Origin of the sequence: Spiroplasma endosymbiont of Villa modesta (genome assembly GCF_964030925.1) — a bacterium.
Lineage (GTDB): Bacteria > Bacillota_I > Bacilli_A > Mycoplasmatales > VBWQ01 > Spiroplasma_E.
In genome coordinates, this window is sequence record NZ_OZ034992.1 from 749731 (window position 1) to 865073 (window position 115343).

General features: G+C 21.9%; 152 protein-coding genes and 1 pseudogene (2 of these 153 only partly in view). 85 read left to right on the forward strand and 68 right to left on the reverse strand.

Annotated elements, in window-relative coordinates; translation table 4 throughout:
- Together AAHM89_RS04840 and AAHM89_RS04845 are read left to right on the forward strand one after the other, a co-directional pair.
- A protein-coding gene (locus AAHM89_RS04840; protein WP_342267298.1) for a JAB domain-containing protein crosses the window boundary here: on the forward strand, positions 1 to 199 show its final stretch. It extends 398 nt beyond the left edge of the window; 199 of the gene's 597 nt are visible here — the last part of the coding sequence; the start codon falls outside the window, past its left edge; it ends in the stop codon at positions 197 to 199.
- Between the two features lie 143 nt (positions 200 to 342).
- Complete coding sequence (locus tag AAHM89_RS04845) at positions 343 to 942, forward strand: LemA family protein (RefSeq protein ID WP_252319773.1); 600 nt, start codon at positions 343 to 345, stop codon at positions 940 to 942.
- 360 nt (positions 943 to 1302) lie between these two features.
- On the opposite strand, the gene AAHM89_RS04850 is transcribed toward AAHM89_RS04845, so the two are convergent.
- Positions 1303 to 1710, reverse strand: a complete 408-nt coding sequence (locus tag AAHM89_RS04850) for a transposase family protein (protein ID WP_342265941.1) — start codon at positions 1708 to 1710, stop codon at positions 1303 to 1305.
- 23 nt (positions 1711 to 1733) lie between these two features.
- Complete coding sequence (locus AAHM89_RS04855; protein WP_342267109.1) at positions 1734 to 2156, reverse strand: transposase family protein; 423 nt, start codon at positions 2154 to 2156, stop codon at positions 1734 to 1736.
- A gap of 438 nt (positions 2157 to 2594) precedes the next feature.
- Between AAHM89_RS04855 and AAHM89_RS04860 the strand changes: the two genes are divergently transcribed.
- From AAHM89_RS04860 to AAHM89_RS04890, 7 genes are all read left to right on the forward strand, one after another.
- Positions 2595 to 3095: a hypothetical protein gene (locus AAHM89_RS04860; protein WP_342267110.1), complete on the forward strand. Its 501-nt coding sequence runs from the start codon at positions 2595 to 2597 to the stop codon at positions 3093 to 3095.
- 111 nt (positions 3096 to 3206) lie between these two features.
- The gene (locus AAHM89_RS04865) at positions 3207 to 3329 is read left to right on the forward strand and encodes a hypothetical protein (RefSeq protein ID WP_342267111.1); all 123 of its coding nucleotides are present in this window, start codon (positions 3207 to 3209) and stop codon (positions 3327 to 3329) included.
- Positions 3316 to 3501 (forward strand): hypothetical protein, encoded by a 186-nt coding sequence (locus tag AAHM89_RS04870; protein WP_342267112.1) that lies wholly within the window; start codon positions 3316 to 3318, stop codon positions 3499 to 3501. The genes AAHM89_RS04865 and AAHM89_RS04870 overlap by 14 nt, the downstream gene beginning before the upstream one ends.
- Positions 3502 to 3503: 2 nt before the next feature.
- On the forward strand, positions 3504 to 3710 hold the full coding sequence (locus AAHM89_RS04875; protein WP_174480510.1) for a hypothetical protein: 207 nt from the start codon (positions 3504 to 3506) through the stop codon (positions 3708 to 3710).
- A gap of 15 nt (positions 3711 to 3725) precedes the next feature.
- Positions 3726 to 3899 carry a hypothetical protein gene (locus AAHM89_RS04880; RefSeq protein WP_342267113.1) on the forward strand — a complete coding sequence of 58 codons (174 nt, stop codon included), beginning with the start codon at positions 3726 to 3728 and terminating at the stop codon, positions 3897 to 3899.
- Positions 3874 to 4530 (forward strand): hypothetical protein, encoded by a 657-nt coding sequence (locus AAHM89_RS04885; protein ID WP_342267114.1) that lies wholly within the window; start codon positions 3874 to 3876, stop codon positions 4528 to 4530. The genes AAHM89_RS04880 and AAHM89_RS04885 overlap by 26 nt, the downstream gene beginning before the upstream one ends.
- 1 nt (position 4531) lies before the next feature.
- Complete coding sequence (locus tag AAHM89_RS04890) at positions 4532 to 5251, forward strand: recombinase RecT (RefSeq protein WP_342267115.1); 720 nt, start codon at positions 4532 to 4534, stop codon at positions 5249 to 5251.
- Between the two features lie 4 nt (positions 5252 to 5255).
- Here the strand turns inward: AAHM89_RS04890 and AAHM89_RS04895 are convergent, their stop codons facing one another.
- Positions 5256 to 6233, reverse strand: a complete 978-nt coding sequence (locus AAHM89_RS04895) for an IS3 family transposase (protein ID WP_342267116.1) — start codon at positions 6231 to 6233, stop codon at positions 5256 to 5258.
- Between the two features lie 111 nt (positions 6234 to 6344).
- Here AAHM89_RS04895 and AAHM89_RS04900 point away from each other — a divergent pair, with 111 nt between their 5' ends.
- The 5 genes from AAHM89_RS04900 to AAHM89_RS04920 all read left to right on the forward strand — a co-directional run bounded on the left by AAHM89_RS04900 (position 6345) and on the right by AAHM89_RS04920 (position 8500).
- Complete coding sequence (locus tag AAHM89_RS04900) at positions 6345 to 6482, forward strand: hypothetical protein (protein ID WP_342267117.1); 138 nt, start codon at positions 6345 to 6347, stop codon at positions 6480 to 6482.
- Positions 6475 to 7083 carry a hypothetical protein gene (locus AAHM89_RS04905; RefSeq protein WP_342267118.1) on the forward strand — a complete coding sequence of 203 codons (609 nt, stop codon included), beginning with the start codon at positions 6475 to 6477 and terminating at the stop codon, positions 7081 to 7083. Before AAHM89_RS04900 ends, AAHM89_RS04905 begins: the two co-directional genes overlap by 8 nt.
- On the forward strand, positions 7083 to 7244 hold the full coding sequence (locus AAHM89_RS04910) for a hypothetical protein (RefSeq protein ID WP_342267119.1): 162 nt from the start codon (positions 7083 to 7085) through the stop codon (positions 7242 to 7244). The genes AAHM89_RS04905 and AAHM89_RS04910 overlap by 1 nt, the downstream gene beginning before the upstream one ends.
- 11 nt (positions 7245 to 7255) lie before the next feature.
- Positions 7256 to 7450 carry a hypothetical protein gene (locus tag AAHM89_RS04915; RefSeq protein WP_342267120.1) on the forward strand — a complete coding sequence of 65 codons (195 nt, stop codon included), beginning with the start codon at positions 7256 to 7258 and terminating at the stop codon, positions 7448 to 7450.
- Between the two features lie 255 nt (positions 7451 to 7705).
- Positions 7706 to 8500 carry a DUF3800 domain-containing protein gene (locus AAHM89_RS04920; RefSeq protein WP_342267121.1) on the forward strand — a complete coding sequence of 265 codons (795 nt, stop codon included), beginning with the start codon at positions 7706 to 7708 and terminating at the stop codon, positions 8498 to 8500.
- Positions 8501 to 9050: 550 nt separating this feature from the next.
- On the opposite strand, the gene AAHM89_RS04925 is transcribed toward AAHM89_RS04920, so the two are convergent.
- Genes AAHM89_RS04925 through AAHM89_RS04935 form a run of 3 tightly spaced genes read right to left on the reverse strand, consistent with a single transcriptional unit; the run spans position 9051 to position 14098 of the window.
- Positions 9051 to 12002, reverse strand: coding sequence for a hypothetical protein (locus AAHM89_RS04925; protein ID WP_342267122.1), 2952 nt, complete (start codon positions 12000 to 12002; stop codon positions 9051 to 9053).
- Entirely contained in the window at positions 11914 to 13299 is a 1386-nt protein-coding gene (locus AAHM89_RS04930; RefSeq protein WP_342267123.1) for a hypothetical protein, read from the reverse strand. The genes AAHM89_RS04925 and AAHM89_RS04930 overlap by 89 nt, the downstream gene beginning before the upstream one ends.
- 1 nt (position 13300) lies before the next feature.
- Complete coding sequence (locus AAHM89_RS04935; protein WP_342267124.1) at positions 13301 to 14098, reverse strand: hypothetical protein; 798 nt, start codon at positions 14096 to 14098, stop codon at positions 13301 to 13303.
- 104 nt (positions 14099 to 14202) lie between these two features.
- Between AAHM89_RS04935 and AAHM89_RS04940 the strand changes: the two genes are divergently transcribed.
- The 4 genes from AAHM89_RS04940 to AAHM89_RS04955 all read left to right on the forward strand — a co-directional run bounded on the left by AAHM89_RS04940 (position 14203) and on the right by AAHM89_RS04955 (position 18109).
- Positions 14203 to 15180 (forward strand): IS3 family transposase, encoded by a 978-nt coding sequence (locus AAHM89_RS04940; RefSeq protein WP_342265776.1) that lies wholly within the window; start codon positions 14203 to 14205, stop codon positions 15178 to 15180.
- Between the two features lie 154 nt (positions 15181 to 15334).
- On the forward strand, positions 15335 to 15487 hold the full coding sequence (locus AAHM89_RS04945; RefSeq protein ID WP_252320469.1) for a hypothetical protein: 153 nt from the start codon (positions 15335 to 15337) through the stop codon (positions 15485 to 15487).
- A gap of 215 nt (positions 15488 to 15702) precedes the next feature.
- Positions 15703 to 16614, forward strand: a complete 912-nt coding sequence (gene holA, locus AAHM89_RS04950) for a DNA polymerase III subunit delta (protein ID WP_342267125.1) — start codon at positions 15703 to 15705, stop codon at positions 16612 to 16614.
- 43 nt (positions 16615 to 16657) lie between these two features.
- Positions 16658 to 18109, forward strand: coding sequence for a hypothetical protein (locus AAHM89_RS04955; protein ID WP_342267126.1), 1452 nt, complete (start codon positions 16658 to 16660; stop codon positions 18107 to 18109).
- Positions 18110 to 18173: 64 nt separating this feature from the next.
- Here the strand turns inward: AAHM89_RS04955 and AAHM89_RS04960 are convergent, their stop codons facing one another.
- From AAHM89_RS04960 to AAHM89_RS04985, 6 genes are all read right to left on the reverse strand, one after another.
- A complete protein-coding gene (locus tag AAHM89_RS04960) occupies positions 18174 to 18581 on the reverse strand; it encodes an ABC transporter permease (RefSeq protein ID WP_338988319.1) in 408 nt (135 codons plus the stop codon).
- A gap of 167 nt (positions 18582 to 18748) precedes the next feature.
- Positions 18749 to 18988 carry a hypothetical protein gene (locus AAHM89_RS04965; RefSeq protein ID WP_342267127.1) on the reverse strand — a complete coding sequence of 80 codons (240 nt, stop codon included), beginning with the start codon at positions 18986 to 18988 and terminating at the stop codon, positions 18749 to 18751.
- A 196-nt stretch (positions 18989 to 19184) separates the two neighbouring features.
- Positions 19185 to 19592 carry a transposase family protein gene (locus AAHM89_RS04970; RefSeq protein ID WP_339045908.1) on the reverse strand — a complete coding sequence of 136 codons (408 nt, stop codon included), beginning with the start codon at positions 19590 to 19592 and terminating at the stop codon, positions 19185 to 19187.
- 23 nt (positions 19593 to 19615) lie between these two features.
- On the reverse strand, positions 19616 to 19831 hold the full coding sequence (locus AAHM89_RS04975) for a hypothetical protein (protein ID WP_339047170.1): 216 nt from the start codon (positions 19829 to 19831) through the stop codon (positions 19616 to 19618).
- Positions 19821 to 20039, reverse strand: coding sequence for a hypothetical protein (locus tag AAHM89_RS04980; RefSeq protein ID WP_339046964.1), 219 nt, complete (start codon positions 20037 to 20039; stop codon positions 19821 to 19823). Before AAHM89_RS04980 ends, AAHM89_RS04975 begins: the two co-directional genes overlap by 11 nt.
- Positions 20040 to 20284: 245 nt before the next feature.
- Positions 20285 to 20746 (reverse strand): ATP-binding cassette domain-containing protein, encoded by a 462-nt coding sequence (locus tag AAHM89_RS04985; protein ID WP_342267128.1) that lies wholly within the window; start codon positions 20744 to 20746, stop codon positions 20285 to 20287.
- A gap of 111 nt (positions 20747 to 20857) precedes the next feature.
- Here AAHM89_RS04985 and AAHM89_RS04990 point away from each other — a divergent pair, with 111 nt between their 5' ends.
- The gene (locus AAHM89_RS04990) at positions 20858 to 21835 is read left to right on the forward strand and encodes an IS3 family transposase (protein WP_342265776.1); all 978 of its coding nucleotides are present in this window, start codon (positions 20858 to 20860) and stop codon (positions 21833 to 21835) included.
- Here the strand turns inward: AAHM89_RS04990 and AAHM89_RS04995 are convergent.
- The gene (locus AAHM89_RS04995) at positions 21832 to 22083 is read right to left on the reverse strand and encodes an ATP-binding cassette domain-containing protein (protein WP_342267129.1); all 252 of its coding nucleotides are present in this window, start codon (positions 22081 to 22083) and stop codon (positions 21832 to 21834) included. The genes AAHM89_RS04990 and AAHM89_RS04995 overlap by 4 nt on opposite strands.
- Before the next feature lie 339 nt (positions 22084 to 22422).
- Between AAHM89_RS04995 and ilvA the strand changes: the two genes are divergently transcribed.
- Positions 22423 to 23673: a threonine ammonia-lyase gene (ilvA, locus tag AAHM89_RS05000; protein WP_342267130.1), complete on the forward strand. Its 1251-nt coding sequence runs from the start codon at positions 22423 to 22425 to the stop codon at positions 23671 to 23673.
- A gap of 106 nt (positions 23674 to 23779) precedes the next feature.
- Here ilvA and rpsT read toward each other — a convergent pair whose 3' ends face one another.
- Positions 23780 to 24040, reverse strand: a complete 261-nt coding sequence (gene rpsT / locus AAHM89_RS05005; RefSeq protein ID WP_252320564.1) for a 30S ribosomal protein S20 — start codon at positions 24038 to 24040, stop codon at positions 23780 to 23782.
- 515 nt (positions 24041 to 24555) lie between these two features.
- Between rpsT and AAHM89_RS05010 the strand changes: the two genes are divergently transcribed.
- The 8 genes from AAHM89_RS05010 to AAHM89_RS05045 all read left to right on the forward strand — a co-directional run bounded on the left by AAHM89_RS05010 (position 24556) and on the right by AAHM89_RS05045 (position 29832).
- Positions 24556 to 25164, forward strand: coding sequence for a hypothetical protein (locus AAHM89_RS05010; protein ID WP_342267131.1), 609 nt, complete (start codon positions 24556 to 24558; stop codon positions 25162 to 25164).
- A 36-nt stretch (positions 25165 to 25200) separates the two neighbouring features.
- Positions 25201 to 26955, forward strand: coding sequence for a DUF2779 domain-containing protein (locus AAHM89_RS05015; protein WP_342267132.1), 1755 nt, complete (start codon positions 25201 to 25203; stop codon positions 26953 to 26955).
- Entirely contained in the window at positions 26942 to 27889 is a 948-nt protein-coding gene (gene fmt, locus AAHM89_RS05020; RefSeq protein ID WP_342267133.1) for a methionyl-tRNA formyltransferase, read from the forward strand. Before AAHM89_RS05015 ends, fmt begins: the two co-directional genes overlap by 14 nt.
- Before the next feature lie 42 nt (positions 27890 to 27931).
- Positions 27932 to 28513 (forward strand): hypothetical protein, encoded by a 582-nt coding sequence (locus tag AAHM89_RS05025; protein WP_342267134.1) that lies wholly within the window; start codon positions 27932 to 27934, stop codon positions 28511 to 28513.
- Positions 28514 to 28647: 134 nt separating this feature from the next.
- Positions 28648 to 28890 carry a hypothetical protein gene (locus tag AAHM89_RS05030; RefSeq protein WP_342267135.1) on the forward strand — a complete coding sequence of 81 codons (243 nt, stop codon included), beginning with the start codon at positions 28648 to 28650 and terminating at the stop codon, positions 28888 to 28890.
- An 87-nt stretch (positions 28891 to 28977) separates the two neighbouring features.
- Complete coding sequence (locus AAHM89_RS05035) at positions 28978 to 29196, forward strand: hypothetical protein (RefSeq protein ID WP_339046964.1); 219 nt, start codon at positions 28978 to 28980, stop codon at positions 29194 to 29196.
- Positions 29186 to 29401, forward strand: coding sequence for a hypothetical protein (locus AAHM89_RS05040; RefSeq protein WP_339047170.1), 216 nt, complete (start codon positions 29186 to 29188; stop codon positions 29399 to 29401). The genes AAHM89_RS05035 and AAHM89_RS05040 overlap by 11 nt, the downstream gene beginning before the upstream one ends.
- Positions 29402 to 29424: 23 nt before the next feature.
- Positions 29425 to 29832 (forward strand): transposase family protein, encoded by a 408-nt coding sequence (locus AAHM89_RS05045; RefSeq protein ID WP_339045908.1) that lies wholly within the window; start codon positions 29425 to 29427, stop codon positions 29830 to 29832.
- A 371-nt stretch (positions 29833 to 30203) separates the two neighbouring features.
- On the opposite strand, the gene AAHM89_RS05050 is transcribed toward AAHM89_RS05045, so the two are convergent.
- Positions 30204 to 30347, reverse strand: a complete 144-nt coding sequence (locus AAHM89_RS05050) for a hypothetical protein (RefSeq protein WP_286641345.1) — start codon at positions 30345 to 30347, stop codon at positions 30204 to 30206.
- 453 nt (positions 30348 to 30800) lie between these two features.
- Between AAHM89_RS05050 and AAHM89_RS05055 the strand changes: the two are divergent.
- Positions 30801 to 32045, forward strand: a pseudogene (locus AAHM89_RS05055) (ISNCY family transposase).
- 155 nt (positions 32046 to 32200) lie between these two features.
- Here AAHM89_RS05055 and AAHM89_RS05065 read toward each other — a convergent pair.
- The 3 genes from AAHM89_RS05065 to AAHM89_RS05075 all read right to left on the reverse strand — a co-directional run bounded on the left by AAHM89_RS05065 (position 32201) and on the right by AAHM89_RS05075 (position 33793).
- On the reverse strand, positions 32201 to 32620 hold the full coding sequence (locus AAHM89_RS05065; RefSeq protein ID WP_342267138.1) for a hypothetical protein: 420 nt from the start codon (positions 32618 to 32620) through the stop codon (positions 32201 to 32203).
- A gap of 319 nt (positions 32621 to 32939) precedes the next feature.
- A complete protein-coding gene (locus tag AAHM89_RS05070; protein WP_342266651.1) occupies positions 32940 to 33347 on the reverse strand; it encodes a transposase family protein in 408 nt (135 codons plus the stop codon).
- A gap of 23 nt (positions 33348 to 33370) precedes the next feature.
- On the reverse strand, positions 33371 to 33793 hold the full coding sequence (locus tag AAHM89_RS05075; protein WP_342267139.1) for a transposase family protein: 423 nt from the start codon (positions 33791 to 33793) through the stop codon (positions 33371 to 33373).
- Between the two features lie 387 nt (positions 33794 to 34180).
- Here AAHM89_RS05075 and AAHM89_RS05080 point away from each other — a divergent pair, with 387 nt between their 5' ends.
- Positions 34181 to 35158: an IS3 family transposase gene (locus AAHM89_RS05080; RefSeq protein ID WP_342265776.1), complete on the forward strand. Its 978-nt coding sequence runs from the start codon at positions 34181 to 34183 to the stop codon at positions 35156 to 35158.
- Here the strand turns inward: AAHM89_RS05080 and AAHM89_RS05085 are convergent.
- The 8 genes from AAHM89_RS05085 to AAHM89_RS05120 all read right to left on the reverse strand — a co-directional run bounded on the left by AAHM89_RS05085 (position 35155) and on the right by AAHM89_RS05120 (position 42033).
- Positions 35155 to 37131, reverse strand: coding sequence for a hypothetical protein (locus AAHM89_RS05085; RefSeq protein ID WP_342267140.1), 1977 nt, complete (start codon positions 37129 to 37131; stop codon positions 35155 to 35157). The two genes, AAHM89_RS05080 and AAHM89_RS05085, sit on opposite strands and share 4 nt — an antisense overlap.
- Positions 37112 to 38062, reverse strand: a complete 951-nt coding sequence (locus AAHM89_RS05090; protein WP_342267141.1) for a hypothetical protein — start codon at positions 38060 to 38062, stop codon at positions 37112 to 37114. Before AAHM89_RS05090 ends, AAHM89_RS05085 begins: the two co-directional genes overlap by 20 nt.
- A gap of 45 nt (positions 38063 to 38107) precedes the next feature.
- On the reverse strand, positions 38108 to 38533 hold the full coding sequence (locus tag AAHM89_RS05095; RefSeq protein ID WP_342267142.1) for a hypothetical protein: 426 nt from the start codon (positions 38531 to 38533) through the stop codon (positions 38108 to 38110).
- 44 nt (positions 38534 to 38577) lie between these two features.
- Positions 38578 to 38793, reverse strand: coding sequence for a hypothetical protein (locus AAHM89_RS05100; RefSeq protein WP_342267143.1), 216 nt, complete (start codon positions 38791 to 38793; stop codon positions 38578 to 38580).
- A gap of 672 nt (positions 38794 to 39465) precedes the next feature.
- Positions 39466 to 39873, reverse strand: coding sequence for a transposase family protein (locus tag AAHM89_RS05105; protein ID WP_339045908.1), 408 nt, complete (start codon positions 39871 to 39873; stop codon positions 39466 to 39468).
- Positions 39874 to 39964: 91 nt separating this feature from the next.
- Positions 39965 to 40318, reverse strand: a complete 354-nt coding sequence (locus AAHM89_RS05110) for a transposase family protein (RefSeq protein WP_342266106.1) — start codon at positions 40316 to 40318, stop codon at positions 39965 to 39967.
- 87 nt (positions 40319 to 40405) lie between these two features.
- A complete protein-coding gene (locus AAHM89_RS05115; RefSeq protein ID WP_342267144.1) occupies positions 40406 to 41116 on the reverse strand; it encodes a hypothetical protein in 711 nt (236 codons plus the stop codon).
- A gap of 644 nt (positions 41117 to 41760) precedes the next feature.
- Positions 41761 to 42033 carry a hypothetical protein gene (locus AAHM89_RS05120; RefSeq protein WP_342267145.1) on the reverse strand — a complete coding sequence of 91 codons (273 nt, stop codon included), beginning with the start codon at positions 42031 to 42033 and terminating at the stop codon, positions 41761 to 41763.
- A gap of 310 nt (positions 42034 to 42343) precedes the next feature.
- Between AAHM89_RS05120 and lepA the strand changes: the two genes are divergently transcribed.
- Positions 42344 to 44152 (forward strand): translation elongation factor 4, encoded by a 1809-nt coding sequence (gene lepA, locus AAHM89_RS05125; protein ID WP_425289699.1) that lies wholly within the window; start codon positions 42344 to 42346, stop codon positions 44150 to 44152.
- Positions 44153 to 44810: 658 nt separating this feature from the next.
- Here lepA and AAHM89_RS05130 read toward each other — a convergent pair.
- From AAHM89_RS05130 to AAHM89_RS05145, 4 genes are all read right to left on the reverse strand, one after another.
- Positions 44811 to 45218 (reverse strand): transposase family protein, encoded by a 408-nt coding sequence (locus tag AAHM89_RS05130; RefSeq protein ID WP_339045908.1) that lies wholly within the window; start codon positions 45216 to 45218, stop codon positions 44811 to 44813.
- Positions 45219 to 45241: 23 nt separating this feature from the next.
- A complete protein-coding gene (locus AAHM89_RS05135) occupies positions 45242 to 45664 on the reverse strand; it encodes a transposase family protein (protein ID WP_342267147.1) in 423 nt (140 codons plus the stop codon).
- 99 nt (positions 45665 to 45763) lie between these two features.
- On the reverse strand, positions 45764 to 45940 hold the full coding sequence (locus AAHM89_RS05140; RefSeq protein WP_342267148.1) for a transposase: 177 nt from the start codon (positions 45938 to 45940) through the stop codon (positions 45764 to 45766).
- 23 nt (positions 45941 to 45963) lie between these two features.
- Positions 45964 to 46386, reverse strand: a complete 423-nt coding sequence (locus AAHM89_RS05145) for a transposase family protein (RefSeq protein WP_339045912.1) — start codon at positions 46384 to 46386, stop codon at positions 45964 to 45966.
- A gap of 235 nt (positions 46387 to 46621) precedes the next feature.
- Between AAHM89_RS05145 and AAHM89_RS05150 the strand changes: the two genes are divergently transcribed.
- From AAHM89_RS05150 to AAHM89_RS05190, 9 genes are all read left to right on the forward strand, one after another.
- Positions 46622 to 46975: a hypothetical protein gene (locus AAHM89_RS05150; RefSeq protein ID WP_342267149.1), complete on the forward strand. Its 354-nt coding sequence runs from the start codon at positions 46622 to 46624 to the stop codon at positions 46973 to 46975.
- Positions 46976 to 47050: 75 nt separating this feature from the next.
- On the forward strand, positions 47051 to 47563 hold the full coding sequence (locus tag AAHM89_RS05155) for a hypothetical protein (RefSeq protein WP_338980700.1): 513 nt from the start codon (positions 47051 to 47053) through the stop codon (positions 47561 to 47563).
- 712 nt (positions 47564 to 48275) lie between these two features.
- The gene (locus tag AAHM89_RS05160; protein ID WP_342265776.1) at positions 48276 to 49253 is read left to right on the forward strand and encodes an IS3 family transposase; all 978 of its coding nucleotides are present in this window, start codon (positions 48276 to 48278) and stop codon (positions 49251 to 49253) included.
- A 313-nt stretch (positions 49254 to 49566) separates the two neighbouring features.
- Positions 49567 to 50748, forward strand: a complete 1182-nt coding sequence (locus AAHM89_RS05165) for a prolipoprotein diacylglyceryl transferase (RefSeq protein WP_342267150.1) — start codon at positions 49567 to 49569, stop codon at positions 50746 to 50748.
- Positions 50749 to 50871: 123 nt separating this feature from the next.
- Positions 50872 to 51180 (forward strand): hypothetical protein, encoded by a 309-nt coding sequence (locus AAHM89_RS05170; RefSeq protein ID WP_342267151.1) that lies wholly within the window; start codon positions 50872 to 50874, stop codon positions 51178 to 51180.
- A 19-nt stretch (positions 51181 to 51199) separates the two neighbouring features.
- A complete protein-coding gene (locus AAHM89_RS05175; protein WP_342267152.1) occupies positions 51200 to 52258 on the forward strand; it encodes an MSC_0882 family membrane protein in 1059 nt (352 codons plus the stop codon).
- A 124-nt stretch (positions 52259 to 52382) separates the two neighbouring features.
- Positions 52383 to 52805, forward strand: a complete 423-nt coding sequence (locus AAHM89_RS05180) for a transposase family protein (protein WP_339045912.1) — start codon at positions 52383 to 52385, stop codon at positions 52803 to 52805.
- 23 nt (positions 52806 to 52828) lie between these two features.
- Entirely contained in the window at positions 52829 to 53236 is a 408-nt protein-coding gene (locus tag AAHM89_RS05185) for a transposase family protein (RefSeq protein WP_342265941.1), read from the forward strand.
- 744 nt (positions 53237 to 53980) lie between these two features.
- On the forward strand, positions 53981 to 54649 hold the full coding sequence (locus AAHM89_RS05190) for a BspA family leucine-rich repeat surface protein (RefSeq protein WP_342267153.1): 669 nt from the start codon (positions 53981 to 53983) through the stop codon (positions 54647 to 54649).
- A 666-nt stretch (positions 54650 to 55315) separates the two neighbouring features.
- On the opposite strand, the gene AAHM89_RS05195 is transcribed toward AAHM89_RS05190, so the two are convergent.
- On the reverse strand, positions 55316 to 55723 hold the full coding sequence (locus AAHM89_RS05195; RefSeq protein WP_339045908.1) for a transposase family protein: 408 nt from the start codon (positions 55721 to 55723) through the stop codon (positions 55316 to 55318).
- 86 nt (positions 55724 to 55809) lie between these two features.
- Positions 55810 to 56169, reverse strand: coding sequence for a transposase family protein (locus AAHM89_RS05200; protein ID WP_342267154.1), 360 nt, complete (start codon positions 56167 to 56169; stop codon positions 55810 to 55812).
- Positions 56170 to 56850: 681 nt separating this feature from the next.
- Between AAHM89_RS05200 and AAHM89_RS05205 the strand changes: the two genes are divergently transcribed.
- The gene (locus AAHM89_RS05205; protein WP_342267155.1) at positions 56851 to 57315 is read left to right on the forward strand and encodes a hypothetical protein; all 465 of its coding nucleotides are present in this window, start codon (positions 56851 to 56853) and stop codon (positions 57313 to 57315) included.
- Between the two features lie 108 nt (positions 57316 to 57423).
- Positions 57424 to 57888 carry a hypothetical protein gene (locus tag AAHM89_RS05210; RefSeq protein ID WP_342267156.1) on the forward strand — a complete coding sequence of 155 codons (465 nt, stop codon included), beginning with the start codon at positions 57424 to 57426 and terminating at the stop codon, positions 57886 to 57888.
- 87 nt (positions 57889 to 57975) lie between these two features.
- Here the strand turns inward: AAHM89_RS05210 and AAHM89_RS05215 are convergent, their stop codons facing one another.
- Positions 57976 to 58518 (reverse strand): hypothetical protein, encoded by a 543-nt coding sequence (locus tag AAHM89_RS05215; RefSeq protein WP_342267157.1) that lies wholly within the window; start codon positions 58516 to 58518, stop codon positions 57976 to 57978.
- A gap of 246 nt (positions 58519 to 58764) precedes the next feature.
- On the opposite strand from AAHM89_RS05215, the gene topA reads away from it, so the two are divergent.
- The 4 genes from topA (at position 58765) to AAHM89_RS05235 (ending at position 62975) form a co-directional block, all read left to right on the forward strand.
- Positions 58765 to 60726 (forward strand): type I DNA topoisomerase, encoded by a 1962-nt coding sequence (gene topA, locus AAHM89_RS05220; protein WP_342267158.1) that lies wholly within the window; start codon positions 58765 to 58767, stop codon positions 60724 to 60726.
- 9 nt (positions 60727 to 60735) lie between these two features.
- The gene (gene truB / locus AAHM89_RS05225) at positions 60736 to 61659 is read left to right on the forward strand and encodes a tRNA pseudouridine(55) synthase TruB (protein WP_342267159.1); all 924 of its coding nucleotides are present in this window, start codon (positions 60736 to 60738) and stop codon (positions 61657 to 61659) included.
- A complete protein-coding gene (gene ribF, locus AAHM89_RS05230) occupies positions 61604 to 62536 on the forward strand; it encodes a riboflavin biosynthesis protein RibF (RefSeq protein WP_342267160.1) in 933 nt (310 codons plus the stop codon). The genes truB and ribF overlap by 56 nt, the downstream gene beginning before the upstream one ends.
- Before the next feature lie 136 nt (positions 62537 to 62672).
- Positions 62673 to 62975 (forward strand): hypothetical protein, encoded by a 303-nt coding sequence (locus tag AAHM89_RS05235; RefSeq protein WP_252320869.1) that lies wholly within the window; start codon positions 62673 to 62675, stop codon positions 62973 to 62975.
- A gap of 50 nt (positions 62976 to 63025) precedes the next feature.
- On the opposite strand, the gene AAHM89_RS05240 is transcribed toward AAHM89_RS05235, so the two are convergent.
- Positions 63026 to 63829 (reverse strand): phosphotransferase, encoded by an 804-nt coding sequence (locus AAHM89_RS05240; RefSeq protein WP_252320871.1) that lies wholly within the window; start codon positions 63827 to 63829, stop codon positions 63026 to 63028.
- 83 nt (positions 63830 to 63912) lie between these two features.
- On the opposite strand from AAHM89_RS05240, the gene AAHM89_RS05245 reads away from it, so the two are divergent.
- From AAHM89_RS05245 to AAHM89_RS05255, 3 genes are read left to right on the forward strand one after another with little or no spacing between them, the layout of a single operon-like run.
- On the forward strand, positions 63913 to 64413 hold the full coding sequence (locus tag AAHM89_RS05245) for a cob(I)yrinic acid a,c-diamide adenosyltransferase (protein WP_342267161.1): 501 nt from the start codon (positions 63913 to 63915) through the stop codon (positions 64411 to 64413).
- Positions 64413 to 65006 (forward strand): RdgB/HAM1 family non-canonical purine NTP pyrophosphatase, encoded by a 594-nt coding sequence (gene rdgB / locus AAHM89_RS05250; protein ID WP_342267162.1) that lies wholly within the window; start codon positions 64413 to 64415, stop codon positions 65004 to 65006. The genes AAHM89_RS05245 and rdgB overlap by 1 nt, the downstream gene beginning before the upstream one ends.
- Positions 65007 to 65015: 9 nt before the next feature.
- Positions 65016 to 65168 carry a hypothetical protein gene (locus AAHM89_RS05255; RefSeq protein WP_342267163.1) on the forward strand — a complete coding sequence of 51 codons (153 nt, stop codon included), beginning with the start codon at positions 65016 to 65018 and terminating at the stop codon, positions 65166 to 65168.
- 326 nt (positions 65169 to 65494) lie between these two features.
- Here AAHM89_RS05255 and AAHM89_RS05260 read toward each other — a convergent pair whose 3' ends face one another.
- The 3 genes from AAHM89_RS05260 to AAHM89_RS05270 all read right to left on the reverse strand — a co-directional run bounded on the left by AAHM89_RS05260 (position 65495) and on the right by AAHM89_RS05270 (position 68206).
- Positions 65495 to 65719: a hypothetical protein gene (locus AAHM89_RS05260; RefSeq protein WP_342267164.1), complete on the reverse strand. Its 225-nt coding sequence runs from the start codon at positions 65717 to 65719 to the stop codon at positions 65495 to 65497.
- A gap of 590 nt (positions 65720 to 66309) precedes the next feature.
- Complete coding sequence (locus tag AAHM89_RS05265; protein WP_342265776.1) at positions 66310 to 67287, reverse strand: IS3 family transposase; 978 nt, start codon at positions 67285 to 67287, stop codon at positions 66310 to 66312.
- Positions 67288 to 67552: 265 nt separating this feature from the next.
- A complete protein-coding gene (locus AAHM89_RS05270) occupies positions 67553 to 68206 on the reverse strand; it encodes a hypothetical protein (RefSeq protein ID WP_342267165.1) in 654 nt (217 codons plus the stop codon).
- Between the two features lie 136 nt (positions 68207 to 68342).
- On the opposite strand from AAHM89_RS05270, the gene AAHM89_RS05275 reads away from it, so the two are divergent.
- The 3 genes from AAHM89_RS05275 (at position 68343) to AAHM89_RS05285 (ending at position 71117) form a co-directional block, all read left to right on the forward strand.
- On the forward strand, positions 68343 to 69617 hold the full coding sequence (locus AAHM89_RS05275) for a hemolysin family protein (protein WP_342267166.1): 1275 nt from the start codon (positions 68343 to 68345) through the stop codon (positions 69615 to 69617).
- Positions 69618 to 69692: 75 nt separating this feature from the next.
- A complete protein-coding gene (locus AAHM89_RS05280; RefSeq protein WP_342267167.1) occupies positions 69693 to 70763 on the forward strand; it encodes a hypothetical protein in 1071 nt (356 codons plus the stop codon).
- A gap of 93 nt (positions 70764 to 70856) precedes the next feature.
- Positions 70857 to 71117, forward strand: coding sequence for a hypothetical protein (locus tag AAHM89_RS05285; RefSeq protein ID WP_338959160.1), 261 nt, complete (start codon positions 70857 to 70859; stop codon positions 71115 to 71117).
- Positions 71118 to 71363: 246 nt separating this feature from the next.
- Here AAHM89_RS05285 and AAHM89_RS05290 read toward each other — a convergent pair whose 3' ends face one another.
- Positions 71364 to 72239, reverse strand: a complete 876-nt coding sequence (locus AAHM89_RS05290; RefSeq protein WP_174481248.1) for a Cof-type HAD-IIB family hydrolase — start codon at positions 72237 to 72239, stop codon at positions 71364 to 71366.
- Between the two features lie 12 nt (positions 72240 to 72251).
- Positions 72252 to 73277 (reverse strand): tryptophan--tRNA ligase, encoded by a 1026-nt coding sequence (trpS, locus tag AAHM89_RS05295; protein ID WP_342267168.1) that lies wholly within the window; start codon positions 73275 to 73277, stop codon positions 72252 to 72254.
- Positions 73278 to 73481: 204 nt separating this feature from the next.
- Between trpS and AAHM89_RS05300 the strand changes: the two genes are divergently transcribed.
- Together AAHM89_RS05300 and AAHM89_RS05305 are read left to right on the forward strand one after the other, a co-directional pair.
- Positions 73482 to 75104, forward strand: coding sequence for a hypothetical protein (locus AAHM89_RS05300; RefSeq protein WP_342267169.1), 1623 nt, complete (start codon positions 73482 to 73484; stop codon positions 75102 to 75104).
- 196 nt (positions 75105 to 75300) lie between these two features.
- Positions 75301 to 75720: a hypothetical protein gene (locus AAHM89_RS05305; RefSeq protein ID WP_342267170.1), complete on the forward strand. Its 420-nt coding sequence runs from the start codon at positions 75301 to 75303 to the stop codon at positions 75718 to 75720.
- A gap of 156 nt (positions 75721 to 75876) precedes the next feature.
- Here AAHM89_RS05305 and AAHM89_RS05310 read toward each other — a convergent pair whose 3' ends face one another.
- Both AAHM89_RS05310 and AAHM89_RS05315 read right to left on the reverse strand, forming a co-directional pair.
- On the reverse strand, positions 75877 to 76500 hold the full coding sequence (locus AAHM89_RS05310; RefSeq protein WP_342265927.1) for a DDE-type integrase/transposase/recombinase: 624 nt from the start codon (positions 76498 to 76500) through the stop codon (positions 75877 to 75879).
- A 341-nt stretch (positions 76501 to 76841) separates the two neighbouring features.
- Positions 76842 to 77819 (reverse strand): IS3 family transposase, encoded by a 978-nt coding sequence (locus AAHM89_RS05315; RefSeq protein WP_342265776.1) that lies wholly within the window; start codon positions 77817 to 77819, stop codon positions 76842 to 76844.
- A 1453-nt stretch (positions 77820 to 79272) separates the two neighbouring features.
- Between AAHM89_RS05315 and AAHM89_RS05320 the strand changes: the two genes are divergently transcribed.
- From AAHM89_RS05320 to AAHM89_RS05415, 20 genes are all read left to right on the forward strand, one after another.
- A complete protein-coding gene (locus tag AAHM89_RS05320; protein WP_342266826.1) occupies positions 79273 to 79524 on the forward strand; it encodes a hypothetical protein in 252 nt (83 codons plus the stop codon).
- Positions 79525 to 79692: 168 nt separating this feature from the next.
- On the forward strand, positions 79693 to 79896 hold the full coding sequence (locus AAHM89_RS05325) for a hypothetical protein (protein WP_342267171.1): 204 nt from the start codon (positions 79693 to 79695) through the stop codon (positions 79894 to 79896).
- Positions 79897 to 79904: 8 nt separating this feature from the next.
- The gene (locus AAHM89_RS05330; RefSeq protein ID WP_342267172.1) at positions 79905 to 80369 is read left to right on the forward strand and encodes a hypothetical protein; all 465 of its coding nucleotides are present in this window, start codon (positions 79905 to 79907) and stop codon (positions 80367 to 80369) included.
- A gap of 2 nt (positions 80370 to 80371) precedes the next feature.
- Entirely contained in the window at positions 80372 to 80665 is a 294-nt protein-coding gene (locus tag AAHM89_RS05335; protein ID WP_342267173.1) for a hypothetical protein, read from the forward strand.
- A gap of 3 nt (positions 80666 to 80668) precedes the next feature.
- Positions 80669 to 80830 (forward strand): hypothetical protein, encoded by a 162-nt coding sequence (locus tag AAHM89_RS05340; protein ID WP_342267174.1) that lies wholly within the window; start codon positions 80669 to 80671, stop codon positions 80828 to 80830.
- A 238-nt stretch (positions 80831 to 81068) separates the two neighbouring features.
- Positions 81069 to 81269, forward strand: coding sequence for a hypothetical protein (locus tag AAHM89_RS05345; protein ID WP_342267175.1), 201 nt, complete (start codon positions 81069 to 81071; stop codon positions 81267 to 81269).
- A complete protein-coding gene (locus AAHM89_RS05350; protein ID WP_342267176.1) occupies positions 81269 to 81577 on the forward strand; it encodes a hypothetical protein in 309 nt (102 codons plus the stop codon). Before AAHM89_RS05345 ends, AAHM89_RS05350 begins: the two co-directional genes overlap by 1 nt.
- Before the next feature lie 201 nt (positions 81578 to 81778).
- Positions 81779 to 81919 (forward strand): hypothetical protein, encoded by a 141-nt coding sequence (locus AAHM89_RS05355; protein ID WP_342267177.1) that lies wholly within the window; start codon positions 81779 to 81781, stop codon positions 81917 to 81919.
- Positions 81919 to 82155 (forward strand): hypothetical protein, encoded by a 237-nt coding sequence (locus AAHM89_RS05360; RefSeq protein WP_174480108.1) that lies wholly within the window; start codon positions 81919 to 81921, stop codon positions 82153 to 82155. The genes AAHM89_RS05355 and AAHM89_RS05360 overlap by 1 nt, the downstream gene beginning before the upstream one ends.
- An 11-nt stretch (positions 82156 to 82166) precedes the next feature.
- A complete protein-coding gene (locus tag AAHM89_RS05365; RefSeq protein WP_342267178.1) occupies positions 82167 to 82991 on the forward strand; it encodes a hypothetical protein in 825 nt (274 codons plus the stop codon).
- Between the two features lie 16 nt (positions 82992 to 83007).
- The gene (locus tag AAHM89_RS05370) at positions 83008 to 83166 is read left to right on the forward strand and encodes a hypothetical protein (RefSeq protein WP_342267179.1); all 159 of its coding nucleotides are present in this window, start codon (positions 83008 to 83010) and stop codon (positions 83164 to 83166) included.
- A 35-nt stretch (positions 83167 to 83201) separates the two neighbouring features.
- Positions 83202 to 83390, forward strand: a complete 189-nt coding sequence (locus AAHM89_RS05375; protein ID WP_174481134.1) for a hypothetical protein — start codon at positions 83202 to 83204, stop codon at positions 83388 to 83390.
- A gap of 1 nt (position 83391) precedes the next feature.
- Positions 83392 to 83577 (forward strand): hypothetical protein, encoded by a 186-nt coding sequence (locus tag AAHM89_RS05380; protein ID WP_281748210.1) that lies wholly within the window; start codon positions 83392 to 83394, stop codon positions 83575 to 83577.
- A 17-nt stretch (positions 83578 to 83594) separates the two neighbouring features.
- Entirely contained in the window at positions 83595 to 83969 is a 375-nt protein-coding gene (locus tag AAHM89_RS05385) for a hypothetical protein (RefSeq protein WP_338978797.1), read from the forward strand.
- Positions 83970 to 83987: 18 nt separating this feature from the next.
- The gene (locus tag AAHM89_RS05390) at positions 83988 to 85172 is read left to right on the forward strand and encodes a hypothetical protein (RefSeq protein ID WP_342266770.1); all 1185 of its coding nucleotides are present in this window, start codon (positions 83988 to 83990) and stop codon (positions 85170 to 85172) included.
- Between the two features lie 15 nt (positions 85173 to 85187).
- A complete protein-coding gene (locus AAHM89_RS05395; protein WP_342267180.1) occupies positions 85188 to 86906 on the forward strand; it encodes a hypothetical protein in 1719 nt (572 codons plus the stop codon).
- A gap of 3 nt (positions 86907 to 86909) precedes the next feature.
- On the forward strand, positions 86910 to 89216 hold the full coding sequence (locus AAHM89_RS05400; protein ID WP_342267181.1) for a hypothetical protein: 2307 nt from the start codon (positions 86910 to 86912) through the stop codon (positions 89214 to 89216).
- A 4-nt stretch (positions 89217 to 89220) separates the two neighbouring features.
- On the forward strand, positions 89221 to 89343 hold the full coding sequence (locus AAHM89_RS05405; protein ID WP_342266153.1) for a hypothetical protein: 123 nt from the start codon (positions 89221 to 89223) through the stop codon (positions 89341 to 89343).
- 16 nt (positions 89344 to 89359) lie between these two features.
- Positions 89360 to 90601 (forward strand): hypothetical protein, encoded by a 1242-nt coding sequence (locus tag AAHM89_RS05410; protein WP_342267182.1) that lies wholly within the window; start codon positions 89360 to 89362, stop codon positions 90599 to 90601.
- Positions 90552 to 92582 carry a hypothetical protein gene (locus AAHM89_RS05415; protein ID WP_342267183.1) on the forward strand — a complete coding sequence of 677 codons (2031 nt, stop codon included), beginning with the start codon at positions 90552 to 90554 and terminating at the stop codon, positions 92580 to 92582. Before AAHM89_RS05410 ends, AAHM89_RS05415 begins: the two co-directional genes overlap by 50 nt.
- On the opposite strand, the gene AAHM89_RS05420 is transcribed toward AAHM89_RS05415, so the two are convergent.
- Positions 92579 to 92875: a hypothetical protein gene (locus tag AAHM89_RS05420; RefSeq protein WP_342267184.1), complete on the reverse strand. Its 297-nt coding sequence runs from the start codon at positions 92873 to 92875 to the stop codon at positions 92579 to 92581. The two genes, AAHM89_RS05415 and AAHM89_RS05420, sit on opposite strands and share 4 nt — an antisense overlap.
- A 290-nt stretch (positions 92876 to 93165) precedes the next feature.
- Between AAHM89_RS05420 and AAHM89_RS05425 the strand changes: the two genes are divergently transcribed.
- Positions 93166 to 94296, forward strand: coding sequence for an Mbov_0401 family ICE element transposase-like protein (locus AAHM89_RS05425; RefSeq protein WP_342267185.1), 1131 nt, complete (start codon positions 93166 to 93168; stop codon positions 94294 to 94296).
- A gap of 201 nt (positions 94297 to 94497) precedes the next feature.
- Here the strand turns inward: AAHM89_RS05425 and AAHM89_RS05430 are convergent, their stop codons facing one another.
- Positions 94498 to 94749: a transposase family protein gene (locus AAHM89_RS05430; protein WP_342266521.1), complete on the reverse strand. Its 252-nt coding sequence runs from the start codon at positions 94747 to 94749 to the stop codon at positions 94498 to 94500.
- Positions 94750 to 94853: 104 nt separating this feature from the next.
- On the opposite strand from AAHM89_RS05430, the gene AAHM89_RS05435 reads away from it, so the two are divergent.
- A complete protein-coding gene (locus AAHM89_RS05435) occupies positions 94854 to 95831 on the forward strand; it encodes an IS3 family transposase (RefSeq protein WP_342265776.1) in 978 nt (325 codons plus the stop codon).
- A 27-nt stretch (positions 95832 to 95858) separates the two neighbouring features.
- Here AAHM89_RS05435 and AAHM89_RS05440 read toward each other — a convergent pair whose 3' ends face one another.
- The 3 genes from AAHM89_RS05440 to AAHM89_RS05450 all read right to left on the reverse strand — a co-directional run bounded on the left by AAHM89_RS05440 (position 95859) and on the right by AAHM89_RS05450 (position 96993).
- The gene (locus AAHM89_RS05440) at positions 95859 to 96038 is read right to left on the reverse strand and encodes a hypothetical protein (RefSeq protein ID WP_342266520.1); all 180 of its coding nucleotides are present in this window, start codon (positions 96036 to 96038) and stop codon (positions 95859 to 95861) included.
- Between the two features lie 23 nt (positions 96039 to 96061).
- Entirely contained in the window at positions 96062 to 96484 is a 423-nt protein-coding gene (locus AAHM89_RS05445) for a transposase family protein (RefSeq protein ID WP_339045912.1), read from the reverse strand.
- 335 nt (positions 96485 to 96819) lie between these two features.
- The gene (locus tag AAHM89_RS05450; protein ID WP_342267186.1) at positions 96820 to 96993 is read right to left on the reverse strand and encodes a hypothetical protein; all 174 of its coding nucleotides are present in this window, start codon (positions 96991 to 96993) and stop codon (positions 96820 to 96822) included.
- A 476-nt stretch (positions 96994 to 97469) separates the two neighbouring features.
- Between AAHM89_RS05450 and AAHM89_RS05455 the strand changes: the two genes are divergently transcribed.
- Positions 97470 to 97820 (forward strand): hypothetical protein, encoded by a 351-nt coding sequence (locus AAHM89_RS05455; RefSeq protein ID WP_342267187.1) that lies wholly within the window; start codon positions 97470 to 97472, stop codon positions 97818 to 97820.
- Here the strand turns inward: AAHM89_RS05455 and AAHM89_RS05460 are convergent.
- The 4 genes from AAHM89_RS05460 to AAHM89_RS05475 are packed head-to-tail and all read right to left on the reverse strand — an operon-like array spanning position 97817 to position 101177.
- Positions 97817 to 98641: a hypothetical protein gene (locus AAHM89_RS05460; protein ID WP_342267188.1), complete on the reverse strand. Its 825-nt coding sequence runs from the start codon at positions 98639 to 98641 to the stop codon at positions 97817 to 97819. The genes AAHM89_RS05455 and AAHM89_RS05460 overlap by 4 nt on opposite strands.
- Positions 98613 to 99842, reverse strand: coding sequence for a hypothetical protein (locus tag AAHM89_RS05465; RefSeq protein WP_342267189.1), 1230 nt, complete (start codon positions 99840 to 99842; stop codon positions 98613 to 98615). The genes AAHM89_RS05460 and AAHM89_RS05465 overlap by 29 nt, the downstream gene beginning before the upstream one ends.
- A complete protein-coding gene (locus tag AAHM89_RS05470) occupies positions 99793 to 101034 on the reverse strand; it encodes a hypothetical protein (RefSeq protein WP_342267190.1) in 1242 nt (413 codons plus the stop codon). The genes AAHM89_RS05465 and AAHM89_RS05470 overlap by 50 nt, the downstream gene beginning before the upstream one ends.
- Positions 101035 to 101054: 20 nt before the next feature.
- Complete coding sequence (locus AAHM89_RS05475; protein WP_255495924.1) at positions 101055 to 101177, reverse strand: hypothetical protein; 123 nt, start codon at positions 101175 to 101177, stop codon at positions 101055 to 101057.
- A gap of 316 nt (positions 101178 to 101493) precedes the next feature.
- Between AAHM89_RS05475 and AAHM89_RS05480 the strand changes: the two genes are divergently transcribed.
- A complete protein-coding gene (locus AAHM89_RS05480) occupies positions 101494 to 102471 on the forward strand; it encodes an IS3 family transposase (RefSeq protein WP_342265776.1) in 978 nt (325 codons plus the stop codon).
- 27 nt (positions 102472 to 102498) lie between these two features.
- On the opposite strand, the gene AAHM89_RS05485 is transcribed toward AAHM89_RS05480, so the two are convergent.
- The gene (locus AAHM89_RS05485) at positions 102499 to 104559 is read right to left on the reverse strand and encodes a hypothetical protein (protein ID WP_342267191.1); all 2061 of its coding nucleotides are present in this window, start codon (positions 104557 to 104559) and stop codon (positions 102499 to 102501) included.
- A 97-nt stretch (positions 104560 to 104656) separates the two neighbouring features.
- On the opposite strand from AAHM89_RS05485, the gene AAHM89_RS05490 reads away from it, so the two are divergent.
- Positions 104657 to 104836 (forward strand): hypothetical protein, encoded by a 180-nt coding sequence (locus AAHM89_RS05490; RefSeq protein ID WP_342267192.1) that lies wholly within the window; start codon positions 104657 to 104659, stop codon positions 104834 to 104836.
- A gap of 233 nt (positions 104837 to 105069) precedes the next feature.
- On the opposite strand, the gene AAHM89_RS05495 is transcribed toward AAHM89_RS05490, so the two are convergent.
- The 17 genes from AAHM89_RS05495 to AAHM89_RS05575 all read right to left on the reverse strand — a co-directional run bounded on the left by AAHM89_RS05495 (position 105070) and on the right by AAHM89_RS05575 (position 112712).
- Complete coding sequence (locus AAHM89_RS05495) at positions 105070 to 105477, reverse strand: transposase family protein (protein WP_339045908.1); 408 nt, start codon at positions 105475 to 105477, stop codon at positions 105070 to 105072.
- A 23-nt stretch (positions 105478 to 105500) separates the two neighbouring features.
- Positions 105501 to 105923, reverse strand: a complete 423-nt coding sequence (locus AAHM89_RS05500) for a transposase family protein (protein WP_339045912.1) — start codon at positions 105921 to 105923, stop codon at positions 105501 to 105503.
- Positions 105924 to 106027: 104 nt separating this feature from the next.
- Positions 106028 to 106939, reverse strand: a complete 912-nt coding sequence (locus AAHM89_RS05505) for a hypothetical protein (protein ID WP_342267193.1) — start codon at positions 106937 to 106939, stop codon at positions 106028 to 106030.
- A gap of 104 nt (positions 106940 to 107043) precedes the next feature.
- Positions 107044 to 107445 carry a hypothetical protein gene (locus AAHM89_RS05510; RefSeq protein WP_342267194.1) on the reverse strand — a complete coding sequence of 134 codons (402 nt, stop codon included), beginning with the start codon at positions 107443 to 107445 and terminating at the stop codon, positions 107044 to 107046.
- A 14-nt stretch (positions 107446 to 107459) separates the two neighbouring features.
- A complete protein-coding gene (locus tag AAHM89_RS05515) occupies positions 107460 to 108644 on the reverse strand; it encodes a hypothetical protein (RefSeq protein WP_342267195.1) in 1185 nt (394 codons plus the stop codon).
- 18 nt (positions 108645 to 108662) lie between these two features.
- A complete protein-coding gene (locus AAHM89_RS05520) occupies positions 108663 to 109037 on the reverse strand; it encodes a hypothetical protein (protein ID WP_342267196.1) in 375 nt (124 codons plus the stop codon).
- A 17-nt stretch (positions 109038 to 109054) separates the two neighbouring features.
- Positions 109055 to 109240: a hypothetical protein gene (locus AAHM89_RS05525; protein ID WP_281748210.1), complete on the reverse strand. Its 186-nt coding sequence runs from the start codon at positions 109238 to 109240 to the stop codon at positions 109055 to 109057.
- A gap of 1 nt (position 109241) precedes the next feature.
- Positions 109242 to 109427 (reverse strand): hypothetical protein, encoded by a 186-nt coding sequence (locus AAHM89_RS05530; protein WP_342267197.1) that lies wholly within the window; start codon positions 109425 to 109427, stop codon positions 109242 to 109244.
- A gap of 35 nt (positions 109428 to 109462) precedes the next feature.
- Positions 109463 to 109621, reverse strand: a complete 159-nt coding sequence (locus AAHM89_RS05535) for a hypothetical protein (protein WP_174480221.1) — start codon at positions 109619 to 109621, stop codon at positions 109463 to 109465.
- Positions 109622 to 109637: 16 nt separating this feature from the next.
- Positions 109638 to 110462 carry a hypothetical protein gene (locus tag AAHM89_RS05540; RefSeq protein ID WP_342267198.1) on the reverse strand — a complete coding sequence of 275 codons (825 nt, stop codon included), beginning with the start codon at positions 110460 to 110462 and terminating at the stop codon, positions 109638 to 109640.
- Between the two features lie 11 nt (positions 110463 to 110473).
- Positions 110474 to 110710 (reverse strand): hypothetical protein, encoded by a 237-nt coding sequence (locus AAHM89_RS05545; RefSeq protein ID WP_174480108.1) that lies wholly within the window; start codon positions 110708 to 110710, stop codon positions 110474 to 110476.
- Positions 110710 to 110871 carry a hypothetical protein gene (locus tag AAHM89_RS05550; protein WP_342267199.1) on the reverse strand — a complete coding sequence of 54 codons (162 nt, stop codon included), beginning with the start codon at positions 110869 to 110871 and terminating at the stop codon, positions 110710 to 110712. The genes AAHM89_RS05545 and AAHM89_RS05550 overlap by 1 nt, the downstream gene beginning before the upstream one ends.
- Before the next feature lie 3 nt (positions 110872 to 110874).
- Positions 110875 to 111168, reverse strand: a complete 294-nt coding sequence (locus AAHM89_RS05555) for a hypothetical protein (protein ID WP_342265829.1) — start codon at positions 111166 to 111168, stop codon at positions 110875 to 110877.
- Positions 111169 to 111170: 2 nt separating this feature from the next.
- Positions 111171 to 111629, reverse strand: coding sequence for a hypothetical protein (locus AAHM89_RS05560; RefSeq protein ID WP_342267200.1), 459 nt, complete (start codon positions 111627 to 111629; stop codon positions 111171 to 111173).
- Between the two features lie 2 nt (positions 111630 to 111631).
- Positions 111632 to 111805, reverse strand: a complete 174-nt coding sequence (locus tag AAHM89_RS05565) for a hypothetical protein (protein ID WP_342265831.1) — start codon at positions 111803 to 111805, stop codon at positions 111632 to 111634.
- A 134-nt stretch (positions 111806 to 111939) separates the two neighbouring features.
- On the reverse strand, positions 111940 to 112458 hold the full coding sequence (locus AAHM89_RS05570) for a hypothetical protein (RefSeq protein ID WP_342267201.1): 519 nt from the start codon (positions 112456 to 112458) through the stop codon (positions 111940 to 111942).
- Between the two features lie 2 nt (positions 112459 to 112460).
- Positions 112461 to 112712 (reverse strand): hypothetical protein, encoded by a 252-nt coding sequence (locus AAHM89_RS05575; protein WP_342266495.1) that lies wholly within the window; start codon positions 112710 to 112712, stop codon positions 112461 to 112463.
- Positions 112713 to 113723: 1011 nt separating this feature from the next.
- On the opposite strand from AAHM89_RS05575, the gene AAHM89_RS05580 reads away from it, so the two are divergent.
- The 6 genes from AAHM89_RS05580 to AAHM89_RS05605 all read left to right on the forward strand — a co-directional run.
- Positions 113724 to 113873: a hypothetical protein gene (locus AAHM89_RS05580; protein ID WP_342267202.1), complete on the forward strand. Its 150-nt coding sequence runs from the start codon at positions 113724 to 113726 to the stop codon at positions 113871 to 113873.
- 34 nt (positions 113874 to 113907) lie between these two features.
- The gene (locus AAHM89_RS05585) at positions 113908 to 114168 is read left to right on the forward strand and encodes a hypothetical protein (RefSeq protein ID WP_338956747.1); all 261 of its coding nucleotides are present in this window, start codon (positions 113908 to 113910) and stop codon (positions 114166 to 114168) included.
- A 12-nt stretch (positions 114169 to 114180) separates the two neighbouring features.
- The gene (locus AAHM89_RS05590) at positions 114181 to 114330 is read left to right on the forward strand and encodes a hypothetical protein (protein ID WP_342267203.1); all 150 of its coding nucleotides are present in this window, start codon (positions 114181 to 114183) and stop codon (positions 114328 to 114330) included.
- A gap of 26 nt (positions 114331 to 114356) precedes the next feature.
- Positions 114357 to 114548 carry a hypothetical protein gene (locus AAHM89_RS05595; RefSeq protein WP_342267204.1) on the forward strand — a complete coding sequence of 64 codons (192 nt, stop codon included), beginning with the start codon at positions 114357 to 114359 and terminating at the stop codon, positions 114546 to 114548.
- Positions 114549 to 114756: 208 nt separating this feature from the next.
- Positions 114757 to 114948 carry a hypothetical protein gene (locus tag AAHM89_RS05600; protein WP_342267205.1) on the forward strand — a complete coding sequence of 64 codons (192 nt, stop codon included), beginning with the start codon at positions 114757 to 114759 and terminating at the stop codon, positions 114946 to 114948.
- 2 nt (positions 114949 to 114950) lie between these two features.
- A protein-coding gene (locus tag AAHM89_RS05605; protein ID WP_342267206.1) for a hypothetical protein crosses the window boundary here: on the forward strand, positions 114951 to 115343 show its beginning. It continues 660 nt past the right edge of the window; the window shows 393 of its 1053 coding nt (coding positions 1-393); the start codon lies at positions 114951 to 114953; its stop codon lies off the right edge, out of view.

Below are 115343 nucleotides of genomic sequence, written 5' to 3' on the forward strand. Positions count from 1 at the left end.
TCATAAATCAAGTAAAGTAATTTGTATTCATAATCATCCTAGTGGTAATAGTGAACCTTCACTATCTGATTTATATATCACCGAAGAAATTAAAAAAAATTTTCAGGTTTTTAATATTACCTTAGTTGATCATATTATTATTGGCAAAGGTAATTATTTTAGTATAAATTTAAATAAAAAATATTATAAGTTTAAATAAAAACTTAAAAAAATACATTACTTAAATTTAAAAATATAGTAAAATTATTATGGTTTAGTGTGTAAATAATATTTAACTTACCAAGAATGGACTAGTTATTAAACATAGTTTGTTATTAGATATTGATAAGAAAGGAGAAAATTATGTCAACAATTAAACCAAGCAATGAATCATTTACTGCCCAACCGTCACTATTTGGAAAAATTATGGTTTATTTATCTTTTGTTTTAATATTTCCAATAATTTTATTTATTGTTTCTCGTAATAATTTTCTAAGATTACAACAATCAATTGAAGAAACTGCTTCTGATATTGATGTGCAATTAAAGCGTCGTTTTGATTTATTAACAAAATTAGTAGATGCTACTAAAGGTTATATGAAATTTGAAAAAAGTACATTAACAGATGTTGTATCTTTACGAAGTGGAAAAATGGAAACAATGAGTGATCTTTCAAAAGCAGATAGTGGACTTAATGCAGCTTTTGGAAAATTTAATGCTTTATTAGAAAATTATCCTGATTTAAAAGCAAATACTACTGTTTTACAATTACAATCAGGTGCCAAAGATTGTGAAGATAATATTGCTGCTGCTAGAAGATTTTATAATGCTAATGTTAAGGTGTTCAATAGTAAAATTAAAACCTTTCCAAGTAATGTTGTAGCATCAACATTAAATTTAGTTTCAAAAGATTACTTTCTTGCATCAGATAGCGATCGTCAAGATATTAAAATTGATTTATAAAATTAAATTTATTTTTGAAAATATATTTAAATTAGTTATTTACCCCTTTCTTTAGACAAATAAATTGTTTTGAATAAACATTTATGATTTGTTTAAAGAAAGGGTATTTTATTTAAAATTAAAATTTATATTAATTAGATTTAATTCTTTTATTCTTTGGACATATTCCGTAATTAAATTTAATTAATTGTCAATAAAATTGTTTTAAAACTATTTAGTGTTATTGAATATAGAAATAAATATTTTTTGAAAAAATAGTTTAAAAAATGAGTTTACATTTTAAACAAAAAATTGTTAATAATATTTTTATATTAACTCGATAAAAATTTAAATTTTAAAAAAATATTTTTAATATTTTTTTTATTTTAATGATTTTATTTTATTAAAAATTTCACAAAGTAAGTTAAATCTTAAGTACATAAGTCTAAATTTAGATTTTCTACATTTATTTACTAAAATTTTGAATCTTTTCAATCAAGCAAAGACATGTTCAACTTTAATTCTAATTTTAGATACAATCTTATTGTATTTTCTTTCTTGTTTAGTTAATTTTTTATTTTTAGTTCTTTTAATTGGTATTATTGTATTTTTATAAATATTTTGTATACCTTGATATCCTAAATCACCAATAATTATTGTTTTTTCTGAAAATTCAAGATTTGAATTTTTTAATATTTGAAAATCATGCACTTTACCATTATCAGCAAAAATATCAACAATTTTTTTATTAAAAAAATCATATACAATTTGAAATTTTATAGAATACATTCAACTTTTACCAGAAAAATATTCTAACTGTAGTTTTTTTTAGTTGGTCTTTCAATTTCAATCTCAGTTGAATCAATTAAATAAAATTGAAATTCATTTGAATTTTCTTGTTTTTTATCAATTTTTAATTTATATCTTTCTTTTAAAAATTGGTAATCTTTGTGGTTACTAAGTTTATTTTCTACTCAAGTAATATTTCGAAAACAACTTGATGGGCTCATTTTAGATTTAATACTCATTTGAAAAAAAGTATAATATTCTTTTCAGTATAATAAAGTCATCATTAATCTTTCTTCTACTGAAAGTTTATTTTTTCGACCTTTATTTTTTTCAAATTTTTCTATTTCAATTAATTTTTCTAACATTTCATTAAAATGAAAACGTTTTATACCAAAATATCTGTAAAATTCTTCATTTTTTAATTTTTTTAAATTTTCAAAAATCATTTTTATCAACACTTTTCTAAATTTATTGTTAATAACAAAATTATAAAATAAATTTTAAAATTATTAATTGACTTTTAAAAAATTTAATTACAGAATATGTCTTTTATTTCGGCCGAATAAAAAATTGGTATATTTTATAAAAATGACATGAGAGATAATTCTCTCATTTTTAATTGTTCAACAATTATAATTAATTATTTTATTAAACCAGCACTTTATTAAAGTAATTAATTATTACATAACTAAATAAAAAATTATTTAGGCTATTGTGCTGGAATATTCCAATAGTAATTTTTAGTGTGTTCTTTTAAAGAAAAGAGAAAGAAAAAGTTTTTTCTCCCCCACACCCCCTCTTTTTCAAAAAGAAAGAGAAAAGAATTTTTCTCTTTTTAAGACTTCTTTTAAATAAGACTTAAATTAAAGAAAGGATTATATTTTATGTTTAAAGAAAATATTAAAAAAGATTTATCAAAAGAAGAAATTACTAATTTACTTTTAGATTTTGATAAAGATAATATTTTTCAACAAAATTTAGAAGAAAAAGAAATACAAGAATTATTAGAAAAAACAAAAATTAATTTTACTTCTATTTTCTTGCCAAAAATAGCAATTATTAATGAAACTAGTAAAGCAAGTTTTATTAAATTATTAAATGAAAATAATTCTAATGTTATTGGTGTATGAATTGATAAAAGATTTATTCATAGAAGTAAAGAAAAAAATGAAATTAGAATAAGTATTAAAAGAAGTTTTGATTTTACTATTTATGAATATGATTTAAAAAATAAAACTAATAAAAAGTTAGAAAGTATTAAAGGTTATAAATTACTTTTAAAGTTAAAACAATTAAAAGCAAGTTTACCAATTGAAAATAATTTTTGAGAAAAATTACAAGAAAAAAATAATTTTATTAAGAAAGGCATTAATTATGTTACTTAATGTTGAAAAAATAGAATTAATTAAAAATTTATGTAATGAAAAATTACTTAAAAATAAAAAATATATTGAAATACAAGAAATATTAAAAATTATAGAAAGGGATTAATAAATATGGAATGTAGAGAATATAGAATTAAAGGTTCATGTGATATATGTAATAAAAATTCATCATTTGCAAATAGAACTTGTAATAAATGTTTTTATAAATTAATGAGTGATAATGATGAAATGTAATATACATAATGAAAAATATATATGATTTTCTGAATTAGAAAATACATATTATTGTAATAAATGTATTGATGACATGATTGAAGAAGATATGTATTTAACAAGTGATAACTATGATAGGTTATATAACCATTATATTAATGAATTACAATTAGAAAATTTTAAAGGAGTGTAAATATGAATAGATTAGAATTACAAAATGCAAGAAAATTAATAGAAAAATTTGAAGAATTACAAGAAGAATTTAATAGTAAATATGAAAATTGAGAAATTACAATTGATGATGATGGTGATTTAAAAACTTATAATGATTATTTTACATATGAAGATGTAAATAAATTAGAACAAGCAATTATTGATTATAAAAGAATTTTTAAAGGTTAAAGGAGATAAATAAATATGGCACCTAGAAATAAAATTTCAAAAGATAAATTATTAAGTAATTGAATAAGATTTCGTGTTTCTGATATTGAAAAACAAGAAATTAAAGATTTTTGTCAAAGTAAAAATATTACAATTACAAAGTTTATAAGAGGTTTAATTAAAAATGCAATTAAACAATCAAAAAAATAATTTAATTTTTAAAAAAGAAACACATCAATATTTTATTCAAAATAAAGAATTAATATCAGTAAGTAAAATACTTGATTATTATTTAGGTAATTCATATTGTAAATGTAATAAATGTAAATATTGTTTTAATATTCATAATGCAAGAATTCGTGATAATGCAGTTCATAAAGTAGCAGAATTATATTTTAAAAATATAAATATTAAAAATATAAGTAATCAAATTAAAAATATTATTAAAGATTTATTTTCACAAAATTATTTAAATTATTGTTATACATTATTAGATTATTTACCAAATAAATTTATTAATAATAATGAATATATTAGTGAAAAAATATTTAATTATGATATTGTTGCTGGAACACCAGATTTAATTTATAAAGAAAATAATTTAAATATAATAATAGATTTTAAAACTTATAAAGTTTTTACTAAAGAATTATTAGAAAAATCAAAATTACAAATAATAGCATATTATTGATTATTAAAAAATAATAATTATGAATTATCAAATATACATTTTATATGTTGAATTAAAGAAACTGAAATTGAATTAATAAAAGTTGAAATAACAAATGAATTATTAATTGAATGAGAAAAAGCAATTTGAACATGAAAGGAATTAAAATAAAATGGCAAATGAATTATTAGTTAAAAATATTAATAATGGTAATGTAGAAAAATTTATTAGACAAAAAGGTATTATTAATAATTTAGAAATTCAAAAATTTAAAAGTAATGTATTAGCAATTTCAAATCAATATGGTTTAGATAAAGCATATCCAGATACTATTATTAATAGTTGTTATCAAGCGGTATTATTGAATTTACCATTAGAAAAGAATTTTGGTTATTGCTATATTGTACCTTATTGAGATAGTAATACTATAGTAAATAATGCTCAATTTCAAATGGGATATAAAGGTTATATTCAATTAGCATTACGTAGTCAACAATATAAAGAAATTAATGTAAGTGATGTTAGATTAACAGAAATTAAAAAAATAGATAGACTTAAGGGAATTGAATTTAATTGAATACAAGATGATTTAGAAAGATTAAAACAACCTATTATTGGTTATGTAGCATATTTTCAATTGGTAAATGGTTTTGAAAAAACTTTATATATGTCAAAAGAACAAATAGAAAAACATTTTTTAAAATATTCAAAAACTTATGCCAAAAATAAAGAATTTGTTGTTAGTGATTTTGATAGTATGGCATTAAAAACTGTATTAACTCAATTATTAAGAAAATGGGGAATTATGAGTAGTGAAATGCAAATTGCATATGAAAGTGACCAAGCAATTATTGGTGGTTGGCCCTTAATTACTGGACCATTTTTGATATAAAATTCTAAATTTTAATTTGTAAAATTGGTGGTTTTAGAAATTTAGAATGTATTCTTTCATAATTATAAAACATAACATATTGATTTACATCATTTATAGCTTCATTGATGGATAAATATTGATTTGATCCTTTAGGTAGTCATTCTTGAGATAAATGAGAAAATCAGGTTTCAGATAATACATTACCACCAATATCATAAGGTTGTTTTTTGCTTAAAATTATTTGTTTATCCTCTGCTCATTTTGTGATATCCTGACAATAAAATTCGTTGGCGTTATCTGAATGTAAAATAACATTTTTTACTTGATTTCAAGAAAATTGTTTGTTGATTTTTTCAAGAGCAGGAAGAATTAAATCCTGATATGATTTATTAGGAGCAATATTATAACTAACAACATTATTTGAATAAAAATCAATAATTACAAAAAGATATAATCATCCTTCTTTAGTATTTATTTGTTTAGTGTCCATTGATCAAATTTGATTTGAAGAGGTTGTACTTTTATAATCTTTGTTTACTTTATCCATTGTAGGTATTCACTTATTTGGATTTTTTTTGTTTTTAGGATAGTTATTTTTAGTTTGTTTTAATCCTTGAATATTGTGTTCTTTCATAATTTTTCGCATTTGTTTTATTGATAATTCTATATTTAAAATGATATTTTTTTCTTGTTTTAATCACTCTTTAAAAGCTGAAAAAATTCTTAAATATCCATAAATTCTGCCTTTTCTTGTAGAATGAAATTCGATTAAAAGTTGGCATATTTTTTGATATTTATGATTGCATTTAATAATATGATTTTCTTCTTTTTTAATAGGTTTTTGTTTATTTTTTAAAAAGTAATATGTTGATCTGTTTAATTGAAGATATTGACATAGGTTTCTAATTGAATATTGATTTTTACAATCATCAATAATTTTAATTTTTTCTTTGATATTTAATTTGTTAATTACTAATGCTATTTGTTTAATTTTATCCATTAATAAAAATCCTTTCAGGTTAAAATTAGTGTTAATTATATAACACAATTGTTTTTAGAATACATTCAGGTTTTTTAAATTAATGGTCTAGTAAAAAGGGCTAAGTGGCAAGTGGCAAGTGGCAAGTGGCAATGTAAAGCAATATGTAGTATATATGCAAGTGATTTAGATTTAGAAAATGAAGGTAATGCAAGTCCATGAAGAGAAGAAATAAAATGTGAAAGTTGTGGTAGATTAAATTATGAATAATTATTTACTTTCAATTGACCCAAGTATTAAAAATACTGGATTTACTTTATGAAAAAAAACAAAAAGAATTAGTGAATGTGAAGTTAATTATAATGAAATTGAATATATCGATGAATGAAAACCGATATGAATAAGCAGTTATAATTTTAATAAATATGAAATAAAAACATCATTAGAATTAAAATGAAAAATTAGAGATTATATTATTCCTAATATTGATACAAAACCTAATAATACTTATCCATGATTAGAAAAATTTGATTTAATCATTGAACGTGGTACTTTTCATAGTAAAAATGGTATTGGTTATGAAACTCAAGAACATTTACGTGGTTTTATTGCTGGACAATTTAATAAATTATTAACTAAAAATATGTTAATAAGTCCAAGTGAGTGAAAGAAATGATATGTAAAAAATGATAAATATTGTTCTGCTATTACATTTGTAAATGGTATAAATTATAAATGAGATAAAAATGTTTCTTTATTTATGTGTGAATATTTAATAAAAGAAAATAAATGAAATATAAAAATATCAAATCATGATGAAGCTGATAGTTTATTAATTGGTTGATATTATTTAAATAAGGAGAATAAATAATGAAAGAATTAAAAAAAGTAACTAGATTTGAATTAATAAATAAGGTTGGAAGACAAATTGTTATTTATAGTAAAGAACATAAAAATGGTAATAAAAATATTAATAAAATTGAATATGATTTACAAGATAATGAACAAACATTAAAAGTATTTATTGGTTAGGAAGTAAAATAATGCAAAAACAAAAACAAGAAAAAGTATTACTTAAATGTATTGTTAAATATTGTAATAGTAAAGTATTAGTTACTTTAAAAATTGGAAATATTGAAGATAGTGCTGTTCAATTTTTTAATATGTGTTATTTTCATAAAAAACAATTTAAAAATAAAGTAAAAGAAATTAAAAATGAATTTAAAAATAAGGAGTAAATAATGGTTTGATGAGAAATATTAACTATAGTATCAGTATCAGTAATATTATTTTTAATGATAATTTCAGTACTAACGGATGTTATAACTAAAATTATTAATTATTGATAATATAACTAAATTTTCTATATTTAATATAGAAAATATGATATAATTAATAAAGAGAAATTACTCATTCCTAAATAATTTCTCTTTTTTTATTTTTTTAATTTATAATATTATTAACAGATAAAAAATGGGAATGAGTTTTTATTTATGAGCAATAATATAAAAGAATATTGAATATTTATTGATGATAGTGGAAATATTGAATTATCAGATGAAAGTAAATATTTTATATATGCAGGTCTTTTGTTTCAACATAAAAAAGATATTGAAGAATTTAGAATTAATTTTGAAAAAACATTAATCTCATTATTTGGAAATAATAAAGAAGTAAAAGGGTCAGATAGAATTTCAAAAGAAAAAAGAATAAAAATAAATAATTGTATAATAAACAGTAATTGTAAATTATTTTGTGTAATTGTTGAAAAAAATTCTTCATATATGTTAAAAAATATTGAAAAACAATTTAAAATTTTATCAGATAATATAAATAAAAATAAAAAAGCAAAAAGAATTATTAAAAAAATTAGAAAAAATGAATATGGGAGACAAAAAACTTATTTTATAGGACAGTTAATAACTCTTATAAAAAAGAAAAATATATATAATAAAAATGCTAAAATCAATATTATTAGTGATAAAGAATATTTATACTATTCTAAATTTGAAACAATGGATAAATATTTAAAATATGGTCAAAAATATTTAAGTTTTTTTGATTATGAATTTAATTTTAAAATGGAAGATTCAAAAAAAGATTACTGTTTACAAGGTGCAGATTTTGTTGCATATTCTATTGGAAGAGCATATAATGAAGAAGATAAAGAATTTTTTAATTATATAGATAATTTAAAACATATAGTATATAAAAATCTTCCTTTTTTAAATAAAGAAGATGAAATTAGTAAAAATATTGACAAAAATATTAAAATTGATAATATTTAAGTATAAAGGTGGCCATAGGACTTTGTCCCATATTGGTAAAAGCGTAAGTTCGTCTTCCACCTTTTTTCTTTTATATAAAAAAAGTTACCATTTAGGTAACTTTTTAATTAGATTGTGAAATATTATTTTGGTTAGATTTGCTTTTAAATTTAAAAATAGATTTTAATTTTGGAAATTTTCGAATTAACTTTAAAATTATTGGAATAAAATAAAAATATAATAACTCAATACATGCAAAAATAATAAATATATAATAAACATTTTTTAAATTCATACTACTATTAAAAAATAAAAAAAGTAATGGACTTATAAATAAAAAACTTAAGGTGGTATATATATATATATAGTTTTTTAAATTTTTATTATCACAAAAACGAATGAATAACTTATATGGTACAAACATTAGAAATAAAAATGTCAAAGATATGGCAATTGAAATTGTGTAAGGAGAATTTATAAAATCACCTCATCATGGTCAAAATTCATTACGATTTAAAAAATACATGTTTATTCACTTCCTAGAACTTAATTATATTTTAATTTTACCAAATTATCTTGCATTTAAAACTATTTTATTAATATTAGATTTAAGATTTGATATATATCTATATGTTCAACTTTTATCTGGTTCTCTTTGTGCAGAATTGGTATATTCTATTTTACCTAAATTGCCTTGTAAATAAATAATTCAATTTAATTTTTCTGAGTTATTAATTATACTAAATGCTATAGGATAATCATTATTTATTTTTTGTTCATAAGAATTATAAGACTTTTTAATTTTTAAATCAAATTCGTAATTACAGAAAGAATATGAATTAAAAATATTATAATTGTTAATACTTTTATAATAAGCATTTGCAAAATAATCATTAACTTCATTAGGAGCAATTGTACCAAACTTACTAAAAAATTCAGATTCTGGAAAACTGTTTTTATTTATTTTTAAATCTTTTAAATCAATAGTTATACTTGTATTTTTTACTTCTTTTGATGGTTTAAAAGTTTCGTTATTAATATCAATGATATTTAAATCAGAACTTTTTGAATTTGCTATTGTTTCAAATTTATAGCTATAATGTATTGTTATGCTTTTGTAAAATCTTTTTAAATCATTAAATGTATTAATTAATAATGTAGGGTCTAATAATGAATTTAAATCTATTTCATATTTATCAAATTTACTTATATTTTTTTCTTCTCATTCTTTTATATTATTAAATCCTTTTTTTATTAATGATACATCGTTTGCTGTCATTTCAATTTTTAAATCTGGAACAATAACAATTGATTTTGCTATATTTTGAGGACTTGGTGGTAATATTTTTGCTGGATAACTAAATGTTGTTTCTTCACTTTCTGAATATTCATCATGATTTAATTTATATAAAGTAGTTCAATTAAAAGCATTACCAGTTAAATAACCCATATTATTATATCTAAACTGAGCAACTGATATTTCATTATAATCACCTTGATAAGTAAAAGGATTATCACTATAAAATGTATGTCTTTCTTCACCTTGATGTAATGATTGAGTTACAATTGTATCAATAATATAAGCATAATTTGAACCATCAATAACTCCATTTGATGTTGGATTTCATTGACAATTAGTATCTTCATTTGTAAATGGTGAAGCAATATCTAAAAACTCTGTATCTTCTGCTAAAATATAAACTTTATTATTTTTCTTTTGTGATAAATCAACTGTACTTATTTGTTCTTTTGTAGTTAATTTCTGACCAGTAGTAGGGTCTCATGGATAAACACTTACTCTATCACTTAATTTCATTGTCATAGCAGTTGTTGAAACATTTGCACCTAATAATTTACCAATAGTAAAATCATTATCATTTGTAAATGCATTTAATGGAATTAAACCACCATTACCAATAATACTTTCTAAATTACTTGTAAAAAATGCACTCATAAAACCATTAAAATATAACATTTTTTTATATTGTTGAGCATTTTGAGTAATAACTCAACTACTTCATATACCTAATGTTAAAGCATTTAATAATTTACCAATTAAAGGAATATCACTTAAAGCAAAAGGTAATCATTGTTGACTATCATAAGGCATTTGTATTAAAGGACTAAATACTACACTATTAAAATTTAATATTGATGACATATATTTTTGTGTTATTTTACTATAATCTACAGTTGGACTTCCTATAATTAAATGTGTATCTGGGTCTTTATATTTAAAATTACTTGACATATCTACATTATAATTACCCGTTAAATTATTTATATTTCATTCACTATCTCAAAAGAATTTTGCTTCTCCTACTGATGTACCATTACTTAATCTTGCTTTATCTTTATCAAAAGCAAGCATACCTTTAAAATCTTTTGTTACAAATAAATTATCTTGAAAATTTAATGAAGTTTTTAATCATTCTGTAAAATTTTTAAAATTAGTAAATCCAGTAGGTTGTGCATTCATAATATTATAAAATGTAGTTTCTGGATGACTACTTGTTGTTATTTTATCATTTATACCAGCAAGTAAACCACCATTATTTTTAATATCAGTTGTAGATTTTTCATTATTACCAGCAATAAATAATCTTCTTGAAGCAAATACTTTACTTTCAAATATTTCTTCTGTTCCTTGTTGAATTGGTTCTTGCCCTTGAATTATAGGTCTTCCATAATAATAACAACTTGTTAATAATTCTAATCCATAACTTTGTCTATGACTATAACGTACACCAATATCTTTCATTAAAGTACGATTTAAGGTTACTTTTCCTTGTTGAATAGTAGGGAAAGCATAACCACTACCCGGGCTTGCATATTGTACAAAATCAAGTGTATTTTGACCACTAGAAACTACTCTATCATTTAAACTACTAAAAGTTAATACTTGCATACTAAATGCACCATTATAAGGACTATAATAATTTGTTACATTTGAAATATATAATAATTGTCTATCTTGATTTTTACCACTATTACCACCAATATTTTCATTTTCATCATTAAATACTACAAAAAATTGTAAATAATCATCAATTGTAATATGTTCTTCAAACATTACTAAAGTATATTGTCTTTTTGTTTGTACTGTTTTAAATATTTGATTATTTGGTAAATTACTAAAATCAACACCACTTGTATCATCAATTAAATAAGCATTTCAATAATCACCTATTTTATATTGTTTTGTATAAAATTCATCTTGACCTGTAACTTTATGTGTTTCTTCATTAATTTTACCTTTATTTTTTTGATATATTTTTGTACTATTTTTTCAAATACATACAACTGGAGTAGTACCAGTTAATATTAATTCATATTGACCAAAATCACTAATTTTACTATTAATTGGTTTATAACCAGTTTCAGTTAAAGGTATAGCACCATTATTTATAATAAATGGAAATATTTTTCAATAACTACATCTCTTTATTAATTGTTGAGTTTGTTTTAATGCTAGATGTGCTTGTTTCATTAATTGAATTCTTACTGCGTTGTTCATTATCATTTGTATTATCTCCTAAATTTTTATTTAAAAATTTATTTTCATTAATAATATGTTCTAATTTTTGTTTTGCCATTAATGTATCAATATTTTCATATAAACTAATTGCTTCAACTATTGACATTGTTCCATTATTTAATCTACTATTAATTAATTCATCTTGTACTAATTGGTCAACCATAGCAATTGGTATAAATTCAAAACTATAAGGTCTTTCACCCTTACCATTTCAATATACTTTTCCATTTTCATCTTTAGAAGAAGTTACTAACATATCAAACATTCTATATAAATAAGTTGTATAATGTGTTATTTTTACTTCTGTTGTTTGCATATCAAATTTATTATTCATTAATGTTTTAGTTTTATTTTCATAATTAATTCCATTAAATTCATCATAATCATAACCAGCACCATTAAATATTTGTTTTGCTGTACCATTATAATCAAGTCAATATTCACCAAATTTTGGATTACCTTGTACAATATCAACTCCACCATTACCACCTTTTGCATAATTTGCAGTAGTAATATTTAAAAATGCGTCTTTAATAATTGATTGAAAATCATCACTTAAATTTAAAGCTTTAAATTTTTCATTATCAATAATTCCATAAAATCTAGTTAAATTTAATATTCTTTCTTTTCTTTTTTGTTTAATAATATGTTGTAAATCTCATATTAAATTTCATACTGGTACACAATCTGGATATGCATTCATTTGTGTACTATTACCATAAAAATGAATTTGTGGTAAATTTGTAATTTCAACAATTGGTAAATAACCAAATGGATTTTTTAATTCATATTGTTGTTTTAATTGACTTTCTGGTTTAATTTTTGATTTTGTACTACCTAATAAAATTTCTCTATTACCATTAAATATTTCAACTTTTACTTTTGAATTTTCTATTGTTACTCATGTTAAACTACCATTATCACTTTGTTCATTCATAAAAAATAATTCTGCTGATTGTTCTTGTTCATTAAATTTGGCAACACGTGACATAAAACTTGGACTTGGTAAAGTTAAACTTAATTCACCATTTTTAGTTAACATTCATATTAAAAAACATTTACCTAATAATGAATTTTGAATACCAAATTGATATAATTTTTCATTTCATTTATCTTTATCTTTTAATTTATTTAAAAAATTTAATAAGTCTTTATTTTCACTTTTAAATAATAAACCTTTACCTAATCATAACATTGTACTTTTATTTGCAATAATTCTAGGTATATCTAATTCTCAATTATCTTCATGTATACTAAAATATTCTGTTGGACTATAATTCATATTATCACTCCTTATTATTAATAAAACTATATTGTTTACCAAATTCAAATTTAGTTTTATTAATTAATAATTCATTATTTATTTGTTCAATTAATCATTTCATATCATTCATTAATGCATAACAATCACTATCTCAAGTATCATCATATAAATCTAACATTTTAGGTTCATTATTTGAATTTTCTATTTTAGATTTAGATAATCATTGAATTAAACTATATTGTCTTTTAGTTTCTGGACAATTATTTCAATCATAACTTAATATATTTTTAATTAATCCAGTAGTAGTAAAATCAATTCTATCTTTTAAATACATTACTGATTTATCTACTGGTTCAAAATTTAATCAATTCATATTTCTTTTATTTTTTTCTACATTTAAAACATCAATAAATGCTTGACCACCATTACCATAATCAACATAACAAGTAAAACCTTTAAACATAGCAAAATATTTTTGTGCTTCAATTAAATAATAATCAATAATACTATTTGCTAATTCATAAGTATTTTTAAAATACATTGCTGGTTGACCATTAATATTAGCATTACTATGATAAAATTCACTTACTTTATGTGCTCTTCTTCCATTATGATTTTCACCAATAAATCATAATGAAGCAGCAGTTGGATGACCACTTGAACTTGTTGCCATACCTATATCTAATCCACCAGTTATTTTAGAAACTTGAAAATCTAATTTAGTATTTACTTTATCTAAATATCTTGCAAATATAGAACCAGTTAAAACACTAGGTACACCATAATATCAACTTTGTGGCCACTTGCCACTTGCCACTTAGCCCTTTTTACTAGACCATTAATTTAAAAAACCTGAATGTATTCTAAAAACAATTGTGTTATATAATTAACACTAATTTTAACCTGAAAGGATTTTTATTAATGGATAAAATTAAACAAATAGCATTAGTAATTAACAAATTAAATATCAAAGAAAAAATTAAAATTATTGATGATTGTAAAAATCAATATTCAATTAGAAACCTATGTCAATATCTTCAATTAAACAGATCAACATATTACTTTTTAAAAAATAAACAAAAACCTATTAAAAAAGAAGAAAATCATATTATTAAATGCAATCATAAATATCAAAAAATATGCCAACTTTTAATCGAATTTCATTCTACAAGAAAAGGCAGAATTTATGGATATTTAAGAATTTTTTCAGCTTTTAAAGAGTGATTAAAACAAGAAAAAAATATCATTTTAAATATAGAATTATCAATAAAACAAATGCGAAAAATTATGAAAGAACACAATATTCAAGGATTAAAACAAACTAAAAATAACTATCCTAAAAACAAAAAAAATCCAAATAAGTGAATACCTACAATGGATAAAGTAAACAAAGATTATAAAAGTACAACCTCTTCAAATCAAATTTGATCAATGGACACTAAACAAATAAATACTAAAGAAGGATGATTATATCTTTTTGTAATTATTGATTTTTATTCAAATAATGTTGTTAGTTATAATATTGCTCCTAATAAATCATATCAGGATTTAATTCTTCCTGCTCTTGAAAAAATCAACAAACAATTTTCTTGAAATCAAGTAAAAAATGTTATTTTACATTCAGATAACGCCAACGAATTTTATTGTCAGGATATCACAAAATGAGCAGAGGATAAACAAATAATTTTAAGCAAAAAACAACCTTATGATATTGGTGGTAATGTATTATCTGAAAACTGATTTTCTCATTTATCTCAAGAATGACTACCTAAAGGATCAAATCAATATTTATCCATCAATGAAGCTATAAATGATGTAAATCAATATGTTATGTTTTATAATTATGAAAGAATACATTCTAAATTTCTAAAACCACCAATTTTACAAATTAAAATTTAGAATTTTATATCAAAAATGGTCCAGTAATTAAGGGCCAACCACCAATTTTATTAGAAGATTTAGTTTAAGAGAAGAATTAAGTAAATATGCACTGATATTTCAACAAGAAGGTAAAAATATTACTCAAAATGCAATTGAATCTGATTATGCTCATATGGCATTAGATGGTGCTGTTACAGCAACATATGTTAATGGTTCAACAAAAGAAACATTAAATAATTATTTCTTCTTTGATGAAGTTCATCCAACAACATTAGTGCATCAAGCGGTTGCTGAAGATCTTTATAATTTAGTTGAAAAGTGATAATGTTTTAAAACATTAGATATAATAATTACTATATAAGATAAAAGTTCAAATTTGAAATATTATCAAAAACAAAAGTATTTTCCGAATATTGAAACACTGAATAATCTTAAAAAAGTTTATTATTGAGGAAAAAATAAAAGTGTGATTATATATGAAACATTATGATATTATAACATTAACGTAAAATATATTAATAATTTTGTGAGGTTGGAAACATGGTTTATATTGTTCATGGTCAAGATGAGTATTTAGTAAGAAAAAATATTGAACAATTAATTAAAAAAAATCATAAAAAAGAAAATTATGATTATAATCTATATGAATTACAAGAGGATACAATTGTTAATATTATTAATGAAATTCAAATTATGAGTATATTTGAAGAAAATAAAGTAATCGTAATTAATGATAGCAGTAATTTATGACAAAAATATATTAAAGAAAAAAAATTTGTTAATGCTTTGCTTAATCATAATCAAAAAACAATGATAATTATTAAAAGTTTAAATGTTGATTTTAAAATTAGTAGAGAATTTCAACAATTTAATATTATCAAAATTAAAAATTATACAAAATCACAATTATTATTATTAATTAATAAAGTTTGCAATAGTTTTAAAATTAACATTACTCAAGAAGCAACTAATTTTCTTTTAGAATACTTGCCAAATGATGTCAGTATTATTTTAAATGAGTTATCAAAATTAAGATTAATTGGAAAAAAAATAACTTCAGATATTATTATTGAGGTGGTTCCTAAATATTTTGAAACAAATATTTTTAAAACTGTTGAATATATATTAAAAAAAGATTATAACAATTTTTGAACACAATATAACTATTATAATGTTATTAATTATGATAAAATTAAATTGATTAATATTCTTGTATATCAATTAGAATTAATTAGAGATATCAAAATTTTAGTTAAACAAAAAAAAAGTAATGAAGATATTTCCAATATATTAAATATTTCTAAGTTTCAAGTAAAAATATTAGAACAATATTTAAATATTAATTTAAATATTAATAATATTTTGTTGAAATTATATGAATTAGATTACAATATCAAAAAAGGAAAGTTTAATAAAAATATTGCAATTGATTTATTTTTTTTGAATATTTAGTATATAATTATAGATGTTTTAAACTCAAGAGGTGATACATATAATGAAAAGTAATAAAAATACTGATGTTACAGAAAAAAAGTTAGTAGAAGAAAATAGTGACATTACATTGGTTAAACCAAAAGTAAAAAGAGTTACAAAGAAAAAAACCGAAAAAGTGTACTCAGAAGAAGATTTAAATGTTGCATTATACTATGAAATATCAAGTACTATATATAACAGTTTAAATAATTTAATTGTTAGAAAATCTATTTTTGCTAATGAAGAACTTTTAAAAATTTTAGAATTACAAATTTCTAATTTATTTTTTCTTGAAAAAGAACTAAAAGAATTAAAAGATAAAAAGTATGCAATAGAATTTTTGCAGTTAATTTCTAATTTGGTAAATCGTAGTTTGAGTATTACTAAAAGTTCTCCTAAAAATCGTATTGAAATTCTTGAAGAGCGTAACTTATTAATAGTTACAATTACTAATATTTGTAAGACTGTGGAAAAAGAAAGTCTTGAACGAATAAGACAGTTTGATAATAATACTTTTAATGAATTAAATGATCAAATTACTGCATTAAATAATTTTAGTGATGATGCTACTGAGGTTAAGCCAAGTGTTACTCCAAATAATCAGAATGTTGATAATAATGTTGATACAAATCCTAATATTGGTGGCATTGGAAATCTAGGTAATAATTTAAATATTAATAATCTTGATAATAATAGTTTAGCAAATTTAGCGAAGTTAGGTGTATTACCGCAACATCCCGCCACAAATCCTAAATTTTACCCGTATATGAATAAACCAAAATATATTCCACTTTTAAAGAAAATATTATCAGCTTTTTTCTTATTAACAACAGTGCTAGCAATAGCTACTTATATACTAACTTATTTTATAGCAGGTACTTTTCAAATTAAAAATAGTAGTACATTACCTGTTTATTATAATTTTGCACAACAATCAAAAACTATAGTTTTCACTATTGTCACAACAATAGTTTTAAATGGAGGCTTTTTATATTCAATTTTAAAACCACCAAAATTAGGTCGTGATTTATATCGAACATCATATTTTTTAATAGTTATTTTAATTTTTTGAATAATTTATACAATTTCAAATTTAATTTATATGACAACAAATGATTCATTATTAAGAACATTTACTTCTTTTTTAGATAAAGGTGATGAAATTAATCCTAATGCTTTACCTTGATTAAAAGGATTAGCAACTTTTAAAGCTTTTCAAATATTAACATATATTACAGCAGCATCAGCAATTTTACCAATTGCTATTATACTAGTTATTGCTATTCTTAATCCAAAAATTGATCGTAATAAAATTATGAGAGCTAATTCGGAATATCAAAATGCTATTAATAATGCTTTAAGTGGTAAACCCTATGAAATCGATCCATCACTTTTTGATGATAGTTTAGATAATGATAATAAAAAAGATACAAAAGATCATAAATTTTGACGTAATAGTGATTTATTTAAATAATAAAATTAAAAAGGACTTTTAGTCCTTTTTAATTTTATTATTTTTAATTATTAGATTTAATATCTTATGCTTGTCAACGTAATTTTGAACTTGCAACTATTGTGTAAATACCAATCAATCCAAGGGCAACTCCTAGATATATTCCATAAGTTGTTGTAAAAGTAAAACTTGTTCCACTTCAAGCTTGAATAAATGGATCCATAGCGTATTTAAATGGATTAAAGTAAGTTGCGTATTTTAAAACGGGACTACTATTAATTAACTCAGCTGGGAAAAATACCCCACTTAAAAGTGCAACTGGAAAATAAATTACATTTGATGCTGCAACTAAAGCAGTTACTGATTTGAAAATTGAGGCCAATAACATTCCTAAACCCATTGATGAAAAGAAAATTAAGATAATAAATGGGATAGATTCTCCAATAAAATTTGCTGTTACTATATTATTTCACCCATAAGTACCACCAAACATAATTCCAGCTCATAATAAAGATCATAAGAATGGCGCTATCATAAAGAAAAATCCAATTATCATAACTGAAAGAACAAAAAAAATTGGTTTAATATTTGTTGCTCCAATTCGCTTCATTAAAACACTATTTTTAAATTCAACAATTGTTTGTGGAATAATGAAAATTCCTACTGCATTGGTTGTAACATTGAAATTGAACCAACTAAAGTATGTAAACTTTTTACAGTATCACCTTCCATTTGTTTAAAAGCAAAACCTTCTAAGAACAACATTAGAATTGGAAATAAAACTAAAAAGAAGGGTACAAAAAATCCTCGATAATAATATTTAAACATTAAGTTTATTAATGGTCGACTTTTTTCGGGCATTTTGGCTTTATGAATTCATTTATTTTTTTCTTTGGACATATTCCGTAATTAAATTTAATTAATTGTCAATAAAATTGTTTTAAAACTATTTAGTGTTATTGAATATAGAAATAAATATTTTTTGAAAAAATAGTTTAAAAAATGAGTTTACATTTTAAACAAAAAATTGTTAATAATATTTTTATATTAACTCGATAAAAATTTAAATTTTAAAAAAATATTTTTAATATTTTTTTTATTTTAATGGTTTTATTTTATTAAAAATTTCACAAAGTAAGTTAAATCTTAAGTACATAAGTCTAAATTTAGATTTTCTACATTTATTTACTAAAATTTTGAATCTTTTCAATCAAGCAAAGACATGTTCAACTTTAATTCTAATTTTAGATACAATCTTATTGTATTTTCTTTCTTGTTTAGTTAATTTTTTATTTTTAGTTCTTTTAATTGGTATTATTGTATTTTTATAAATATTTTGTATACCTTGATATCCTAAATCACCAATAATTATTGTTTTTTCTGAAAATTCAAGATTTGAATTTTTTAATATTTGAAAATCATGCACTTTACCATTATCAGCAAAAATATCAACAATTTTTTTATTAAAAAAATCATATACAATTTGAAATTTTATAGAATACATTCAACTTTTACCAGAAAAATATTCTAACTGTAGTTTTTTTTAGTTGGTCTTTCAATTTCAATCTCAGTTGAATCAATTAAATAAAATTGAAATTCATTTGAATTTTCTTGTTTTTTATCAATTTTTAATTTATATCTTTCTTTTAAAAATTGGTAATCTTTGTGGTTACTAAGTTTATTTTCTACTCAAGTAATATTTCGAAAACAACTTGATGGGCTCATTTTAGATTTAATACTCATTTGAAAAAAAAGTATAATATTCTTTTCAGTATAATAAAGTCATCATTAATCTTTCTTCTACTGAAAGTTTATTTTTTCGACCTTTATTTTTTTCTAATTTTTCTATTTCAATTAATTTTTCTAACATTTCATTAAAATGAAAACGTTTTATACCAAAATATCTGTAAAATTCTTCATTTTTTAATTTTTTTAAATTTTCAAAAATCATTTTTATCAACACTTTTCTAAATTTATTGTTAATAACAAAATTATAAAATAAATTTTAAAATTATTAATTGACTTTTAAAAAATTTAATTACGGAATATGTCTTTTGTTTTTTTTGATTTCAGCATTTTCTTTTTTTATTTCTTCATATTGTTTTTTTAAATCAGCTTTTTTATTTTTATCAAACATTTTTCATGTAAAGTTTGAACTGAACCATATTTTTTAACAATATCTTTAACATTTCCTGCTTATTTTATAATTCCATTATGAATGTAAATATACTTTTCACAAAATTCTTCAACTTCTCTCATATTATGAGTAACTAAGATCATTGTCTTATTTTTGTCAATAATATTTTTTCTAAAAAATTCAAAAATTTCTGAACGAACTTCAATATCTAATCCTGTGGAAACTTCATCTAAAATAATTAGATCAGGATCATAAATAACAGCAAGTAAAATATTTAAACGTTGTTGTTGTCCACCCGAAAGTGTTTGAATAAACTTATTTTCAATTCCAAGTAATTGGTATGTCTTCAGTAACTCTAATAGTTCATCTTCTTTCATTGAAATATTAAAAGTATGTAAATAATATTTAATCATATCCATAACAGATATTCCGGCCGGATATCTAGATTCTTGAAATTGTAAACCATTTACTAGATGTTCTTGACGAATTATTTCACCAGATGCCACTTGCCACTTAGCCACTTGCCACTTAGCCCTTTTTACTAGACCATTAATTTAAAAAACCTGAATGTATTCTAAAAACAATTGTGTTATATAATTAACACTAATTTTAACCTGAAAGGATTTTTATTAATGGATAAAATTAAACAAATAGCATTAGTAATTAACAAATTAAATATCAAAGAAAAAATTAAAATTATTGATGATTGTAAAAATCAATATTCAATTAGAAACCTATGTCAATATCTTCAATTAAACAGATCAACATATTACTTTTTAAAAAATAAACAAAAACCTATTAAAAAAGAAGAAAATCATATTATTAAATGCAATCATAAATATCAAAAAATATGCCAACTTTTAATCGAATTTCATTCTACAAGAAAAGGCAGAATTTATGGATATTTAAGAATTTTTTCAGCTTTTAAAGAGTGATTAAAACAAGAAAAAAATATCATTTTAAATATAGAATTATCAATAAAACAAATGCGAAAAATTATGAAAGAACACAATATTCAAGGATTAAAACAAACTAAAAATAACTATCCTAAAAACAAAAAAAATCCAAATAAGTGAATACCTACAATGGATAAAGTAAACAAAGATTATAAAAGTACAACCTCTTCAAATCAAATTTGATCAATGGACACTAAACAAATAAATACTAAAGAAGGATGATTATATCTTTTTGTAATTATTGATTTTTATTCAAATAATGTTGTTAGTTATAATATTGCTCCTAATAAATCATATCAGGATTTAATTCTTCCTGCTCTTGAAAAAATCAACAAACAATTTTCTTGAAATCAAGTAAAAAATGTTATTTTACATTCAGATAACGCCAACGAATTTTATTGTCAGGATATCACAAAATGAGCAGAGGATAAACAAATAATTTTAAGCAAAAAACAACCTTATGATATTGGTGGTAATGTATTATCTGAAAACTGATTTTCTCATTTATCTCAAGAATGACTACCTAAAGGATCAAATCAATATTTATCCATCAATGAAGCTATAAATGATGTAAATCAATATGTTATGTTTTATAATTATGAAAGAATACATTCTAAATTTCTAAAACCACCAATTTTACAAATTAAAATTTAGAATTTTATATCAAAAATGGTCCAGTAATTAAGGGCCAACCACCGTTTACGAATACCACCAATAATTTCACTTAAAGTTGATTTACCACTACCATTTGCACCAATGATTCCAATTCGATCACCGGGATTAATAGTTAAATTAACTTTATCTAAGGCTACTTTATTTTTATATTCCTTTGTTAGATTCAAAATTTCTACTAGTGGCCGAGATTTATCTATTTTTTTCTTATTTTGTTCATTATTTTCCATATATAATACCTCCTGCATTAGATTGTACTATAATTAAGTGTTAAAAAGCAATTATTGAAATTTGTAACAATAAAATAAACAGTATTAATTCTAAATATTTTGGAAAAATATTTTTTAATTTTTGTTTTTCATGTATATATAATATAGATTTGAAAATAGTGATTATGTAGTATAGCAATTTAACATATGCTTTAAATCAACATTTATGAATTCAAATCCCATTTAATTATAAAATCATATACTATTAATGATTACTTTTGTTGTTTTATAAATAAAAGTTATTATATTGTATAATTAATTATATTTGAGAAATTAGATAGAAACTCAGGAGGAACCATTGTGGCAAATTTAGTAAGTGAAGAAGTAATTGAAGAAACGTATTCAAAAATTAAAGATAAAATTAGTAAGACAAGTTTGATAAAAGCAGATAAACTTTCTTCATTTTCTGGTAATAATATATTTTTAAAGTTAGAAAATTTACAAAAAACAGGTAGTTTTAAAATTAGAGGAGCTTTAAATAAAATTCTTAATTTATCAAAGGAACAGCAAGCAAAGGGTTTAATTGCTGCTAGTGCTGGTAATCATGCACAAGGAGTCGCTTTAGCAGCTTCAAGTTTAAATTTAGTATCCAAGATAGTTATGCCTGTAACAGCACCACTAGCCAAAATTGCCGCTACTAAAGAATTTGGTGGTGCTAAATGTACTGTTAAACTTTGTGGTAATATGTTTGATGATGCAATGTCTGAAGCATTAAGACTTGAAAAAGAAGAAGGGTTAACGTTAGTTCATCCATATGATGATAATTTTGTTATTGCTGGTCAAGGTACAATTGGTTTAGAAATATATGAGCAAATGAATGCAATGGGTAAAGAAATTGATTATTGTTTAGTTCCAATTGGAGGAGGAGGACTTTTAAGTGGTATTTCAATTTATTTAAAAAGTAAAAATCCAAATATTAAATTTATTGGGATTGAGGCACAAAATGTTGATTCTTATAATCAAGCTTTAAAACAAGGAAAACCATTTAAAATTCAAGGTAAAAGTTCAATTGCTGATGGAATTGCTGTTAAACAAACAGGAGAATTAACATTTAATATTTTAAAGAAAAATGTTGATAAAGTTGTTACTGTTAGCGAAGAAGAAATTGCGCAAGCAATGTTATTTTTATTAGAAAAATGTAAAATTGTAACTGAAGGTAGTGGCGCTGTTAGTGTTGCTGCTATTCTTTCTGGTAAATTAGATAAAATCATTGGTAAAGATAAAAATGTTGTTTGTGTAATTAGTGGTGGTAATGTTGATATTACTACATTAGGAACAATTATTAATAGCGCCTTAATTAGTTCACATCGACGAGTTCCTTTTTCAGTTAACGGTAAAATTAATAATAGTACTATTAGCGAAATTATTAATATTATTACTAAAAATGGTGCCTCTATTTATAAAATTCACAGTACATTTGATCGTAATAAATTAGATATTAGTAATTTTAGTATTTTTATAGTTATGGATACATCAGATGAATTTCAAAAAAATAAAATTTTTGCTGAGATTAGAGCATCAAGTTCTAACTTTACATTATTAGCTAAATAGTTTTTAAATTTGGTATTTTATTAAAACAAAAATTTAGTTTAAAAATATCAATTATATTTTAAAAAGAGACACTTTTAATAGTGTCTCTTTTTAAAATAAATTATAGTTATTTTGCTTTTGCTAATTTAGTCATAATTTTAGATTTTTGACGAGCAGCTTTATTAATGTGATAAATGCCTTTAACAACGGCTTTATCAATTAAACTACATACTTCATTAACAAGTACTGCAGCATTTTCTGCTTTGTTTTTTATTGATATTTCAGCTTTTTTTAAAGCAGTTTTAACTTTAGATTTATAACTTTTATTAATTTCATTTCTTTTTTGGTTTGTTTTAATTCTTTTAATTTGTGATGCAATGTTAGCCATTTTTTCTCCTTTTTTGTTTTGAACATGTTTTATAGATTAATTACAACAAAAATAATTATAACAAAAATCATAAATGTTGTATAATATTTTTTATTTTTTCAGTATAATTAATGTGTTAGCTTTTTGTTAATAGTATATTTTAATTTTTTTACACTTTTAATGTAAATTATTTGTTTAAAAACTTTAATGATAAATGTAGGTGTGGTAAATAAATGAGTTACTATTTTCGTAACCCTTATCAATTTTCTTACCATAGTATTGGTAGGATTAGAACAAGATTAAAATTGCAAGACTTAAATGATATCCAATTACGCGAATATTGTTTAAAATTGATTAATGAGTCTTATGATATTGAAGAGACAAAAAGTTTTAAATATATTAGAGTAAATAAAACACATCTTTACTTTGTAATTAAAAAAGATGTTAATTTAATTTTAACAATTTCACCGATGAGTCCAACTAAACTATTAGCAGTAATCGAGGAAAATTTATAAATCAAAAAAGAGGAATAAAAAATGGGAAATTTATCTAGTCAATGATGAATGTTAGCACTTATAGGAGTAGTTTTAATAATTTTTATTTTTACAACCATTTCAGCAAAAAAGAAGAAAAAAGAAGAGAAAAAACAACGTCAAAAAGAAGTAAAAAATATTATTAAATCCTTTATGCGTGATGAATTAAAATTGCAACATAAAACAGTAGAATTTGAACAAGTAGTTTCACGTAGTAGTAAAGAATATCGCTATCGTGATGTTTTTGATGTAATTGTAAAATTATATGATTCTAAGAAAAATGATTTATTTGCAACTAAAGCATTTGAGGTAGAAGGGTTTACTAAACAATTATCAAAGAAAGAATTTGAAACAATTTGAAAAGTAAATTGTGAATTAGATTTAGAAGAAACACTTAAGAAAATTGAAATGTCAAAAAAACGTAGTGGTAAAATTAAAATAAAAAGAAAGACAGCAGAAGAAAAAGCAGCAATTAAAAAAGAAAATGAAGCCGTTAAACTTGCAATTAAAGAAGAACGTTTACAAAATAAAGAAAATAAAAAACGTGCTAAAAATTTAGAAAAACCTAAAATTGCAATTCATGATAAATTTTCTGGATGAAAAGATAAATAAATCTTTATTTTAAAGTAGGCAATTGGGTGATATGTAATGAAAATTTATAAAGATGATTATAAGCATTTCCGTATTTGTCGAAAACTTTCATGATTTTTAAATGCAAAAAATTATGCTTTAGCTAAGCATTTAATTGAAGAGAAAAAGATAATAAATTTTGTTGAACTAACGCATACTAAAACAAGTAGTAAATTTAAATCTAATTTAATTACTATTTCTGATTTAGACGATGATACATTTGAAAATAATTATAATGAAGAAGATGATTCTGAATTTTATCTTGGTGAAACAATTGCAGACGGTATTGAAACTGGGCACTATGCTCAAGAATATTTTAAAGTAAAATATTCTTGTTTTAATTTTGAGTCTGAACTGGGTAATAATGTTATAGAAATTATTAATAATAAAGAGTATGATGTTTTATTTGAACCAAGATTTGAATATCAGGGTTGTGTTACTAAGTGTGATATTTTAAAGCGAAATAATGATGGTTGGGATTTAATTGAAGTAAAAGCAGTAACTTGAGTTAAAGAAGAACATATGTGAGATTTACTTTATCAGTATGATATTTTAACCAAATGTGGAATTAAAGTAGTTAATACTTATATTATGTATTTAAATAATAATTATGTTAAGAAAGAAAAAATAGATTTAAATGAATTATTTATTGTTAATGGATCAACTTGGCAAAAAAGTCCAAATACTAAAAAAAGTTTTAGTCTTTTTGAATCAATTCAAGATGAAATTTTAAATAATAATTTGAAATTACAATATGAAAATATTAAGAATATTATTAAAATTAGTGATATTGACGAAATAGTTAAATTATTAACTTTACCTTATTGTCATGAAAATAGTAATCAATTTTGTCCTCATATTTTTAAATATTTTTCTATTCATAATACTATTTTTGAATTATATCGTTTAAGAAAAACTAAGAAAGCATTGTGATATTATGAAGAAGATTTCTTAGAAATTAATGATGAAAGATTATTACCATTTTTAACAAAGTCTAATTTACATTTAAGACAATATGATGTAATTAAAAATGGTGAAAAATTAATTGATGGCAATAAATTTGTTGATTTAAAAATTGAATACAAAAAGTACCAATATCCAATTTATATGTATGATTTTGAGACTATGAAATCTGCAATACCTAAGTTTAAAAATAGTAAACCATATCAACAAATTCCTTTTCAATATTCTGTCCATGTATTATTAGCACCAGATTTTGATTTTAAAACTTATAAATCAATTAAACATTATGAATTTTTAGCAGATGGCAATGATGATCCAAGAGAAATGTTAGCAAAAAAATTATGTCATGATTTAATTAATATTCATGGTAAGGGTACGTATGTTGCTTATAATCAATCATTTGAGAAATCTGTTCTTAAAAAATTAGCTTATTATTACCCTCAATATAAAAATAAATTATCATTAATTCATGATGGTACTATTGATTTACAAGATTTTTTTAAAGAATTTAAAATTTATAAAGAACAGTTTTATGGTTCTCTTTCAATTAAAAAAACTTTACCAGCATTTGAACCTTCCTTTTCTTATGAAGGATTAGTTATTAAAAAAGGAGATATGGCATCAGAAGTTTTTCGTAGAAGAGTTGAAAATAACATTAGTTTAACTAATTGAATTCATAATTTTCGTGAAAATATGTTAAAATATTGTGCTCAAGATACTTTAGGTATGGTAGTATTATTCTGACATGTAAAAAATATTATTGAAATGTACAAAGCAAAAATTGAGGGCGAAAATTATGAAAAAATTTAAAATTTTATTTATGGGTTCTTCTTTTTTTTCTGAAAATATTTTAAAAACATTGTTATTAACAATGAAAAATGAAATTGAAATAGTTGGTGTTGTTTGTCAGCCAGATCGTAAAATTGGTCGTAAACAAGAAGTTGTTCCTTTAGCAATTAAACAATTGGCACAAGAATATCAAATCCCTGTTTTCCAACCCGAAAATATTATTGAAAGTTTAAAAGATTTACAATTATTAAATATTGATGTTATTCTTACTTGTGCTTATGGTCAATTTTTACCAAAAGCAATTTTAAATTTACCAAAATATAAATGTTTAAATATTCATGCTTCATTATTACCATCATTGCGTGGTGGTGCCCCTATTCAATGAGCAATTATTAATGGATTACAAACTACTGGTATTACATTAATGAAAATGGTAAGTAAAATGGATGCAGGAGCAATTTATGTTCAAGAACAAGTTTCAATTGGTATTGAGGATACATATACTTCTTTAGTTAATAAGTTGATAACTTTAGCACAAAATATGTTAAAAAAATATTTATTAAAAATCATTAATAATGAAATTGAAGAACAAGAACAAGATGAAAATAAAGTAACTTTTGGTTTAAATATTAAAAGAAGTGATGAAAAAATTAATTGAAATCTTTCAGCACAATTAATTTCATGTCATGTTCGTGGATTGTATAATACACCAATTGCTTATACTACGTTGAATGATAATATATACAAAATTCATCAAGTAGCAGTAACTAATGAATTATCAAATGCTCTGCCAGGAACAATTGTTGCAATAAATAAATTAGGTATTATTGTTGCCACTAAAACTAATAACATAGTAATTAAAGTTATTCAACCAGCAGGTAAAAAAGAAATTATAGCAGCTTGTTACTATGGTTCTAAAATTAATCCAATTGCAATTGGTTTTATCTTTAAATAGTAAAAAAATAACTAATATTTTTTGGTAATCTAGGAGGAAAAGATGTATCGTTTTCGCTCAATTAAATATTTAGCAATGACTGGTATTATTACTGGTTTATTAGTAACAATTGGTTATTGTTCAACTTTTCTTTTTGGTTGAGCAATTACTAGTTTATTTGGTGGAAATTCTACTTTGCAATTATTTGATGCTGTTTTTATTCCATTTTGTGCTTTTTTTGAAGGGCCAATGCTGTTATTTGCAGGACCAATTGCGGGTGGCATTTTTGATTTAATTAGTAGTGTTAAAATTGTGGTTATTCCTATTACAATTTTTATTAGAATTTTAATGTTTTTTGTTATTAAGTTATTAATTAATAAATATTGATGAAGTACTGTTTATACTTTCTTTTTTGCTTCTATTTTACTACTTATTTACCCATTGTCTTATTTAGTAATTTATCAAGATTATGCTATTACAGTTAATGAATTAATTACTGATAGTATTCAAGCTATCTTTGCTTATTTTGTTGCTATTCCACTTTATTATGCTCTTAGTAAAAATAAAATTAGATCAAATTATAGTTTTTGAAATGATCAAGAATTTGATTATTTAAAAAATAAAAAAATAACTGTTTTAGAATAGTTTACTTATTATCCATTATTTATATCTAATATAGACAATATGGTATAATTTTATAAACTTAATATAAGTTTATACCCATTTACTTAAGTTTTAAGGTAAAGGGTTTTTAATTAAAATAAGGAGAAAAAGGTTTTATGAATAAAAAAATTAAAAAAAGTTTTAAAAAAATATCTAAGTTAAAAAAAGTAATTAAAAATCATATAATCGATCCAACACCATCTGAAACAGTTATTGGAACTACTGTTCTTTCTGCTGCTGCTATTAGTGGTATTATGATTGGAGCTGGTGGTGCGCCTGTTATTGTTCCTGCACTTGCTGGTGGTATTATTGCAGTGGGAACGGTTTCTGCTATTACATATATAAGACATATTCCGTAATTATTTTTTTGAAAAATCAAGTAATAATTTTAAAATTTATTTTATAATTTTGTTATTAACAATAAATTTAGAAAAGTGTTGATAAAAATGATTTTTGAAAATTTAAAAAAATTAAAAAATGAAGAATTTTACAGATATTTTGGTATAAAACGTTTTCATTTTAATGAAATGTTAGAAAAATTAATTGAAATAGAAAAATTAGAAAAAAATAAAGGTCGAAAAAATAAACTTTCAGTAGAAGAAAGATTAATGATGACTTTATTATACTGAAAAGAATATTATACTTTTTTTTCAAATGAGTATTAAATCTAAAATGAGCCCATCAAGTTGTTTTCGAAATATTACTTGAGTAGAAAATAAACTTAGTAACCACAAAGATTACCAATTTTTAAAAGAAAGATATAAATTAAAAATTGATAAAAAACAAGAAAATTCAAATGAATTTCAATTTTATTTAATTGATTCAACTGAGATTGAAATTGAAAGACCAACTAAAAAAAACTACAGTTAGAATATTTTTCTGGTAAAAGTTGAATGTATTCTATAAAATTTCAAATTGTATATGATTTTTTTAATAAAAAAATTGTTGATATTTTTGCTGATAATGGTAAAGTGCATGATTTTCAAATATTAAAAAATTCAAATCTTGAATTTTCAGAAAAAACAATAATTATTGGTGATTTAGGATATCAAGGTATACAAAATATTTATAAAAATACAATAATACCAATTAAAAGAACTAAAAATAAAAAATTAACTAAACAAGAAAGAAAATACAATAAGATTGTATCTAAAATTAGAATTAAAGTTGAACATGTCTTTGCTTGATTGAAAAGATTCAAAATTTTAGTAAATAAATGTAGAAAATCTAAATTTAGACTTATGTACTTAAGATTTAACTTACTTTGTGAAATTTTTAATAAAATAAAACCATTAAAATAAAAAAAATATTAAAAATATTTTTTTAAAATTTAAATTTTTATCGAGTTAATATAAAAATATTATTAACAATTTTTTGTTTAAAATGTAAACTCATTTTTTAAACTATTTTTTCAAAAATATTTATTTCTATATTCAATAACACTAAATAGTTTTAAAACAATTTTATTGATAATTAATTAAATTTAATTACGGAATATGTCCATAGTAGAAAAAATAAATGAATCAGAAAATAATAGTGTTATTGAAGGTAGTAAATCTCAAACAAAGAGATTAACATCAGTAATATAGATAAATTAATATAATGAAATATTATTTTTAATATTTAATTAATAATAAAAAAATGAATATAATAATTATTCATTTTTTTTATTTTAAATAATAGTTAGCGTATATTCACTATTAAATTGAATTTCACCAATTGAAAATTTTACTTTAATAACATCACCTTTTGCAAAATAAGTTCCATCATTTACGGATTTACTTACTTTAACTTTAAAGTGGTCACCTTGTTTCATAAGATCAGCAATTCTTTCTCCTAAAGAATAAATTGGACTTTTTAGATAGTTTGTTAAATCTGTATCAACTAATAATTTTGATTTAGGTTGTCCAATTTTAAATTCTGGAATATCATTAAAGTTATTTAATGATATGTTAGATGTGGTTGGTAATTTAGGTAATACAAGACCATCATTTGGGTTGGATAAAATATTTAATAAATAATTTTCAGATAATTTTTTATTATTTTTGGGAGCGTACCGATGTTGTCAATAATATTCAAATTTGTCTTAAAATTATAAAGTTAGACGAGAATAATTTTGACTTCAATATGCAATTGTATGTTAATCTTAACACTTGAAAAATATTAGTCAACAATAATACTTACTTTGTCATTATTTAGTGATAATTTCCTATTAGTTATCGAGTAAAAATTTCCCAAAAAGTGAAGTTAAATATACTTTGTGATAAATATGGAAAGAAGCATGACTATGAAAGAAAAATATAAGTATAAAATTATAAATGACATTACTATTAAAAAATTATCTAAACATCAAGCCAAAAATAAACTTAACCTAACTATTAGAAGAATTAATCAATTAATTCAAATTTTTAATAAAGAAGGTAAAACTGGTTTTATTCATAAATCTCGCAATAGAATTTCTAATAAAGCAACAAAGATTAAAATTAAAAATGAAATTATAAATTTGTATAAAACAAAATATTATAATTTTAATTTTCAACATTTTCATGAAAAATTAATTAATGAAGAAAAAATTAAAATTTCATATAGCACACTTTATACTATATTAATCAAAGAAAAAATAATTTCACCAAAAAGACATAAGAATAAGAAAAGTAACTTACATCCTACAAGAAATCGTAGAACAAATTTTGGTGAATTAATTCAAATGGATGCCAGTAATCATCATTGATTTGGTAACGATAAACCAAAAGCATTTTTACATGCTACAATTGATGATGCTACAGGAAGTATTGTTGGATTATGATTTGATAATCAAGAAACATTAGATGGTTATTATAATGTTTTTTATCAAATTTTAAATAATTATGGCATACCAAAAACATTTTATACTGATAACAGAACAGTTTTTGGATATAAGAAAAAAATTGATTCAGGTAAAATAAACAAAGAAAATGACACTTATACTCAATTCCAAAAATGCTGTAATGATTTGGGTGTTGAAATAATCAGAACTTCAATTCCGCAAGCCAAAGGTCGCGTTGAACGCTTATTTGGAACACTTCAAAGTCGTTTAATTAGTGAATTACGACTTAATAAAATTAGAAATTTAGAAGAAGCTAACAAATTTCTTAAAACATACATAAGTAGTTTTAATAAATAATTTGCCTTTCCTATTGATGATACTAAATCTGCTATGGTTAAAGCTCCTACACAGAAAGAAATCAATATTTATCTTTCAAGATTTTCTAAAAGAAAAACAGATAGTGGTTCAACCATAACATATTATGGTAAAAAGTATTTTCCTTATAAAAATAACAAAATTCAATACATACAACCTAGAACTGATGTAATTGTACTTAAATCGTTTATTAATGAATTATATCTTAGTTACAATAATCAAATGTATGAACTAAAAGAAATAGCGCAAAAACCAATTATCAAAGAAAATTTAATAAAAACTAAAAAAGTTTATATACCAAATAAAAATCATCCTTGAAGATATGGAAATTAATAATTCTTAATTAAAATTAAAAATCTATTTTATAAGATATTTGATTTTATAAATACTAAACCATATAAAATTTTAAAACGTTTGCCTATGAGCAAATTTGGTGTTCTAAAATTGATTTTAAATATAAAAGAAATTGTAATTGCAATCTCTCATTTTTACATTTGTGGTAAGTTTGATTTAGTCGGATTTATTAATAAATTATTTAAAGTTGCATTATTAATTTTATTAACATCTATATTTATTTCACTATTTGATTTTCTTATATATAATTCTTTTACTTTTTTAATATTTCCAAAAAGTTCTTTTGACATTTTTATAAAAAAATCATTTTTTTCTTTAATTATTTTATTTTTATCAATTTTTCCAAAAGTAAATATTTTCAATATTCAATAACTAATTTTTTTAAATTTGCTAATCTTTTGTTTTTTTAAATTTTCAATAATATCAACAATAGTAGTTTGAGCTAAATTAACTCTATTACTAATAATTTCTGGAGTAAATTGATTTTTATTAATAATTATTTTTATCAATTTTCTATTAATTCATTCATATTCTTCTTGTAAATTATTATTCATTTTTTCATCCTTTCAAAATAAAAACTCATTTACTTTGAAATTAAAGCAATGAGTTAAAAACTTAATTGAATTGTGTTACTTAATTTAATTAAATTATACAAAAAAAATTCGCAAATCAAAATTTCAAGCTAAATTTTTAACGTTTATTTGGAATTTGTGTTTATATTTATTTAACACTGTAACTTTCCAAAATAATTTATTTTTTTATAAATATTTTTGGGAAATTTTCACTCAATATTGACACAAAAAATTGTTAATAATATTTTTATATTAACTCGATAAAAATTTAAATTTTAAAAAAATATTTTTAATATTTTTTTTATTTTAATGGTTTTATTTTATTAAAAATTTCACAAAGTAAGTTAAATCTTAAGTACATAAGTCTAAATTTAGATTTTCTACATTTATTTACTAAAATTTTGAATCTTTTCAATCAAGCAAAGACATGTTCAACTTTAATTCTAATTTTAGATACAATCTTATTGTATTTTCTTTCTTGTTTAGTTAATTTTTTATTTTTAGTTCTTTTAATTGGTATTATTGTATTTTTATAAATATTTTGTATACCTTGATATCCTAAATCACCAATAATTATTGTTTTTTCTGAAAATTCAAGATTTGAATTTTTTAATATTTGAAAATCATGCACTTTACCATTATCAGCAAAAATATCAATAATTTTTTTATTAAAAAAATCATATACAATTTGAAATTTTATAGAATACATTCAACTTTTACCAGAAAAATATTCTAACTGTAGTTTTTTTTAGTTGGTCTTTCAATTTCAATCTCAGTTGAATCAATTAAATAAAATTGAAATTCATTTGAATTTTCTTGTTTTTTATCAATTTTTAATTTATATCTTTCTTTTAAAAATTGGTAATCTTTGTGGTTACTAAGTTTATTTTCTACTCAAGTAATATTTCGAAAACAACTTGATGGGATCATTTTAGATTTAATACTCATTTGAAAAAAAGTATAATATTCTTTTCAGTATAATAAAGTCATCATTAATCTTTCTTCTACTGAAAGTTTATTTTTTCGACCTTTATTTTTTTCTAATTTTTCTATTTCAATTAATTTTTCTAACATTTCATTAAAATGAAAACGTTTTATACCAAAATATCTGTAAAATTCTTCATTTTTTAATTTTTTTAAATTTTCAAAAATCATTTTTATCAACACTTTTCTAAATTTATTGTTAATAACAAAATTATAAAATAAATTTTAAAATTATTAATTGACTTTTAAAAAATTTAATTACGGAATATGTCTAAACTATTTATATGCAGTATTTAAGTTCTTTTACTGGATTACATACTGTAACACTTTTTATTAAGTCGTTTTTTATGATAGTTTATACACTTTACCTTTGCCTATTCTTGCTTTAATAAATGTTAGTTTTGTATTTTATTTAATTTTGGGATTAGCCACTTAGCCACTTGCCACTTGCCACTTAGCCCTTTTTACTAGACCATTAATTTAAAAAACCTGAATGTATTCTAAAAACAATTGTGTTATATAATTAACACTAATTTTAACCTGAAAGGATTTTTATTAATGGATAAAATTAAACAAATAGCATTAGTAATTAACAAATTAAATATCAAAGAAAAAATTAAAATTATTGATGATTGTAAAAATCAATATTCAATTAGAAACCTATGTCAATATCTTCAATTAAACAGATCAACATATTACTTTTTAAAAAATAAACAAAAACCTATTAAAAAAGAAGAAAATCATATTATTAAATGCAATCATAAATATCAAAAAATATGCCAACTTTTAATCGAATTTCATTCTACAAGAAAAGGCAGAATTTATGGATATTTAAGAATTTTTTCAGCTTTTAAAGAGTGATTAAAACAAGAAAAAAATATCATTTTAAATATAGAATTATCAATAAAACAAATGCGAAAAATTATGAAAGAACACAATATTCAAGGATTAAAACAAACTAAAAATAACTATCCTAAAAACAAAAAAAATCCAAATAAGTGAATACCTACAATGGATAAAGTAAACAAAGATTATAAAAGTACAACCTCTTCAAATCAAATTTGATCAATGGACACTAAACAAATAAATACTAAAGAAGGATGATTATATCTTTTTGTAATTATTGATTTTTATTCAAATAATGTTGTTAGTTATAATATTGCTCCTAATAAATCATATCAGGATTTAATTCTTCCTGCTCTTGAAAAAATCAACAAACAATTTTCTTGAAATCAAGTAAAAAATGTTATTTTACATTCAGATAACGCCAACGAATTTTATTGTCAGGATATCACAAAATGAGCAGAGGATAAACAAATAATTTTAAGCAAAAAACAACCTTATGATATTGGTGGTAATGTATTATCTGAAAACTGATTTTCTCATTTATCTCAAGAATGACTACCTAAAGGATCAAATCAATATTTATCCATCAATGAAGCTATAAATGATGTAAATCAATATGTTATGTTTTATAATTATGAAAGAATACATTCTAAATTTCTAAAACCACCAATTTTACAAATTAAAATTTAGAATTTTATATCAAAAATGGTCCAGTAATTAAGGGCCAACCACCCTCTTTGTGCAGAATTGGTATATTCTATTTTACCTAAATTGCCTTGTAAATAAATAATTCAATTTAATTTTTCTGAGTTATTAATTATACTAAATGCTATAGGATAATCATTACTTATTTTTTGTTCATAAGAATCATAAGACTTCTTAATTTTTAAATCGAATGAATAATTACATAATGAATATGAAGTAAAAACATTATAATTACTAATACTTTTATAATAAGCATTTGCAAAATAATCAGTAACTTCTTTTGGAGCAACTGTTCCAAATTTACTAAAAAAGCCAGCATCTGGAAAATTACTTTTGTTTATTTTTAAATCTTTTAAATCAATAGTTACACTTGTAGTTTCTTCTTTTGATGGTGTAAAAGTTTCACTATTAATATCAATAATAGTTAAATCAGAGTTCTTGGAATTTGATATTGTTTCAAATTTATAACTATAATATATTGTTATACTTTTATAAAATCTTTGTAAATCATTAAAAGTATTAATTAATAATGTAGGGTCTAATAATGAATTTAAATCTACTTCATATTTATTAAATTTACTTGTATTTTTATCTTCTCATTCTTTTATATTACTATATCCATTTTTTATTAATGACACATCATTTGCTGTAATTTCAATTTTTAAATCTGGAATAATAATAATTGATTTTGCTATATTTTGAGGACTTGGTGGTAATATTTTTGCCGGATAACTAAATGTAATTTCTTCACTTTCTTCATATTCATCATGATTTAATTTATATAAAGTTGTTCAATTAAAAGCATTACCAGTTAATGAACCCATATTATTATAACGAAATTGTGCAACTGATATTTCATTATAATCACCTTGATAAGTAAATGGATTATCACTATAAAATGTATGTCTTTCTTCACCTTGATGTAAACTTTGAGTAACAATTGTATCAATAATATAAGCATAATTTGAACCATCAATAACTCCATTACTTGTTGTTTTTCATTGACAATCTTTATCTTCATTTGTAAAAGGACTTGCTATATCTAAAAATTCAGTATCTTCTGCTAATATATAAACTTTATTATTTTTCTTTTGTGATAAATCAACAGTTGATATTTGTTCTTTAGTAGTTAATTTCTTACCAGTAGTAGGGTCTCATGGATATACACTTACTCTATCACTTAATTTCATTGTCATAGCAGTTGTTGAAACATTTGCACCTAATAATTTACCAATAGTAAAATCATTATCATTTGTAAATGCATTTAATGGAATTAAACCACCATTACCAATAATACTTTCTAAATTACTTGTAAAAAATGCTGACATAAAGCCATTAAAATATAACATTTTTTTATATTGTTGAGCATTTTGAGTAATAACTCAACTATTTCAAATACCTAATGTTAAAGCATTTAATAATTTACCAATTAAAGGAATATCACTTAATGCAAATGGTAATCATTGTTGACTATCATAAGGCATTTGAATTAATGGTGAAAATACTACACTATTAAAATTTAATATTGCTGACATATATTTTTGACTTATTTTTGAATAATCTACAGTTGGACTACCAATAATTAAATGAGTATCTGGGTCTTTATATTTAAAATTATTTGACATATCTACATTATAATTACCCGTTAAATTATTTATATTTCATTCACTATCTCAAAAGAATTTTGCTTCTCCTACTGATGTACCATTACTTAATCTTGCCTTATCTTTATCAAAAGCAAGCATACCTTTAAAATCTTTTGTTACAAATAAATTATCTTGAAAATTTAATGAAGTTTTTAATCATTCTCTAAAATTTTTAAAATTAGTAAATCCAGTAGGTTTAGCATCCATAATATTATAAAATGTAGTTTCTGGATGACTACTTGTTGTTATTTTATCATTTATACCAGAAATTAAACCACCATTATTTTTAATATTAGTTGTAGATTTTTTCATTATTACCAGCAATAAATAATCTTCTTGAAGCAAATACTTTACTTTCAAATATTTCTTCATTATTTTGTTGTATTGGTTCTTGACCTTGAATTATTGGTCTTCCATAATAATAACAACTAGAAAGTAATTCTAATCCATAACTTTGTCTATGACTATATCTTACTCCTATATCACGCATTAAAGTACGATTTAAAGTTACTTTTCCTTGTTGAATAGTAGGGAAAGCATAACCACTACCCGGGCTTGCATATTGTACAAAATCAAGTGTATTTTGACCAGTACTTACTACTCTATCATTTAAACTACTAAAAGTTAATACTTGCATACTAAATGCACCATTATAAGGACTATAATAATTTGTTACATTTGAAATATATAATAATTGTCTATCTTGATTTTTACCACTATTACCACCAATATTTTCATTTTCATCATTAAATACAACAAAAAATTGTAAATAATCATCAATTGTAATATGTTCTTCAAACATTACTAAAGTATATTGTCTTTTAGTTTGTACTGTTTTAAATATTTGATTATTTGGTAAATTACTAAAATCAACACCACTTGTATCATCAATTAAATAAGCATTTCAATAATCACCAATTTTATATTGTTTTGTATAAAATTCATCTTGACCACTAGGTTTATGAATTATAGGGTTAATTTTACCTTTATTTTTTTGATATATTTTTGTACTATTTTTTCAAATACATACAACTGGAGTATTACCAGTTAATATTAATTCATATTGTCCAAAATCACTTATTTTACTATCAATTGGTTTATAACCAGTTTCAGTTAAAGGAATTGCACCATTATTTATAACAAATGGAAATATTTTTCAATAACTACATCTTTTAATTAGCAATTGTTGTCTTTTTAATTGAAGATGTAGATGTTTCATTAATTGAATTTGTTGATGTATCATTTTCTTTTTCTCCTAATAATTTTATTTCTTCTTTATCTTCTTCCATTATTTCTTTATAATGTTTTTTTGCTTGTTGTTTGTTACTTCATCTAATTCAGCAATAGCTTGTGTATATGACATTGTTCTATCTGCTAATCTTTGACTAATCATTTCTTGTTTTAATAATTGGTCAGTCATAGCAATAGGTAAAAATTTAAATGAATAAGGTCTATCTCCAATACCATCTCATAATTTTTCATGAATTAATAACATATCAAAAAATCTATAAAAATAATATGAATAATGACTTATTTTAGTTTCTGTAGTTTCCATATCATTTTTATTATTAAATAATGATTTAGTTTTATTTTCATAATTTACACCAGAAAATTCATTATAATCATAACCTGCACCATTTCATATATCTTTACCTAAATCATCTTTATCTAAAATATAATTACTTGCTATAAAATTACCTTGTATAACTTCCATACCACCAGCACCAGATTTATTATATCCACCAGTACCTACATTAACTACAATATTTTTTTAGGATTATCAATAATTTTTCCATGTTCAATCATATTTTTAACAGTTTCATTATCAAATGCACCAAATAAAGTTGTAACATTTAATTCTCTATCAACATTTCTTTGAGTATAAGATTTATGATAATATTCAATTAAATTTCAAACTGGATAAGTATCTGGATATGCATTTAAAGTTGTTGAATTACCATAAAAATTAACCATTGGTAAATTTGTTATTTCTAATATTGGTAAATAATTTCAAGGATTTTTAATTTCATAACTATATTTTGGTATTAAATTAGGTTTTAATTTTGTATGTGCTGTTCCTAAAATAATTTCTTTTTCATTTTTATTTTCATTTTTATAAGTTTCAAATCTTATTTTTCCATTTTCAGCAATTACTCAAGTTAAAGTTGCACTATCTGCTTGTTCATTTATAAAAAAGAATTCTGCACATTGTTCTTATTCATTATATTTAGCAACTCTACCAGCAAATGAATTAGGTAATACTTTTAAACTTGTACTATTATCTTTATAAATAATAGGCATTATATATACTTTTTCAAGTAAACTTTCTTGTATTCCAAATTTATATAATTTTTCAAATCATTTATCACTAATAATTTTATTAGTAAAATATTTTAAAATATTTTCTTTTTCACTATCAAATAATAAACCTTTACCTAATCATAGGACATATTCCGTAATTAAATTTAATTAATTGTCAATAAAATTGTTTTAAAACTATTTAGTGTTATTGAATATAGAAATAAATATTTTTTGAAAAAATAGTTTAAAAAATGAGTTTACATTTTAAACAAAAAATTGTTAATAATATTTTTATATTAACTCGATAAAAATTTAAATTTTAAAAAAATATTTTTAATATTTTTTTTATTTTAATGGTTTTATTTTATTAAAAATTTCACAAAGTAAGTTAAATCTTAAGTACATAAGTCTAAATTTAGATTTTCTACATTTATTTACTAAAATTTTGAATCTTTTCAATCAAGCAAAGACATGTTCAACTTTAATTCTAATTTTAGATACAATCTTATTGTATTTTCTTTCTTGTTTAGTTAATTTTTTATTTTTAGTTCTTTTAATTGGTATTATTGTATTTTTATAAATATTTTGTATACCTTGATATCCTAAATCACCAATAATTATTGTTTTTTCTGAAAATTCAAGATTTGAATTTTTTAATATTTGAAAATCATGCACTTTACCATTATCAGCAAAAATATCAACAATTTTTTTATTAAAAAAATCATATACAATTTGAAATTTTATAGAATACATTCAACTTTTACCAGAAAAATATTCTAACTGTAGTTTTTTTAGTTGGTCTTTCAATTTCAATCTCAGTTGAATCAATTAAATAAAATTGAAATTAATTTGAATTTTCTTGTTTTTTATCAATTTTTAATTTATATCTTTCTTTTAAAAATTGGTAATCTTTGTGGTTACTAAGTTTATTTTCTACTCAAGTAATATTTCGAAAACAACTTGATGGGCTCATTTTAGATTTAATACTCATTTGAAAAAAAGTATAATATTCTTTTCAGTATAATAAAGTCATCATTAATCTTTCTTCTACTGAAAGTTTATTTTTTCGACCTTTATTTTTTTCTAATTTTTCTATTTCAATTAATTTTTCTAACATTTCATTAAAATGAAAACGTTTTATACCAAAATATCTGTAAAATTCTTCATTTTTTAATTTTTTTAAATTTTCAAAAATCATTTTTATCAACACTTTTCTAAATTTATTGTTAATAACAAAATTATAAAATAAATTTTAAAATTATTAATTGACTTTTAAAAAATTTAATTACGGAATATGTCTTAAATAATAATCAATAATATTATTAGCTAATTCATATGTATCTTTAAATTTCATAATAGCATTACTATGATAAAATTCACTTTCTTGATGTATTCTTCTAGTTTTATCATTTTCACCAATAAAACATAAAATAGCAACAGTAGGATGAGCTTGTGAACTTGTAGCAAAACCTAAATCTAAACCACCAACTATTTCATTAACATTAAAATCTAATTCAGTTTTAAGTTTATCTAAATATCTTGCAAATATAGAACCAGTTAAAACACTAGGTACACCATAATATCAACTTTGTGCTTTTATAGGGTCAAGTATTTTTAATTCTTCTAAATCATTAATTTTATCTTGTTTTAAATTATGTTCATTTAATTTTCAATTTGAATAATGAAATAATTTAAAAATATTATTATCAAATACTGATTTAATTTGTTCATTATTTTCTTTCATTAAATCTAAATTAAAAGGTACAATTTTATTCATATATTCAATAAAATATTGATAAATATTATCTGGATTACAACTTCTAATTTTAATAGTTTTTTTAGCATTACCTAATGCAAAAGTAATTGCTTGAAATTCTGCTTGACTAAATTCATTTGCTTCTTCACATCATTCAATTGCTAAATCAAAACCTTTTATTTCACTTCTAGAAAGCCCTTTAAGTGGTATTCTATCATTACTATTACTATATACACCCACATTACTCTAATAAATGATTTACTACCTTTAAAACGAAAATCTGCTTGTTTATTTGGATATTTTAAATTAAAATCTTTATAATCAAAACCAATATTAATTAATGCTTCATCAATTTCTTTTGTTAATTCATTAATATCTTTATTTAATTTTCTAAAACAATATATAGCAATTGATTTATTAACTTTAATTGAAATTGCTATTAATATTGCTAATTCTTCTGCAATACTATATGTTTTACTTGAATATCTACTACCACTTAAATTATATTCACTATGTGTAAAATCACTTTTATTTAATAATCAATAACTAATTTCATGTAAATAAATAAATAAATTCTTTATTCATAATATTATTCCTGTAATTCTTCTAATTTTAATAGTTGTCCAAATGTAAAAGGATATGGAACAGTAGTCATAAATATACTATTTTGATTTACTTGTAATCACGTATATGAACCATCTGTATATATAAAACTATCTAAATATTCTGTATTATTATTTCCACTATATATAAATTCTTTATATATTCATGAATATTCTGTTTTATCATTAGTAACACAATAATTGTAATAAATACGATATATTTTATTTTTAATAAAATTAAATTGAATAGTTTTATTATCTTTTTTTTGTTCCTACTTCTTTTTATCATGGAATATTTGGTGTTGGAGGAATATCTTTTAATTCAATATCTCAAATATTTTCTTCTATTTCATTTGTAGTTAAACTACCAGACCTTATTTGTAATTTTGATTTAATATCAACTTTAATAGTATCTTGTAATTCTTCTAATGAAAATATATTTCCATATTGTTTATTTCCTCCAATAATAATTAATTGACTTTTATTACCATCAACAGTTCCTAATTTAATAATTAATGAAGCATCTTCATTATCAATTTTACCTTTAACAAGCATATAATCTCCACCTATATGAGTAGAACTAGATTTAAATTCTATTTTTAGTTTTACACTTGTTTGATTAAAAGGTGGTTTATCTCATGTTATAAATACTCTATAATATTTATTAAAACTAAGAGCAAAATTTTACATGATTTTAAAAACTAGTTATTTATGTATATATCTTTTCATATATTGTTAAGTGATAGTTTAATATATTTATAACATTATCTGCAACTTTCGATTTAATTTTATTTAAACTTTGGTATACTAAAACATAGTAAATAGTTTATAAGCAAAAGATAGGTGAATAAATAATATTATGAGTATCGATAAAAAATACATTAGAAATTTTTCAATTATTGCCCATATTGATCATGGTAAATCAACTTTGGCTGATCGTATTTTAGAATTAACTAATGCTGTTTCAAAAAGGGAAATGAAAAATCAATTGTTAGATTCACTAGATTTAGAACGTGAACGTGGCATTACAATTAAATTAAATAGTGTACAACTTAAATATCAATCATTAGATGGTCATACTTATTTGCTTCACTTAATTGATACTCCAGGTCATGTTGACTTTACTTATGAAGTATCGCGTAGTTTAGCAGCATGTGAAGGTGCCATTTTAGTAGTTGATGCTGCTCAGGGTATTGAAGCACAAACTTTAGCAAATGTATATTTAGCATTAGATAATGATTTAGAAATTATTCCTGTTATTAATAAAATAGATTTACCAAGTGCTGAACCAGAAAAAGTTAAGGAAGAAATTGAAGAAGTATTGGGTTTACCTGCTGATTATGCGCCTTTAATTTCTGCAAAAACAGGTATTAATATTCGCGATGTTTTAGAAGCAGTTATTAAATATATTCCTTATCCAATTGATGCTGATGATAATCAACCATTGCGTGCTTTAATTTTTGATTCATTATATGATAAATATCGTGGAGTGATGGCATTTATTAGAATCAAAACTGGTGTAATTAAAGTTGGCGATAAAGTAAGAATGATGTCAACTGGTGCCGAATATGAAATTACTGAACTAGGACTACGCACACCAAAAGAAGAAAAGAGAGAAATGTTAACAGCTGGTGAAGTTGGTTGAATTAGTGGTGCAATTAAAATAATTAGTGATATTCATGTTGGTGATACGATTACTAGTGTTATTAATCCTGCTGATGCACCATTACCAGGTTATAAAACTTTAAAACCAATGGTTTATTGTGGTTTATATCCAATTGATACTAATAAATATCAAGAATTAAAGGATGCATTATATAAAATTCAATTATCGGATGCCTCATTAATTTTTACTGCTGAAGCATCACAAGCATTAGGTTTTGGTTTTCGTTGTGGTTTTTTAGGGTTATTACATATGGATGTTATTCAAGAACGTTTAGAGCGTGAATATAATTTAGTTTTAATTTCAACAGCTCCTTCTGTAATTTATGAAGTAAATTTAACTAATGGTGAAAAGTTAATAATTGATAATCCAGCAAAATGACCAACTGTGCAGACAATTAAAAGTGTAGAAGAACCATTTGTGCAAGTAACAATAATGACACCAGAACAATATGTTGGTGCATTGATGCAATTATGTCAGGATAAACGTGGAACTTATTTAGATTTAAAATATGCTGATAATTTACGAAGAACTCTTATTTATAATATGCCACTGAATGAAATTGTCATTGATTTTTTTGATAAATTAAAATCAATATCAAAAGGTTATGCTTCATTAGATTATGAATTAATTGGTTATCAGGAAAGTAAATTAGTGAAAATGGATATTTTATTAGTAGGTAATATTGTTGATGCATTATCTGTTATTGTTCATAAGGATTTTGCTTATGATCGTGGGCGTGTTTTATGTGAAAAATTAAAAAAATTAATTCCAAAACAAAATTTTGAAGTTGCTATTCAGGCTGCTATTAATAATAAAATTATTGCTCGTCAAACTGTGCAAGCAGTTAGAAAAGATGTTATTGCTAAATGTTATGGTGGTGATATTACAAGAAAAAGAAAACTTTTAGAAAAACAAAAAGAAGGAAAGAAAAAAATGAAATCGATTGGTAATGTTGAATTACCACCAGAAGCATTTCGTGCTGTTTTAAAAATAGATGAAGAAAATTAATAAAAAAGTTATAAATATTTGATTTGTTTTTTTCTAAATTGGATTATTTGAAAATAAAAAATTAATTGATCTATTTAAGTCAATTAATTTTTTATTTTCATAAAGCATATTTTGAAATAAAAATGAGATTTCTCACAATTTTATGTTAAATATATAGTATTTTTTTTAATTCTGCAATTATTTCCATTTTAATTTTTATGTAATTTTTTTGCATTTCAATATTAATTAAATTCTCTTGACTTTTTAAATGATTATTTTCTAAATTATTTTTTATTATTGCGTGACACTCAATTTCTTTAGAGTAATTTTTAATCATATTTTTTATGTTATTAATCATTTTATATTCCCCATTTCAAAGTTTTATAAATAATTTATTTATATTTTTTATTATATCATTTTATTTATAAAAATTATAAATAAAATGATATAATTTTCTATAATAAATCTAGTATTCATAGGACATATTCCGTAATTAAATTTAATTAATTGTCAATAAAATTGTTTTAAAACTATTTAGTGTTATTGAATATAGAAATAAATATTTTTTGAAAAAATAGTTTAAAAAATGAGTTTACATTTTAAACAAAAAATTGTTAATAATATTTTTATATTAACTCGATAAAAATTTAAATTTTAAAAAAATATTTTTAATATTTTTTTATTTTAATGGTTTTATTTTATTAAAAATTTCACAAAGTAAGTTAAATCTTAAGTACATAAGTCTAAATTTAGATTTTCTACATTTATTTACTAAAATTTTGAATCTTTTCAATCAAGCAAAGACATGTTCAACTTTAATTCTAATTTTAGATACAATCTTATTGTATTTTCTTTCTTGTTTAGTTAATTTTTTATTTTTAGTTCTTTTAATTGGTATTATTGTATTTTTATAAATATTTTGTATACCTTGATATCCTAAATCACCAATAATTATTGTTTTTTCTGAAAATTCAAGATTTGAATTTTTTAATATTTGAAAATCATGCACTTTACCATTATCAGCAAAAATATCAACAATTTTTTTATTAAAAAAATCATATACAATTTGAAATTTTATAGAATACATTCAACTTTTACCAGAAAAATATTCTAACTGTAGTTTTTTTTAGTTGGTCTTTCAATTTCAATCTCAGTTGAATCAATTAAATAAAATTGAAATTCATTTGAATTTTCTTGTTTTTTATCAATTTTTAATTTATATCTTTCTTTTAAAAATTGGTAATCTTTGTGGTTACTAAGTTTATTTTCTACTCAAGTAATATTTCGAAAACAACTTGATGGGCTCATTTTAGATTTAATACTCATTTGAAAAAAAGTATAATATTCTTTTCAGTATAATAAAGTCATCATTAATCTTTCTTCTACTGAAAGTTTATTTTTTCGACCTTTATTTTTTTCTAATTTTTCTATTTCAATTAATTTTTCTAACATTTCATTAAAATGAAAACGTTTTATACCAAAATATCTGTAAAATTCTTCATTTTTTAATTGTTTTAAATTTTCAAAAATCATTTTTATCAACACTTTTCTAAATTTATTGTTAATAACAAAATTATAAAATAAATTTTAAAATTATTAATTGACTTTTAAAAAATTTAATTACGGAATAGTCTAAATATTTTGTATACCTTGATATCCTAAATCACCAATAATTATTGTTTTTTCTGAAAATTCAAGATTTGAATTTTTTAATATTTGAAAATCATGCACTTTACCATTATCAGCAAAAATATCAACAATTTTTTTATTAAAAAAATCATATACAATTTGAAATTTTATAGAATACATTCAACTTTTACCAGAAAAATATTCTAACTGTAGTTTTTTTTAGTTGGTCTTTCAATTTCAATCTCAGTTGAATCAATTAAATAAAATTGAAATTCATTTGAATTTTCTTGTTTTTTATCAATTTTTAATTTATATCTTTCTTTTAAAAATTGGTAATCTTTGTGGTTACTAAGTTTATTTTCTACTCAAGTAATATTTCGAAAACAACTTGATGGGCTCATTTTAGATTTAATACTCATTTGAAAAAAAGTATAATATTCTTTTCAGTATAATAAAGTCATCATTAATCTTTCTTCTACTGAAAGTTTATTTTTTCGACCTTTATTTTTTTCTAATTTTTCTATTTCAATTAATTTTTCTAACATTTCATTAAAATGAAAACGTTTTATACCAAAATATCTGTAAAATTCTTCATTTTTTAATTTTTTTAAATTTTCAAAAATCATTTTTATCAACACTTTTCTAAATTTATTGTTAATAACAAAATTATAAAATAAATTTTAAAATTATTAATTGACTTTTAAAAAATTTAATTACGGAATATATCTATAGAAAAATAAATTAAAAGCAAGTTTAAATAAAATGATATAATAAAAAAACAATTCCCTAAGAAATTGATAAAATTTTAATTTATAATAAGTATATTAATAATAATTACTTAAATGGGGAGTAGGGGGTTATGTGAAAATTTTATTAAAAATAGAAATTGGGTTCAAACAATCAATTATTTTTAAAAGTATTAAAAAGTATATAGAAAATAGAGCTAAGATTGAAGCAAAATTAATTGATAAAGAAAAGCAAAGACAACATGAAAAAGATTTACAAGATTCTAGATTTAAACATGAATCACTTGAAAATGAAAAAGACAGAAAATTACAAAAAGAATTAGCTGAAGAAAAAACTAAAAGATTAGGGTTAATATTAGAAAATAAAATAACTATAAATAGACAAAATTATTATTTAAAACATGATAATAATCCCAAATTAGAATTGGAACTTAAAAGAAAACGAATTAAAGGTAAAAAAATAAAGTAATATTGTATTTACAAAAATATGAGGTTAAAATTGATATAATCACTCTATTGAAGGTGATTTTAAGGAGTTTTGATAATGGACTTAAATATCAATAAAAATTTAAAAACAAAAGTTTTAAATAATTTTTTAAATTTATTAGCAATTAATTTAGCAGATACTTATTTAGAAACCTTAAAAAAATATAAATCAAAAGATGTAGATGAATTAGTATTAAATTTTTTAGATCAAATAGTTTATTTAGTCGATGAAGAAATTGATATAACAAACGTTAAAAATAGTTCAAAAATATCAAAAATGAATACTAAACAAAAAGAAAAATTTAATAATGCTTTAAGAAAAGATAATAAATATCGAAAAATGTGTTCAGTTCTTAATTTTATATATCGAGTAATAAAAGAAGAAGAAACACAAGAGCAAGTATTCAATAATATATATCATTTTTATGAAAAATCTGATGCTGAAACTTTAGAAATATTTTCTAATGATTATAAAGAAAAAGAAAGATTTGATTTTTTTAAAGAAATAAAATTAAAGTTAAAAAATAGTAATAGTTTTTTATATAAATCAAATTTACAAGCAAATATATAAGTTTAATATATTTATAAAGTATCTTTAAAAACATCTCTAATATTTTATTAGAGATGTTTTATGAATAAACAAAATTATAAAAAATTAAAATGATTTATAATTTTACTATTAAATTTTCAATAAGTATTACAATTTTTTTTAAAAAAGAACTAACTTAAAATTAGTTATTTTAAATTAGATTATTTATTTTTATATATTCCATCAGTAGTTGTTGCATAAATAGTAAAATTATTAGAATTATAAATCAATTCATTAATTGAATTAAGTTTATTTTCATAGGACATATTCCGTAATTAAATTTAATTAATTGTCAATAAAATTGTTTTAAAACTATTTAGTGTTATTGAATATAGAAATAAATATTTTTTGAAAAAATAGTTTAAAAAATGAGTTTAAATTTTAAACAAAAAATTGTTAATAATATTTTTATATTAACTCGATAAAAATTTAAATTTTAAAAAAATATTAAAAATATTTTTTTTATTTTAATGGTTTTATTTTATTAAAAATTTCACAAAGTAAGTTAAATCTTAAGTACATAAGTCTAAATTTAGATTTTCTACATTTATTTACTAAAATTTTGAATCTTGCCACTTGCCACTTGCCACTTAGCCCTTTTTACTAGACCATTAATTTAAAAAACCTGAATGTATTCTAAAAACAATTGTGTTATATAATTAACACTAATTTTAACCTGAAAGGATTTTTATTAATGGATAAAATTAAACAAATAGCATTAGTAATTAACAAATTAAATATCAAAGAAAAAATTAAAATTATTGATGATTGTAAAAATCAATATTCAATTAGAAACCTATGTCAATATCTTCAATTAAACAGATCAACATATTACTTTTTAAAAAATAAACAAAAACCTATTAAAAAAGAAGAAAATCATATTATTAAATGCAATCATAAATATCAAAAAATATGCCAACTTTTAATCGAATTTCATTCTACAAGAAAAGGCAGAATTTATGGATATTTAAGAATTTTTTCAGCTTTTAAAGAGTGATTAAAACAAGAAAAAAATATCATTTTAAATATAGAATTATCAATAAAACAAATGCGAAAAATTATGAAAGAACACAATATTCAAGGATTAAAACAAACTAAAAATAACTATCCTAAAAACAAAAAAAATCCAAATAAGTGAATACCTACAATGGATAAAGTAAACAAAGATTATAAAAGTACAACCTCTTCAAATCAAATTTGATCAATGGACACTAAACAAATAAATACTAAAGAAGGATGATTATATCTTTTTGTAATTATTGATTTTTATTCAAATAATGTTGTTAGTTATAATATTGCTCCTAATAAATCATATCAGGATTTAATTCTTCCTGCTCTTGAAAAAATCAACAAACAATTTTCTTGAAATCAAGTAAAAAATGTTATTTTACATTCAGATAACGCCAACGAATTTTATTGTCAGGATATCACAAAATGAGCAGAGGATAAACAAATAATTTTAAGCAAAAAACAACCTTATGATATTGGTGGTAATGTATTATCTGAAAACTGATTTTCTCATTTATCTCAAGAATGACTACCTAAAGGATCAAATCAATATTTATCCATCAATGAAGCTATAAATGATGTAAATCAATATGTTATGTTTTATAATTATGAAAGAATACATTCTAAATTTCTAAAACCACCAATTTTACAAATTAAAATTTAGAATTTTATATCAAAAATGGTCCAGTAATTAAGGGCCAACCACCGATTGCTAATAATTATTTTATTATTTCTTACCTTTAATATTTCTAACTTCTTTTAATTGTTTTTTGGTAAATCTTAATTTAAGTTTATATTTGCAAAAAATAATATACAATAAAAAATCTAAAAAAATGTGAATTACAATTACACTTTATCAAAATTATATATGTAATATGTATTGTTTGCCTTTATTTATATTGTGATTCTTAGTTAGTTATGGTATTCTATTATGGTATTCTATATTAAAAGATGGTCTTGTAAGTGAGGTGTTTGTTATGTTAAATTTAGATTTTGTTGGACCTCACGGCATTACTGATACTTATGGTGGATGGTTTCATGTTTATGCATTTGCTATTATGTCAGGTATTTTTGCTTCAATTATTGCTTCTTGAGTAAAATTTAAACGTTATCGTGTTCCTACTGATTCTTTAGCATGATCAATAATATTTATTATTCCTGCTTCATTATTTGGTGCTAGTTTTCTTGGCAAGGATGATCCTAATAAGTCAATTAGTTTTTTTGAAAAATTTGCATTTTGAAAACCAGGGATGTCTATTCATGGTGGTGTTTTATTTGGCATTATTGCTGGTGCAATTATTTTTTACTTTGTTGGTCGTAAGTATAAAATATCATTATGAATATATGGTGATTTAATTATTCCTAATATTTTATTAGGACAGGTATTAGGACGTTGAGGTAATTTCTTTAATCATGAATTACTTGGTAACGTTGTAAGTTATGATTCATTATCATGATTACCTGCTTTTATTCGTGATAATTGTTTTAAATTAAATGGTGGACCAAGTGGCACTCCAGAAACTATTAATGGTGAAATTGTTTATCGTGCACCAATATTTCTTTATGAATCAATTGCTAATTTAGGATTATGATTAGTGATTACACTTGTTGTTCCAAATCTTGGTAAATGATTTGGTAAAAAGCCATGAAAAGTAGAGCCAGATAAGTTTCAATTTGATTTTAAAAATAATTTTAAATACTGAGGAAAAATAACTTTTAATCCAAAATATTGAAATAAAGTAAATCGTGACCCAAAACATTTGACTTGAACTAAAATGTGAAATGAAGTTTACTATTATAATCAAGTACCAAAAAATGTAGTAAATAAAGCATTAGCAGAAGTCAAACCTTCTGGTAAGAAAATTAATGATTATATAAATAAAAGCAAAAAACTTTATGAAATAAATAATCCACATCATTATCGAATGATGCATGCAGGTGTTCAAATGGGACTTTACTTTTTTGGATGAAATTTAATTAGATTTATTTTAGAGTTACAGCGCCCACCAGAAGATTTATTTTTAATTAATCGTCCAATTCTTGATTATACAGTTTTATTATTGATTACTTTCTTTGGCCTGTTTCTAGCAATATTTGCACAATTTGTTGCAGCAAAATATTTACGTAGCGAAGGATGAACATATGAAAAAGAATATTAATAATATTCTTTTTTATTATTAAAATAATTATTATAACAGAAAATAAACTATTAAATAGATAATATTAATTAGATTTGGTGTTTTTGTTATAATATTTATATACTAATGTATGAGGTGAAATTAGTGTTAGCAGTAGTAAGTGATGATAGTAGTACTAATACCATTAAGTTTTTAGGTTTTGAGATTCCAATTACTACTTTTTTATATTCAATGGGTGGGTTAGCACTTTTGATTTTTCTGTTATTATTATCAATTTTATTAATAATGTATTTACGCAAAAGGATTTCTATTAAAGGATACTTAAGTTTAGAAAAAAAAGATTATCAATTTGAAGATAAAATTTTGGAAATTGAACATGAAATTGCCAAATTACAAAGAAAATTTTATTCAAGTAAACATATTTCTAAAAAGACAAAAAAATATTTTAACTAATTAAATGTAGGTGATGTATATGTCTAAAATAAAATTTAAATTATTTGATAAATTTTTTTCACAAAAAAATAGGTTATCAGATAAAGAAGGTTATCAAAAATCAACTAATAATAACACTTATTTTAGCAATGTTGTACCACCAATTAATAAAAATAAAGAAAATATTCATAATTCTGATTTTAATGAAAATGATTATAATGAAAAAAAATATGATGGTAAAAATATACAAGTTACTAGTTCTTATATAATACCTTTACAAGAAAAAAAGACAGTGCCGATCAATGAAAACTTTACTAAAGAAAAAGATATGTATTATGATCAACCACAAACATTTAATACTATGGAAATAGTTAGTTATAAAAATAGTTTTAAAATTCCAAAACCAATTAGCAGAGAAATTAAATCAGAGAAGCTAAAACAATTGATTTTATTATTTATTGGTGTTATGACATTAATTATTGCTTCAACTTTTATTGGTTTATATTTTGGTATGATTAACATAAAAATTATTCCTCATCCTGTAATTACTATTCCATTAGCAATTATTGCTCTTACTATTATTTTAATTAATATTATTGAATTTGTGACATTAAGAAGAGAAGTGGATTTATATATTGAAAGAACATTAAAAGGGTCACTATTACCTCCTAATTTTATAATTAGAAATTATCGTAAAATTCATGCTAACTTGATAATTATTAATTGAATAAGTATTAGTAGTTATATTGTTCTTGGTATTATTATTGGCATTATGTTTTTGATTAGTGGTCAGAAATTAACTTTTATTATTCAAAAATGAACAGTTAATGTTCCTGATATTATTAAAGATGCAATAACTTTAACAATTATTTTAGGTGTTATTTTCTTTATTCATATGATTAATATTGTTATTTTTAAATTTCGTAAACGTAATATTATAAGTTATTATGGCTATGAAATTATTAATCCACAAGAGTTAAATCAATACAAAAAAAAGATAGATAGAATATGTATGATTATTACTATTGGTTTTACTGCTTTAATATTTTTTGCAATTGTTATTCCAATATTTGTATTAAAAAGAAGAAAGAAAAAGTAAAAAAATATTGAATATTATCTATAGACATATTCCGTAATTAAATTTTTTAAAAGTCAATTAATAATTTTAAAATTTATTTTATAATTTTGTTATTAACAATAAATTTAGAAAAGTGTTGATAAAAATGATTTTTGAAAATTTAAAAAAATTAAAAAATGAAGAATTTTACAGATATTTTGGTATAAAACGTTTTCATTTTAATGAAATGTTAGAAAAATTAATTGAAATAGAAAAATTAGAAAAAAATAAAGGTCGAAAAAATAAACTTTCAGTAGAAGAAAGATTAATGATGACTTTATTATACTGAAAAGAATATTATACGTTTTTTCAAATGAGTATTAAATCTAAAATGAGCCCATCAAGTTGTTTTCGAAATATTACTTGAGTAGAAAATAAACTTAGTAACCACAAAGATTACCAATTTTTAAAAGAAAGATATAAATTAAAAATTGATAAAAAACAAGAAAATTCAAATGAATTTCAATTTTATTTAATTGATTCAACTGAGATTGAAATTGAAAGACCAACTAAAAAAAACTACAGTTAGAATATTTTTTTGGTAAAAGTTGAATGTATTCTATAAAATTTCAAATTGTATATGATTTTTTTAATAAAAAAATTGTTGATATTTTTGCTGATAATGGTAAAGTGCATGATTTTCAAATATTAAAAAATTCAAATCTTGAATTTTCAGAAAAAACAATAATTATTGGTGATTTAGGATATCAAGGTATACAAAATATTTATAAAAATACAATAATACCAATTAAAAGAACTAAAAATAAAAAATTAACTAAACAAGAAAGAAAATACAATAAGATTGTATCTAAAATTAGAATTAAAGTTGAACATGTCTTTGCTTGATTGAAAAGATTCAAAATTTTAGTAAATAAATGTAGAAAATCTAAATTTAGACTTATGTACTTAAGATTTAACTTACTTTGTGAAATTTTTAATAAAATAAAATCATTAAAATAAAAAAAATATTAAAAATATTTTTTTAAAATTTAAATTTTTATCGAGTTAATATAAAAATATTATTAACAATTTTTTGTTTAAAATGTAAACTCATTTTTTAAACTATTTTTTCAAAAAATATTTATTTCTATATTCAATAACACTAAATAGTTTTAAAACAATTTTATTGACAATTAATTAAATTTAATTACGGAATATGTCCTATATATAATTAGAGTGTGTCATTAAATAAAATATTTTATGTAATAAAGATTATTTTTAAATAAAAACTAATTTGTATTATGTAAATATTTTTTTATTAAATAGTTAAATTTAAAAAAGTAAGTATTTATTTACAATATTTAATTAGTTAATAAACTTTTTATAAATTTAATGTATTATTAACTTGTATAAAATATTGAATCCAAAAAATCAAATAAAAAAAGTAAAATGGGAAATATGAGAAATTTATAAGGATAGAGTCCAAAGGAGAATTAAGTTATGAAAAAATTATTAACAACATTAAGTTTTTTTAACAGTTGCAACAACCACAGGAAATTTAACGAATTTCTTAAACTCAACTATACAAAAAAATAATATTACAACTAACTATATTCAAAATAAAACTCAACAAGATACAATTTACATTGATGAAGATGGAAAAGAACAAACAACTAATGCACATGATTTATTACTTATAAAAACTAAAGAAGTTATTCAAATTGGATTTATAAAAATGAACAAGAGCAGGTTCAGGTAGTTAGAATGCCAGTAACAGTTGAGAAAGTACCTAATCAATTACCACCAGAAATCACATCTTTAAAAAATATGTTTTCTAGTGCTTTTGGTTTTACTGAAAAATTTAATCAAGATATTTCATCTTGAAATACTTCAAATGTAAAAGATATGAGTTATATGTTTTATGGTGCTATGTTATTTAATCAAGATCTTTCAAACTGAGATACTTCAAAAGTAACAAATATGTCATGTATGTTTCAAGGTGCACAGCAATTTAATCAAGATATTTCATCTTGAATTACTTCAAATGTAAAAGATATGAGTAGTATGTTTTCTAGTGCTATATCTTTTAATCAAAATATTGGAAAATGAGATACTTCTAATGTAACAAATATGTCAGCTATGTTTGAAGGTGCAAAGCAATTTAATCAAAATATTGGAAAATGAGATACTTCAAAAGTAAAATCTATGGGTTTTATGTTTAGCAATGTTTTTGATTGATTTTCAATATTTAATCAAAATATATCAGAATGAAATGTATCTAATGTAGAAGATATGAGTTATATGTTTTATAATGCTAAAGATTTTAATCAAGATCTTTCAAAATGAAATGTAGAAAAAGTAACAGAACATAAAAATTTTAGTGTTAATTCAGGAATTGATAATCCTAACAAATTACCAAAATTTAAAAATTAATTCATTAAAATTTGTTATATAATTTCTTGTTAGTTATAAGTAATTTTTTCTTTGATTAATATATTATAAAGCGTGTTATATGAAACTTTTATTTTTTTCATTAATTATTTTTTTAAAAAATGTTGAAAATTTAAATTATAAATTTGTATTTCTCTTTTACTTTTGGAAAATTTTACTTGATAACTAATAGGAAGTTGTCACTAAATAATGATAAATTTTAAAAAATGTTTTCATTTATTTTTTTGATGTTATAATTATTCACATTAACTAAAAATAGTACTTAAAAACTTTAATGAGTGTTTGCTCATTATAGTTTTTTTTATTTTTAGTTAATTTTAATAAAAGTAAGGCATTTGTTTATTTTTAGTTTAAAGTTTACAATTAGAAAATTCGAGAATATATAGATAGGATGAGAAAGTAAATGCCAAAAAAAATCAAAATAGAGGAAGACAAAAAACTTTAATGGACATATTCCGTAATTAAATTTAATTAATTGTCAATAAAATTGTTTTAAAACTATTTAGTGTTATTGAATATAGAAATAAATATTTTTTGAAAAAATAGTTTAAAAAATGAGTTTACATTTTAAACAAAAAATTGTTAATAATATTTTTATATTAACTCGATAAAAATTTAAATTTTAAAAAAATATTTTTAATATTTTTTTTATTTTAATGGTTTTATTTTATTAAAAATTTCACAAAGTAAGTTAAATCTTAAGTACATAAGTCTAAATTTAGATTTTCTACATTTATTTACTAAAATTTTGAATCTTTTCAATCAAGCAAAGACATGTTCAACTTTAATTCTAATTTTAGATACAATCTTATTGTATTTTCTTTCTTGTTTAGTTAATTTTTTATTTTTAGTTCTTTTAATTGGTATTATTGTATTTTTATAAATATTTTGTATACCTTGATATCCTAAATCACCAATAATTATTGTTTTTTCTGAAAATTCAAGATTTGAATTTTTTAATATTTGAAAATCATGCACTTTACCATTATCAGCAAAAATATCAACAATTTTTTTATTAAAAAAATCATATACAATTTGAAATTTTATAGAATACATTCAACTTTTACCAGAAAAATATTCTAACTGTAGTTTTTTTTAGTTGGTCTTTCAATTTCAATCTCAGTTGAATCAATTAAATAAAATTAAAATTCATTTGAATTTTCTTGTTTTTTATCAATTTTTAATTTATATCTTTCTTTTAAAAATTGGTAATCTTTGTGGTTACTAAGTTTATTTTCTACTCAAGTAATATTTCGAAAACAACTTGATGGGCTCATTTTAGATTTAATACTCATTTGAAAAAAAGTATAATATTCTTTTCAGTATAATAAAGTCATCATTAATCTTTCTACTACTGAAAGTTTATTTTTTCGACCTTTATTTTTTTCTAATTTTTCTATTTCAATTAATTTTTCTAACATTTCATTAAAATGAAAACGTTTTATACCAAAATATCTGTAAAATTCTTCATTTTTTAATTTTTTTAAATTTTCAAAAATCATTTTTATCAACACTTTTCTAAATTTATTGTTAATAACAAAATTATAAAATAAATTTTAAAATTATTAATTGACTTTTAAAAAATTTAATTACGGAATATGTCTAATAAATAGTCCAAGTATTACTGAAATGCAAAATTTAAAACTAATAGAATTAGAATTAAAAGAATTAGAAAAAGAAAAAGAAGAAAGTACTATTAATGAAGAAAAAAAATATTCATATTCCTTATCAAAATTTAGTTGAGGAAATTACTAATTTTAATGATTTAGCAACTGAGATTACTATTAATACTATTAAACAAAAGGGTTAGATTGAAGAAAAAGAGAAATAGAATTAAAAGCAAAAATTGATTCTTTACGTACCCAATCATTTAATATTTTTGGTGTTTATAATGTTTGACTAATTCAAGAAGTATTAAATAAAGAACCACATTGATGAAATCGTTTTACTAATGCCAGAGAACAATGAAAACAGCTTACAAGTAAAATAAATAATATAACAAAAGAAGAATTTATAGTTAGAAATTTATGTAGTAATAGTATTGGTGATGTTGAACAAACAGAATTGAGAAGAAAACAATTGAGAAAACAATTTAAAAATATTAGTTTTGGACATTTTAGTAGAGAAAAATATTATTTATTATTTCAAGATTGAAATACCATTATAAATAAATTACAAAATGAATGCGATCAATTAAGTCAAGAAAAAACGGAAATGATACTTTTTTAATAAAGACGGTGGGTAATGCCAACAATAATATTAGCAATAATAAAGTATTAGAAATAATTAAAGAAGTTTTTCCTTTGTCAAAAACTGAAATTTCATTAGAAAATAATAAAGCAGAAGAAATACAAGTAAGTGATGAAGAAAATTTAAAAAAACAACTTGCAGAAGAAAATCAAAAAAGTAAAGAAACAATGGAAACAAAAAAAGATGAAATAATTAAAAAAACTAGATCTTTAAAGAAAACAAATAAAGAACTAAATACTAGTATAGATATTTGAAGTCAAAGATTAAAAAAATTAAAAAAACAATTTAATGATTATGAAAATAAGCATGGAATGAGTTTAAAACTTAAAGAAATAAATATTAGAATAATAACATTAGAAGCAAAATTAACTGCACTTTTAGAAAAAAAATCAATTTAAAATAAAATGATATCGTGAATTACCTTCTAAGTTTGAAGTAGGAGAATATGTTATTAATGAAAATGATTTAGAAAATGATTTAGAAAATGCAAAAAAATAGGAATCCCAATGTTATATGAAAAAGATCTTAAGCAATTATTAGAAAAATATAAAATTACAATTAAAAATAAAAAATATAAAATTGATAATGATAATGGTAGTATTGTTGTTGCTGGTGTCAAGAAATTTGAATTAAAATTAGGAAATTATGGTGGTAGTTTTGAAATTCCTACTTTATTGCAAATTCCTAGTTTTTCTCAAAATGGTAATAGCAATATTCTAGTGAGTGGTAATAATACTGTTAATGGTAATCAATCAGGATCATTATCAGAAAGTGGTGATGTTACTGATGGTAGTTCATCATTTAGTAATTATTCACGATCATTATCAGAAAGTGGTGGTACTACTGATAGTGAACATGATAATGATGATAAAGAAACTTTATCAATATTTACTAGTTCAGAAACTTGTAATAATGGTATGTTAGATCAGACAATGTTAGAAACTAAAAATAATGTAGGTTCTTCTTTATAAATAAATTAAAAAGAATGAGTTTTAATTAATTTTAATTAAACTCATTCTTTTAACTTTTTTTCTTTTTAATATTTTATAAAATATAGTCTATAAAATATCTTTATGAATAGTATTTTTTACATTAGATTGATTATCAATTATTACCCATTCATCTTCTTTGTTTATTTCTGATTTAGCATCATTTAGCATATCATATTGTTCTTCAACATTTATTTCTGATTTAGCATCATTTAGCATATCATATTGTTCTTCAACATTTATTTCTGATTTAGCATCATTTAGCATATCATATTGTTCTTCAACATTTTTGCTATTGTTATTATCTAAAATTATTTGATTAATTTTAGTTGCATCATCTAATATCATATTATATTCACATTTACTTATATTACTTGATTGATTTGTTAGATTCTTTGAGTTTAATGTAGTTTTCTTTTCATCATTTTTTTGTATTACTTTTATATTTAATTCTTGTTTTTTATTTTTGTAAAAATTTCATGAATAGTAACCAATTCCACCAGCAAGACATACTAGTCCCACTGTAAGAGGATTATTTGGAAGTATTGATTGTAATAAATTAGAAAGTATTTCAGAATTAATTTCGCTCTCATTTGTGTTTAAAAATTTCATTTTTATGTTCCTTTCAAATCAAAATAAAAACCTATTTATTTACAAAAATAAATAGGATAAAAACTTATATTAAATTTTTACTAAATAAATATAGCATAATTTATATATTAATTGTTAATAAGTTATTTAAAATTTTTATAAAAAAGCATATATCCAAAAAAATATTGACTTTCGCGTTAAAGTTATATATATTAAAAAATAGTATTTGAATAAAGCTAATAAATTATATATAGAGGAAGATATAAGATGCCATCAAAATTAGTAATCATGGAATCTCCAGTTAAAAGTAAAGCAGTACAATCATATTTAGGTAATGATTATTTAGTGTTATCTTCGGATGGACACATTCGTAATTTAGCAATTAAAGGTCAATATGGTTTGGGAATTGATTTAGAAACTTTTGAACCAATTTACAAAATTGATCGCAAAAAAATGCCAAAGGTAAAAGAATTAAAAAGTAAATTAAAAAGTATTACTCATGTTTATCTAGCAACCGATCATGATCGTGAAGGAGAAGCAATTGCTTATCATTTAGATCAAGTATTAGCAACAAGTAATATATCATCACGAATAACTTTTAATGAAATTACTAAAGATGCAATTTTAACAGCATTTAAATCTCCACATAGTATTGATTTACCATTAGTTCGTAGTCAAGAAGCAAGAAGAATGGTTGATCGTATCATTGGTTTTCGCTTAAGTAATCTATTACAAAAGAAGATCGGTTCACGTAGTGCAGGGAGAGTACAATCAGTAGCATTAAAATTAATAGCAACAAGAGAACGCGAAATTATTAATTTTATTAGTAAAGAATTTTGAACAATTAATAGTACTTATCAAAAAAAAATAATATTAAATTGTGAAAAATATAAAGAAGAACTGTTAGTTATTAATAATGAACAAGAAGCAGTTGCTATTAAAAATGCATTAAGTGATAGTTATCAAGTAATTTCTGTTACTGAACAAAATCGTAAGCGTAATTCATTAAATCCATTTACTACTAGTAGTTTATTACAAGCAGCATCAACACAATTAAATTTTAGTACTGCTAAAACAACGCTTATTGCTCAGCAATTGTATGAAGGAATTGATGTTAATGGAACACTTACTGGATTTATTAGTTATCCTCGTACTGATTCAATACGTTTAAATGATAAATTTATTGAAAATGCCAAAACATTAATTGTTAATGAATATGGTGAACAATATCTTGGGCAGAAGAAAGAACAGACTAATAAAAAAAATGTGCAAGATGCTCATGAAGCAATCAGACCAACTGATTTAACAATGAATAATAAACGTGCTATTGATTTTTTAAATAAAGATCAATTAAAACTTTATAATTTAATTTATTTTCGTGCCCTTAGTTCATTAATGGCACCAGCACAATTAATTAGTACTACTGTTTTATTTAAAAATAATGATTATCAATTTCGTTTAACAGGACAACAAATCAAGTTTAAAGGATTTTTAATGCTTGATGTAGAAAGTCTTGAAAATGAAGAACTTTTAGTTTTACCAAAATTTGAAAAAAATCAAATTATTAAAGTTGAGTCAGTAAATTTACAGCAACACTTTACTAAACCAAAACCAAGATACACAGAAGCTAAATTAATTAAAACATTAGAAGAACTAGGAATTGGTCGACCATCGACTTATAATCCAATTATGAACACTATTAAAGAACGCGGTTATGTTATTATTGAAAATAAGTCTTTTAAAGCTACTGAGAAAGGTCTTTTAACTAATGATAAACTTCAAGAGTTTTTTTATGATATTATTAATGAGACATATACTTCACAAGTTGAAACTCAATTAGATCAAATTGCTCATGGTAATTTTGATATGCATCAAGTGGTAAAAGACTTTTGAGTTAAGTTTGAACCAAGGATTGATGATGCTTTTGATAAAATGACTGAGTTTAAAATTAAACCGGTTTTATTAGATCAAGATTGTCCACTTTGTGGTGCCCCACTTGTGCAAAGAACAGGAAGATATGGTAAATTTAACGGTTGTTCAGCATTTCCAAAATGTCGATATATTCAAAAACAATTAGAAAAAATTAAACCTTGTTTAGTATGTACAGATGGTTGAATGGTTGTTAAATCTTCAAAACAAAATCGAAAATTTTTAGGGTGTACTAATTATCCAAATTGTAAACATGTTGAAAAGTATCAAGAAGTAACTTCTGATAAAGAAGTAAAGTAGGTGAAACGCATGTTAAAAGATTATATATTATTAATAGATAAACCTTCATTTATGACATCACAAGATTGTCTTGTTGTTATTAAAAAACGTTTGAAATTAAATAAAATTGGTCATACAGGTACGTTAGATCCTTTAGCAACAGGACTAATGGTAGTACTTGTGAATGAAGCAACCAAAATTAGTGATTTTATTTTAAAAAGTGATAAAGTTTACATTGCAAAAATGCAACTATTTTTAAAAACCGACACCGGCGATATTACTGGTAAAATTATTGAATCAAAACCACATCTTGATTTAAAAGAATCAGAAATTGTTAAAGCACTTGAATTTTATAATAATCGTCAATATGAGCAAATAATTCCTGCTTATGCAGCAGTTAAAATTAATGGTAAAAAACTTTATGAATATGCTCGTGAGAATATTCCTGTTGAATTACCAAAACGTAAGGTTTATATTAAATCTTTAAAATTAATTAGTTTTAATAATGATTTAGTTACTTTTGAAGTAGTATGTTCAAAAGGAACTTATGTTCGAGCTTTGGTTACTGACATTGCTAGAATTTTACATACATCAGCAACTTTAACTTATTTGAGAAGAATTCATCAATCGGGTTTTGATTTAAGTAATGCCCTAAATTTAGATGTTATTAATGAAGAAACAGTTAGTAAAAATCATATTAGTATTTATGATGGTGTTAAAAATATTATGCCAGCGATTGTTGTTGATAATAGTAAAAGTGTTATTGATGGTAAACCTTTAGTTATTGATAGCACTAATGAGCCATATGTTTTAGTTGTTAATTATGAACATTTGCCATTAGCTATTTATCGTAATCAAAAAAATAATTTATACGTAAGCCAACGAGGTTTTAAATGTAATGAAGATATTAAAATTGAAAAATCTAAATATTCAAAATCAAAAATTGATGTCTAAACCAATTATTGCTTGTTGAGGTTTTTTTGATGGTATTCATCAAGGTCATCAAACCCTATTTAAACAATTATTAGTTAATTCAACAATAAATAATTATCAAACATGTATTATTAGTTTTGATAGAAAACCACAAAGTGTAATTAGTAATAAAAATAATGAGGTTTTATTAAGTAATGAAGATAAAATTAAAACAATTGCTAAATATAATTTTGATTATTATTGGGAAATTAAGTTTAGTAAAGAAATAGCAACACTTTCACCAGAGCAATTTATTTCGTGATTATTGGCAAATAATGTTAAAGCGGTAGTTGTTAATCCAAATATTAGGTTTGGTTATCAAGGGCAAGGTAATATTAAAACATTACAACAATCTTCATTACAAGTTTATCTTTGTAATGATATTATTGTTAATAATAACAAAGTTTCTTCAACTTATATTAAACAACTTTTACAAAATAAAGATATTAGTAGTGCTAATCTTTGTTTACAACAAGAGCCATATACAATTAGTGGTAAAGTAGTTCATGGTATTAAAGAGGCTAGAATGATTAATTTTCCAACTGCTAATTTATCGTTATTAACAAACTATGCATTACCGGGTCTTGCTACTTATATTACGCTTACTGAAGTAGATAATAAATGATATCAAAGTATGACAGTAATTATGTTACGTAATAATAAGCCGTTAGTTGAAACTTACTTATTAAACTTTAATCAAGATTTATATGGAAAAATCATTAAAGTTAGATTTTTAGATTTTCTTCGTGATAATTTAAAGTTTACTAATTTAGATGATTTAAAAAAACAAGTGGATAAAGACTTAATAGAAACAATTAAATATTTTGCTAATTCTAGTAGTAAATTATTAAAGCCATAATAATTGTGATATTCTTTATATTTACAATAATTATTAACATTATAAATACTATTTATTAAAAACTATTTCCAATAAAATTTAATTTTATTGTATATGCTAATGAAAAATAAAAAAGAAAAAAGGGAGTAAATAAATAATGAAATATTGAGTAAAAGAATTTATAAATCAAATAAAAGATAATAATGAAATTTGCGCAAACTGTGATTATAAAGAAAATTTACAAAAAAATATTACTTCAAATGATAATTGTCAAATTGTAAATGATGAAAGAATGCCATTGTTACAAGAACACGCTTCAAATAATAAATGTATAGTTATTGAAATAGAATCAAACATTTCAGCTGTTAATAATATAGTAGAAATAAATTTACAAGGAAAACAAATTGAACAAAAAAAACAGACTACTAATAAATTACCTAATTATGGTTCAATTTGTTAAGAAGTTAAAACTACATAATCAGACTTAAAATGATGAATTATTTAAATAACTTATTTTAATAGATTAGTTAATTTACTTTCACTAATTTCTTTATATATGTTTAAATTAGTTTGTTCGTATAAATAACAAGCTCAATAATATCAAATTAAATTTTGATAATTCATTCATTTTTTAGCAATAATTATTTGTTCATTATTTAAATTAAAACAATTAAATCAAGTATTAATTTCGGTTTCAGAAGTTAAACTTTCAGAAGCAAAAGAGGCAATATCAAATAATTCGTCGTTTCAACAAGCAAAATCTCAATCAATTAAATATCAACAATTATTTTTTTTAACAAAATTATTTAATGTTAAATCATTATGAGATAAAACAATTGTTGTTGGTTGATAAGTAGCAATTCATTTGATTACCTCACTGGTTATTTTTTCTAAGCAAGGATTACTAGTAGTTAAATTACAGTATAAATTAAGTTGTTCTAAACCTTTTCAAGTTTTAATTAATGATTTATTATCAAATTTAATATTATGTAGTTGTTTTACCAATGATGAAATTTGTTCTAATATTTGTTTATTAATTATTTGTTCGCTTAAATTAATTAAATTATGATAATATGGCATTAAGGTTAATAGTTTATTATTATTAATATTGACTTCATTAATAGGTAATGTAAATTTTTTTGATTTAATTAATTTAATAACATTAATTTGATTTGTAAAATTCAAAAAAGGTTGCAAAATATCTTTAGATTGTTTTAAAAAAAAATGTTTATTTACTAAAAATAAGTCATTGGTTAAACCTTTTGTTTTTAATAGTTCTAATTGATATGGTGGTTTAATAGTTTTAAATTTCAAAATGACACCTCTATTTTGCTTGTATTGTCTGTAATAAAATTATACAATTTATTAAATAAAAAATATTGAAAGTAAGTGATAGTATGTTAAAAAAAGGTTATATTCATATTTATAAAGGTGAAGGAAGAGGTAAAACCTCAATTCTTAATGGTATGGTAATTAGAGCATTGGGTAATAATCTTAATGTTAGTTACTTACGTTTTTTAAAACAAAATACTAAACTTAAAATTGAAAGTTTTTATGAATCTTCGCAAAAATTTTTTTGAGAAATGGATGAAGAAGAAAAAAATAAATTGAAACAAGAAACTAATTATGGTCTTACTAGATTAAAACTGTTAAGTCAAAGTGATAATACTGATCTTATTGTTGTTGATGAAATTTTAGGGTGTATTCAAAATAATTTGATTAAAGAACAAGACTTAATTGAAATTTTAAAAAATAAAAAATCACATATTGAAATTGCATTATCTGGTAGATATGCATCTTTTGCCTTAGAGCAATGTGCTAATTTAATTAGTGAAGTTAAATCAATTAAACATTATTTTGAAAAAGGTCAAATTGCTCGTGAAGGGATTGATTATTAATGACTGCTAAAACCTTATGGTTTGCATCTAATAATATCGGTAAAATTAATGAATTAAAGAGTATCTTACAGACAAAGGGATATAATGTCAAATCAATGTTAGATCTTAATTCTCCTCTTGAAATTAATGAAACAGGTACATCATTTATTGAAAATGCAATTTTAAAAGCAACAACACTTGCAAAATTAGTGAATGGTCCTGTAATTGCTGATGATTCAGGGTTAGAAATATTAGCTTTAAATAATTTTCCTGGTATTAACTCAGCACGATGAAAGGGAGAAATGTCCTATCATGATGCAATGTTAGACATTTTAGAACAAATGGAAGGTGAAACTAATCGTGCAGCAGTATTTATTTCTGCTATTGCTTATGTTGATTTTGATCATAAGATTACTAAAACATTTATTGGTAAACTTGAAGGTGAAATCACTACTGAGATAAAAGGTAATGATGGTTTTGGTTACGATCAAATATTTTATGTTCCAGTAGTACATGCTACTTTAGGTGAATTGTCATTGGCAGATAAAAATAAAATTTCTCATCGTAATTCAGCAATTCAGCAATTATTAACATTTTTACAAGAACAAAATTAGATAGTTAAAATGAAAAATAAAAAGGATGGTTTAATTCTTTTTTACAGTTTTTCTTTTTTAAAGATTGAATTTTGTTTAGAAACTATTTTAAATAATAGTTTAAGTAAAATAGATAAATTAAAAAAAAATAGTAAAGATACTATGTTAGTTATATCATTTTAGTAATAGTTTACTTGTTTATTTTTTAATGATTTTATTAAAAAATGAAAGAATGGTTTATATAAAAAAATAACGCAAAATGAAGTTGATTTATTACAAGAAGTAGTTGTTATTGGATTTCCTAGAACATATAATACTTTTGGTAATACTGAACTTTAATATTAAAACATAGTATTAGTTATGATAGTTTTTTAATATTCAAGAAATAAATGAAAATGGTAAACGAGATTTTACTATTAATAGTGGTCAAAAATTTAATTTTATATCAATATAATTTGTTTAAAAATTAATTTTTAAAAAGCTTGTAACTTTTAAGTTACAAGCTTTTTTTACATTTTTGGTAAATTTGGTTTAAATTCACTTGTTGTTGATTGAGTTTGCAAATCCATAGTGTTAATCTTTGTGATTACTTGTTTTGGTCAAAATACTTCTTTTTGTTCTTTTGTAAAGTATTCAATTTGTTCTTGTGTAAATGCTTGTATTTGTTCGCTTGTGAAACTTTGCATTTGTATAGGTGTAAATGATTGTATTTGTTCACTTGTGAAACTTTGCATTTGCTCTTTTGTAAAAGCAGAGATTTGTCAAAATGTAAATTGTTCAATTTGATGCACCATTAATGCTTGAATTTGTTCAGGTAAAAATGATTGTATTTGTTGAATTGTAAAACTTTGTATTTGTTCTGCTGTAAGTTCTTTAATTTGTCAATTTGTTAATCATTTTATTTGTTTTGGTGATAATCTTTGTATTTGTTCTGTTGTTAGTGTTGAGACTAATATATTTGTGCTTCTTTTTTTATGTCTGTTTTTAATTTTAGTTGTTGTTAATGGTGTTGTTATTTGTTGTCTTAACTTTTTTCCTCATTCTTGTGATTTTAAAAAAATTTGATATGTTTGTTCAACTTTATTTTTGTGTTCTTGAATAGAATTTTTTCAAGTAATATTTTTTTATATTAGTAGGATCTGTACTGTTAGTATTAAAAGTTACCAATTCACTGGTATTATTAATAAGTAAATCATTCATTTTAGATACCTCTTTTTAACTATAAAACTCATTACTTTTTTTAAAGTAATGAGTTAGAAGTGTTTAGAATTATTGTTATTTGGTGGTTGGCCCTTAATTACTGGACCATTTTTGATATAAAATTCTAAATTTTAATTTGTAAAATTGGTGGTTTTAGAAATTTAGAATGTATTCTTTCATAATTATAAAACATAACATATTGATTTACATCATTTATAGCTTCATTGATGGATAAATATTGATTTGATCCTTTAGGTAGTCATTCTTGAGATAAATGAGAAAATCAGTTTTCAGATAATACATTACCACCAATATCATAAGGTTGTTTTTTGCTTAAAATTATTTGTTTATCCTCTGCTCATTTTGTGATATCCTGACAATAAAATTCGTTGGCGTTATCTGAATGTAAAATAACATTTTTTACTTGATTTCAAGAAAATTGTTTGTTGATTTTTTCAAGAGCAGGAAGAATTAAATCCTGATATGATTTATTAGGAGCAATATTATAACTAACAACATTATTTGAATAAAAATCAATAATTACAAAAAGATATAATCATCCTTCTTTAGTATTTATTTGTTTAGTGTCCATTGATCAAATTTGATTTGAAGAGGTTGTACTTTTATAATCTTTGTTTACTTTATCCATTGTAGGTATTCACTTATTTGGATTTTTTTTGTTTTTAGGATAGTTATTTTTAGTTTGTTTTAATCCTTGAATATTGTGTTCTTTCATAATTTTTCGCATTTGTTTTATTGATAATTCTATATTTAAAATGATATTTTTTTCTTGTTTTAATCACTCTTTAAAAGCTGAAAAAATTCTTAAATATCCATAAATTCTGCCTTTTCTTGTAGAATGAAATTCGATTAAAAGTTGGCATATTTTTTGATATTTATGATTGCATTTAATAATATGATTTTCTTCTTTTTTAATAGGTTTTTGTTTATTTTTTAAAAAGTAATATGTTGATCTGTTTAATTGAAGATATTGACATAGGTTTCTAATTGAATATTGATTTTTACAATCATCAATAATTTTAATTTTTTCTTTGATATTTAATTTGTTAATTACTAATGCTATTTGTTTAATTTTATCCATTAATAAAAATCCTTTCAGGTTAAAATTAGTGTTAATTATATAACACAATTGTTTTTAGAATACATTCAGGTTTTTTAAATTAATGGTCTAGTAAAAAGGGCTAAGTGGCTTTTTACTAAATCTGCTTATCTACTAAAATTTTAGCACCTTATAAATAAAATACAATAAAAAATAAACACGTATCTTAGTTATATCAATTTATAAAAAATGGAATAATCAATATTAAGAAATAAAAAAGTAAAAGAAGATAATTATATATCTTCTTTTAAAAATTATATAGTTTTTTAGCAGCAGTTTTTAATAGATTACCTGTGATTAAAGCTGTTAGTTGATCAAAAAACTGATTTGGACTATCAATAGTTCCTCATTCTTGACCAACAGTTATTAGTTTACCTTTATTAACAATAAAAACAATTGGTAAAGCTTTAAATGCTCTTTCTTTATCAACAGGATTTTGAATTTCCTTGACACCTGAATCAGCAACAGGTGCTGAACTATTATCAGAAATTTTATGGTCAAGTAGTCAATGATAAATTTGTTGTTGTCAACTAATTTTTTTATCATTTCAAAATTGGTTAACAATATCACTACTAGGGTTGGCATAAGGAGATTTTTCATAAATTTTAATATCAATAGTCCCATTAGTAGTAACACTGTTTATTTCAGTTTTCTTTTCTGTTAATCAGTTATCTCATTTACTTGGTACATTATTATTTTTGATTTGCATTGTGTGTAAACCGTCAATAATTTGCTTAGAAAGTGGATTATCAGCAGCACCAAGTATGCCAAAAAAAGCATGCCCACTATTAACATCACTAATAAATTCTTGATATTTTGAATCATCTGTACAAGCACTAACTTGTAAACTAGTTGTTGTGCCTATTATTAAGGCTGCTATTAGTCCAAATTTTTTACGCATTTATTTTCATCACCTTCAATATAATATCATAAAGTTATATGAGTAATAAATTAATAATTAAATATAACGTACTAAGTATACTATGTTATAATCTTAATAACAATATAAAAATCAAAAGGAGTAGTTTTTTTTCTATATGGACAGTAATTGGTATATTTATTTAATAATATTGCTAGTTTTATTATTTTTAAGTGGTTTTTATTCATCTGCTGAAACATCATTAACTTCTTTAAATGTTATAAGAATTAAATCTATTGGTAAATTACGTAGTAAGAAAAGTCGTCGTGCTAATATTGTATTTAAGTTAGTTAAAAATTATAATGTAACTTTAACAACAATTTTACTTGGCAACACAGTAATTAATGTTGGAATTGGTACTTTAAGTACCATATTATTTATTGATTCTTTTCATGTTTCTCCTACTTATGGTCCTTTAATATCAACTTTAGTTTCAGCAATTGTTGTTTTAATTATTGGTGAAATTATACCTAAAAGTGTTGCAAAATTACATCCCGAGACAATAGCTTTAAATTATGCATATATTTTGTATATTCTTAATATTATTTTTTATCCAATAACTTTTATTGTTACTTTATTTCAATTTAAAAGTAAAAAACCAACAAGTTCTGAACAAGAACTTATTGAATTGATTTCAATAATTGAAAGAGAAGGAGTTCTTGAAAAAGCAGAACGTGATTTAATTGAATCTGCAATTAAATTTGATGAAAAATCAGTTTTTCAAGCTATGCTTCCCAAAAGTAAAATTAAATATATTTATGATGATACGCCACCTAAAGTTATTAAACATTTATATTTAGAAGAAAAATATAGTAGAATTCCTGTTTTAGATCATGTTAATCAAAATGTAATTGGTATTTTAAATATTAAAGAATTTATTATTAATATGTTAGAAAATGAAAATCCAGATTTATTACAATTAATGTTACCAGCAATTTTTATTTCTAAGCGTACTAAGTTAAATGAAGCATTGGAAATTTTACAAACCGAAAGAATGCATATGGCTATTGTCTGCAATAATAAAGATAAAAAAGATTTTAATGGTATTATTACACTTGAAGATATTCTTGAAGAATTAGTTGGTGAAATTTATGATGAAACTGATGAAATTGGATTGATACAAGAAATAGGAACACATAAGTTTCGTGTTGATGGTTCTTCAAAACTTGAAGTATTATTTAAACGTTATTTAAAAAGAAAACCTCCAAATTATAATAAACAAACTGTCCAAGAATGATATATGTTCAAAACAAAAGTAAAGAAAGTAAGGAAAAATAGTCCACTTTTAAAATTTCGAAATTTTTCATTTAAAGTTATAAAGGTTCGCAAAGAATTTGCTGTTTTTGAAGTTGAAATTTTTACTAATAAAAAAATTAAAAATAAATGAGAATAGTTAGTGCAGGATTTTTATTTAAATGCTACAATGTAAAATCATAATTATAATTATGATATGAAGGGGAGGTTAATTATGAAAAAAGGTATTAAATTAGTAACTATGATTGCAGCATTAAATCTTGTAACAGTTAATGGTTTAATGTTAACGTTTTCTCCAGACAGTGATCATTATGTCTATTTAAATAAGCATGATGCTAATGCTAGTTTATTAAAATGAAAACTTTCACCAGAAGATGCAAAGATGGTAAAAAAATATGAATATAAAATCCATCAAATGGCAAGTAAAGAAAGTATTGATGAATTTAATAACTTGTATGATAATAATAAAAGTGATGTAATTTGAAGTAATTATGATAGTTTACAATATGATTTAACTCATACTAAAATTGGTGGTAAAACCATTGATGTTAATTGAGTTGAAATGTATAAAAAAGCTGGTTTAAATAATGAACAATTACAATTAGCAGAGCAACAACAATTACGTTTTTATAATATTTTTGCTAAAGTTTTTCATAAAAACACTGTTATTAAACTAATTCAAAAAGTAGCACCAGTTGCTGTAAGTGATAGCACAGTAGCATGAACTGCTTTTAATTCAGAAGCTGATAATCAACGTATGGGTTATGGTCCTGAATTTGCAAATATTAATTTAATTGATCAACAATTTCAAGAGGGATTTTGATCTTCAGATCAAATAATTAGTGTTACAACTCACGAATATGGTCATGCTTTAAGTAATTTTATTGGTTTAAGTGCTGATGAAAGAAATTCATTTAATGCTAATTGAAAGTGACCAGATAGCAGTTATAGTGATGTTAATACTAATATGACATCAGTTTCTCATAAACTAACTGTTAACAATGATAACAAACAAATTTATGATCGTACTTGATATTTAATTGATTATTTAGGTCAACAAGCAAAATTAACTAATATTAAGCAAAAATTATTATTTGGTTTAATAACAGTTAATAGTAATTATGGTCGTAGTGCCTGATTTAATGGTAAATATAATATAAATCTTGATGATGAATTTTTTGTCGAAAGTTTTGCTAGATGAATTTTAACACCTCAGAATCAGCGTGATTGAGGATGAGAATTAGAAAATAGTTTTTTCTTACATTATTTACCAACGGTTTTATAACATTTTACTAGTTAAAAAGGAGAAATAATTCTCCTTTTTTATTATTTGGCATAATAAATTTAAGTAAAAGAATTGAGGAAAGTAGGTAATTTTATGTTTGGCAAAAATATCCATGATCATGAATCACAGCAAAATAGTTGTTTAAAATGTCAGTATGAAAAACTTTTTAAAACAGGTAAAATATTATTTGATGAATGAGATAAACAACCACCAGCACCTGCTCAATTACTTAAAATAAAAAAGCAATTAAATGAATTAAAAATTAAAATTGAAGAACAAAAAAATGATTCGGAATTAAAGTTTTGTGCCAATCACCCAGAAATTTTTGACTTCTTGCCTTTAGAAGTTTTATAGTTTTTTGTATTAATAGTATTAAAATATTTATATTTAGTAGAAGTTTAATATAATTAATGTCCTATTGTTTTGAAAAATAAAACAATAGGTTTTTTATTTTAGTATATTAAATTTATAAAAAACTTTTTTAAATAAAAACCTATTTACTTTAAAAATAAAGTAAATAGGTTAAAAACTTATATTAATGTTTAAAAACTATATCATATTACAAATATAGAAATAATAGTTAATATATTTTCATTTCCATTAAATATAAATTTCACTTTCTTCATAAAGATTTAATAATTTTGATAAATGATCACCAACGCCACCCTCATCATTAGTTTTAGTAGTAATATCATTGGCAATACTTTTAATAACAATATTACCATTTTTCATTGCTACACCATAGCCAACTTCCATCAACATTTCTTTATCATTAATTTCATCACCATAAGCAATAACATCTCTAATATCAACATTATAATATTGAGCCAAAATGCGAGCTGTCATTCCTTTATCAATAAATTTACTTGAAATTTCAAAGATTAGTTTATTATTATCATAACGATTTCAAGTATTTACCTTAATTGAGTTTGAATATTTTTCCAAGTCACGATATACTTGATCAAGATTAGTATTTTCTTTAAATTCAATTAAAATGGCATTAGCGCTCCCTTTTCAATCACGAATTAATTTACTAATTGTAAAAGTATCATTTTCAATAGTATCTAAATGAAAATAAGTTTCAAAGAAATCATCTTTTTTTCAACATACTGCTTTGTTGTAATATTCAATAACCGCGTTTTCAATTTGTTGAAAAATATAGTCTTCATTTAAAATATGTTTAACAATTGTTTCAGAAATTGGAAAAACTAATCGTTTGAATTTTTTGATTTTTGGATCATGAATATGGCCACCATTAAAATTGCATAGTAATGTATTAAGACCTAATTCACGATAAAATTTAATTGATCCACGATAAGGTCGACCAGTGACAATACAAACAATATGACCTTGTTTTTGAGCATCAATTAGTGCTTTTTTAGTATTAATATGAATTTCTCGTCCACCACTTTTTAATAGAGTACCATCTAAATCAACTAGGATTAAATGTTTTTGTTTTTTATTGTATAAAGACATTGTCTCTTCCTCCTATCTTTCTTTCTCGATAAAATTAATACCCATTGTGTCTTGAACAAAGTTTAATTTTTTAGTAGCAATATTATTAGCAAAATTTGCACCTTCTTCTAAATATTTTGCTAATTGTGATGATTTTTCATTAATAAATTCTTGGTGTTTTTTTTGCATTGGTTCTAATAAATCATTTATTACTTTAATTACTTCTTCTTTTAAAAAACCATAATTGTGATTGCTGAAATATTGTTCACAAGTTTTGATATCTTTTTTAGTAATGCTAGCATAAATAGTTAATAAATTACTAACTCCAGGCTTATGTTCTGGATCAAATTTAATAATATTTTCTGAATCAGTAACTGCTTTTTTAATTTTATTGGTAACTTCTTGTTTGCTATCGCTTAAAAAAATAGTATTTTTTAGATTAGTATCAGATTTTGACATTTTTTTTTCAGGTTCTTGTAAACTCATAATTTTCTGTGCTTGTTTATCAATAATTATTTTAGGAATTTTGAATAAATCAGTTTTATAATTGTTATTCATTCTTGTTGCTAAAGTTTTTGTCAATTCTAAATGTTGAGTTTGATCAACACCAACTGGCACAAAATCAGCGTCATATAGTAAAATATCAGCAGCCATTAATGCTGGATATGTAAGAATACCTGTTGGAATACTAATCGTTTTATTTTGTTGATTTGTCATTTTTTGACTTTTATCTTTAAATTGTGTCATTCGTTCTAATTCACCGACATAACTATTACATAATAATATATATCCTAATTGACTATGGGCTAAAACATCAGATTGAATAAAAATATGAGATTTATTTGGTATAATACCAGCAGCAAAATATCAAGCGGCAATATCTTTAATATTATCTCTTAATTCTTGTGCTTTTATTGGTAGTGTTAATCCATGTAAATTTGCAACAAATATTAAGAGTTCATGTTCGTCTTGCAATTTTAAAAAATTATTAATTGCTCCCAAGTAGTTACCAAGAGTTAATTTTCCAGTGCTAGTTATTCCAGATATAATACGAGTCATATATTTTGTTTCCTCCAAATTAATTTTTTAATATAATTAATTATCAATGATAAAGTTAAATAATTCAATTAATTATATTAAAATTTGTTTGATTTTGTTTGTTTGATTTTGATATAATAAAAACATAAATTAAAAATAGTTTTTGACCCATAGCTTTTATTTTTTAAGAGTAATGGGTTTTTTACTTTATAAAGGAGTTTTTTTATGTTATTTGTAGAAGAAAAATATAAGGATGATTTACAAAAATATTTAGAGAAAATAGAAGATCGAAACAATGTGAAAGAATATCTTCAAACTCTTGGGTTAAAACTTGAGGAATTAGAAATCAAGAAACAAAATATTGCCGAAAAACAAGCAAGTTTTGAATTTGAAAGAAAACAACTAGAAGATATATTGAAGAAAGCTGAAAGTCAATTAAGAAATATCAAAGATAGTGAAGATAAAAAAACATTTATTGAACAATATGTTAATCAGATGACTGATAAATTAAAAGCAGTTAATGAATATATATATACTTTAGAAGTTGAAAGTAAAGAAACTGATAAAGATATAAAAAACAGGAATCTAGACAAAGTAGATAACAGAAGAACCTTAGAAAGAATTAGAAATGAATTATTTAATTTAAAAGAAATAATTCAAGAATCATCTTTTTTTAATGGTAGTTTAAAAGCATTAAAAGAAAATATGACAAAATTACAAGAAGAAAAAACTAAAATATTAAATTTAAAAAAAGAAATTTTAAAAAAAGAAGAATTGAAAGTGGAATTACAAAGTTTAGAAAATTTAATTGCATTAATAAAACAAAAATCAGAAATTGAATTAGAAATTGAAAGATTAGAAAAAAACAAGGAACAATTAACAACAGACATTGATGCAAATAAAGGTCAAATACAATCTATTTTGAATGATAATGAAAGTTCTAAAGAACAATTAATCACAAAAATAGATGAAATAAATTTAAATATTAAAACATTAAATGACAATATAGATGCAAAAACTAATTCAATTTCTTGTTTAGAAAAAGAAATTAAAAGTAATGAAGAAAATATTAGTTTAAAACTAAAAGATTCAGAAAATATTTTTCAAAATATTATGGTTTTACAAGATTGAAGAGATAGTATTTGACGTCGTGTTATTTCACTATTAACTTTTGGCATTTTTTGTAATTACAAAAGTGTTCAAAAAAAATTAGATAAAGAATTTGTTAATCGAAGTAATATAAATAAAGAAATTACTGATTTACGAATGACAAATGAAAATAAAATAAAACAAAAAAAAGATTTGTCTGATGAAATATTAAAACATAAAAAAGAGACAAATATATTAAAGGAAAATTGATTTTCATTAAAATCACAATTAAACAAAAAGAATAGTACTAAAGAAATAGAAGATTTAAAAGTAACTAATAGTCAAAAACAATTTTTATTAGAAAATACAATACTAAAAATTAAACAACAAAGAGAAAAATTAAAAAATATTTCAATTGAAAATATGCAACCATTAACTGATTTAGAAATACTTCAAAAAGAAAAAAGTGATAAATTAAATTCATTAAATGCCATTAGTGTAGATAAAATTGATAAAGATATAGAAACACTAATAGTAAGAGAAAGTGAATTAAAAATAAAAATTAATGAAAATAAATCATCTATTTCAGATTCTAGTTTAGATAATTTTAAGATAGAAGTAGAAATTGAAACAAAAAAACAACTTTCAGAAGTAGAACCATTTACTAAAGTAAAGCTACTCTTAGAAAAGAGTAATTCTAACGATTCTGGTATGTCAATATTGAGTGAAAATTTCCCAAAAATATTTATAAAAAAATAAATTATTTTGGAAAGTTACAGTGTTAAATAAATATAAACACAAATTCCAAATAAACGTTAAAAATTTAGCTTGAAATTTTGATTTGCGAATTTTTTTTGTATAATTTAATTAAATTAAGTAACACAATTCAATTAAGTTTTTAACTCATTGCTTTAATTTCAAAGTAAATGAGTTTTTATTTTGAAAGGATGAAAAAATGAATAATAATTTACAAGAAGAATATGAATGAATTAATAGAGAATTGATAAAAATAATTATTAATAAAAATCAATTTACTCCAGAAATTATTAGTAATAGAGTTAATTTAGCTCAAACTACTATTGTTGATATTATTGAAAATTTAAAAAAACAAAAGATTAGCAAATTTAAAAAAATTAGTTATTGAATATTGAAAATATTTACTTTTGGAAAAATTGATAAAAATAAAATAATTAAAGAAAAAAATGATTTTTTTATAAAAATGTCAAAAGAACTTTTTGGAAATATTAAAAAAGTAAAAGAATTATATATAAGAAAATCAAATAGTGAAATAAATATAGATGTTAATAAAATTAATAATGCAACTTTAAATAATTTATTAATAAATCCGACTAAATCAAACTTACCACAAATGTAAAAATGAGAGATTGCAATTACAATTTCTTTTATATTTAAAATCAATTTTAGAGCACCAAATTTGCTCATAGGCAAACGTTTTAAAATTTTATATGGTTTAGTATTTATAAAATCGGTGGTTGGCCCTTAATTACTGGACCATTTTTGATATAAAATTCTAAATTTTAATTTGTAAAATTGGTGGTTTTAGAAATTTAGAATGTATTCTTTCATAATTATAAAACATAACATATTGATTTACATCATTTATAGCTTCATTGATGGATAAATATTGATTTGATCCTTTAGGTAGTCATTCTTGAGATAAATGAGAAAATCAGTTTTCAGATAATACATTACCACCAATATCATAAGGTTGTTTTTTGCTTAAAATTATTTGTTTATCCTCTGCTCATTTTGTGATATCCTGACAATAAAATTCGTTGGCGTTATCTGAATGTAAAATAACATTTTTTACTTGATTTCAAGAAAATTGTTTGTTGATTTTTTCAAGAGCAGGAAGAATTAAATCCTGATATGATTTATTAGGAGCAATATTATAACTAACAACATTATTTGAATAAAAATCAATAATTACAAAAAGATATAATCATCCTTCTTTAGTATTTATTTGTTTAGTGTCCATTGATCAAATTTGATTTGAAGAGGTTGTACTTTTATAATCTTTGTTTACTTTATCCATTGTAGGTATTCACTTATTTGGATTTTTTTTGTTTTTAGGATAGTTATTTTTAGTTTGTTTTAATCCTTGAATATTGTGTTCTTTCATAATTTTTCGCATTTGTTTTATTGATAATTCTATATTTAAAATGATATTTTTTTCTTGTTTTAATCACTCTTTAAAAGCTGAAAAAATTCTTAAATATCCATAAATTCTGCTTTTTCTTGTAGAATGAAATTCGATTAAAAGTTGGCATATTTTTTGATATTTATGATTGCATTTAATAATATGATTTTCTTCTTTTTTAATAGGTTTTTGTTTATTTTTTAAAAAGTAATATGTTGATCTGTTTAATTGAAGATATTGACATAGGTTTCTAATTGAATATTGATTTTTACAATCATCAATAATTTTAATTGGTGGTTGGTCCTTAATTACTGGACCATTTTTGATATAAAATTCTAAATTTTAATTTGTAAAATTGGTGGTTTTAGAAATTTAGAATGTATTCTTTCATAATTATAAAACATAACATATTGATTTACATCATTTATAGCTTCATTGATGGATAAATATTGATTTGATCCTTTAGGTAGTCATTCTTGAGATAAATGAGAAAATCAGTTTTCAGATAATACATTACCACCAATATCATAAGGTTGTTTTTTGCTTAAAATTATTTGTTTATCCTCTGCTCATTTTGTGATATCCTGACAATAAAATTCGTTGGCGTTATCTGAATGTAAAATAACATTTTTTACTTGATTTCAAGAAAATTGTTTGTTGATTTTTTCAAGAGCAGGAAGAATTAAATCCTGATATGATTTATTAGGAGCAATATTATAACTAACAACATTATTTGAATAAAAATCAATAATTACAAAAAGATATAATCATCCTTCTTTAGTATTTATTTGTTTAGTGTCCATTGATCAAATTTGATTTGAAGAGGTTGTACTTTTATAATCTTTGTTTACTTTATCCATTGTAGGTATTCACTTATTTGGATTTTTTTTGTTTTTAGGATAGTTATTTTTAGTTTGTTTTAATCCTTGAATATTGTGTTCTTTCATAATTTTTCGCATTTGTTTTATTGATAATTCTATATTTAAAATGATATTTTTTTCTTGTTTTAATCACTCTTTAAAAGCTGAAAAAATTCTTAAATATCCATAAATTCTGCCTTTTCTTGTAGAATGAAATTCGATTAAAAGTTGGCATATTTTTTGATATTTATGATTGCATTTAATAATATGATTTTCTTCTTTTTTAATAGGTTTTTGTTTATTTTTTAAAAAGTAATATGTTGATCTGTTTAATTGAAGATATTGACATAGGTTTCTAATTGAATATTGATTTTTACAATCATCAATAATTTTAATTTTTTCTTTGATATTTAATTTGTTAATTACTAATGCTATTTGTTTAATTTTATCCATTAATAAAAATCCTTTCAGGTTAAAATTAGTGTTAATTATATAACACAATTGTTTTTAGAATACATTCAGGTTTTTTAAATTAATGGTCTAGTAAAAAGGGCTAAGTGGCAAGTGGCAAGTGGCTACTCTTTTATTTTGTACTTTGTGATTAATATTATCTGTATATGTTACTATTAATCGCATAGAATGTTTTGTACCTTTACGTTTAAAATTTCAAAATTTTCGGTGACCATCATCAATTGCTACAAAAATAGGCTGATTTTTTCTAATAAATTTACTTTTACTGGATTTGCTTCAATTACTTCTAAATTTTTAAAAACTCTATGAATAGAACTAAGACTAATATTTGCTTTTTTTATAATATCTCAAATATCTCTGTATCTTTTTCCATCAGCAAAATATTCAATAATAGTTTGTTCAATATCTTCACCTATTCTTTTATATTTTGGCAGTTCTAGTATCTCATCAACTAAACAAACACGAACTCATTTTTGTAATTTTTCATTAAAATATTCATAAATTCTTCTTTTATAAGTTACTAATCCATGTATAGTTTTTCTCGTTCGATATTGATAATCAACAATTGGGAGATTGTCAAAGTTACGAAATAATTTATTATCATATTAGTAACTTATTTCCAAAAATGAATTATTTGAAAAATAATGAAAATTAGATAAAATTACTCTCTTTAACCCTTAAATTTAAATTTATATTCGACGTATTTTAAAAAATATACATTTAAAAAAATAAAAATTATTCTCAAAGTTATTAAGGAAAAAGACAAGAAATAATCTTGTCTTTTTTTTGTAATTGTAAAATTTTAAAATTTTTATTATTAGCAACCTTTAAATATCTACTACACGCAGTGACCAAGTAGGAGAAAGTTAATAATTAATAAACCTCTTTAACGCTATTATCAACACGTGTTAGGGAACTAAAAAAGTGAACTACAACACAGTTGTTAAAAATAGTAGCTAGAACATGTGGACTTGCATGGATAAATAAAAAGTGGAGTGATACCTAATAAAATATACTAACCATTAATGGTAATTCTTGGGGTGGGAGCGAATTGGAAACTAGTATATATAGACCTGCTTAGGGAACCTACTATATTAATTCTATTCTTTATTTAACCAACCTTGCCACTCCCCAGTGAGCAAGTGTTGGTTTTATTTTTTATTTTTTTTGAAAAATTTTTTGGGCGAAAAAATAAATTTCAAACTTGTAAAAAAAATTGAGCGGTGCCGGTTCAATTAAAATATTAATTTATTAAACATAAATTAAATAAATATTGAATCGAATGCCTCGATTTCTTTTTAAAATTTCACAATTTATTTTTGAGCCCAGTTTTCATGGAATGAATAAAACGAATAGTAGTATTATTAATAACCTAAAAATCAAAATATATGTTCTTTATGCTAGAAGCAACAGAACATATTAGGAAAGGATTATTATGGTAATAGAAATTCTTGATTATGAAGCACTAAGAAAGATTGATAAAAAAATTAAAAAAAGAAGAAAAAGATGTGTTGAATGTAATGAATTATATGAAGATGACAAAATCCAAATGCTTTATCGCTTTAAAACAGAATTAGAATCAGAACAACATAATATTAGAAAATTTGAAGATGATTATGATATTGCTGAACATTTAGATTATACAAACCCATATGGATATGTTTGTAATTGATGTAGAAGTGATTAATTATGCAAAAAAAGTATTTTTGTTGAACATGTAAACAACATAAATTAGATTATTTATTCTTTAATACTGATGATATAAAAACAAGAAAATATTTTTTAAGAGATAAAAATAGTAAAGCAATTTGTTATGACTGTATTTTAAATATTAAGTTAAGTAGGAGGTATAAATATGGATAAAGAATATTTAACTAAAAGAGGAACGATTTGCATACCAGACAGTGATGATATTGAATTTAAAATAGGGCTAATTAAACTGATTGATGATTTAAAAAAAGATAATTTAGTTTGTGGTCATAAAGAATTTATTGAAGAATGTAAATATTGTTGATGTAATTGTGAGTTAGAAATTATTAAAACGGTTATTAGAGGTTAACTTAATTAATGCAATATGACTTAATTATTGGAATTGACCCTGCTGGAATTGGTAATAATGGAATGGTTATATATTCAAGTGAAACTAATAATATTGTTTTTAATGAAACATTTAATACATTAACTGTTTTATGAACTAAAAATATGTATAAAGAAAAATTGCAATTAATTAAAGAAAAATTTATTGATAAAAAAATATTAGTTATTGTAGAAAATTTCTTTTTAAGTTCAAAACAATTATTAACTAATCCATTATCAACACCTAAAATTATTGGTGCATTAATGGTATTAGTTCAAGATGTTTTTAACTGAAATTATCTAGAAAACCACCCAAAAAATAAAAATAAAATAACAAATTATAAAGGAAATATAAAATTAACAAAACATGAACAAGATGCTTATAAGCATATTCAATATTATTTAAAAAATCATAAGAAAATATTAATTTTTGATAATTATTTAAGGAAATTATAAACATGAAAGATAAAGTAAATTATGTCAAATTAACAGTAAAACTTAGTAACACTATTGAAGCAAAATATTACGAAAAAGGTAATAAAGAATTATATTATAGTGTTCGTGGTCAATGAAATGGATTAAACTATGTTACTTTAATTTTTAATAACCCAAAACTTTATAGACGCTGTATTTTATTAAACAAAAATGATGAAATTTTAGTAACTGGTCAAATTTTTAATACTTTAAATATTCCTAAAAATCGTGCATTTTGTTCAATCAATGTTAAATGATTTAAAAAATGAAAAGAGTAAAAAATGATATTATGAAAAATTTTATTGATAATACCAATATTAATAACAAGTATAACACTAATAATATTTTTAATATTTATTATTAAAGAATTAAAAAATGAATATAAAGTATTAAAAATATTAAGTGAAATTTCTAATCAAATTAAAAATAAGGAGAATAAATAATGAGTTGCGCTTGCAACAGAGATTGTTATTGTGATAATTGCAGATTGATTAAATTAGATGGTAGTGATGGAAGTTGTCAATGTTATAAATATATAAAAAAATTAAAAGGAGAATAAATAATGGCTTATATTAAGAAAAAAGATAAATATTGTATTAAAAATGAACATAATTATTGGCGTGAATTTACTAAAAATTATGCAGCTTGCCGATGATGTGGAAAGGTTAAGGATAATAAATAATGCAAAAACAAAAACAAGAAAAAGTATTACTTAAATGTATTGTTAAAGATTGTAATAGTAAAGTATTAGTTACTTTAAAAATTGGAAATATAGAAGATAGTGCTGTTCAATTTTTTAATATGTGTTATTTTCATAAAAAACAATTTAAAAATAAAATAAAAGAAATAAAAAATGAATTTAAAAATAAGGAGAATAAATAATGAATAAAGAAAATATACCATGTTGTTATAGTGAAGTTAATGAAATTGGAAAACATATAACAAATTGTACTAATTTACCAACAAAATTAGATAAAGATAATGTTCAAGTAAGATATTTTTGTGAAGAACATATGATAAAAGTTGAAAAAATAAGAAGAAAAATGGCTCAAAAATATATTGATGAATATAAAGAAAAATTAATTAAATATATTAATGATTTAATTGAATTAGAGCCAGCACGGAGAACGGATGTAACATTATTTATCTTAAATAAACTAATAGAAAATGGTGAATTTGATAATGAATAAATTAAAGTTAAATTCTTTTGAGAAGTGAATAGAAGCAAACACTAAATTGTATTTTGATGAAAAAGAAGAAACATTTAAAAATAATGATAATAAAAATTAAAAAGAATAATAAATGTGGTTATGGTAGAGTTTATGCCCATAAATGTAACAACTTTTGTAAACAAAAACAAAATAAAAGAGTTAGGAAAGAAAGGTTAAATTATGAATAAAGAAAAATTAATTGAATATTTAAAAAATTTATTTATGGAAACTGATAACTTAGAAAAACAAACAATTATTTCAATAAATTTAATAATACATCAAGAATTTATTGAAAAAATAAAAAACGGAGAATTTGACTAATGATAATATTACCTACTTTGTTTGAAAATAAAGATGAAATTGAAATATTATCACCATTTCCAAAAGCAATTCATACAAGTAATGATATTAGAGCAATTATTTTAAGACAATACCCAAATGTTAAATCAAAACACATAATTGTTTCTGACCCAGAAAGTAATGTTGCATTAATAGTTGGTGATAATGATGTTTATCAAGGTTGAATTAAAGTAACAATTAAAAAATTAGAAAATTAAAGGAGATTAAAATGCCAAATATAGAAAATCAATCAAATTATACTTTAACTAAATTAATAAGAACTGGTATAAGCCCAATTTGTGCAATGATTGGTACAAGTGCTTATTATGGTCAAGTAATTTTAAATCCAGTATTAGGTTCAATTAATAGTTTATTATTTGGTAAAAAATTAGGTTTAGATATTTGAAATTTAAATCAAAGACCAAATACTAAAACTAAATTAATTAATAGTTCTAAAAAAATAGCATTAGGATTAGGAACAATTGGTTTAGCAAATTATAGTAAATGAACAGAAAATAATATTAATCCTATTATTCCAATAACACCAATTCCAATAACTACTACAACCACAACAGAAGGTCCGCCATGATTACTATTAAATAAACAAGAACATCAGTCATTAATGGATTGAGATACTTATATTTCATTAAATACTTATGGTATTTCAAATTTTATTAGTGGATTAACTGAGTTAATACCTAATAAATTTGAAGCAATAAGAAAAATTTGTAATATGGCAACTGGTGGTTGTTTAATTTCAACTGGTGTTGCAATGGGTATTAATAATGATTTTAATAATGCTTATGCAGTACCTACTATTATTGCTGGTGCAAGTGAAATAATCCATAATTTACTACCTATGGAAACTACAAATCATATTCAAGAAATGCAAGAAACATCATTTAATGATGAAACTGCAAGATTAGTAAATAATAATAGATTCACAATTAATAGTGAAACAACTAGTCAATACGGTAGTGATAATATGAGCAAAGTAGCATTAAATCACGATAATGCTTCATTAAATTGAGATTATAATCACATGAGTTTATAAAGGAGGTGAGTAATTTATGAATAAAGAAAAATTAATTGAATATTATAATCACGAAATAAAAATACATAAAGAAAGGATGGAACAATTAAATAAAGAAATTTCTTTATTAGTAACTATTATAAGTAATTCACAATCAATGATTGAAAGAATTAATGGTGGGCAATTTGATGAATAATTAGAAAAATTAAAAATTGAAAGGAAAATATTCAAATGAAAGAATTTTTACATGAATTAATAATTATTGGAACAAGTGTTGGAACATTAATTTGCAGAGAAATTATTGTTTTATTAAAAAGATTTATCACAACTCCAAAACATGTTAGAGCAAATAACAAAATTATAAAACATCAAAAAAAATTAGCAAAATTAAACGAAAAAATTAATAAAGGAGAAAAATAATATGACAAAAATTGAATTTAATGAAAAATATAGAAAACAAGATATCAGTATTGATAGAGATTTTGATTTACATATTGATAATTGTTTTAAATTTTCTGATATTGATACATTAGAAAACGCAGTTAATGATTATAAAAAATTAATAAGTGAAATGCCACAATTAGTTAAAGATTGATTATTGGGATAAGATTAGGAGAATGTTAAATGTTAGAAAATGAAAATAATGTTCAACAAACAACTGAACCTTTAAATGAAAATAATGCTCAACAAGAAATAGAAAATAAAGTTAATGAAGCAGAAAATAAGTTAAATAAACTTAATCAAGAAATTAAAGAAAAAGAAATGATTAATATATTTAAAAAATATCAAGTTAAAACTGAATTTTATGATTATTTAAAATTTAAAACAAATAATATAGAAAATTCAAAAATTGAAGAAACTATTAAAAAAATGATTAAAGAACAACCAATATTTAAACAAACAATTAATACAGGTGGCAATAAACAAATAATTATTAATAATAAAACAAATGATAAAGAAAATTTTTTAATTAATTATAAAAAGAAAAATTATTTATAAACGAAAGGAAGAAATAAAATGTCAGTACCATTTAATCAAAATTTAGACAATACAGAGAGATTAGTAGAAGCACCAGAATTTATAGAGTTTTTTAAAATTTCAAATAGTCCATGGGCAAACTTTTTTCCTACTGAAATTGTTGACTCAGTAAATATTGAATTTATTGTTAAAAAACCAAAAAAACCGGAAGTAAAAATTATTGCTTGGGATGATAAAAGTAAAAGATATGAATTACCATATGTTGATACAGATAAAATTAGTAAAAAAATAACTAAAAAATATCTTGCAGGAGAAATTATTGCAGATGTAGATTTAAAAGCAAATAATGGACAAAATTTATTAGATAGTATGCAATATGAAGTTGCAAATGATTTAGCAGATAAATTAGCAATTGATGATACACAAGCTATTGCAAAATTTGCTACTAAAATTGATATTGAAGATACAACACCAGTAGGCTATTTAAAATCGATGTTATCTGCTTGAAATACTTTGTTTCAATTTAGAAACATTGCAAATAGTAAATTTTTTATTACTAATGGTCTTTATGATAGTTTAGTTTATTTAGCTGATAATAAAGGTTTAATTACCGATAATCAGTTAGCACAACAATTACGTTTAAATGGAAATAATTTATATGTAAAAGGTGTATTATGTGAAATCGTTCTTGATGACTATATGATTTTTACTAATGATAAAAATGAACAACAATTAATGACCTTTATTTTAGCAACACCAAGAGCGATGAAAAGATACATGATAGAAAATACAGTTATTTATGTAGATTTTATTAAAGATGATAAAGCAGGAAGAGCATATAAAGTTGCTGGTGAAGTTGTTGGAGAAGCAATACCATATATTTCTAATAATGAAACAACATCAAGATGAATGTTATGTGGAGTTATTAAAACAGAAAAAAATGATTTAAAAACTAAAATTACAGTTTTAACAACAAATATTACTGCAAATGTTAATAACAATAACAATGAATTAAATACACAAATAAAAAGTATTAATGAACTTAAATCATTAAATCCAAATTTAACAAATCCAACTATTAAATATTTTAGTGATGCACAAGGAAAAACTAATGTAAGTAATCAAAAACAAAAAGCGGGTGACTTATACATAGTTATTTCTTCAAATGTTAATGATTTAAATTATAAAGGTTCAACAAATCCAATTAAAATAACTCTTAAATAAAGGAAATTAAATGCCATGCCAATTGGTACAACTAGTACAGCAATACTTTTAAACATAAATAAACCAAAACATACTAGAACAAGTAACCAACAAGAAAATAAAAGTTTTTGATGAGAAATTTTAGAAATGATTGGTGTACAAGTAATTGCAGTAGCACTTGCTCCTTTTACTGGCGGATTAAGTGAAAGTGTAGCCCTTGGATTAGGTGCAAGTGATTTTATTGCAAGTACTATTAATTTTGGTATTTATGCTACAACTGATTTTACTATTAATCAAGTTTATGATTATTTAAAAGGAAATGTAACAAAATTAAATACTTTCTTAAATTTATTACCTGCATTTGCTGGACTTAATAAAATTAGTCGTGGTTATCGTACTACTAAATTTATTAAACTAGCACAAGAAACTAAAACATTAGAACAAGTTGGTATTAAAGAAGCCAAAAATTTACAAGAAGTTATTAGTCAAGTAAGTGGAAAAGAAATTTTAACAGATAAAATTATTGGTAATAAACGTTATTTAATGAATTATAGTTTTACTCCTAATCGTGAAACAGTATTACGAGATTTAGGTTATGTTGCTGAAAGACAATATAAAAATAATTTTCAAAAATTAGAAACACAAAAGTTAAAAGAACACTTATTATTACAAAATACATTAATAAAATTAAGTCCACAATTAACTCCTAAATTTAAAATTAAAGATATTGAAAAAGCAAATAACTTTTTAAAAAAATTTAATACTGATTTAAAAAAAGTACTATCTATGAATCAGCATGATTGATTAAATTTAGTTCATACAATACATACAGAAAATAGATATGGAAAAACTTTAATTTTAGATTTACAAAAAATTCGTGCTAATGCTATTAAATTTAATTTTAAAAATAATGTTATTCATCAACTTGTTTTAAAAGCAAATCAAAGTTTTAAATATTTTGATATTAGATTTTATTTAAAAAAAGGTTTAAATAAATTTTGAAAAGATACACCATATTTTGAAAAAATAAGAGAAAGTATATATAAATTACAAGAAAAATTTGAAAAGTTAGAAAAACAAGCATTTGAAAAAATTAATAAATTAAAAGAAAAAGTAACTGATTTATTTACTAGTGCAGAAAAAAGAGCAATTAAACATGCACAATTAATTCCATTAAATTCACCAGTATTTATGGGTTGTAAAATTCAACCTTTGTCATTAGATAAATGTGCAATTACCATTTATCATCGCAATCCTAAATATAAACCAATTACAGTTGTTGATAGTATTCTTAAAGCAAAAACTTTTGTTACTCAAATACATCCATTTCATTGATATCGTTGATATAGTGGTTGATACATTGGTTATGGAGTAAATCATAATAAATGATTAAAAGCAATAGCATTTGCTCCGCCAGTTGTTCAAGAAGTAATTAAAGATAGTTTTAAAGTATATAGAGAAATATTTAGAATAATAAGAACTTATCATAAAGTAGTAAATGTTATTAATAATCCTATTGAAAATATTAACAAATCATTTAAAAATGTTGGTTTAAAATTTTCAGTAAATACTTTATTTGGTACTGGATTATTACATCATTTAGAAAAGTTTGCATATAGTCAAGTTGTAGCAAAAAGTAAGAAAAAAATAAAAAAAGGCAAAAATAAAATACAAAAAGAAATTGAACATATAACACATAAAAAAACAAAAAAACATACTCATCATTATAAACAAGCATTTTTTAAGGAATGATAAATTATGATTAATAAACTTTGAACTGATGTCAGTCTTGAAAATTATAATAACTGATATCCATTAACTGGAAAAATTACAGAAACACCACAGCAATATATAAAAACATGACCAAATGTTAATGATTGATTTAAAACTTTTGCTATTCGCGCGCAAAATGATATTAATGCTTATCTTGATTTTATTTTATCTAAATTTCCTTTTGATAGTTTTAAAGATGAATTAATTAAAGAAACATTAAGAGATATGGTTTATGTTATGGTTGAACATTGAGTATTTAATCGTACACCAATTGAATTTAATGTTGATGCTACTATTCAATTTAATAATGGTACTCAATTTAGTGCAAATAGTACTCCTACGATTAATGTTTGAGATTTAGCACCTAGTAGAATGAAAATATGAGCAAGATTAACAGAATTAAAACAAATATTTTCAAGTTATAATGATGATGAAATAGATGTTGAAAAAATTGACTTAAAAGCATTTTATACTAGAAATCAAGTTGATGAATTAATTGAACAACAAAAAGAATTTACATTATCAAAACAAATTAAATTATATGATGATTTAGTTGATGATAATGAAAATGAAATATATAGAGGTCCTGTTAGTAAATTTATTAATAAAGGTTATGTTGCAACAGATTATGATAAAGAAACTGAAACAATGATTTTAGATTGACCTGATGAAATTGGAACATTACCACCCGAAGCATTACAAAATAATCCACAAATTGGTGATTATACACATGCACCAACTTGTGATTTTTCTGCTAAACAACAAAAACGAATTACTACAAATGAAAATGAAATTACCAAATTAAATAATGAATTAATTAAAGCAAATGAAAATATTAATGATGTTAAAAATAATTGATTTAATATTGAAACTAGTCCCTTATGAAAAAAAGTTGAAAATAATAATATTGAAACATTTAAATGATATTTTATTAAAATCAGTTATCAATATTCAACAGAAAATAACTTTATGAAATTTTATAAAGTAATTAAAATTTATTTAAATAATATTTTTCATGAATTTGAATTGTTAAATGTTGATTCCATGACTTATAAAGAACAAATACAAAATAAAAATATTTTAAATATTGGAACTATTTACTATAACAATAGAAATAAAACATTTAGTGGTGGCGGTAATTCTTATCCTGAACGTGGAAAAATTAATTTAATTGGTGATATACAAGAAATATATCAATATATAGGAAAAGGTACACCAACTGAATTTATAGCAGAAGAAGGTACTGAACATGATTATTATACAAAAATAGAAACTAATAATTTATTAGATAAAAAACAAGATAAGTTAATTGCTGGTGAAAATATTAAAATTGATGAAAATAATAAAATTAGTGTTACTGGTGGTAAAGTAGATTTATCTGATTATTATAAAAAAGAAGAAGTAGATAAAAAATTAGAAGATACAAAAGCACAATTTCCTATTGCATTTCAATTAAATGCTGTTGGTCAAGAAATTTCTAATTTAGAAACTACTAATAAAACTATTATTGGTGCTGTTAATGAAATAAATAAAAAACAAGTTAAAGAAAATTGAAAAGTAATAGGTAAAAGTATAAATAATCGTAAATATGGTGATTTTAATCTTGCTTTTAATACTCTTTATAGAGTAATTATTACATGGGAATCTCCACCATTTCATCAAGTAAATACAAGAATAACAGTAGAATTTAAAACAGGTAATTATTTAGGTGGAATACATGGAAGTAAAATATTTCTTACAAAAGGTTTAATTAATAATGAAGAAGGTATTTTATATTTACAATTATTAGATATTAATAAATGACAATTAATTTTAGAAGGTGGAAATGAAAAATATGCAAATATTTTTTCATTAGAAGAATTACAAAATACAGTTAAAGTAGATATTATTCAACCTATAAAAATTACAAGTCATACTTTAAAAATAAATGAATTAAAAAATAATGAGATTAATATTGAATTACCAAATACTCCAACACCAAATCCAAATATTTCACAATGAAAAGAAGTAGGAACAAAAGTTAATATAAATCATATTAAATATACTTTTAAATCAAATACTAAATATAAAATTTATTATAATTTTGAAAACCAATTCAGTAGTAAAAAAATTGCTTTTATTTGTAAAGAATTTTTATATGGTGAATTAAATAAAGAGGTTCAAACTTTGGATTGAGATAATATTAATGGTAGAATAATGCTTTCTTTACAAATGCAGAATGATACAATTGCTATTATTAGTGACCCTGCAAGATTTGGCCAACTTTTAAAATTAGAAGAATTACAGGAATAATATTATGTTTTTTAAAATTATAAAGATTATTTTAGGTTTAATTGGAGTAATTTTATCATCAGCAATAGCGGGTTTAATTATATTTATTATTGTAAAAATAATATTAAAAATTAATCAAATATTTTAGAAAGGTGGTGAATATTATGTTAGGTAGATTTTTTAGAAAAGATAAAAGTAATATTAGTGATAATCAAAATGAAAAAGTAAAATTTTTAACTAATAAAAATAAAAGTACTCATGCTTCAATTTTAAATTATTTTGGTTTTAATGATTTTAACCATGAAACTTATTTCACTGATTTTGTAGCAGAAAATAATGCTAATTTATATAATGCTCCATTAGAAATTAATAATGAAACTATTAAACAGTATCTAATTCAACAAGAATTTTATAGAAAAAATTGAAATTCTATTTTTAAATTAAGTAAATTAGGAATTAGTGGTTATTTAATTTATATTGCAAATGATAATTTATATTTTCAAGTAGTAGATATACAACAAAGAGTTTATGATATTACTGGTAAATTAATTCAATGTACTATTTTTTATGATAATTATGAACAAAATGCACAAACTGTAAGATTATTTGAAGTTTATACACTAAATAATGAACAAGTAACTATTAATCGTGCAATTTATAGTATTAGTGATAATAAAAAACAATTTCCATTAGATTTTAAATCATTTATTAATAATCCTAATTTATTACAAGAACAAACATTAAATATTAATTATATACCAATAGTAATTATGCGAAATAAAGCAAATGAATTAGCAGATTGTGATAAAGTAATGGATAAAATTAAAGCATTAGATGTTATTTATGAACAAATAGTTTTAGATACTATTTTAAACTCACCAAAGTTTATTTTTAGTCAAACTTATGGTAATGTTCAATCAACATTAGAAGAAGCAGTAAGAACATTAGTTACTAAAAATTACATATTTAAAAGTGGTGGAGATAATAATGAACAAAACGAAAATATCAATATGACAAATAGTAATTTTAAAGGTAAAAATTTAACTGATATATATGATTGAAATGTTAATGAAATATTTAAACGTTGTGGTATTCATATACCAAGTCAAAAGAAATCTGCACAACAATCAGTTCCCGAAAGTACAGCAGTAAATATTTCAACCATTAATTATATTGAACAAAAATTATGACAATTTAATATTGATATTCTTAAATTTATTCAAATATTAGTACGTTTAGATAAAGATTTATTAAATAGTAAAACATTTAATATTAATGATGAACAAGAAATTAATAATTTAACTGTTAAATTAAAATTATTTAATCCCGAAAATAACCAATTAATAGGAGAGAACAATGGAAAACAACAACAAACCACAAACGAAGTTTCCACAGAAACAAACTAAATTAAATCAAGCAGAAGTAGAAAATGATTATTTAATTGATAATATTCCTTATGACTTTACTAATATGATGGGTGCTACTAGTGACCCAGATATTAATAGAGCATACGATGAATTTAAAAAAAGAACAATTTATATTTATGAAATTGAACGTTTATTTAAAAATAATGAAAATAATAGTTTAAGATTTTCAGCAAATACTATTAAAATAGGTTTTATTGATATTGATAAAGTATTAAAAACTACTGCTGCTGAAACATCTGATTTTACTATGCAATTAAATCAAAGAGCAAGTACAAATATTAATGATAATACAATTGAATATAGTATGACTGATATTAAAAATTTAATATTTCAAGAAATAAATTTATTAAATCAATTTAAGTTATATGCTGTATCTATTAATGAACCATTAACTGAAAATAATATTGATAATTTATATATCATTAATAATTATTCACAACCTTATCAAAATCCAAAAACAAGAAGTACTAAAAGTATTACTATTATTAAAATTAAAGATTTTAAAACAAGAGATGGTTATCCAATTATTATTAAATTACAAAAACCATTAGACAAAGATACCAAAGTAATTGGTTTAAAAATTAAAGCACCTAGAAGCATGATTTTTGGCAATATAAAGGTACTTGGTGAAGTTGACAATATGGAAGTATACCCAAAGTTATTTGTTAAAGATAAGATAGCATTTCCACTGTTATCAATGCCTATTGAAACTCAACCAAAAGTTAGAATATTACAACAATGATTTAGTGAACAAATACTGCCTTGAAATTTAGCAAAGCAATTTATTGGACAAGAAAAATCAGTTTTAGATTTGATTAAAATTAGTACTGGAACTGAAACAAGAAGAGAAGTTATTAAAAACGCAAGAGTTACACATACTTGATTAGGATATGAAATGGGAACTGTTTGAGATGGTAAGTGACCATTAAAAAAACAAAAAGAATTAAAAGATAAAGAAGTTTGAAATTTTGCGGGTGAAAGTCAATTTTATCAATATGTTGCAACTAATAATAGATTTGATGATATTGAAATTGAAATAAAAGATGCACCAACTAATGACAGTTTACAAAAACTATTATTAGATATGCTAAGTTACACATATAACTACAATAGAAATTTTGAAGGAGCAACATACCAAGAAAAGAATGGTAAACCATTAAATAATATAGCGAAATTACGTGAAAAATTTGAAGGACAAAAACCAGAAGATGTTATTACTAATTTATTTAAACAATGAAAATTAGATTATCCAAACTATATTAATTTAAAACAAGTAAGAATTTTCAAACAAATATTTATTATGTTATCGGAATATATTTATTCAATATTATCAATTAATAAAGGTTTAAATGATGATAATAAAATTTTATTACCTTATTATTTTGAATTAAAATCAAGCCCAATACATCCTACACCTGATGAAATTTGAAGATTTAAAGATGTAAAAGTAATATTAAAATCTTCATATTTTGATTTTACAGATATAAATAATATTAAACTAAAAAATAATGATATTAGTCAAAATGAATTATTTAAATTAGACGATAATCAATTTAATTGATTATCTATTACAAATGAATTAGAAACTAATAACATACCTTCATTAATTCCTGCTGATTGAACATTAGGTAATGGTGAATATGGAAAATATTTCACAAGAACAATTATTGAAAAAATAAAAATTGAAAATGCTTTAAATTTATATGGTTCAAATAAATCGCAATTATTTTCTAAATTAGAATTTTATAAAGAAATATCGGAAATTGATAATGATAATAAATTTGAATTACAAGTTGAAAATCCGATTAATAATTTAAATCGGATTGAAATAAGTGGTATTTTTGGTGCTGGAAATTATGATTTAATTTTAGTAACAGATAAACAAGAAATAAACTTACAAAATATTAATTTATTTGATAAATATAATGAAAATGTTTCTTATATAAATTTAGAAATTTAATTATCAAAATATCCATCAGGATAAATACCATCTCATTTTATATCAGTTGTTAAAGGTTTTTTTATACCAAAAGATAAATTTATTTTATATTTATCATTAGTTTTTGTTGCTCATATAGTTGTCCCAGCCCCCCCTCAGTAGACTGTATAGTCATGTCCTAAAAATGATTGATAACCATTAGTTTGATTATGTGCTATTGAACCAATTATTAAACCAGTTATTCCACTTACTGCACCAGTTAGTGCTAATGCTAATGTTATTTTACTTAAATTTGTTTTTATTCATGTTTTCATATTAAATTACTCCTTTTTTCCTTGATTTTACTTTTAAATTGTACTATTTTTGATTATTTTTACAAGTATGCTTTTAAATGCAAAATAACGCCTAAATTAAAGGCGTTTATTTTATGAGACCTTATACTATTAATTATATTGAAATTGTTTATTATATTTTAAATATGAAAGTGGTTTTTTTATTTAATTTTAAATTACACTTATATATTTATATAATAAACAAGTAAATTAATATTTTAAATTATTTACAATAAATTTTGATTTTTTTAAAATAGTTAGGAGAAGTAAATTTGAATTTTAATTATAAATGAAATTTTAGAGAACAAAATGCAAAAATTGATAAATTAGTTTTAAAACATATAACAAATAAATGAGAAAAAATAGATTGAAGAATAAAAAATACAAGAGATAAAAAGAAATATAAAATTGTTGATTATCAATATCGAATGAGAAAAACTATACATGGATTAGTAACTTATAAAAGAAGAATTTATGAATACTTTGATGAAAAATTGCAAAAATGAGTTCGTATTTGTTTAGTTGATGAAATACTAGAACTGCCAAAATATAAAAGAATAGGTGAAGATATTGAACAAACTATTATTGAATATTTTGCTGATGGAAAAAGATACAGAGATATTTGAGATATTATAAAAAAAGCAAATATTAGTCTTAGTTCTATTCATAGAGTTTTTAAAAATTTAGAAGTAATTGAAGCAAATCCAGTAAAAGTAAAGTTAGAAAAAAATCAGCCTATTTTTGTTGCTATTGATGATGGTCACCGAAAATTTTGAAATTTTAAACGTAAAGGTACAAAACATTCTATGCGATTAATAGTAACATATACAGATAATATTAATCATAAAGTACAAAATAAAAGAGTAAAGGCAATAATAAGACCAACAAAAACAGCAATTGGTGTTAAAAAAACTGCTGAATTTGTTAAAGAACATTGTCAAAAATTTTATGAAAACATTGAACAAGCAAAAATTATTATTTGTGGTGATAGTGCAGGATGAATTAAAGAAGTTGCTGATTATTTAGGTGCACAGTTTGTTTTAGATAAATTCCATTTAATTAGAACATTATATCTTGGAATAATGGCGGGAAATAAAGGAAAATATTTAAAAGAATATAATTACTGTAAAAATTTAATTAATAATGGTCAATATGAACAATTAATTGATTATTTATATAAAGAATTAGATAATCATAAAAAATTAAAGAAAAAATATTTTAAAAATAATAAACAAGGTATTGAAAATCAAGGTGCAAAATGAAATATTGGTTGCTTTACTGAAACTAATATTTGACATGTTTTAAAAGAAATGCTTGGTAATAGAACTTATAATATTTCAATTTATATTAAAATGGTTATTTTTAAATGTAATAAGATAAATACAGAGATACAATTATTATAGGACATATTCCGTAATTAAATTTAATTAATTGTCAATAAAATTGTTTTAAAACTATTTAGTGTTATTGAATATAGAAATAAATATTTTTTGAAAAAATAGTTTAAAAAATGAGTTTACATTTTAAACAAAAAATTGTTAATAATATTTTTATATTAACTCGATAAAAATTTAAATTTTAAAAAAATATTTTTAATATTTTTTTTATTTTAATGGTTTTATTTTATTAAAAATTTCACAAAGTAAGTTAAATCTTAAGTACATAAGTCTAAATTTAGATTTTCTACATTTATTTACTAAAATTTTGAATCTTTTCAATCAAGCAAAGACATGTTCAACTTTAATTCTAATTTTAGATACAATCTTATTGTATTTTCTTTCTTGTTTAGTTAATTTTTTATTTTTAGTTCTTTTAATTGGTATTATTGTATTTTTATAAATATTTTGTATAGCCACTTAGCCCTTTTTACTAGACCATTAATTTAAAAAACCTGAATGTATTCTAAAAACAATTGTGTTATATAATTAACACTAATTTTAACCTGAAAGGATTTTTATTAATGGATAAAATTAAACAAATAGCATTAGTAATTAACAAATTAAATATCAAAGAAAAAATTAAAATTATTGATGATTGTAAAAATCAATATTCAATTAGAAACCTATGTCAATATCTTCAATTAAACAGATCAACATATTACTTTTTAAAAAATAAACAAAAACCTATTAAAAAAGAAGAAAATCATATTATTAAATGCAATCATAAATATCAAAAAATATGCCAACTTTTAATCGAATTTCATTCTACAAGAAAAGGCAGAATTTATGGATATTTAAGAATTTTTTCAGCTTTTAAAGAGTGATTAAAACAAGAAAAAAATATCATTTTAAATATAGAATTATCAATAAAACAAATGCGAAAAATTATGAAAGAACACAATATTCAAGGATTAAAACAAACTAAAAATAACTATCCTAAAAACAAAAAAAATCCAAATAAGTGAATACCTACAATGGATAAAGTAAACAAAGATTATAAAAGTACAACCTCTTCAAATCAAATTTGATCAATGGACACTAAACAAATAAATACTAAAGAAGGATGATTATATCTTTTTGTAATTATTGATTTTTATTCAAATAATGTTGTTAGTTATAATATTGCTCCTAATAAATCATATCAGGATTTAATTCTTCCTGCTCTTGAAAAAATCAACAAACAATTTTCTTGAAATCAAGTAAAAAATGTTATTTTACATTCAGATAACGCCAACGAATTTTATTGTCAGGATATCACAAAATGAGCAGAGGATAAACAAATAATTTTAAGCAAAAAACAACCTTATGATATTGGTGGTAATGTATTATCTGAAAACTGATTTTCTCATTTATCTCAAGAATGACTACCTAAAGGATCAAATCAATATTTATCCATCAATGAAGCTATAAATGATGTAAATCAATATGTTATGTTTTATAATTATGAAAGAATACATTCTAAATTTCTAAAACCACCAATTTTACAAATTAAAATTTAGAATTTTATATCAAAAATGGTCCAGTAATTAAGGGCCAACCACCATACCTTGATATCCTAAATCACCAATAATTATTGTTTTTTCTGAAAATTCAAGATTTGAATTTTTTAATATTTGAAAATCATGCACTTTACCATTATCAGCAAAAATATCAACAATTTTTTTATTAAAAAAATCATATACAATTTGAAATTTTATAGAATACATTCAACTTTTACCAGAAAAATATTCTAACTGTAGTTTTTTTTAGTTGGTCTTTCAATTTCAATCTCAGTTGAATCAATTAAATAAAATTGAAATTCATTTGAATTTTCTTGTTTTTTATCAATTTTTAATTTATATCTTTCTTTTAAAAATTGGTAATCTTTGTGGTTACTAAGTTTATTTTCTACTCAAGTAATATTTCGAAAACAACTTGATGGGCTCATTTTAGATTTAATACTCATTTGAAAAAAAGTATAATATTCTTTTCAGTATAATAAAGTCATCATTAATCTTTCTTCTACTGAAAGTTTATTTTTTCGACCTTTATTTTTTTCTAATTTTTCTATTTCAATTAATTTTTCTAACATTTCATTAAAATGAAAACGTTTTATACCAAAATATCTGTAAAATTCTTCATTTTTTAATTTTTTTAAATTTTCAAAAATCATTTTTATCAACACTTTTCTAAATTTATTGTTAATAACAAAATTATAAAATAAATTTTAAAATTATTAATTGACTTTTAAAAAATTTAATTACGGAATATGTCTATAAATTAAAATTTAACTTTTTTTTAAAAATCAAAATAGAATAAAACTTATTAAATGTGTTTTAATAAGAATTTTTGTTGTGTATAAATATTAAATTTATTTTTTAATTTTTTAGTAATTTTTAAAAATAAGTATTTTAGTTGCATTTAAGTTAAAAAAATTATATTATTTAAATACAATTTCATAAAAATCCTAATTATTTCTTGTCTAACATAATAATAAGACTATATGAATTAATTTATTCCGGATTTTTGACAATCTCCCTCAACAATTTTATATTTCTTTTTATCTCTTGTATTTTTTATTCTTCAATCTATTTTTTCTCATTTATTTGTTATATGTTTTAAAACTAATTTATCAATTTTTGCATTTTGTTCTCTAAAATTTCATTTATAATTAAAATTCAAATTTACTTCTCCTAACTATTTTAAAAAAATCAAAATTTATTGTAAATAATTTAAAATATTAATTTACTTGTTTATTATATACATATATAAGTGTAATTTAAAATTAAATAAAAAAAAACAACTTTCATATTTAAAATATAATAAACAATTTCAATATAATTAATAGTATAGGTATCATAAAATAAACGCCTTTAATTTAGGCGTTATTTTGCATTTAAAAGCATACTTGTAAAAATAATATAAAATAGTACAATTTAAAAGTAAAATCAAGGAAAAAAGGAGTAATTTAATATGAAAAAAATTATGACAACGATTTTATATCTTGCATCAATACCATCATTTTCTATAAGCACTTATCGATGTTCATTCACAGGATATACTATTCAATGTAATGATGGTACTTGAACTAATAGTCATGGTAAAGGTGCATGTTCATGCCATGGCGGAATAAAAAAATAAAATAAGGAGTAATTAAAATGCAAGATAGCAAAGAACTAATAAAAGATGTCCAAAGTGTGACAAAACAAAAAGGAAAAAAAATAAATAATTTTAAAAAATGAATTAAAACAAATTATAAAAAAATAATATTATGAAGTGCTGTTATAACCGCATTATTATTAAGTATAATGTCATATTATAAAACTTATAATTATAAGTCATATTTAGGACATGACTATATAGTCTACTGGGGGGCTGGAACAACAATATGAGAAACTAAAAATTTATATGATGAAAATAAAATAGATTTATATTTTGGTATTAAGCCAACATTTAAAGATGATATAAAATGAAATGGTCAATATCCTGATGGATATTTTGATAATTAAATTTCAATATTTATATATGAAATATTTTCATTATATTTATCAAATAAATTTATATTTTTTAAATTTATTTCTTGTTTATCAGTTATTAAAGTTAAATCATAATTTCCAGAACCAAATATTCCACTAATTTCAATCCGATTTAAATTGTTAATCGGATTTTCAATTTGTAATTCAAATTCATTAATATTATCAATTTGTGAAATTTCTTTATAAAATTCTAGTTTTGAAAATAATTGAGATTTATTTGAACCATATAAATTTAATATATCTTTAATTTTATCTTTATTAATAATTGTTTTTGTAAAATATTTACCATATTCACCATTACTTAATGTTCAATCAGCAGGAATTAATGATGGAATATTGTTACTTTCTAATTCATTTGTAATAGATAATCAATTAAACTGGTTATCATCTAATTTAAATAATTCATTTTGGCTAATATCATTATTTTTTAATTTAATATTATTAATATCTGTAAAGTCAAAATACTCAGATTTTAAAACTACTTTTACATCTTTGAATTTTCAAATTTCTTTATCACTTGGTTTTATAGGACTTGATTTTAATTCGAAATAATAAGGTAATAATATTTTATTATCATCGTTTAATACTTTATTAATTGATAATGATGAATAAATATATTTTGATAACATAATAAATACTTGTTTAAATATTTGTATTTGTGGTAAAGTTATATAATTTCGATATTCAAACTCTCATTGTTTAAATAAGTTAGTAATTATTTCATCCGGTTTTTGTCCAGAAAATGTATCACGTAATTCTGCCATTTTATTTTTTTGCTTTACCTTTATCATCATATTCTGCACCATTAAAATTTCTATTATAATTATATGTATAACTTAGCATATCTAATAATAGTTGTTGTAAACTATCAATTGTTGGTGCATCTTGTATTTCAATTGCTATACTTTTAAATCTATTATTGGTTGCAAGATAAACATATCATCCCTCATTACTATAAGATAAAACTTTTTTATCTTCTAAATGTATTTCGTGTTTTAATGGTCAATTACCATCTCAAACAGCACCCATTTCTCAACCTAGTCAAGTATCAGTTACTCTTGCATTATTAATAACTTCTTTTCTTGTGACAGTACCAGTACTAATTTTAATTAAATCTAAAACTGATTTTTCTTGTCCAATAAATTGTTTTGCTAAATTTCAAGGTAAAATTTGTTCACTAAATCATTGTTGTAATATTCTAACTTTTGGTTGAGTTTCAATAGGCATTGATAACAGCGGAAATGCTATCTTATCTTTAACAAATAACTTTGGGTATACTTCCATATTGTCAACTTCACCAAGTACTTTTATATTGCCAAAAATCATGCTTCTAGGGGCTTTAATTTTTAAACCAATAACTTTGGTATCTTTATCTAATGGTTTTTGTAATTTAATAATGATTGGATAACTATCTCTTGTTTTAAAATCTTTAATTTTAATAATAGTAATACTTTTAGTACTTCTTGTTTTTGGATTTTGATAAGGTTGTGAATAATTATTAATGATATATAAGTTATCAATATTATTTTCTGTTAAAGGTTCATTAATAGATACAGCATATAACTTAAATTGATTTAATAAATTTATTTCTTGAAAAATTAAATTTTTAATATCAGTCATACTATATTCAATTGTATTATCATTAATATTAGTACTTGCTCTTTGATTTAATTGCATAGTAAAATCAGATGTTTCAACTGCAATAGTTTTTAATACTTTATCAATATCAATAAAACCTATTTTAATAGTATTTGCTGAAAATCTTAAACTATTATTTTCATTATTTTTAAATAAACGTTCAATTTCATAAATATAAATTGTTCTTTTTTTAAATTCATCGTATGCTCTATTAATATCTGGGTCACTAGTAGCACTCATCATATTTGTAAAATCATAAGGAATATTATCAATTAAATAATCATTTTCTACTTCTGCTTGATTAAGTTTAGTTTGTTTCTGTGGAAACTTCGTTTGTGGTTTGTTGTTGTTTTCCATTGTTCTCTCCTATTAATTGGTTATTTTCGGGATTAAATAATTTTAATTTAACTGTTAAGTTATTAATTTCTTGTTCATCATTAATATTAAATGTTTTACTATTTAATAAATCTTTATCTAAACGTACTAATATTTGAATAAATTTAAGAATATCAATATTAAATTGCCATAATTTTTGTTCAATATAATTAATGGTTGAAATATTTACAACTGTACTTTCGGGAACTGATTGTTGTGCAGATTTCTTTTGACTTGGTATATGAATACCACAACGTTTAAATATTTCATTAACATTTCAATCGTATATATCAGTTAAGTTTTTACCTTTAAAGTTGCTATTTGTCATATTGATGTTTTCGTTTTGTTCATTATTATCTCCACCGCTTTTAAATATGTAATTTTTAGTAACTAATGTTCTTACTGCTTCTTCTAATGTTGATTGAACATTACCATAAGTTTGACTAAATATAAATTTAGGTGAATTTAAAATGGTATCTAAAACAATTTGTTCATAAATGACATCTAATGCTTTAATTTTATCCATTACTTTATTACAATCTGCTAGTTCATTTGCTTTATTTCGCATAATTGCTATTGGTATATAGTTAATATTTAGTGTTTGTTCTTGTTCTAAATTAGCGTTATTAATATATGATTTAAAATCTAATGGAAATTGTTTTTTATTATCACTAATACTATAAATTGCACGATTAATAGTTACTTGTTCATTATTTAGTGTATAAATTTCAAATAATCTTACAGTTTGTGCATTTTGTTCATAACTATCATAAAAAATAGTACATTGAATTAATTTACTAGTAAAATCATAAACTCTTTGTTGTATATCAACTACTTGAAAATATAAATCATCATTAGCAATATAAATTAAATAACCGCTAATTCCTAATTTACTTAACTTAAAAATTGAATTTCAATTTTTTCTATAAAATTCTTCTTGAATTAAATATTTTTTAATAGTTTCATTATTAATTTCTAATGGAGCATTATATAAATTAGCATTATTTTCTGCTACAAAATCAGTGAAATAAGTTTCATGGTTAAAGTCATTAAAACCAAAATAATTTAAAATAGAAGCATGAGTACTTTTATTTTTATTAGTTAAAAATTTTACTTTTTCATTTTGATTATCACTAATATTACTTTTATCTTTTCTAAAAAATCTACCTAACATAATATTCACCACCTTTCTTTTTAAAATATTTGATTAATTTTTAATATAATTTTGACAATAATAAATATAATTAAACCAGCAGTTGCTGATGATAGAATTACTCCAATTAAACCTAAAATAATCTTTATAATTTTAAAAAACATAATATTATTCCTGTAATTCTTCTAATTTTTTAAAAATATAATCTCTACCCATACCCCACATTATTCTATTGTTATAAATATTAATTTCAGTTTGTTGGTTATTGTTATTATTCGCTATTCATAAACTACTTTTTACAACGCTTGTATCTAATTGATAATAAAAATTAATTATTTGTCAACTATAATTTTTATTATTTTCTTTACTTGGCCACTTAGCCCTTTTTACTAGACCATTAATTTAAAAAACCTGAATGTATTCTAAAAACAATTGTGTTATATAATTAACACTAATTTTAACCTGAAAGGATTTTTATTAATGGATAAAATTAAACAAATAGCATTAGTAATTAACAAATTAAATATCAAAGAAAAAATTAAAATTATTGATGATTGTAAAAATCAATATTCAATTAGAAACCTATGTCAATATCTTCAATTAAACAGATCAACATATTACTTTTTAAAAAATAAACAAAAACCTATTAAAAAAGAAGAAAATCATATTATTAAATGCAATCATAAATATCAAAAAATATGCCAACTTTTAATCGAATTTCATTCTACAAGAAAAGGCAGAATTTATGGATATTTAAGAATTTTTTCAGCTTTTAAAGAGTGATTAAAACAAGAAAAAAATATCATTTTAAATATAGAATTATCAATAAAACAAATGCGAAAAATTATGAAAGAACACAATATTCAAGGATTAAAACAAACTAAAAATAACTATCCTAAAAACAAAAAAAATCCAAATAAGTGAATACCTACAATGGATAAAGTAAACAAAGATTATAAAAGTACAACCTCTTCAAATCAAATTTGATCAATGGACACTAAACAAATAAATACTAAAGAAGGATGATTATATCTTTTTGTAATTATTGATTTTTATTCAAATAATGTTGTTAGTTATAATATTGCTCCTAATAAATCATATCAGGATTTAATTCTTCCTGCTCTTGAAAAAATCAACAAACAATTTTCTTGAAATCAAGTAAAAAATGTTATTTTACATTCAGATAACGCCAACGAATTTTATTGTCAGGATATCACAAAATGAGCAGAGGATAAACAAATAATTTTAAGCAAAAAACAACCTTATGATATTGGTGGTAATGTATTATCTGAAAACTGATTTTCTCATTTATCTCAAGAATGACTACCTAAAGGATCAAATCAATATTTATCCATCAATGAAGCTATAAATGATGTAAATCAATATGTTATGTTTTACAATTATGAAAGAATACATTCTAAATTTCTAAAACCACCAATTTTACAAATTAAAATTTAGAATTTTATATCAAAAATGGTCCAGTAATTAAGGGCCAACCACCCTTGTATAATCACCATAACTTATATATATTCTATAATGTGTTTTATCTTTAAATATATATTTTATAAAATTTTGATTATTATTATTTTTATCTGTTATAACTTCTCCTACTTCTTTTCATTGTGAAATATTTGGAGTTGGTGTTGGAGTATTTGGTAATTCAATATTAATCTCATTATTTTTTAATTTATTTATTTTTAAAGTATGACTTGTAATTTTTATAGGTTGAATAATATCTACTTTAACTGTATTTTGTAATTCTTCTAATGAAAAAATATTTGCATATTTTTCATTTCCACCTTCTAAAATTAATTGTCATTTATTAATATCTAATAATTGTAAATATAAAATACCTTCTTCATTATTAATTAAACCTTTTGTAAGAAATATTTTACTTCCATGTATTCCACCTAAATAATTACCTGTTTTAAATTCTACTGTTATTCTTGTATTTACTTGATGAAATGGTGGAGATTCCCATGTAATAATTACTCTATAAAGAGTATTAAAAGCAAGATTAAAATCACCATATTTACGATTATTTATACTTTTACCTATTACTTTTCAATTTTCTTTAACTTGTTTTTTATTTATTTCATTAACAGCACCAACAATAGTTTTATTAGTAGTTTCTAATCTATCATATCTATTATTAAGTAATAATGAAATAGCAAGAGAACTATTTGAAACATCATTTATTCATAATTGGTCTCTATCATCTTTATATGTAAAATATCCTTTCATAAAAACAGATTTTTTATAATAATCAGATAAATCTACTTTACCACCAGTAGCACTAATTTTATTATTTTCATCAATAGTTATATTAGTACCAGCAATTAATTTATCTTGTTTTTTATCTAATAAATTATTAGTTTCTAGTTTTGTATAATAATCACGTTCAGTACTTTCTTCTGCTATAAATTCAGTTGGTGCACCTTTTCCTATATATTGATATATTTCTTCTATATCACCAATTAAGTTAATTTTTCCACGTTCAGGGTAAGAATTACCTCCACCACTAAATTTTTTATTTCTATTGTTATAGTAAATAGTTCCGGTATTTAAAATTTTTTTATTTTGGATTTGTTCACTATACGTCATGGAATCAACATTTAACAATTCAAATTCATTAAAAACATTATTTAAATAAATTTTAATTACTTTATAAAATTTCATAAAATTATTTTCTGTTGAATATTGATAAATGATTTTAATAAAATATCATTTAAATGTTTCTATATTATTATTTTCAACTTTTTTTCATAAGGGACTAGTTTCAATATTAAATCAATTATTTTTAACATCATTAATATTTTCATTTGCTTTAATTAATTCATTATTTAATTTGGTAATTTCATTTTCATTTGTAGTAATTCGTTTTTGTTGTTTAGCAGAAAAATCACAAGTTGGTGCATGTGTATAATCACCAATTTGTGGATTATTTTGTAATGCTTCGGGTGGTAATGTTCCAATTTCATCAGGTCAATCTAAAATCATTGTTTCAGTTTCTTTATCATAATCTGTTGCAACATAACCTTTATTAATAAATTTACTAACAGGACCTCTATATATTTCATTTTCATTATCATCAACTAAATCATCATATAATTTAATTTGTTTTGATAATGTAAATTCTTTTTGTTGTTCAATTAATTCATCAACTTGATTTCTAGTATAAAATGCTTTTAAGTCAATTTTTTCAACATCTATTTCATCATCATTATAACTTGAAAATATTTGTTTTAATTCTGTTAATCTTGCTCATATTTTCATTCTACTAGGTGCTAAATCTCAAACATTAATCGTAGGAGTACTATTTGCACTAAATTGAGTACCATTATTAAATTGAATAGTAGCATCAACATTAAATTCAATATAAGCATTAATATCATTTTGCGCGCGAATAGCAAAAGTTTTAAATCAATCATTAACATTTGGTCATGTTTTTATATATTGCTGTGGTGTTTCTGTAATTTTTCCAGTTAATGGATATCAGTTATTATAATTTTCAAGACTGACATCAGTTCAAAGTTTATTAATCATAATTTATCATTCCTTAAAAAATGCTTGTTTATAATGATGAGTATGTTTTTTTGTTTTTTTATGTGTTATATGTTCAATTTCTTTTTGTATTTTATTTTTGCCTTTTTTTAATTTTTTCTTACTTTTTGCTACAACTTGACTATATGCAAACTTTTCTAAATGATGTAATAATCCAGTACCAAATAAAGTATTTACTGAAAATTTTAAACCAACATTTTTAAATGATTTGTTAATATTTTCAATAGGATTATTAATAACATTTACTACTTTATGATAAGTTCTTATTATTCTAAATATTTCTCTATATAGGACATATTCCGTAATTAAATTTAATTAATTGTCAATAAAATTGTTTTAAAACTATTTAGTGTTATTGAATATAGAAATAAATATTTTTTGAAAAAATAGTTTAAAAAATGAGTTTACATTTTAAACAAAAAATTGTTAATAATATTTTTATATTAACTCGATAAAAATTTAAATTTTAAAAAAATATTTTTAATATTTTTTTTATTTTAATGGTTTTATTTTATTAAAAATTTCACAAAGTAAGTTAAATCTTAAGTACATAAGTCTAAATTTAGATTTTCTACATTTATTTACTAAAATTTTGAATCTTTTCAATCAAGCAAAGACATGTTCAACTTTAATTCTAATTTTAGATACAATCTTATTGTATTTTCTTTCTTGTTTAGTTAATTTTTTATTTTTAGTTCTTTTAATTGGTATTATTGTATTTTTATAAATATTTTGTATACCTTGATATCCTAAATCACCAATAATTATTGTTTTTTCTGAAAATTCAAGATTTGAATTTTTTAATATTTGAAAATCATGCACTTTACCATTATCAGCAAAAATATCAACAATTTTTTTATTAAAAAAATCATATACAATTTGAAATTTTATAGAATACATTCAACTTTTACCAGAAAAATATTCTAACTGTAGTTTTTTTTAGTTGGTCTTTCAATTTCAATCTCAGTTGAATCAATTAAATAAAATTGAAATTCATTTGAATTTTCTTGTTTTTTATCAATTTTTAATTTATATCTTTCTTTTAAAAATTGGTAATCTTTGTGGTTACTAAGTTTATTTTCTACTCAAGTAATATTTCGAAAACAACTTGATGGGCTCATTTTAGATTTAATACTCATTTGAAAAAAAGTATAATATTCTTTTCAGTATAATAAAGTCATCATTAATCTTTCTTCTACTGAAAGTTTATTTTTTCGACCTTTATTTTTTTCTAATTTTTCTATTTCAATTAATTTTTCTAACATTTCATTAAAATGAAAACGTTTTATACCAAAATATCTGTAAAATTCTTCATTTTTTAATTTTTTTAAATTTTCAAAAATCATTTTTATCAACACTTTTCTAAATTTATTGTTAATAACAAAATTATAAAATAAATTTTAAAATTATTAATTAATTGACTTTTAAAAAATTTAATTACGGAATATGTCTATACTTTAAAACTATCTTTAATTACTTCTTGAACAACTGGCGGAGCAAATGCTATTGCTTTTAATCATTTATTATGATTTACTCCATAACCAATGTATCAACCACTATATCAACGATATCAATGAAATGGATGTATTTGAGTAACAAAAGTTTTTGCTTTAAGAATACTATCAACAACTGTAATTGGTTTATATTTAGGATTGCGATGATAAATAGTAATTGCACATTTATCTAATGATAAAGGTTGAATTTTACAACCCATAAATACTGGTGAATTTAATGGAATTAATTGTGCATGTTTAATTGCTCTTTTTTCTGCACTAGTAAATAAATCAGTTGCTTTTTGTTTTAATTTATTAATTTTTTCAAATGCTTGTTTTTCTAACTTTTCAAATTTTTCTTGTAATTTATATATACTTTCTCGTATTTTTTCAAAATATGATGTATCTTTTCAAAATTTATTTAAACCTTTTTTTAAATAAAATCTAATATCAAAATATTTAAAAGTTTGATTTGCTTTTAAAACAATTTGATGAATAACATTATTTTTAAAATTAAATTTAATAGCATTAGCACGAATTTTTTGTAAATCTAAAATTAAAGTTTTTCCATATCTATTTTCTGTATGTATTGTATGAACTAAATTTAATCAATCATGCTGATTCATAGATAATACTTTTTTTAAATCAGTATTAAATTTTTTTAAAAAGTTATTTGCTTTTTCAATATCTTTAATTTTAAATTTTGGAGTTAATTGTGGACTTAATTTTATTAATGTATTTTGTAATAATAAGTGTTCCATTAATTTTTCTGTTTCTAGTTTTTGAAAATTATTCTTATATTGTCTTTTAACAACATAACCTAAATCTCGTAATACTGTTTCACGATTAGGAGTAAAACTATAATTCATTAAATAACGTTTATTACCAATAATTTTATCTGTTAAAATTTCTTTTCTACTTACTTGATTAATAATTTCTTGTAAATTTTTTACTTCTTTAATTCCAACTTGTTCTAATGTTTTAGTTTTTCTGCTAGTTTAATAAATTTAGTTGTACGATAACCACGACTAATTTTATTAAGTCCAGCAAATGCAGGAAGTATATTAAAGAAAGTATTTAACTTTGTTACATTTCCTTTTAAATAATCATAAACTTGATTAATAGTAAAATCAGTTAAAAATTCTACACCAAAAGCACTAATACTAGCAACTAAATCACTTACACCTAATCCAAGTGCTATACTTTCACTTAACCCACCAGTAAAAGGAGCAAGTGCTACTGCTATTACTTGTACACCAATCATTTCTAAAATTTCTCATCAAAAACTTTTATTTTCTTGTTGTTTACTTATTCTAGTATGTTTTGGTTTATTTATATTTAATAGTATTGCTGTACTAGTTGTACCGATTGGCATGGTATTAATTTCCTTTATTTAAGAGTTATTTTAATTGGATTTGTTGTTCCTTTATAATTTAAATCATTAACATTTGCAGTAATAGTTATATATAAGTCACCTGCTTTTTGTTTTTGATTATTTATATTAGTTTTACTTTGTGCATCACTAAAATATTTAATAGTTGGATTTGTTAAATTTGGATTTAATGATTTAAGTTCATTAGTACTTTTTATTTGTGTATTTAATTCACTATTATTGTTATTAACATTTGCAGTAATATCAGTTGTTAAACTTGTAATTTTATTTTTTAAATCAGTTTTTTCTGTTTTAATAACTCCACATAACATTCAACGTGAAGTTGTTTCATTATTAGAAATATATGGGATTGCTTCTCCAACAACTTCACCAGCAACTTTATATGCTCTTCCTGCTTTATCATCTTTAATAAAATCTACATAAATAACTGTATTTTCTATCATATATCTTTTCATCGCTCTTGGTGTTGCTAAAACAAAGGTCATTAATTGTTGTTCATTTTTATCATTAGTAAAAATCATATAGTCATCAAGAACGATTTCACATAATACGCCTTTTACATATAAATTATTTCCATTTAAACGTAATTGTTGTGCCAACTGATTATCGGTAATTAAACCTTTATTATCTGCTAAATAAACTAAACTATCATAAAGACCATTAGTAATAAAAAATTTACTATTTGCAATGTTTCTAAATTGAAACAAAGTATTTCAAGCAGATAACATTGATTTTAAATAGCCTACTGGTGTTGTATCTTCAATATCGATTTTAGTAGCAAATTTTGCAATTGCTTGTGTATCATCAATTGCTAATTTATCTGCTAAATCATTTGCAACTTCATATTGCATACTATCTAATAAATTTTGTCCATTATTTGCTTTTAAATCTACATCTGCAATAATTTCTCCTGCAAGATATTTTTTAGTTATTTTTTTACTAATTTTATCTGTATCAACATATGGTAATTCATATCTTTTACTTTTATCATCCCAAGCAATAATTTTTACTTCCGGTTTTTTTGGTTTTTTAACAATAAATTCAATATTTACTGAGTCAACAATTTCAGTAGGAAAAAAGTTTGCCCATGGACTATTTGAAATTTTAAAAAACTCTATAAATTCTGGTGCTTCTACTAATCTCTCTGTATTGTCTAAATTTTGATTAAATGGTACTGACATTTTATTTCTTCCTTTCGTTTATAAATAATTTTTCTTTTTATAATTAATTAAAAAATTTTCTTTATCATTTGTTTTATTATTAATAATTATTTGTTTATTGCCACCTGTATTAATTGTTTGTTTAAATATTGGTTGTTCTTTAATCATTTTTTTAATAGTTTCTTCAATTTTTGAATTTTCTATATTATTTGTTTTAAATTTTAAATAATCATAAAATTCAGTTTTAACTTGATATTTTTTAAATATATTAATCATTTCTTTTTCTTTAATTTCTTGATTAAGTTTATTTAACTTATTTTCTACTTCATTAACTTTATTTTCTATTTCTTGTTGAGCATTATTTTCATTTAAAGGTTCAGTTGTTTGTTGAACATTATTTTCATTTTCTAACATTTAACATTCTCCTAATCTTATCCCAATAATCAATCTTTAACTAATTGTGGCATTTCACTTATTAATTTTTTATAATCATTAACTGCGTTTTCTAATGTATCAATATCAGAAAATTTAAAACAATTATCAATATGTAAATCAAAATCTCTATCAATACTGATATCTTGTTTTCTATATTTTTCATTAAATTCAATTTTTGTCATATTATTTTTCTCCTTTATTAATTTTTTCGTTTAATTTTGCTATTTTTTTTGATGTTTTAATTTTTTTATTTGCTCTAACATGTTTTGGAGTTGTGATAAATCTTTTTAATAAAACAATAATTTCTCTGCAAATTAATGTTCCAACACTTGTTCCAATAATTATTAATTCATGTAAAAATTCTTTCATTTGAATATTTTCCTTTCAATTTTTAATTTTTTTAATTATTCATCAAATTGCCCACCATTAATTCTTTCAATCATTGATTGTGAATTACTTATAATAGTTACTAATAAAGAAATTTCTTTATTTAATTGTTCCATCCTTTCTTTATGTGTTTTTATTTCGTGATTATAATATTCAATTAATTTTTCTTTATTCATAAATTACTCACCTCCTTTATAAACTCATGTGATTATAATCTCAATTTAATGAAGCATTATCGTGATTTAATGCTACTTTGCTCATATTATCACTACCGTATTGACTAGTTGTTTCACTATTAATTGTGAATCTATTATCATTTACTAATCTTGCAGTTTCATCATTAAATGATGTTTTTTGCATTTCTTGAATATGATTTGTAGTTTCCATAGGTAGTAAATTATGGATTATTTCACTTGCACCAGCAATAATAGTAGGTACTGCATAAGCATTATTAAAATCATTATTAATACCCATTGCAACACCACTTGAAATTAAACATCCACCAGTTGCCATATTACAAATTTTTCTTATTGCTTCAAATTTATTAGGTATTAACTCAGTTAATCCACTAATAAGATTTGAAATACCATAAGTATTTAATGAAATATAAGTATCTCAATCCATTAATGACTGATGTTCTTGTTTATTTAATAGTAATCATGGCGGACCTTCTGTTGTGGTTGTAGTAGTTATTGGAATTGGTGTTATTGGAATAATAGGATTAATATTATTTTCTGTTCATTTACTATAATTTGCTAAACCAATTGTTCCTAATCCTAATGCTATTTTTTTAGAACTATTAATTAATTTAGTTTTAGTATTTGGTCTTTGATTTAAATTTCAAATATCTAAACCTAATTTTTTACCAAATAATAAACTATTAATTGAACCTAATATTGGATTAGCAATTACTTGACCATAATAAGCACTTGTACCAATCATTGCACAAATAGGACTTATACCAGTTCTAATTAATTTAGTTAAAGTATAATTTGATTGATTTTCTATATTTGGCATTTTAATCTCGTTTAATTTTCTAATTTTTTAATTGTTACTTTAATTCAACCTTGATAAACATCATTATCACCAACTATTAATGCAACATTACTTTCGGGGTCAGAAACAATTATGTGTTTTGATTTAACATTTGGGTATTGTCTTAAAATAATTGCTCTAATATCATTACTTGTATGAATTGCTTTTGGAAATGGTGATAATATTTCAATTTCATCTTTATTTTCAAACAAAGTAGGTAATATTATCATTAATTATTCTCCTTATTTTTAATTTGATTAGCAATTTCACTTAATATTCTTAATACTTTATATTCTTTTTTTAATTCTTTAATAATAAATATTAAGAATATTATTAGTGTTATACTTGTTATTAATATTGGTAATATTAATAAAATTTTTCATAATATCATTTTTTACTCTTTTCATTTTTTAAATCATTTAACATTGATTGAACAAAATGCACGATTTATATTCATATTTCAATTATTAAAGATTTCACCAGTTACTATAATTTCATCATTTTTGTTTAATAAAATACATCGTTTATAAAGTTTTGGGTTGTTAAAAATTAAAGTAACATAGTTTAAACCATTTCATTGACCTCGAACACTATAATATAATTCTTTATTACCTTTTTCGTAATATTTTGCTTCAATAGTGTTACTTAGTTTTACTGTTAATTTGACATAATTTGCTTTATCTTTCATTTTTATAATTTCCTTAAATAATTATCGAAAATTAATATTTTTTTATGATTTTTTAAATAATATTGAATATGCTTATAAGCATCTTGTTCATGTTTTGTTAATTTTATATTTCCTTTATAATTTATTATTTTATTTTTAGGATAACTTGCGAAATAATCTCAGTTAAAAACATCTTGTACTAATACCATTAATGCTCCAATAATTTTAGGAGTTGCTAATGGATTAGTTAATAATTGTTTTGAACTTAAAAAGAAATTTTCTACAATAACTAATATTTTTTTATCAATAAATTTTTCTTTAATTAATTGAAATTTTTCTTTATACATATTTTTAGTTCATAAAACAGTTAATGTATTAAATGTTTCATTAAAAACAATATTATTAGTTTCATGTGAATATATAACAATTCCATTATTACCAATTCCAACAGGATCAATCCCAATAATTAAGTCATATTGCATTATTAATCAAATTCTCGATTATTGATTTTTTTAATTAATGAATAATATATTGCATCATTACTTGCACTTCTATATTCATCATTTTCAATTTTATTTTTTAAATATTTAATTAATTTTTCTTTATATTCATGAATAATTTCTTGGTCTTTATAAGAAAATAATTTTTCTTTATCCATATTTATACCTCCTATTTAACCTAATATTTAAAATGCAGTCATAACAAATCGCTTTACCATTTTTATCTCTTAAAAAATATTTTCTTGTTTTTATATCATTAGTATTAAAGAATAAATAATCTAATTTATTTTGTTTACACGTTCAACAAAAATACTTTTTCATTATGAGTTGAAATTTCCTTAAAAGAAGTAATTATATAATTAATTGGTAAATCATTATGGTTATATGGATTATTTATTTTAAAACCTTTTCTGTTTTCTTCTCACGTAATGTTATATTTAAAACAAGGATTAGTAATTTTAGTTTTGTTATCAGTTATTTCACCCATAAATCAACTATTATGCTGTTCATAAAATGTTAATGGTTCAAGTTTTATATCATTAAGATAATATTCTTTTGGAGCAGTTGGTTTATTAACAGTTATTTTTTGGTCTTTAATATATGGCTCTAATAATTTTATTAATTCATTACCACTTAATTCTCTTTTAATATTTTCTAAATTAAAAACTCAATATGTATATTTATCATCAGCAATAAAACTATTATTTTTAACCATTCATTTTGGACATTGTAATTTATATTCACCATAATCAATAAGAATAGATTGTGGTCTATCTTTTACAATTTGTTCTTTTTTAAATTCTATTTGCATAATTAATCACTTCTACATCAATCACAAACATATCCAAATGGTTTTGTATAATCCAAATGTTCATCAATATCATAATCATCTTCAAATTTTCTAATATCATGTTGTTCTGCTTCTAATTCTGTTTTAAAGCGATAAAGCATTTGGATTTTGTCATCTTCATATAATTCATTACATTCAACACATCTTTTTCTTCTTTTTTTAATTTTTTTATCAATCTTTCTTAGTGCTTCATAATCAAGAATTTCTATTACCATAATAATCCTTTCCTAATATGTTCTGTTGCTTCTAGCATAAAGAACATATATTTTGATTTTTAGGTTATTAATAATACTACTATTCGTTTTATTCATTCTAGTAATTCTGGGCTCAAAAATAAATTGTGAAATTTTAAAAAGAAATCGAGGCATTCGATTCAATATTTATTTAATTTGTGTTAAACAAATTAATATTTTAATTGAACCGGCACCGCTCAATTTTTTTTACAAGTTTGAAATTTATTTTCTCGCCCAAAAAATTTTTCAAAAAAAATAAAAAATAAAACCAACACTTGCTCACTTGGTAGTGGCAAGGTTGGTTAAATAAAGAATAGAATTAATACAATAGGTCCCTACAACAGGTATATATATACTAGTTTCCAATTCGCTCCCACCCCAAGAATTACCATTAAATGGTTAGTATATTTTATTAGGTATCACTCCACTTTTTATTTATACATGCAAGTCCACATGTTCTAGCTACTATTTTTAACAACTGTGTTGTAGTTCACTTTTTTAGTTCCCTAACACGTGTTGATAATAGCGTTAAAGACGATTATTAAAAATTTTAAAATTTTACAATTACAAAAAAAAGACAAGATTATTTCTTGTCTTTTTCCTTAATAACTTTGAGAATAATTTTTATTTTTTTTAAATGTATATTTTTTAAAATACGTCGAATATAAATTTAAATTTAAGGGTTAAAGAGAGTAATTTTATCTAATTTTCATTATTTTTCAAATAATTCATTTTTGGAAATAAGTTACTAATATGATAATAAATTATTTCGTAACTTTGACAACCGCCCAAATAAAAAAAAATATTAAAAATATTTTTTTAAAATTTAAATTTTTATCGAGTTAATATAAAAATATTATTAACAATTTTTTGTTTAAAATGTAAACTCATTTTTTAAACTATTTTTTCAAAAAATATTTATTTCTATATTCAATAACACTAAATAGTTTTAAAACAATTTTATTGACAATTAATTAAATTTAATTACGGAATATGTCCTTAGAATCTTTTGGTTATGTATTTAATTGAGTATTTGCTGGTGACTCAATTATGACAAATTGACCGGTATTAATTCCAATATTTATGATGGTCTTAGTATTTATTAAAGAATTCATAGGACATATTATTCGTGGATTTAGATAGAAAAAATTAAATTTATTTTTAGGAGGTAATGGTTATGATTAAATTATTTTTTGCAATAATTTTTGTTTTTCCTTTATTAGGTAAACTTTTACCTTCTTTAAATAATATTGTTCAAAATATTTTGCAAAGTTATATTACTGATTTTTCTGGTTTACATAATTTATCTTTGGTTATTAAAAGTTTTATTTTTGGTGATAGTTCACAACAAATAGTTTCAATGCCAGCACCATTGTTAGCAATTATTTTAGTGCTTTTTACTTTTTCATTAATTTTAAAATTATTAAAAATAATATAGGAGTAGTTTATTATGGGTGTTGCTTTTATTTCAAAAGTTTTAGAACTATTTGGACAAATTTTTATGAAATTTTGAAATTTGCCAATGGCAGATTTAGGTTTTAATTTGGGAACTTTTGTTGTTTTTATTCTTTTAATAAAGTTTGCTATGTCAGTTTTTTAAATATTGATATTCAACCAGTTTCTACATTGGGGACTGTAAAACAAAGTTATAAAAATATTAAAGGTGGTTCAAAATTTGTTGGTAAAAAAATTGCTAAGGTTCATAGTAAACGTATTGATAAATTAAAAGAAAAAAATAAAAAACAAGGTAAGTTTAAAGGTGCTGCTGGTGGTAATAAATTTACTGGAACATCTAGTGGTTGAGGAGTTGGTAATTAATTATGAGTGATTTTGTGAATAGTATATTGCATTTAATTTTTATATTTTCTAGTAATGATATTAGTATATTTTTAAATCAAACTAATATTACTGATGAAGTTTATATTTTGTTTAATTTGACTTTTTGGTTGGTATTGGGTGTATTTTTAATTTTATTTATCGTAGTATTAAATTTATTTTTAGGTCATTATTTGGATAGGTGTTAAGTATGAGTGTTTGAGATATTTACAATAAAATACATCAATGTATAGTTGATTATTGAACTATGTTTATAGGAAATCCAGTTGACCAATTTACTACTATTTTATGAAATTTAGCAGTTTATGGTACACAGTTTTTTATTGGATTTATTATATTTTATGGTTTATGATGAGTTTTAAGATGTTTGTTTGGTAAATAATTATGTGATTTAAATTTGTTAAATTATTTTTTGTTGTAAATACTTCTGTTCAAGCACCCACTAGTTTAATTGCTTCAAATGACCCTAATGTTGTTAATTATGATATTACAAAAGAAATGGTTAAACATGTTAAGTATCATAATTTTGATGATTGAGCAACAATACCATGAAATTCTGCTTATTTTGACATTGACCAACCGGATTTAAAAATAGTTAGTGGTGAATATATTGGTAATCAGGGTACTTATATATGTTCTTATTATAATGATACAGTTGGTGTTCCAAAACAACAGATAAATATGGGGTCTGGCGTTTATACTTTTAATAGAAAACAATTGGATGAATTTTCACGTATTATGTTTAATCATAATTATGTTTCAGAAAAGAATACTAAT